This is a genomic window from Cloacibacterium caeni (assembly GCF_907163125.1).
In the GTDB taxonomy this organism is placed as follows: domain Bacteria; phylum Bacteroidota; class Bacteroidia; order Flavobacteriales; family Weeksellaceae; genus Cloacibacterium; species Cloacibacterium caeni_B.
Genome location: NZ_OU015319.1, coordinates 2,247,120 through 2,362,462, shown reverse-complemented (window position 1 = coordinate 2,362,462; position 115,343 = coordinate 2,247,120). Strand labels below are relative to the sequence as shown.

The 115,343-nt window shown below is 32.9% G+C and carries 106 protein-coding genes and 1 pseudogene (2 of these 107 cut by a window edge); 48 read left to right on the top strand and 59 right to left on the bottom strand.

Annotated elements, in window-relative coordinates:
* A protein-coding gene (locus tag KKQ79_RS10955) for a hypothetical protein (RefSeq protein WP_213190170.1) crosses the window boundary here: on the top strand, window positions 1-676 show its 3' end. Its footprint begins 932 nt before the window's first position; only the last 676 of its 1,608 coding nucleotides appear in the window; its start codon lies off the left edge, out of view; the stop codon is at window positions 674-676.
* Between the two features lie 247 nt (window positions 677-923).
* On the opposite strand, the gene KKQ79_RS10950 is transcribed toward KKQ79_RS10955, so the two are convergent.
* Both KKQ79_RS10950 and KKQ79_RS10945 read right to left on the bottom strand, forming a co-directional pair.
* Window positions 924-2,108, bottom strand: a complete 1,185-nt coding sequence (locus KKQ79_RS10950; RefSeq protein ID WP_213190169.1) for an IS91 family transposase — start codon at window positions 2,106-2,108, stop codon at window positions 924-926.
* A complete protein-coding gene (locus tag KKQ79_RS10945) occupies window positions 2,105-2,884 on the bottom strand; it encodes a tyrosine-type recombinase/integrase (RefSeq protein ID WP_250131239.1) in 780 nt (259 codons plus the stop codon). Before KKQ79_RS10945 ends, KKQ79_RS10950 begins: the two co-directional genes overlap by 4 nt.
* Before the next feature lie 672 nt (window positions 2,885-3,556).
* On the opposite strand from KKQ79_RS10945, the gene KKQ79_RS10940 reads away from it, so the two are divergent.
* Entirely contained in the window at window positions 3,557-4,726 is a 1,170-nt protein-coding gene (locus KKQ79_RS10940) for an ATP-dependent nuclease (RefSeq protein ID WP_213190168.1), read from the top strand.
* A gap of 40 nt (window positions 4,727-4,766) precedes the next feature.
* Here the strand turns inward: KKQ79_RS10940 and KKQ79_RS10935 are convergent, their stop codons facing one another.
* The 5 genes and pseudogenes from KKQ79_RS10935 to KKQ79_RS10920 all read right to left on the bottom strand — a co-directional run bounded on the left by KKQ79_RS10935 (window position 4,767) and on the right by KKQ79_RS10920 (window position 7,527).
* Complete coding sequence (locus KKQ79_RS10935; protein WP_284070074.1) at window positions 4,767-5,303, bottom strand: DDE-type integrase/transposase/recombinase; 537 nt, start codon at window positions 5,301-5,303, stop codon at window positions 4,767-4,769.
* Window positions 5,304-5,318: 15 nt separating this feature from the next.
* Window positions 5,319-6,632 (bottom strand): IS1380 family transposase, encoded by a 1,314-nt coding sequence (locus KKQ79_RS10930; RefSeq protein WP_213188815.1) that lies wholly within the window; start codon window positions 6,630-6,632, stop codon window positions 5,319-5,321.
* Window positions 6,629-7,003 (bottom strand): annotated as a pseudogene (locus tag KKQ79_RS10925) (helix-turn-helix domain-containing protein); the annotation flags it as partial. The pseudogene KKQ79_RS10925 and the gene KKQ79_RS10930, both read right to left, overlap by 4 nt.
* 15 nt (window positions 7,004-7,018) lie before the next feature.
* The gene (locus KKQ79_RS13925; RefSeq protein WP_284070063.1) at window positions 7,019-7,153 is read right to left on the bottom strand and encodes a hypothetical protein; all 135 of its coding nucleotides are present in this window, start codon (window positions 7,151-7,153) and stop codon (window positions 7,019-7,021) included.
* Between the two features lie 20 nt (window positions 7,154-7,173).
* Entirely contained in the window at window positions 7,174-7,527 is a 354-nt protein-coding gene (locus tag KKQ79_RS10920; RefSeq protein ID WP_069797492.1) for a transposase, read from the bottom strand.
* A 197-nt stretch (window positions 7,528-7,724) separates the two neighbouring features.
* On the opposite strand from KKQ79_RS10920, the gene KKQ79_RS10915 reads away from it, so the two are divergent.
* Window positions 7,725-8,246 carry a hypothetical protein gene (locus KKQ79_RS10915; RefSeq protein ID WP_213190166.1) on the top strand — a complete coding sequence of 174 codons (522 nt, stop codon included), beginning with the start codon at window positions 7,725-7,727 and terminating at the stop codon, window positions 8,244-8,246.
* Window positions 8,247-8,502: 256 nt separating this feature from the next.
* Window positions 8,503-10,086, top strand: coding sequence for a DUF262 domain-containing protein (locus KKQ79_RS10910; RefSeq protein WP_213190165.1), 1,584 nt, complete (start codon window positions 8,503-8,505; stop codon window positions 10,084-10,086).
* Between the two features lie 149 nt (window positions 10,087-10,235).
* Here KKQ79_RS10910 and KKQ79_RS10905 read toward each other — a convergent pair whose 3' ends face one another.
* On the bottom strand, window positions 10,236-10,493 hold the full coding sequence (locus KKQ79_RS10905) for a helix-turn-helix domain-containing protein (RefSeq protein WP_058879007.1): 258 nt from the start codon (window positions 10,491-10,493) through the stop codon (window positions 10,236-10,238).
* A gap of 361 nt (window positions 10,494-10,854) precedes the next feature.
* On the opposite strand from KKQ79_RS10905, the gene KKQ79_RS10900 reads away from it, so the two are divergent.
* On the top strand, window positions 10,855-11,673 hold the full coding sequence (locus tag KKQ79_RS10900) for an RNA polymerase sigma factor (protein ID WP_213190164.1): 819 nt from the start codon (window positions 10,855-10,857) through the stop codon (window positions 11,671-11,673).
* Window position 11,674: 1 nt separating this feature from the next.
* Window positions 11,675-12,769, top strand: a complete 1,095-nt coding sequence (locus KKQ79_RS10895) for a hypothetical protein (RefSeq protein WP_213190163.1) — start codon at window positions 11,675-11,677, stop codon at window positions 12,767-12,769.
* A 263-nt stretch (window positions 12,770-13,032) separates the two neighbouring features.
* Here KKQ79_RS10895 and KKQ79_RS10890 read toward each other — a convergent pair whose 3' ends face one another.
* From KKQ79_RS10890 to KKQ79_RS10835, 12 genes are all read right to left on the bottom strand, one after another.
* Complete coding sequence (locus KKQ79_RS10890) at window positions 13,033-16,794, bottom strand: YobI family P-loop NTPase (RefSeq protein WP_213190162.1); 3,762 nt, start codon at window positions 16,792-16,794, stop codon at window positions 13,033-13,035.
* A gap of 185 nt (window positions 16,795-16,979) precedes the next feature.
* Window positions 16,980-17,624, bottom strand: coding sequence for a hypothetical protein (locus KKQ79_RS10885; protein ID WP_213190161.1), 645 nt, complete (start codon window positions 17,622-17,624; stop codon window positions 16,980-16,982).
* Between the two features lies 1 nt (window position 17,625).
* Window positions 17,626-18,537: a relaxase/mobilization nuclease domain-containing protein gene (locus KKQ79_RS10880; protein WP_213190160.1), complete on the bottom strand. Its 912-nt coding sequence runs from the start codon at window positions 18,535-18,537 to the stop codon at window positions 17,626-17,628.
* Between the two features lie 13 nt (window positions 18,538-18,550).
* Window positions 18,551-19,018, bottom strand: a complete 468-nt coding sequence (locus KKQ79_RS10875) for a plasmid mobilization protein (protein WP_250131238.1) — start codon at window positions 19,016-19,018, stop codon at window positions 18,551-18,553.
* A gap of 136 nt (window positions 19,019-19,154) precedes the next feature.
* Window positions 19,155-20,066: a toprim domain-containing protein gene (locus KKQ79_RS10870; protein ID WP_213190159.1), complete on the bottom strand. Its 912-nt coding sequence runs from the start codon at window positions 20,064-20,066 to the stop codon at window positions 19,155-19,157.
* 222 nt (window positions 20,067-20,288) lie between these two features.
* Window positions 20,289-21,527 carry a primase-helicase family protein gene (locus KKQ79_RS10865; RefSeq protein WP_213190158.1) on the bottom strand — a complete coding sequence of 413 codons (1,239 nt, stop codon included), beginning with the start codon at window positions 21,525-21,527 and terminating at the stop codon, window positions 20,289-20,291.
* 62 nt (window positions 21,528-21,589) lie between these two features.
* Window positions 21,590-21,868: a helix-turn-helix domain-containing protein gene (locus KKQ79_RS10860; RefSeq protein ID WP_104793086.1), complete on the bottom strand. Its 279-nt coding sequence runs from the start codon at window positions 21,866-21,868 to the stop codon at window positions 21,590-21,592.
* 294 nt (window positions 21,869-22,162) lie between these two features.
* Window positions 22,163-22,849, bottom strand: coding sequence for a nucleotidyl transferase AbiEii/AbiGii toxin family protein (locus tag KKQ79_RS10855; RefSeq protein ID WP_213190157.1), 687 nt, complete (start codon window positions 22,847-22,849; stop codon window positions 22,163-22,165).
* Entirely contained in the window at window positions 22,842-23,363 is a 522-nt protein-coding gene (locus tag KKQ79_RS10850; RefSeq protein ID WP_213190156.1) for a hypothetical protein, read from the bottom strand. Before KKQ79_RS10850 ends, KKQ79_RS10855 begins: the two co-directional genes overlap by 8 nt.
* A gap of 84 nt (window positions 23,364-23,447) precedes the next feature.
* Window positions 23,448-24,677 (bottom strand): site-specific integrase, encoded by a 1,230-nt coding sequence (locus tag KKQ79_RS10845; RefSeq protein ID WP_213190155.1) that lies wholly within the window; start codon window positions 24,675-24,677, stop codon window positions 23,448-23,450.
* 240 nt (window positions 24,678-24,917) lie between these two features.
* Complete coding sequence (locus KKQ79_RS10840) at window positions 24,918-25,661, bottom strand: NUDIX hydrolase (RefSeq protein ID WP_104793226.1); 744 nt, start codon at window positions 25,659-25,661, stop codon at window positions 24,918-24,920.
* A 13-nt stretch (window positions 25,662-25,674) separates the two neighbouring features.
* Window positions 25,675-26,832 carry an MFS transporter gene (locus tag KKQ79_RS10835; protein ID WP_213190154.1) on the bottom strand — a complete coding sequence of 386 codons (1,158 nt, stop codon included), beginning with the start codon at window positions 26,830-26,832 and terminating at the stop codon, window positions 25,675-25,677.
* 234 nt (window positions 26,833-27,066) lie between these two features.
* On the opposite strand from KKQ79_RS10835, the gene KKQ79_RS10830 reads away from it, so the two are divergent.
* The 12 genes from KKQ79_RS10830 (at window position 27,067) to KKQ79_RS10775 (ending at window position 43,990) form a co-directional block, all read left to right on the top strand.
* Complete coding sequence (locus KKQ79_RS10830) at window positions 27,067-29,841, top strand: SusC/RagA family TonB-linked outer membrane protein (protein WP_213190153.1); 2,775 nt, start codon at window positions 27,067-27,069, stop codon at window positions 29,839-29,841.
* Window positions 29,842-29,908: 67 nt separating this feature from the next.
* Window positions 29,909-31,336, top strand: coding sequence for a RagB/SusD family nutrient uptake outer membrane protein (locus KKQ79_RS10825; RefSeq protein ID WP_250131235.1), 1,428 nt, complete (start codon window positions 29,909-29,911; stop codon window positions 31,334-31,336).
* 111 nt (window positions 31,337-31,447) lie between these two features.
* Window positions 31,448-32,845, top strand: coding sequence for a glycoside hydrolase family 30 protein (locus tag KKQ79_RS10820; protein WP_250131234.1), 1,398 nt, complete (start codon window positions 31,448-31,450; stop codon window positions 32,843-32,845).
* A gap of 11 nt (window positions 32,846-32,856) precedes the next feature.
* Complete coding sequence (locus KKQ79_RS10815; RefSeq protein WP_213190150.1) at window positions 32,857-35,076, top strand: glycoside hydrolase family 3 N-terminal domain-containing protein; 2,220 nt, start codon at window positions 32,857-32,859, stop codon at window positions 35,074-35,076.
* Between the two features lie 49 nt (window positions 35,077-35,125).
* Window positions 35,126-37,048: a sialate O-acetylesterase gene (locus KKQ79_RS10810; RefSeq protein ID WP_213190149.1), complete on the top strand. Its 1,923-nt coding sequence runs from the start codon at window positions 35,126-35,128 to the stop codon at window positions 37,046-37,048.
* Between the two features lie 20 nt (window positions 37,049-37,068).
* On the top strand, window positions 37,069-37,908 hold the full coding sequence (locus KKQ79_RS10805) for an endonuclease/exonuclease/phosphatase family protein (protein ID WP_213190148.1): 840 nt from the start codon (window positions 37,069-37,071) through the stop codon (window positions 37,906-37,908).
* 13 nt (window positions 37,909-37,921) lie between these two features.
* Window positions 37,922-39,349, top strand: a complete 1,428-nt coding sequence (locus tag KKQ79_RS10800) for a glycoside hydrolase family 30 protein (RefSeq protein WP_213190147.1) — start codon at window positions 37,922-37,924, stop codon at window positions 39,347-39,349.
* 82 nt (window positions 39,350-39,431) lie between these two features.
* Window positions 39,432-40,148: a class I SAM-dependent methyltransferase gene (locus KKQ79_RS10795; RefSeq protein ID WP_213190146.1), complete on the top strand. Its 717-nt coding sequence runs from the start codon at window positions 39,432-39,434 to the stop codon at window positions 40,146-40,148.
* A gap of 74 nt (window positions 40,149-40,222) precedes the next feature.
* On the top strand, window positions 40,223-42,001 hold the full coding sequence (gene mutL / locus KKQ79_RS10790; protein WP_213190145.1) for a DNA mismatch repair endonuclease MutL: 1,779 nt from the start codon (window positions 40,223-40,225) through the stop codon (window positions 41,999-42,001).
* A gap of 14 nt (window positions 42,002-42,015) precedes the next feature.
* Window positions 42,016-42,624, top strand: a complete 609-nt coding sequence (locus tag KKQ79_RS10785; protein ID WP_213190144.1) for a rhomboid family intramembrane serine protease — start codon at window positions 42,016-42,018, stop codon at window positions 42,622-42,624.
* A gap of 3 nt (window positions 42,625-42,627) precedes the next feature.
* Window positions 42,628-43,617 carry an endonuclease/exonuclease/phosphatase family protein gene (locus KKQ79_RS10780; RefSeq protein ID WP_250131233.1) on the top strand — a complete coding sequence of 330 codons (990 nt, stop codon included), beginning with the start codon at window positions 42,628-42,630 and terminating at the stop codon, window positions 43,615-43,617.
* Between the two features lie 4 nt (window positions 43,618-43,621).
* Window positions 43,622-43,990, top strand: a complete 369-nt coding sequence (locus KKQ79_RS10775; RefSeq protein ID WP_213190143.1) for a hypothetical protein — start codon at window positions 43,622-43,624, stop codon at window positions 43,988-43,990.
* A gap of 99 nt (window positions 43,991-44,089) precedes the next feature.
* Here the strand turns inward: KKQ79_RS10775 and KKQ79_RS10770 are convergent, their stop codons facing one another.
* Entirely contained in the window at window positions 44,090-44,683 is a 594-nt protein-coding gene (locus KKQ79_RS10770) for a DUF3244 domain-containing protein (RefSeq protein ID WP_213190142.1), read from the bottom strand.
* A 169-nt stretch (window positions 44,684-44,852) separates the two neighbouring features.
* Here KKQ79_RS10770 and KKQ79_RS10765 point away from each other — a divergent pair, with 169 nt between their 5' ends.
* Window positions 44,853-45,725, top strand: a complete 873-nt coding sequence (locus KKQ79_RS10765) for an AraC family transcriptional regulator (RefSeq protein ID WP_213190141.1) — start codon at window positions 44,853-44,855, stop codon at window positions 45,723-45,725.
* Between the two features lie 84 nt (window positions 45,726-45,809).
* Here KKQ79_RS10765 and KKQ79_RS10760 read toward each other — a convergent pair whose 3' ends face one another.
* On the bottom strand, window positions 45,810-47,036 hold the full coding sequence (locus KKQ79_RS10760) for an aminotransferase class V-fold PLP-dependent enzyme (protein ID WP_213190140.1): 1,227 nt from the start codon (window positions 47,034-47,036) through the stop codon (window positions 45,810-45,812).
* A gap of 240 nt (window positions 47,037-47,276) precedes the next feature.
* Window positions 47,277-48,431 (bottom strand): serine hydrolase domain-containing protein, encoded by a 1,155-nt coding sequence (locus KKQ79_RS10755; protein WP_213190139.1) that lies wholly within the window; start codon window positions 48,429-48,431, stop codon window positions 47,277-47,279.
* 143 nt (window positions 48,432-48,574) lie between these two features.
* Here KKQ79_RS10755 and KKQ79_RS10750 point away from each other — a divergent pair, with 143 nt between their 5' ends.
* Window positions 48,575-49,195 (top strand): OmpW/AlkL family protein, encoded by a 621-nt coding sequence (locus KKQ79_RS10750; RefSeq protein ID WP_213190138.1) that lies wholly within the window; start codon window positions 48,575-48,577, stop codon window positions 49,193-49,195.
* A 70-nt stretch (window positions 49,196-49,265) separates the two neighbouring features.
* Here the strand turns inward: KKQ79_RS10750 and KKQ79_RS10745 are convergent.
* A protein-coding gene (locus KKQ79_RS10745) for an IS3 family transposase (RefSeq protein ID WP_213190727.1) occupies window positions 49,266-50,620 on the bottom strand; the annotation gives its coding sequence in 2 pieces (ribosomal slippage) (window positions 49,266-50,146 and window positions 50,146-50,620; 1,356 coding nt in all).
* Window positions 50,621-50,703: 83 nt separating this feature from the next.
* On the bottom strand, window positions 50,704-52,245 hold the full coding sequence (locus KKQ79_RS10740; protein ID WP_213190137.1) for a glycine--tRNA ligase: 1,542 nt from the start codon (window positions 52,243-52,245) through the stop codon (window positions 50,704-50,706).
* A 582-nt stretch (window positions 52,246-52,827) separates the two neighbouring features.
* Here KKQ79_RS10740 and KKQ79_RS10735 point away from each other — a divergent pair.
* On the top strand, window positions 52,828-53,850 hold the full coding sequence (locus KKQ79_RS10735; RefSeq protein WP_213190136.1) for a quinone-dependent dihydroorotate dehydrogenase: 1,023 nt from the start codon (window positions 52,828-52,830) through the stop codon (window positions 53,848-53,850).
* Between the two features lie 33 nt (window positions 53,851-53,883).
* On the opposite strand, the gene KKQ79_RS10730 is transcribed toward KKQ79_RS10735, so the two are convergent.
* Window positions 53,884-54,390, bottom strand: a complete 507-nt coding sequence (locus tag KKQ79_RS10730) for a hypothetical protein (RefSeq protein WP_213190135.1) — start codon at window positions 54,388-54,390, stop codon at window positions 53,884-53,886.
* Window positions 54,391-54,424: 34 nt separating this feature from the next.
* A complete protein-coding gene (locus KKQ79_RS10725; protein WP_213190134.1) occupies window positions 54,425-55,669 on the bottom strand; it encodes a DUF445 domain-containing protein in 1,245 nt (414 codons plus the stop codon).
* 296 nt (window positions 55,670-55,965) lie between these two features.
* Between KKQ79_RS10725 and msrB the strand changes: the two genes are divergently transcribed.
* Both msrB and KKQ79_RS10715 read left to right on the top strand, forming a co-directional pair.
* Window positions 55,966-56,415 carry a peptide-methionine (R)-S-oxide reductase MsrB gene (gene msrB, locus KKQ79_RS10720; RefSeq protein ID WP_430982097.1) on the top strand — a complete coding sequence of 150 codons (450 nt, stop codon included), beginning with the start codon at window positions 55,966-55,968 and terminating at the stop codon, window positions 56,413-56,415.
* 131 nt (window positions 56,416-56,546) lie between these two features.
* A complete protein-coding gene (locus KKQ79_RS10715) occupies window positions 56,547-57,287 on the top strand; it encodes a murein L,D-transpeptidase catalytic domain family protein (protein ID WP_213190132.1) in 741 nt (246 codons plus the stop codon).
* Between the two features lie 54 nt (window positions 57,288-57,341).
* On the opposite strand, the gene KKQ79_RS10710 is transcribed toward KKQ79_RS10715, so the two are convergent.
* From KKQ79_RS10710 to KKQ79_RS10700, 3 genes are all read right to left on the bottom strand, one after another.
* Window positions 57,342-59,723 (bottom strand): TonB-dependent receptor domain-containing protein, encoded by a 2,382-nt coding sequence (locus tag KKQ79_RS10710; protein ID WP_213190131.1) that lies wholly within the window; start codon window positions 59,721-59,723, stop codon window positions 57,342-57,344.
* Window positions 59,724-59,796: 73 nt separating this feature from the next.
* A complete protein-coding gene (locus tag KKQ79_RS10705; RefSeq protein ID WP_213190130.1) occupies window positions 59,797-60,168 on the bottom strand; it encodes a hypothetical protein in 372 nt (123 codons plus the stop codon).
* 77 nt (window positions 60,169-60,245) lie between these two features.
* A complete protein-coding gene (locus KKQ79_RS10700) occupies window positions 60,246-61,067 on the bottom strand; it encodes a GLPGLI family protein (RefSeq protein WP_213190129.1) in 822 nt (273 codons plus the stop codon).
* Window positions 61,068-61,209: 142 nt separating this feature from the next.
* Here KKQ79_RS10700 and KKQ79_RS10695 point away from each other — a divergent pair, with 142 nt between their 5' ends.
* The 7 genes from KKQ79_RS10695 (at window position 61,210) to KKQ79_RS10665 (ending at window position 66,730) form a co-directional block, all read left to right on the top strand.
* Window positions 61,210-61,539 carry a HesB/IscA family protein gene (locus KKQ79_RS10695; protein WP_104793113.1) on the top strand — a complete coding sequence of 110 codons (330 nt, stop codon included), beginning with the start codon at window positions 61,210-61,212 and terminating at the stop codon, window positions 61,537-61,539.
* A 2-nt stretch (window positions 61,540-61,541) separates the two neighbouring features.
* Window positions 61,542-62,990 carry a Fe-S cluster assembly protein SufB gene (gene sufB, locus KKQ79_RS10690; RefSeq protein WP_213190128.1) on the top strand — a complete coding sequence of 483 codons (1,449 nt, stop codon included), beginning with the start codon at window positions 61,542-61,544 and terminating at the stop codon, window positions 62,988-62,990.
* 24 nt (window positions 62,991-63,014) lie between these two features.
* A complete protein-coding gene (gene sufC, locus KKQ79_RS10685) occupies window positions 63,015-63,758 on the top strand; it encodes a Fe-S cluster assembly ATPase SufC (protein ID WP_104793115.1) in 744 nt (247 codons plus the stop codon).
* Window positions 63,759-63,776: 18 nt separating this feature from the next.
* The gene (sufD, locus tag KKQ79_RS10680) at window positions 63,777-65,069 is read left to right on the top strand and encodes a Fe-S cluster assembly protein SufD (RefSeq protein ID WP_213190127.1); all 1,293 of its coding nucleotides are present in this window, start codon (window positions 63,777-63,779) and stop codon (window positions 65,067-65,069) included.
* Between the two features lie 21 nt (window positions 65,070-65,090).
* Window positions 65,091-65,600, top strand: coding sequence for a hypothetical protein (locus KKQ79_RS10675; RefSeq protein WP_213190126.1), 510 nt, complete (start codon window positions 65,091-65,093; stop codon window positions 65,598-65,600).
* A 28-nt stretch (window positions 65,601-65,628) separates the two neighbouring features.
* Window positions 65,629-66,327, top strand: coding sequence for a 3'-5' exonuclease (locus tag KKQ79_RS10670; RefSeq protein WP_213190125.1), 699 nt, complete (start codon window positions 65,629-65,631; stop codon window positions 66,325-66,327).
* Window positions 66,328-66,400: 73 nt separating this feature from the next.
* Window positions 66,401-66,730: an SUF system Fe-S cluster assembly protein gene (locus KKQ79_RS10665; protein WP_213190124.1), complete on the top strand. Its 330-nt coding sequence runs from the start codon at window positions 66,401-66,403 to the stop codon at window positions 66,728-66,730.
* A gap of 185 nt (window positions 66,731-66,915) precedes the next feature.
* On the opposite strand, the gene KKQ79_RS10660 is transcribed toward KKQ79_RS10665, so the two are convergent.
* Both KKQ79_RS10660 and KKQ79_RS10655 read right to left on the bottom strand, forming a co-directional pair.
* Complete coding sequence (locus KKQ79_RS10660) at window positions 66,916-67,773, bottom strand: sulfurtransferase (protein WP_213190123.1); 858 nt, start codon at window positions 67,771-67,773, stop codon at window positions 66,916-66,918.
* A gap of 419 nt (window positions 67,774-68,192) precedes the next feature.
* Window positions 68,193-69,038 (bottom strand): hydroxymethylglutaryl-CoA lyase, encoded by an 846-nt coding sequence (locus tag KKQ79_RS10655; RefSeq protein ID WP_213190122.1) that lies wholly within the window; start codon window positions 69,036-69,038, stop codon window positions 68,193-68,195.
* Window positions 69,039-69,341: 303 nt separating this feature from the next.
* Here KKQ79_RS10655 and pepT point away from each other — a divergent pair, with 303 nt between their 5' ends.
* Complete coding sequence (gene pepT, locus KKQ79_RS10650; protein ID WP_213190121.1) at window positions 69,342-70,592, top strand: peptidase T; 1,251 nt, start codon at window positions 69,342-69,344, stop codon at window positions 70,590-70,592.
* A 103-nt stretch (window positions 70,593-70,695) separates the two neighbouring features.
* Window positions 70,696-71,547 (top strand): UDP-2,3-diacylglucosamine diphosphatase, encoded by an 852-nt coding sequence (locus KKQ79_RS10645; protein ID WP_213190120.1) that lies wholly within the window; start codon window positions 70,696-70,698, stop codon window positions 71,545-71,547.
* A 90-nt stretch (window positions 71,548-71,637) separates the two neighbouring features.
* On the opposite strand, the gene thiL is transcribed toward KKQ79_RS10645, so the two are convergent.
* The gene (gene thiL, locus KKQ79_RS10640; protein WP_213190119.1) at window positions 71,638-72,690 is read right to left on the bottom strand and encodes a thiamine-phosphate kinase; all 1,053 of its coding nucleotides are present in this window, start codon (window positions 72,688-72,690) and stop codon (window positions 71,638-71,640) included.
* A gap of 51 nt (window positions 72,691-72,741) precedes the next feature.
* Entirely contained in the window at window positions 72,742-73,242 is a 501-nt protein-coding gene (locus tag KKQ79_RS10635; RefSeq protein ID WP_104793124.1) for an acyl-CoA thioesterase, read from the bottom strand.
* A 252-nt stretch (window positions 73,243-73,494) separates the two neighbouring features.
* Here KKQ79_RS10635 and KKQ79_RS10630 point away from each other — a divergent pair, with 252 nt between their 5' ends.
* Window positions 73,495-74,700 carry a BaiN/RdsA family NAD(P)/FAD-dependent oxidoreductase gene (locus KKQ79_RS10630; protein ID WP_213190118.1) on the top strand — a complete coding sequence of 402 codons (1,206 nt, stop codon included), beginning with the start codon at window positions 73,495-73,497 and terminating at the stop codon, window positions 74,698-74,700.
* Window positions 74,701-74,805: 105 nt separating this feature from the next.
* Here KKQ79_RS10630 and KKQ79_RS10625 read toward each other — a convergent pair whose 3' ends face one another.
* The gene (locus KKQ79_RS10625; protein ID WP_213190117.1) at window positions 74,806-76,161 is read right to left on the bottom strand and encodes a DUF4403 family protein; all 1,356 of its coding nucleotides are present in this window, start codon (window positions 76,159-76,161) and stop codon (window positions 74,806-74,808) included.
* Window positions 76,158-76,526: a ribosomal maturation YjgA family protein gene (locus tag KKQ79_RS10620; protein WP_213190116.1), complete on the bottom strand. Its 369-nt coding sequence runs from the start codon at window positions 76,524-76,526 to the stop codon at window positions 76,158-76,160. Before KKQ79_RS10620 ends, KKQ79_RS10625 begins: the two co-directional genes overlap by 4 nt.
* A gap of 28 nt (window positions 76,527-76,554) precedes the next feature.
* Between KKQ79_RS10620 and KKQ79_RS10615 the strand changes: the two genes are divergently transcribed.
* Window positions 76,555-76,959, top strand: a complete 405-nt coding sequence (locus tag KKQ79_RS10615; RefSeq protein WP_213190115.1) for an energy transducer TonB — start codon at window positions 76,555-76,557, stop codon at window positions 76,957-76,959.
* Between the two features lie 16 nt (window positions 76,960-76,975).
* On the opposite strand, the gene mutS is transcribed toward KKQ79_RS10615, so the two are convergent.
* Window positions 76,976-79,555, bottom strand: coding sequence for a DNA mismatch repair protein MutS (gene mutS / locus KKQ79_RS10610; RefSeq protein ID WP_213190114.1), 2,580 nt, complete (start codon window positions 79,553-79,555; stop codon window positions 76,976-76,978).
* A gap of 83 nt (window positions 79,556-79,638) precedes the next feature.
* Here mutS and KKQ79_RS10605 point away from each other — a divergent pair, with 83 nt between their 5' ends.
* Both KKQ79_RS10605 and KKQ79_RS10600 read left to right on the top strand, forming a co-directional pair.
* Complete coding sequence (locus KKQ79_RS10605) at window positions 79,639-80,175, top strand: RNA methyltransferase (RefSeq protein ID WP_213190113.1); 537 nt, start codon at window positions 79,639-79,641, stop codon at window positions 80,173-80,175.
* Window positions 80,176-80,296: 121 nt separating this feature from the next.
* Complete coding sequence (locus KKQ79_RS10600; RefSeq protein ID WP_213190112.1) at window positions 80,297-80,803, top strand: hypothetical protein; 507 nt, start codon at window positions 80,297-80,299, stop codon at window positions 80,801-80,803.
* Between the two features lie 53 nt (window positions 80,804-80,856).
* Here the strand turns inward: KKQ79_RS10600 and ypfJ are convergent, their stop codons facing one another.
* The 5 genes from ypfJ to KKQ79_RS10575 form a co-directional block, all read right to left on the bottom strand.
* Window positions 80,857-81,708 (bottom strand): KPN_02809 family neutral zinc metallopeptidase, encoded by an 852-nt coding sequence (ypfJ, locus tag KKQ79_RS10595; protein ID WP_213190111.1) that lies wholly within the window; start codon window positions 81,706-81,708, stop codon window positions 80,857-80,859.
* Window positions 81,709-81,753: 45 nt separating this feature from the next.
* Complete coding sequence (locus KKQ79_RS10590; protein WP_213190110.1) at window positions 81,754-83,838, bottom strand: LTA synthase family protein; 2,085 nt, start codon at window positions 83,836-83,838, stop codon at window positions 81,754-81,756.
* Between the two features lie 36 nt (window positions 83,839-83,874).
* Window positions 83,875-84,363: a 6,7-dimethyl-8-ribityllumazine synthase gene (gene ribH / locus KKQ79_RS10585; RefSeq protein ID WP_213190109.1), complete on the bottom strand. Its 489-nt coding sequence runs from the start codon at window positions 84,361-84,363 to the stop codon at window positions 83,875-83,877.
* A gap of 9 nt (window positions 84,364-84,372) precedes the next feature.
* Window positions 84,373-85,083 (bottom strand): YfgM family protein, encoded by a 711-nt coding sequence (locus KKQ79_RS10580; RefSeq protein ID WP_069799990.1) that lies wholly within the window; start codon window positions 85,081-85,083, stop codon window positions 84,373-84,375.
* A 99-nt stretch (window positions 85,084-85,182) separates the two neighbouring features.
* Complete coding sequence (locus KKQ79_RS10575; RefSeq protein ID WP_250131232.1) at window positions 85,183-86,094, bottom strand: potassium channel family protein; 912 nt, start codon at window positions 86,092-86,094, stop codon at window positions 85,183-85,185.
* Between the two features lie 49 nt (window positions 86,095-86,143).
* Here KKQ79_RS10575 and KKQ79_RS10570 point away from each other — a divergent pair, with 49 nt between their 5' ends.
* Window positions 86,144-86,323, top strand: coding sequence for a hypothetical protein (locus tag KKQ79_RS10570; protein WP_213190107.1), 180 nt, complete (start codon window positions 86,144-86,146; stop codon window positions 86,321-86,323).
* Window positions 86,324-86,329: 6 nt separating this feature from the next.
* On the opposite strand, the gene KKQ79_RS10565 is transcribed toward KKQ79_RS10570, so the two are convergent.
* The 8 genes from KKQ79_RS10565 to KKQ79_RS10530 all read right to left on the bottom strand — a co-directional run bounded on the left by KKQ79_RS10565 (window position 86,330) and on the right by KKQ79_RS10530 (window position 96,469).
* Window positions 86,330-86,866: an adenine phosphoribosyltransferase gene (locus tag KKQ79_RS10565; protein ID WP_104793136.1), complete on the bottom strand. Its 537-nt coding sequence runs from the start codon at window positions 86,864-86,866 to the stop codon at window positions 86,330-86,332.
* Between the two features lie 16 nt (window positions 86,867-86,882).
* Entirely contained in the window at window positions 86,883-88,031 is a 1,149-nt protein-coding gene (locus KKQ79_RS10560) for a DUF6694 family lipoprotein (protein ID WP_213190106.1), read from the bottom strand.
* Between the two features lie 75 nt (window positions 88,032-88,106).
* Entirely contained in the window at window positions 88,107-89,441 is a 1,335-nt protein-coding gene (locus KKQ79_RS10555; RefSeq protein WP_213190105.1) for a quinol:cytochrome C oxidoreductase, read from the bottom strand.
* Between the two features lie 15 nt (window positions 89,442-89,456).
* Entirely contained in the window at window positions 89,457-90,149 is a 693-nt protein-coding gene (locus KKQ79_RS10550) for a c-type cytochrome (RefSeq protein ID WP_213190104.1), read from the bottom strand.
* Complete coding sequence (locus tag KKQ79_RS10545; protein ID WP_213190103.1) at window positions 90,142-90,663, bottom strand: DUF3341 domain-containing protein; 522 nt, start codon at window positions 90,661-90,663, stop codon at window positions 90,142-90,144. Before KKQ79_RS10545 ends, KKQ79_RS10550 begins: the two co-directional genes overlap by 8 nt.
* On the bottom strand, window positions 90,650-92,047 hold the full coding sequence (nrfD, locus tag KKQ79_RS10540) for an NrfD/PsrC family molybdoenzyme membrane anchor subunit (RefSeq protein WP_104793141.1): 1,398 nt from the start codon (window positions 92,045-92,047) through the stop codon (window positions 90,650-90,652). The genes KKQ79_RS10545 and nrfD overlap by 14 nt, the downstream gene beginning before the upstream one ends.
* A gap of 20 nt (window positions 92,048-92,067) precedes the next feature.
* On the bottom strand, window positions 92,068-95,103 hold the full coding sequence (locus KKQ79_RS10535; protein WP_213190102.1) for a TAT-variant-translocated molybdopterin oxidoreductase: 3,036 nt from the start codon (window positions 95,101-95,103) through the stop codon (window positions 92,068-92,070).
* 22 nt (window positions 95,104-95,125) lie between these two features.
* Window positions 95,126-96,469 carry a c-type cytochrome gene (locus KKQ79_RS10530; RefSeq protein WP_213190101.1) on the bottom strand — a complete coding sequence of 448 codons (1,344 nt, stop codon included), beginning with the start codon at window positions 96,467-96,469 and terminating at the stop codon, window positions 95,126-95,128.
* A gap of 180 nt (window positions 96,470-96,649) precedes the next feature.
* Between KKQ79_RS10530 and KKQ79_RS10525 the strand changes: the two genes are divergently transcribed.
* Window positions 96,650-97,165: an SPOR domain-containing protein gene (locus KKQ79_RS10525; RefSeq protein WP_213190100.1), complete on the top strand. Its 516-nt coding sequence runs from the start codon at window positions 96,650-96,652 to the stop codon at window positions 97,163-97,165.
* Window positions 97,166-97,219: 54 nt separating this feature from the next.
* On the opposite strand, the gene KKQ79_RS10520 is transcribed toward KKQ79_RS10525, so the two are convergent.
* From KKQ79_RS10520 to KKQ79_RS13990, 6 genes are all read right to left on the bottom strand, one after another.
* Entirely contained in the window at window positions 97,220-97,906 is a 687-nt protein-coding gene (locus tag KKQ79_RS10520; protein WP_069800018.1) for a response regulator transcription factor, read from the bottom strand.
* Window positions 97,907-97,931: 25 nt separating this feature from the next.
* Window positions 97,932-99,476 (bottom strand): sensor histidine kinase, encoded by a 1,545-nt coding sequence (locus tag KKQ79_RS10515; protein WP_213190099.1) that lies wholly within the window; start codon window positions 99,474-99,476, stop codon window positions 97,932-97,934.
* A 138-nt stretch (window positions 99,477-99,614) separates the two neighbouring features.
* Entirely contained in the window at window positions 99,615-99,965 is a 351-nt protein-coding gene (locus KKQ79_RS10510; RefSeq protein WP_213190098.1) for a hypothetical protein, read from the bottom strand.
* A 115-nt stretch (window positions 99,966-100,080) separates the two neighbouring features.
* The gene (locus tag KKQ79_RS10505; protein WP_213190726.1) at window positions 100,081-102,126 is read right to left on the bottom strand and encodes a S9 family peptidase; all 2,046 of its coding nucleotides are present in this window, start codon (window positions 102,124-102,126) and stop codon (window positions 100,081-100,083) included.
* Between the two features lie 139 nt (window positions 102,127-102,265).
* A complete protein-coding gene (locus KKQ79_RS10500; RefSeq protein ID WP_213190097.1) occupies window positions 102,266-103,009 on the bottom strand; it encodes a uroporphyrinogen-III synthase in 744 nt (247 codons plus the stop codon).
* A 21-nt stretch (window positions 103,010-103,030) separates the two neighbouring features.
* Entirely contained in the window at window positions 103,031-103,675 is a 645-nt protein-coding gene (locus tag KKQ79_RS13990) for a DUF4271 domain-containing protein (protein WP_213190096.1), read from the bottom strand.
* A gap of 113 nt (window positions 103,676-103,788) precedes the next feature.
* On the opposite strand from KKQ79_RS13990, the gene KKQ79_RS10490 reads away from it, so the two are divergent.
* From KKQ79_RS10490 to KKQ79_RS10475, 4 genes are read left to right on the top strand one after another with little or no spacing between them, the layout of a single operon-like run.
* Window positions 103,789-104,505: a polyprenol monophosphomannose synthase gene (locus KKQ79_RS10490; protein WP_213190095.1), complete on the top strand. Its 717-nt coding sequence runs from the start codon at window positions 103,789-103,791 to the stop codon at window positions 104,503-104,505.
* The gene (locus tag KKQ79_RS10485; RefSeq protein ID WP_213190094.1) at window positions 104,502-104,873 is read left to right on the top strand and encodes a DUF4296 domain-containing protein; all 372 of its coding nucleotides are present in this window, start codon (window positions 104,502-104,504) and stop codon (window positions 104,871-104,873) included. Before KKQ79_RS10490 ends, KKQ79_RS10485 begins: the two co-directional genes overlap by 4 nt.
* Window positions 104,874-104,899: 26 nt before the next feature.
* The gene (tgt, locus tag KKQ79_RS10480) at window positions 104,900-106,033 is read left to right on the top strand and encodes a tRNA guanosine(34) transglycosylase Tgt (RefSeq protein WP_213190093.1); all 1,134 of its coding nucleotides are present in this window, start codon (window positions 104,900-104,902) and stop codon (window positions 106,031-106,033) included.
* 42 nt (window positions 106,034-106,075) lie between these two features.
* Window positions 106,076-107,173 (top strand): LptF/LptG family permease, encoded by a 1,098-nt coding sequence (locus KKQ79_RS10475; RefSeq protein WP_213190092.1) that lies wholly within the window; start codon window positions 106,076-106,078, stop codon window positions 107,171-107,173.
* Here KKQ79_RS10475 and KKQ79_RS10470 read toward each other — a convergent pair.
* A complete protein-coding gene (locus tag KKQ79_RS10470; RefSeq protein WP_213190091.1) occupies window positions 107,167-107,877 on the bottom strand; it encodes a biotin--[acetyl-CoA-carboxylase] ligase in 711 nt (236 codons plus the stop codon). The genes KKQ79_RS10475 and KKQ79_RS10470 overlap by 7 nt on opposite strands.
* 79 nt (window positions 107,878-107,956) lie before the next feature.
* Here KKQ79_RS10470 and rsfS point away from each other — a divergent pair, with 79 nt between their 5' ends.
* From rsfS to KKQ79_RS10445, 5 genes are all read left to right on the top strand, one after another.
* Window positions 107,957-108,319, top strand: coding sequence for a ribosome silencing factor (gene rsfS / locus KKQ79_RS10465; protein WP_069800040.1), 363 nt, complete (start codon window positions 107,957-107,959; stop codon window positions 108,317-108,319).
* Window positions 108,320-108,384: 65 nt separating this feature from the next.
* Window positions 108,385-110,364 (top strand): ATP-dependent zinc metalloprotease FtsH, encoded by a 1,980-nt coding sequence (gene ftsH / locus KKQ79_RS10460; protein ID WP_213190090.1) that lies wholly within the window; start codon window positions 108,385-108,387, stop codon window positions 110,362-110,364.
* Window positions 110,365-110,498: 134 nt separating this feature from the next.
* Window positions 110,499-111,080: an LUD domain-containing protein gene (locus tag KKQ79_RS10455; protein ID WP_213190089.1), complete on the top strand. Its 582-nt coding sequence runs from the start codon at window positions 110,499-110,501 to the stop codon at window positions 111,078-111,080.
* A gap of 26 nt (window positions 111,081-111,106) precedes the next feature.
* Window positions 111,107-111,979, top strand: a complete 873-nt coding sequence (locus tag KKQ79_RS10450; RefSeq protein ID WP_069800044.1) for a phosphatidate cytidylyltransferase — start codon at window positions 111,107-111,109, stop codon at window positions 111,977-111,979.
* Window positions 111,980-112,004: 25 nt separating this feature from the next.
* A complete protein-coding gene (locus KKQ79_RS10445) occupies window positions 112,005-112,658 on the top strand; it encodes a phosphatidylserine decarboxylase family protein (RefSeq protein ID WP_213190088.1) in 654 nt (217 codons plus the stop codon).
* A 169-nt stretch (window positions 112,659-112,827) separates the two neighbouring features.
* Here KKQ79_RS10445 and KKQ79_RS10440 read toward each other — a convergent pair whose 3' ends face one another.
* Both KKQ79_RS10440 and KKQ79_RS10435 read right to left on the bottom strand, forming a co-directional pair.
* Complete coding sequence (locus KKQ79_RS10440) at window positions 112,828-114,660, bottom strand: ABC transporter ATP-binding protein (protein WP_213190087.1); 1,833 nt, start codon at window positions 114,658-114,660, stop codon at window positions 112,828-112,830.
* Window positions 114,661-114,795: 135 nt separating this feature from the next.
* Complete coding sequence (locus KKQ79_RS10435; RefSeq protein WP_213190086.1) at window positions 114,796-115,185, bottom strand: DUF4293 domain-containing protein; 390 nt, start codon at window positions 115,183-115,185, stop codon at window positions 114,796-114,798.
* A 145-nt stretch (window positions 115,186-115,330) separates the two neighbouring features.
* Here KKQ79_RS10435 and rho point away from each other — a divergent pair, with 145 nt between their 5' ends.
* A protein-coding gene (gene rho, locus KKQ79_RS10430) for a transcription termination factor Rho (RefSeq protein WP_213190085.1) crosses the window boundary here: on the top strand, window positions 115,331-115,343 show its start. Its footprint extends 1,790 nt past the window's final position; the window shows 13 of its 1,803 coding nt (coding positions 1-13); its start codon is at window positions 115,331-115,333; its stop codon lies beyond the right edge, outside the window.

Genomic DNA, 115,343 nt, shown 5'->3' with positions numbered 1-115,343 from the left:
AGAAGAAGTAATAAAGGAATTAGACCAAATTATAGAAAGGGAACAAATTGAAATTAATAAGCTTTTAGAAACGCCTAGTCCTGACTTCAGTAATTATGTCTTATTCGAGTCGGAGATTCGAGATTCAAGTCAAATTGATAATTCAGTTGCAGTCTTAAGAAGCGAATTAATAGAAATTGATAATCAAATAAAAGCAATAAATAACGGTGTTGAACAGAATAAACTCAAACAGCAAGAATTAATAGAGAAAATTATAGCTGAAATTACTCGGTTATATAGAATTATTGATCCTAATGGAACGATGACAGTTAATGGGCTTTTCACTAAGTCTAACGAAACATTTTCAGGTAGTGAAGAACAAGAATTTTATTTTTGTAAAATCGTTGCATTAAATAATATTTTGACACACAATTACCCAATTATCATAGATTCTTTTAGAGAAGGAGAGTTATCTACTGCAAAAGAAGAAAAAATGATTGAAGAGTTTGTGAAATTAAACAAACAAGTAATTTTAACATCAACACTAAAAAGAGAAGAATATTCCACTGATAAGTATTTGTCGTTTAAAGAAGTAAACACACTCGACTATTCCAAATTGGTAGATAGTAAATTATTACAGGAAAAACATCTTGAGGACTTTTTAAAGATATTAGAGAAATTCCCAATAACAATATAACAATAACTGCCGATAATAACTAAGTTTTCGTCTTGTCCGAAGGACACGAGATGAAAACCCTGTTGAGCGGAACCTTCGGGAGCTTTTAACAGTTTTTTCAAACACTATGGGTTTATCGTAAAGTTTTTAGAAGATATTTCAAGAGAACAGGACGTTCTCTTTTTTTTAGGAATTCGTTTTTGGCGAACTTTGTCGGTTTTATCGTGTTTTCCTTCACGTTGGGACATAATTTCCCTTACCCAAAAATCTATTTTTTAGGCGTTGGCTGGCTTTGGTTCATCTCCAAAAACCATTGTGGTGGTCCCCTCAAATCAAACATTGCAATGGTGACTAAATTCCCTGTTTTACAACAACTGCATTTCGGTTGAAATGGCTTGGGTAAAGGTTTTTCTTTCGATTGGATGCCTAATTTTTGTTGCAGATTTTTAAGCTTAATTCGTTTCCAAGTGCTGCTCAAAAAACCATAATGACGGATTTTTACAAATCTTTTGGGCAAAATATGCATCGCAAACCTTCGGATAAACTCTTCATGGCTTAAAACCATCTGCTTTTTGATGCCTTTTTGACGGTAATCTTTGTAATCGAACGTTACTGTTTTATCATCAATTCCCCTAATTCTACCATTGCTGATGGCGATTTTGTGGGTGTATCTGCCCAAATATTCCACCACAGATTTTGGGCTTCCAAATGGCTTTTTGGCGTAAATTACCCAAGGTTTTTCCCACAGACTTTGTCTGTTTTTTTCGTATTCATTTTCTTGATTTTCATTGAATTTATCCTTTAAATTAGCTTTCAGTTTCTCACAAAATTTAGCTCTAAAAACCTTGCTCAAAGCCTTTACAGGAAACAAAAATTTACCGTTATTTCTGATGTTTTTCCAAGCTCCGTTTTCATCCACTCCACCACCTGGAACAATGCAGTGCAAATGCGGATGAAGACTCAAATTCTGCCCCCAAGTGTGCAAAACAGCAATCATTCCCATTTGGAGATTTTTGTTTTTGCCAAACGTTTGAAGCGTTTCCCAAGCCGATTCAAATAAAATATCGTACAGCATTTTTGGTTGTTGCAATACTAATGAATTTAAAGTATCAGGAATAGTGAAAACCACGTGAAAATAAGGTACAGGAAGTAGTTCGTTTTCCCGATTCTCAATCCATTTTTCACGCTTTCTGCCCTGACATTTTGGGCAATGACGGTTTCGGCAGGAGTTGTAGCTGATGCTGATATTTCCGCATTCGTCGCAAGCGTCAATATGACCACCCAAAGCCGAAGTACGGCACTTTTTCAACGCTGAAAGTGTTCTTAATTGCCAAGAATTAAGTCCTAAATCTTCCAATTTTGAACCTAATTTGTTTAAAACATCGGCGACTTCGTATTGAGGTTGAGATTGAGATTGAGTTGGCTGTTTTTTTATGGTTTTAAAACCTCTCATTTCTTCCCAAATTCTGAAAAAAGGGTATCGAGCGGTGAAAAGAGTTTGTGGGTGGAAAGCTGGGCAATTTGAAGGTAAATCAACGTCGTGTCAATACTTTCGTGACCCAAGAGATTTTTGATGCTCAAAATATCCATCCCATCTTCCAGAAGATGCGTCGCAAAACTGTGACGAAGCGTATGAACACTCACTTCTTTCAATATTTTTGCCGTTTTTGATGCCTGTTTTACCGCCCATTGAACGCCCCGTTGCGAATTTCTGGAATCGAATTCACCTCCCGCTCTTCCTTCTCGTGGCATTCCAAAGAGATAATCTTCTGGTTTTTCAGCTTCGATATACTTTTTGAGTCCCCGAATCAAATGCTCCGAAAGTGGCAAATAACGGTCTTTTTTACCTTTTCCCTGAACCACTTTCAACTGTTTTCGATCAAAATCTAAGTCGCATAAACGGAGATTTCTGACTTCCATACAGCGCAATCCGCAGCCGTAAAGAATCCCGATTAAAATTTTATGTTTCAGAAGTTTACATCCTGAAAGCATTTGCCAAACCTCTTGTTTACTAAGAACTACAGGCAGTTTTTTCTCTCTTTTAATTTCTGGAAGATTCAAAAAATCATAGCTCAAACCTTCTGATTTCAGTAGAAATCGAAGTCCGTAAACGGTATGTTTAAAATACGACTGTGAAGGTGATTTTGATTTTTTCTGAAGGTAAAAAAGGTAATCATGAATTTGATCTGAATCCAATTCTGTAGGAATTTTCCCGAAATGAAGCGACACCGACGCGACGTGTCTAGAGTAATTGTTGAACGTACTTTGGCTTCTTCCAAGCACCGAAACGGTACGTTCAAATCGACCTAAAAGTTCTGTAAAACCTGGAACTTCGCGCTTTGCCTGATTGATGAGTTTGTTTTCTCTAAGCGCTTCTAAACTCTTTTTTTTGTTGCCATTCTAGTGATTTTTTAATTATCTTTACAAAGTAACTAAAATATGCGCAAGGGTAAAGCTACCGAAGGTTTAGTTCAACAGCAGTAGCTGTTGCACAACTCCACTTTTTAGAAAATAATCATTAAAAAAGATAAAATTCAACCCTTTGCTGGCGCGAGCATCATGCTCGTGTCCACATTACCAAATTTCATTAATTTTCTACTGCTCATCTTTTATTTATTGTAAGCACGAGCGAGACGCTTGCGGTAGGGGGAGAAACTTTGGTAGCCTTTTTAAGCATTATGGGTTTATCGTAAAAAATTTTTAAAAATATTGAAGAGACTTCTAGAAAGGTCTTTTTTTTTGTGAAACAGATTGATTTTTTATTAACTTTACAAAAAAAACGAACGCTGTGATAACTCAAAAAGCATTTTTGCAAAATTTTCCCATGGAAGCAATGCTTCCTATAAAAACTACGCTAAGCCACCAAGTCGTTACCTGCAAGTATTACCAAAATATCGTTTAATGAAATATAAAATAACTGAATTTGAAATTCGAAATTTTAGGTCTATTTTAAAACTAAAAATACAACCAAAAGAAGATAATTTATTAGTCATATGTGGTGTAAACAATATTGGGAAAACTAATTTCCTAAGAGCTCTATATCTTTTCTTTAATCCATTTGAAGAAAATTTTGAACCACAAAGAGATATACCCTATCATATAGCTGAAGCTACAAGAGGTTCTGGTTATAAAACTACATTATTTGCAAAGATCAAAGAAATTGAAACTGGTTTATCTTATCACATTAAGCAAGAATTTACTGAAACTAAAGGTGTAAAAAAAATTACTATCTCTGGTAATTTCAATAACAACAATATCAATGAAAGTGAAATATTAAAATTTCTTACTAATAAGTTTAAATTATTTTTTATTGAAGCAAGTAATGTAGATATTCCTAAATTGATCTCTGAAATAGTCAATGATGAAATTTTACCACTAAGTTTAGATAGAAGGCGTGGTAAGCAACAAAAAGAATCTCTAGATAAGTTGGATGATTTTATTAATCATTCAAAAAATGTTGTAGACAAAATAGAATCTGAATTAACAAAATTACTTATTGATTTACTTGATGACATTGACTCGCTTGATGTTAAGAGTTGGAAATTAAAAATTAATTTTCCAGAATATAATTATCTAAGGGAAGCTATATCAAATATGATTACATTTACATTATTTGATACAAATCAACATCCATTAGAGACAAAAGGAAGTGGAATTCAAAGATCAATTCTGTTATCACTTATTAAATATGTAAATAAGAAAACCAATAAAGATGTAATTTGGGCTATTGATGAACCAGAAGCTTTTTTACAAGCTGGTTTACAAAAAAACCTTTATAAAAATTTTGTTGAAGAATCTATTTCCTCTCAAATTTTAATAACAACTCATTCTCAATTCTTTATAAATGTAAACAATTTAACTAATACTTATTTATTTGAAAGTATTAAAGAAGCGAAACCTTTTAAGAGAAAAAACAATTCAATCTACTATAAACTTGATACTAAAATATTCGAAGGTCAAGAATATGAAAAAGCAGAAAGAATAAAAGATAATTTCGGCTTAAAGAAAAATGATAATTGGGAAGTTATGCCATTTAATATTTTAGTAGAGGGATGTATGTCTTCAAACTAACTTAGACATTTTGGAATAAATCCTTAAGGAGTATTTTAGGTTATAAATTTATTAATTTTTGTTGAAAATACAATTGTCTTCTTTTACGGATAGAATCCGATTTTATTTGTCTTCTTTTTTCCAAAATCTGTTCAGATCTTCCGAAGTACACATCCGCTGGCGTAAGGTTTTCCAAAGATTCGTGATATCGTTTATTATTGTAGTTTTCCACGAATTTCTTTAAAGCTTCGATAAGTTCTTCTGGATGGTAAAAATGATTCAGTTTTACCACATTTTTCATCGTTCTATGGTATCTTTCAATTTTCCCTTGGGTTTGTGGGTGCATAGGTTTCCCATGTACCTGTTTCATCTTCAAATCATCTTTAAGATAGGCTTTGAGTTCGTTTGACACATAGCAAGAACCATTGTCTGAAAGTAATTTTGGTTTGGCTTTAGACTTCAATTTTGCTTTTTCAATTGCGGTATTCACAGTTCTTTTCACGTCTTCTGCTTTCATCGAATCGCAGATTTCCCAGTGGATAATATAGCGACTATAATCATCCAAAATGGTGCTCAGATAGTACCAGCCCCAACCTATAACTTTGAACCCAAATCACGCAGTTGAAATTTTTTGAGATAAGTCTATGGGGTAATCCCAAATTCCGACGAACCATTTTCTGCGTTTTTTGGTGAGTGCAATCTTCAGTTTGAGTGTGTCACCTACTTTTTCAAAATAAGCTCCAATAGCAAAGGTTCTATATCGTAGTGTAGATAATGTTTTCTGCGTTTTTTCCTGAAGAACAAACAGTCTGAAAATTGACATCAGATTATAAGCAATCATCGAAAATATAAGTGCAGCTTCTGTAGGGAAAAAGCCTTTAAGGTTAAAACTTTCGGCTCCAAAATCTGCCTTTAATTCCTTGATTCGATTCTCTGCATCGCCTCTGTTTCGGTACGTTCTCCAAACATCTGTTGCCGATTGTTCTTGGTTGGTAATATAGGCTGAATAGCGATAATTTCTATGGATTTCATCTTCCGGAAACAGGCTTAATATTCGGCCTGCCGCATTCGGCCGTTGTGCTATTTTTTGCCTTACAATGACTATCCTTCTTGGCTTTTCCCAGTTTTTTGCTTGATAATATTTGTCGCAAATTTCGATGCCCTCATCAACTTTTATCCAAAAATCTTGCTGGTCTATCAAGTGTTGAATGGGGTGAGTAAATTTTGCAGCGATGATGTATTGGAGTGTTTTTAATTCAAGATAATCCATAATGTCTTTCTGGAAAAAACCACTATCCAAACGAACTAATCCTACTTTCTTATCCCCAAAATTTAAGAGTGTTTCTTCTAAAAATCCTACAAAATTATTTGCCGAAGAAGTATTGCCGCTCCTGAGCCAAAAATTAGCGACCATCTTTACATCGTTCACAAATGCAATGATAGGATGATGGCTGTTTCTTCCTTTTTTCTTAGGATTGTAGCCTTTTTTTGCTCCCTCTTGCTCTCCGTATCGAGTAATTACAGATGAATCAATGTCTAACGTAAAATAATTGAGGTTCAAATTCTGAAAAAACCAACTGAAAAAATAATGCCCAACTTGCTGGTTGATGTGTTGTGTAAACTTGCCAAAATAGCGTTTATATGCGTCCTGAGCAGGGGTCTTTCGCCAGTCAAATATTTCCCCAAGAGCCTTATCTGCACGGGTAATTTCTGTGTGCAAAAAACGATTGGCACCACACCAAATACTCGTAATAAAAGATTCAAGCAAAACTTCTTTTTTATAAGAATTATTGGAAAGTGACACAGGTAAAGATTCGCATTTTTCAATTTGCTCTCTAAAGCCGATTTTGTCCAACATTTGCTTTAAAAACACCATGCCTCCCCAAGGCGTAATCTCTTTATTGGTAAAGGATAGCTCGAATTTCATCGCTTATTTTTTTCTACTGCTACGCAGTTGGATATTAGAATACTAAAATACTCTTTTTTTTCTATTGCGGAATTTGGGTTGAAATAAGTAAAATCAGTTTGCCACATTTGATGCACGAATTCGGTCTTGTCTTTAAATTCATTTGCTGCTGAAAGAAGAAAATGATTTGGTGCCGGGATTAAATCCCGTTGCTTTAAAATCCTGTAAACACTGGATTCTGAGATGAAAACACCTTGCTCATCGGTAATTTTGTGTGCCAGTTCTCTTGAGGAAAGTTCAGTATGTTCCAATGCTATTTCTACTACCAAATCTTTTTGTTCTTCAGGTATGCTGTTCCATTGTCTTTTGGAGGTTCTTTCGGTCGTTTCTAAGCCTTCGTAGCCGTTTTATAAATACTTTTGATACCATTTGTAAAACGTACTTCTCGCAATCCCAAAGCTTTCTAAGGTTCGTTTTACTCCAATCTCACTTGTGGTGACCGTTTGAATAATTTCGTATTTTTCGCCTGCTGTCAGTCTCATATATTTTCGGTATTTATGGATTAGTCCAGCATGTCTAAGCTTTTTTTTACGATGTCATAGCGTAGAACCAAATCTGCTACCATCTCCTTCAATCGGGTATTCTCTTTCCTCAAGTTAGAAACTTCATCACTGGTGGCTTCACGGACAACATCTCCGTTGAGACGTTTCTTTCCAGCTTCCATAAACTCTTTGTTCCATGCGTAGAATTGCGATTGAGCAATGTTGTGTTTTCTACATAATTCTACAACAGAGGTCTCTGCACGAAGTCCTTCCATTACAATGAGAATTTTTTGCTCGGCTGTAAAAATCCTTCGTGTATTTTTACGAATGTCTTTTACGAATTTTTCAGTACTTTTTTTCTTAGGTGTTTCCATAATTAAATGTAATTCTTTTTTTTGAAAACACTCCTTAATTTTTATAATATAAAGTGTCCACTTTTTGCTGACGATTTACAGTAGAGGGACAAGAAGATAAAGATTATCTAAATCAAATTTACAAATTATATGGTTTTCCTATACCAAATATCCTATCAGCTGGTGGTGTAAATAAATTTTCAGGCTATTTACAATTTATGAATGATTATTGTTCAGATATGCAGAAAAAACCAGTTGTTGTTGTGCTTTATGATAAAGATTCTGCTGGAAGATCAGAATTTGCATCTCTAGATAGTCAAAAAAAGAAGAGTAATTTTTCAAATATTAAAATCGTAAATAAATATATTTCCAAATACGATGGTACTTACCCAAATGACATAGAAATAGAAGATTTTATTCCTATAAACATTGTGGTTGATGCTGCTAACAAAATAATTCGTAAAAGGAGTTTTTCGATTATTAAATCAGAAGATAGGACTAAAAAATCTTTACCTATATATGAGAAAACACCTATTCTGAAATTCTTGAATGAAATGTGTAAATTAAGAAACACAGACAAAAGCTATCAAATAGATTTTGAAACACTTGAAATCAAACTATTATTATGTAAAAACATTTGTAATCTTCTAGAATATGATAAAGAATCACAACAAGAAATTTTTGATAACATTAAGATTAAACAATTTATTAAAGAAGTAAATGCAAATGCTGGCTGCTAGCTAGAGTTTCGTTGGGCTTGCAAAGCCAACAATAAAACTCCTGTTGAACAGTAGCTTCGGGAGCTTTTTTATCGACAAAATATTTTACAAAAAACAGATTGTTTTTTTATTAACTTTACAAAACAAAAAAAACGAACGCTGAGCTAACTCAAAAAGTATTTTTGCAAAATTTCCCCATGGAAGTAATGCTTCCTGTGAAAACCTCGCAAAGTCGCCGAGTCGTTATGTGTAAACCAACCCAAACAAACCTTAAACAATGAGTGATTTTTCTATAAGAGATATTTTAAACCAAGTAAGTAAAGGGAACTTAAGAATTCCTGCATTTCAAAGGGGTTTTGTTTGGGATTCAGATTCTGTAGCATTTCTAATGGATAGTATTTTCAAAGGCTATCCATTTGGGACTATACAATTATGGAGAACAAGAGAAAAGCTAGAAACGGAAAAACAATTTGGACCATTCCAACTTTTTGAACGAGATGAAGAATATCCTATTGACTATGTTCTAGATGGACAACAAAGGGTTACATCAATATTTGGTGTTTTTCAAACCGAAATTGATGAAATTGAAGGTATTGAAAACCCTTTTAAAATATATTACGACTTAGAAGCTGATGAAAATTCTCAAGACTCACAATTTGTACCATTAAAAGATGAAGATGTAATCCCTGAAAGGCATTTCCCGTTAAACTGTTTATTTGATACAGTAAAATATCGACGGGCAACATCTAGATTGGAAGAGTCTATTTTAGAAAAAATTGATAGTCTTCAAGCTGTGTTTAAAGAGGTAAAAATACCTTATCAAACTTTAGAGACAGATGATAAATCTAAAGTTGCAATTGTGTTTGAAAGAATTAATAGAAAGGGAGTACCATTAGACACATTACAATTATTAACTGCTTGGACTTGGAGTGAAGAATTTGATTTACAAGATAAATTTGAAGAGTTGCAAGAAGAATTAAAACCATATGGTTTCGAAGAGTTAGGAGGTAATGCGGATTTACTTTTAAGAATATCCTCTGCTGTTCTTACTCATTCTGCAAGCTCTAAAAACTTAATTGAATTAAACGGAAATACTGTCCGAGAAAGATTTCAAGAAGTAACTAATGGAATTAAAGGTGCTATTGATTTTTTAAAACGAAATCTAAAAATTGAAAAAATAGCAAATCTACCATATGAGCACTTTTTAATTCCACTATCTGTATTCTTCTCTAATCAAGGTAATCACCATTTTAACTATAATGATGAACAACGCAAGAGATTAATTTCTTGGTTTTGGAAAAGTTCTTTTGGAAAGCGTTATAGCGCTGGAACAAACAAAAATATCCAAAAAGATATTGAAGAGATTATTAAACTTAAAGCTGATTATACAACATCAAATTTAAATAATGTTGCGTTCAATATTAATGAACATTTTTTTAGAACTAATGATTTCACAATGGGTTCTGTAAGTACGAAGTCATTAATTTTGCTTTTGGCTCAAAACAATCCCAAAAGTTTTATTTCAGGAAGTCTTATAACTTTATCAAGCGTTTTAAAAGACTATAATCGAAATGAATTTCATCACATTTATCCAAAGGCGTTTGTCAATTCTTTAGAACAAGACAATATAGATTATTCAGTAAACTGTCTAGCTAATTTTAGCATAATTTCTCGTGCAGATAATAAAAAAATCGATTGTAAGGAACCTTCACAATATCGTGAACAGGAAATGCCTGATGACTCGATCGATATTCTTAATTCGGCCTTAATTGATGAACAAAAATTAATTGATAATAATTTTAATGATTTTATTGATAATCGTTCGATAAAATTATTTGAATTTTTAAAAACCTTTATTTAAACGGCCTACACATAACATATCTATGTCAAAAAACAAGAAAAATAAATAAACCAACTTTCGTCGGTATTCTATTCATTTATAAGTTTAAAAAACTGTTTAATAGTAATTTTTCTTGCTTTACAATTTCTGAAAGTGTTTTGACAAGAATTCTAAATTTTATCTTCTTTTACTTCGAAGTCGAAAAAATCTTTTAAAGAAATTTCAAGGAGGTCGCAAAATTTTGCAATAGTATAAATAGTCAATCCTCTTTTATTGTTTTTACTTTCCCAACGGTTTAATATTTGCCTATCTATTTCGTATTTTTTAGCAAATTCAGATTGCGTTAAACCAGTATTAGCTCTTAGAAACTTAATCCTATCAGCAATTTTATTTTTAAGCAAAATATCTTCTTCGTTGAGTTTAGCCATAACGCAATTTTGCAAAAAATAACAACTTTTATGTAATCCACTTGGTTTACATTGATAATTTTACTATATTTGCAAATAACATAATGCAATTATTCATATAGAATCAAAATATTGAAGCAATTGCTTAGAATCTCGCATTAGAAAACTGGTAATTTTATGTGTACGAGAAGATAAGTAAATTTGCTCACGACCGCGGCGTGGGCTCTCTTATCGTACACGGGTATACCAGTACCTCTAATGCAGTAAGTTGAGTTCCACGCCTTTTCTATTGGGCAAAATGTAGTGGGTATGTGTGTTGAATGGTACAAAAGAATTCATCTTCATGATCGAAGCAGTTCCTTCCAGCTAAAACACACTGCTTATGAAAAGAACAGACTCTTTGCCTCGGATACTGAAAGATGCTCAACTCTATGAACTGCTGAAAAAAGGCGACCCAAACTCTTTAGAACATATTTATTTGCGCTACAAAAGACTTCTTTTCTGGATAGGAAAACAAATAGTGGAGGACGATTTTGTGGTAGAAACGCTTGTTCAGGATGTTTTTCTCAAACTTTGGTTGCAACGTGATTCTATTGAAACACCCAATCATATTTTGGGGTTTTTAAGGTTTGTTTTAAAAAGAGATTGCCTCACTTATTACAGTTCTCCAAGAAATAAATTCACTCGCCTTATTAATTCCTTAGAACGTTACGAGAACTATCAGGATTATCTGGCTGGTTACGACCCTGCTCAAGATAAAGAACTTCTCCTCCTTCAGGAATCTGAACAGAAAAATTTAGATGAAGTGAAGAAGGTTTTAAATGTTTTGGATTCTAAAAGGAAAAACCTCATAGAACTTTGCCTTGAATATGGCTTCCAGTACAAACCTATCGCAGAAGCTATGGGAAGCAGTGTAAAAGATATTAGCAATGAAGTGAACAGAGCCATCAATGACCTTCGGGACATTATTAAAGGGAGTTCTTTTGAACAGCCTAAAGTAAAAGTCTCAGAACATGAAAAGCAACCCAATAAACTCAGCAGTCGACAACTTGAGATTTTGAAAAGAAGGTTTGAGCATAAAGCCTCTTTCTCGGTGATTGCTCAAGAACTCAATTTATCTGAAAAGGATGTTCATCGGGAATTTCTTTTTGCGTATCAATTTCTACAAAGTAAAAAAAATACTTCTGAAACACTTCTTTGAAATGGAAAAATCGACAATTACTCTTACCCGAAGAATTCAGTTGCTCCTAGATGTTTCTAGCGAGGAGAAAAAAGCGATGTGGGAAAAACTGTATCGCTATCAGAACCGGTGTTATAGAGCTGCTAATTTTATTGTTTCTCATTTGTATGTTCAGGAAATGATGAAGGATTTCTTTTATTTTACGGAAGATATTCAATACAAGTTGGCGGACATCAATAAAGATGAAATGGGAATGTTTAACCGCTCGAAAACCAATACTACAGCACGAATGGTGTTTGATAAATTCAAAGGGGAAATCCCTACTGATATATTGGGAAGCTTGAACAATACCATTCAATCTGTTTTTTCAAAAGAAAAATCTGACTATTGGCGAGGTGTAAAATCTTTGAGGAACTTTAGAAAAGATATTCCTATTCCGCTTCCTGTTAAATGCATCAGCAAAATGAGATATGAAGAGGAAACGAAAGCATTTTGTTTTAATGCATTTGCCATTCCTGTAAAAACGTATTTGGGAAAAGACTTTACGGATAAGCGTTTGATTATGGAACGCCTTTTAAAAGATGAAATAAAACTTTGCACCTCGCAGATTCAATTGAAAGACAAGAAAATCTATTGGCTTGCTGTATTTGAATTTGAAAAAGAGGAACATCTTTTAAATCCTGAAATCATTGCTGAAGCTTCTTTGTCTCTGGAACATCCTATTGTAGCTAAAGCCAATAATGTGCGCATCAATATTGGCACAAAGGAGGAGTTTCTCTACCGAAGGCTTGCTATACAGGCTAGTCTGAAGAGGATTCAAAATGGTATTGCTTCTGCCCGTTCTGGAAAAGGGGCGAAACGCAAAAAAAAGGCTCTTTACAATAGAAAAAATATTGAAAGTAGGTATGTGAATCATCGGCTTCATTTGTACAGCAAACAGCTTATTGATTTTTGTATTGAGCAACAGGCAGCGACTCTTATTCTTAAAAATCAGGAGGACAAAATTGGGATTGCCAAAGAACAGAAATTTGTGCTTCGCAATTGGAGTTATTATGAATTGCAAGCCAAAATAAAATACAAAGCTGAAAAAGCGGGTATTGAATTGATTATAGGATAGCAGCAAGCAGCTTAACGAGGGTGCTTGTACACCCGTAAGGTGAGGTCTTGAACACTCACTAAATACTCTAGCAGTATATACAACGGCGTGGGTCTCTTTTTTTTCTGAAATAGTGATTGTGATAAAGGAAATAAATATTGGGAAACCTTCCAAATTTTCCTATACAGAAAGTATTTCCCTACATTTTTAGGGCTGTTTTGTAAAATTAGTATCCTAATTAATTAGTAAAACTTAGTGTTATTTTGATTAATATTTCAATGATTCTAATAATTCGCTACTGCCCTAATTAAGGTTTTATCCTTTTTATCAATATCAAAATTTTTTATTAATCCTTTGGATTTAAGTATTCCTAATAGAACAATATTATAATTATTAGCTTTAAACGTTGGTTTATGCTGTTTCTTAAATAACTCACCATAAGACCAACTAATGTTTTTCACCAATTCAATTAATTCGGAAGTTCCTAAACTTTCATTATACAAAGTAACAAATTTCACCTTACTTTCAATAGATACTAAAGAATTCAATATAATTTTCTTTATATCGATTGTTAAATCAATAGTTTTAGATTTTTGTAAAATAATTTCTCCTATAATTTTCGCAATCTCTTTATTACTTCCAATTATTGTTTCATCAATTTTTGTAATAAAATCAAATTTATTAACAATATTTATCTTTTCAGATTTTAAAATTAATAAAATATCATTTCCATCAGCTTCAAAATCTTCAAATTTTACTAAAATTTCGGTAAAATTTTTCTCTAATAATTTTATGTGGTTATTTTTAAAATTCTCTCTTAATATGTCATAATTATCTTTTGTTGTATTTAAAACTTTATTTGTGAGAAATACAACTTTATTAAAATCTACATCTTCAAAATTTAGTTTATTCCACCCAAAATAACAACTATTTAAAAACTTATCATAATTTACATCTGTAAGTTCATTACATAGCATTAAACTTATTTCAAAATCTTTATTCTCTCTAACTAATTTATTTTTAGACAATGTAGAATTAACATTTTCAAAATTCAAATATTTAACCAAACTATCATCAATCTTATTTTCACTTTCTTTATAATAACTTATTACATTATCCCATTTAGGAACAACTTTATTCTCAATTAACAGATATTTTTTAACTTCGATATCATTTATAGAACTTAAATCGGATATTTTAGTTTCTACTTTTTCAATAATTTTCAATTTTAATTTAGAATCTAATTTATCATTATTTAAAAGTAGTTTCAAACTTTCTTCATCTTCTATTACATTATTTTCTAACTTCAAATAAACATTTTCTATATAATTATCAATCTCTTCATTGATATACTTTATCAAAGGTTCACATTTAGAGTTCTGTATTGCAGAATAATTAGTCGTTTCAAAAGATAAATTATCAAATTCTTCACTAAATTCATTCAATAAAAGTAAAATATTTTCATTTGTAATTTTATAGTGTCCTTTTTTGTAAATCAACTCAAACAAATATTTACTATTTTCATTCGGTTGCTCTAACCTCAAAATTTTAATATTTAATAATGGTAACAATTTCTCAATTTGGGATTCAAACCAAATGGGACTATAATTTTTATCATAATTATATAAATATTTTATATTTTCTTCTATTGTTTTCTTAATTAATTTTCCGCTTTGGACTTCAATCAGTTTTTCCAAATTCAAATTCAAAATTATTATTTCAAAAATGTAATATTTTTTATTAACATCATAAGTACTTTTATTAAAAACGTAATCCCAAAAACCACCCCATTTAATAGTAATCTTTTCAATAAATCTATTTAGAACTTTTTTCCTTTCTATATACCCATCAATAAATTCAATAGACCTTTGTTTTTCATTCGATAATAATTGAATAAAAGCATTATATTTTTGCGAATATTTATCATATTCCTCACCTAAAAAATCTAATAAATCAAAATTTAAAATAGAATCTCTACTAAACCATTTTAATTCTAATTTGTCTGCAATAGTTTCACTATGTGTAAGTTTATACTCAAAACTTTCATTAAAAGAAGCCTTAACACTCTTTTCAAACTTTTTATCATCTACAGTAAGAGAAACTTCGTGGAACAGAGAAATATAATCGTTGTAGTTTTCATTAATATAACCCTCCAAAACTAAATTTCTTAATAGTCCATTATTGGAAAACTCACTTAAATATTGGTTAATATCTACTTCTCTAAAAATTTGTGTTAAATCCCAATTTTCTATTTCGTTTTTTTCTTTCTTTAATTTTTCTATTTCTTTTTGTAAGGTTTCAATTCTATCATTGTGTTTACTTTCTATAAAATATTTTCTATCCTCAAAAGTAAAATTAGGATTAACCTCATTTTCGATTTCATCAAAATCAAAATTTAAAACATTATTTTGAGAATTACTGTAATGTGGGTGTTGGTATCTATAGCTAATTTTACCTTCAGAAATTAATTCATCAAATTTATCTTCTTCTTTCAAATCATTAATCTTTATTTCTGAAAAATAAATTGCATTGTTTGGCAGTTTCGTTAAAATTTGGTTTATATAGATTTGTCGTAGTTCTTTTATATTAGATATGTTTTCTTCTTCGATATCTTCAATTTCAACAGTTTTTTTTGCTATTTTATCATTTTTTTCTTTAACTAATACTGTAATGTAAGATTTCTTATTATTAATCAAATTATACAATTTACCTTCTTTATTATTAAGTTTATTAAAGTCCTCAGGTTCAATGTTTTTATAAGTTATCATTGCAAATAACTCTTCCTCACTTCCTTTTAAAATATTGGGATTTAATACCTTTCTATAAATAACAAATTCATGGAATATATTAATTAATAACCTCATATCTATATCATCAATAAATGTAGTAATATCAGATATAAATTCTTTACTAAAAACATTCTCTTCTAAATCGGAATCTTTTATTAAAGTTTTAAGTTGTTCCTCTGCATTAGTAGAATTAATAAAAGGGATAACGGGAATTATGTATTCAAAGAATTTCACTCTTTCTTTTTTATCATCGAATAAGTCATCTCCAACGGCATAAAGAAATTTTATTCCAAATTTCTTATATTCTTCTTTATTCTTTAGTGTATCAGCATTATTTAGTAAAATATTAAGTTCTCTTAATTTGGTAAATATGTTTGTATTCTCAAATCGGTCTAAATCTTCAATTACAACTACATTAAAAGGGTTTTTCTCAAAGTAATATAGAATTTCATCGTAATGTTCATTTAAAATAGATTTATTGGAGTTGTCTCCAATTTCTATTTCTCCTTTTAAATTTACCTTATTTATTTTGGAATTACTAAACAAAGAAACTACCAATTTAGAAAAATACCCTATCCCCATAAAGGAAAATAAAAAAATCATAGTTGGGCTTAATTCAAAATCCTTAACCCTAAATGTCCATGTCTTAGGATTTACATAATCTAAAAAATTATATTTAAACAAAAGAATTACACTAATAATCCAAATAGTAAAGCTTAATGGTATAAGTCCCCATAATTTCCAATTAGGAATATTTACAATTCTTTTAAAACGAGATTCAGGTAGATTAGACGGTTTTACCTTATAAACAATTTGTTGTAAAATACTAATTTCAAGCTGTCTTTCTAACTCTTCATTATTTATAATGGTTTCCTTAAATTCGTTTACTATCTCTTTTTCTGCCTCTTTTTCAGATTTACCATTCTTAATTTTTAAATCAAATAGTTCCTTAAAATTTTCTTTTGTTTTAGTTTGGTTAAATGCTGCTAAAGAGATATTCAAAAAATTATAATCATTCTTATTCCAATATTGGAATGTCTTTAAAATTGTACTTTTCCCTGAACCATATCCACCTGTTAATGCAATATTATTAATACTTTTAGCATTTAAAGTATCTTTCAGTTTATCCAAATATGGTTCTACTTTTTTTAAATCTTCTTCATTCATTAATACTTTTGGAGCAAGCGAAGAAATAACAGATACTTCTTCAATATTTTCTTTTCGTTTAAAAAAAGTAGATAGAAATTTTAAATTCATATTGGATAGTTTAGTATTAAATTCTCAAAAACCTTACCTTTAATTAATAAATCTTTAATTGTCAGAATTATACAAAAATAAAAAAGTTTTACGCCATTATGGCATAAAACCTAATAATTTATATAATAATGTTTTTTAAGAGTTCTTTTTATTTTCTTAAGTTATATGTCTAAATAATTCGATATTTATCTACTTTCAAATCCATCCTTAAATCTCAAAAAATTCTTTGCATCTTTGGGGTTTTTCTTCATCCATTTGTTCATCAGCTCAGTATTATGTAGCAGTTGCTGATAGTCTTCATCTTTATAAATAGATTGACCTTCTTTTTTAATTTCATCCAAAACCTCTTGACGGATTTCACTTTTTGATTTAATACTTTCCGCATACCATTGCTTGGTAAAAAAGATGTTTCCTGCTGTTGTTAAAACTGAAAGGAATAATGTCGTAATCATCCCATAAAAGATAGTTTTAATAAATTTTGAATTCTTTTCAAGTGCTTTATTTAGATTCAAATAATCTTCAGAGGGTCTGATTTCAATGGTTTTCGGTATCCTTTCTATAAATTCATTCCTTTCTTGACCTTCTTTTTCTAAAGATTCTGATAATTTTAAAATTGTAGCGTTAAATCTCCTCATCGTAGATTCTGTTGCTCCTTTTATATTCAATAAATCTTCATACACAAATTCTGTTTTTATTCCTTGTTCAATGTTTCTTTCATTGGTTTCAATGACTTTTTTTAATAGTTCTAAGCCATTGTTTTGATTGTGTTCTTGATTACGTTCTTGATTGTACTCTTGGTTTCCTTTTTGGTTTTTTTCTTGATTTTCCATTTTATCTAAATTTTCGTTTTTTCTTTTTTAATAGTTCGTCTTCTGGTGATGAAGTGTAGGTGGGCTTTAATAGTTCTTTTGCTATATTTTCAAACTGTTTACTCACAGATGGTGAGTTTTCTTGTTCATCTTTATTGATTTGTTCTGTTGCTGTTGAGTTGAAAATGATTGTCCTTTCCTGATTTTCTTGAAGTTTCTGCTTAATATCTTTAATTTTTAATGTATTGGTGATTTCGGAGAGTTTATATCCTGGTTTGTATTCTCTCTCGGTTTGATGGTTAATATCTTCAAACTTTACTATTCTCATTCCTGATATTCCTACTTTTTCATTTTGTGAAAGTGTTACCCTATAACCTAACTTTTTCATATTATTCGTTAGTTCGTCAAAGCTTCTTGAAATTCTAAGGGAAGTAGTGAGCGCTTTCAACATTTGCTTTTTCTTTTCTTTGCCAATTTCAATATCGGTTTTCAGGTTCATTTCTTTGCAAACTTCACGAACGGTTTTACCAAAGAGTTCTCCTATGTTGTGGGCTTTAATGGTATTCTCTCCGTGTATATTTACTCTATTGACAATAAAGTGGATGTGTTTTTGTTTGGTTGAGGAATGAATATCTAAAACCATTTGGTTGTTATCCCTTACTCCAATTTTCTTCAAAGCTCTTAATGCCAACTGTGTGAGTTCTTCATTGGATAATTGGTCTCCTATAGATTTTTCTGGAGAAATATATCCTGTCAATGCCCAGTTTTTTACATTTTTATTGCGGTCTGCAACGGTTTTCATTTCTATAAACTGTTGTTCTGGGTTCTGACTTAATAGATTGTTTTGATATACTCGTTCTGCTGTTCCTTTGTCATTGCCATTGTATTCGATGGCGATTTTGGTAATTCGTCTGGTGGTTGCGCTGTTATTCATTTTTGAATTTCAGTTATGTGGGTTTCTGCTTGTTTTGTTTTTCATACAGATATTGATAAATCAGTTTGGTGATATTTTCTATTTCATGGAGGATTTGTTTCTTATTTTCAAATTCGGAAAACGCTCTATGTCTCAATAAATTTTTAATTCTGATGAAATGATTTCCATATTGAAGAAGGATTTCTTCGGTTTTAAATTCATTGATTTTTAATTCTTTTTCGGTTAGAATCATCCTTACATATTTTGATATTTTCAAGTGATATTTTGAGGCTTGTTTTTCTATTTCGTCAAACTCTTTTTCGGTTAATCTTACGGAGATAATTTTTGAAAATTGTTGTGATGTTTTCTTTTTTAAACCGCCTTTTCTTCCGATTTCCTGAAAGTGTTTTTTTCTCTTTTCACCATCCTCTTTCTTTTCATTTTCTTCGACGGCTTTCTTGACAAATTCTTCTAAAAAGTCTTTTTCCATATTGGTGTGCATTTAGTTTTTATTTGAATTTTAGTTGGTTTTTAATAAGGTTTTTCAAAACATTTCTGACGATAGGAAGAAATCAAAAATCCCAATTTTGCAATTAGCGGCTACGCTTATTGTAAACTTTGGGTACTTTTTGCACTAACTATCTGCCAATTTTGCGTGTGTTTATTTTATTCAGGTCTTCATATTCTCTGCCTGTATCTCTTTTACGCATTTCCCAACTCATTAAAAACTCATTCAGGTCTTTGTGGTTTTTGTATAGAATCCGACAGTCTTCTATGTTTTCTCCTTCATTCTTTATCATTTCGACAGCTCGGTTTCCTGCATTGTCGTTGTCAAAATACAGTTCTACTTTTTGATAATTTTGAACTACATTTTTAATTTTTTGAATCATCGAAACGGAATTCAAAATGATATAATCAGAAGGTTCTTTTTCTAAAAAATTTTCTACATTTTTAAAGGAAAGAAAATCAAAAAAATCTTCGAAAATTTTCAAATTTTCTGAATCATTTTTTATCGTCGAAACATCTTTTTTGCCCAAACAAATTTTTGAATATTTATTGCGAATTTCGTAACCTCCAGAATCATTTTTGAAGCCTATTCCGAAATAGTTTTTATCGTTGATTTGATAATGTATCTCTTTTAAGTATGTGGTTTGATTTTCTACTTTTCGGCTTTTTAAATATTCCAAAAGTGCTGGATGTTGAATGTCTTTAACTTCAACTATTGTATAATTATTTGCTAGAGTTTCTTGCTTAGGATTAGAATTACTTTGATGTTGAAAAGAAGAAAAATTTTGTTGTTCTGCCCAAGCTAAAACTTCTTTTATGGAAGCGTTTAAATATTTTTTCATAAAGTCAATATTGTTTCCGCCTATTCCTTCGGAATGGAGATACCAAACGTTGTTTCTTTTATTGAGTTTAAAAGAGGCGTGGTTTTCTGTGGAAAAAGGACTCAGAAACCAAGCTTCTTTTTCATTTTGTTTTGTTGGAAGGTGTCCGAGTGAAACGAGGACTTCTTCCAACTTTATAGAGTTGAATTGGTTGCAGTTCATAGTTGTAAAATATTATGGTTTATTTTTTGGAAATATTTTGATGAATTGATGAGGAATATTTTTAAGTTGCTGTAATTTAAAAGATTACGTTTTCATCAAAGTATCATCATTTCATCAAACTTTAAAATTTATGTTCATCAGTCTTTCATCAAAAATGAAGGTTTTAAAATTTGATGAGGCTTTTGATGAATAGTAAGTTATTGATTTTCTTTTCATTATCAATTAATTCATCATTTCATCAAATTTTTGAAGAATAAAATCTCTTTTTATCGTGAAATAGCGACCAGTTTTATTATTTTGATAAAAATTTCCTGAAAAATCAATGTCATATTTGATATAAGCCAAAGAGTTATTTTGTGGTTCAAGTTTCCATATTTCTTTTAGGATTTTCCTCACATCATTGATTGTCCAATATTGATTTCTAAACATTCGGTTGAGCATATTCAAAATATCCTGAGGAATACATTGAAGTTCTTTTTCATCAGTGCATTCAAAAAACTCATACAAGAGTTCAATGATTTTTGATTCTAACTTGTTATTGTTTTTCCAAACTAATCTTTGTAAAGCTTTAGTTCTGATTTCTGAATGCGAAAACCACATTCTTGTTTTTTTGTGAGTTTGAAAAGGTCTTTGAATGAGATAGCTTAAGAAAAAGGGGATTTCTTTGATAAGGTTTCGCAGAAAATCTGTATTCTCATTTTTTATGGATTTTACTTTGATAATCCAGAATCTAGTTTCTTCTTCGTCAATTTGAATAAAATTGTCTTCATTGTTGGAGCAAAGGATAAATTTGCCAAAAAATTCAACTTCTTCACGGTCTTTTCCTTTGGCTTCCATTTTGTCTTTGTCTGTTGTAGAAAGATATTTTAATCGTTCTGTGATTTCTTTTTTATCAAAAAATACTTCATCAATAGCAACGATGAGCATAGAAGTCCAATCAGAATTGAATTGACTACTGAAGGAATCACCTTTGATGTAAGTCATATTAAGTCCGAAAATAGATTTTAGCCATTTAATGAATGTAGATTTTCCTGTTGCTCTTTCTTTTGAAACTAGACAAAGTATTGGCAAGATCTGTGTTGGTTTTTCTAGTAGAATTTTTAAATAGTCTAGCCCTAATTCTATTTGTTCCCCGAATATATGTTCTATAAACTGAATTGAAAATGGAATATTCTCTTTTAGAGCTTCAAGACTGAATTTTTCTTCGATAGGTTGATAAGGGATTTCATTGTAGATATTATAAAATCCTTCAATAATCTGACTGTAGTTCAAGTGGTCTGGAATACAACAAAACCCGTCGTATTTTGGGATTGTTGAAACGAATGTTTTTCCATAATCACTTACAATGGTTTCTTTGTTCCAACGAACCAATATAGAAATTTTATCACCTGAGATTAATGGTTTTTCAATGATTTTGAAATAGGAAGTTCCTACTCGTAAATAGGGAATTTTTTCGCTCATTTTAAGAATGGTTTTTTATACGAAATTATTAAACAATAGAAATTGTAATGCTCGAAAAGAGCTTACATTCTTCGGTTTTTTCCGTATTCCAAAAGTTCCTTTTTAGAATAGTAGTATCGCCCATTAAAATTGTAATGAGGCAGATTCTTATTTTTCCGCCAGTCAATAATGGTCGGAACAGAAATGCGCAGAAATTTTGTGGCTTCGATTTGAGAAATTAAATCTTCAGGTTGTTCTTCTTCTTTTTTAACGGGTAATGTGAAGTCGGTTGCTTTTTTTAGAATAATTTCAACCGCTTTTTCCAAATCTGCTTTGGTGTGGGAATAAAGTTGTACTGACATTTGATTGTATTTTAAATTCAAATGCAATATTATCAACTTAATAATTGAAAATCAAATAGTTAAAAATGATTCAGAATAATCTAATTTAATCCAAATTCGTCCAAAATAATTTTTTTACAATCCAGATTAATCTAAATTAATCCAGATTAACCTCTCCAATAAATCTTCTGGTTTAACAAATTTTAACTAAAATACTCCTATTTTAATAAAGTTTAACGTTTTTTTTACTTGATTCAAAAATAAAGATTGTTGTTTTTTGATTAAAAATACAAAAACTATCCATCGTCAATATTTTCAGGCATTCATAATGCTGTTGATTTTTTCTTTTACAATTTCAATCCTTTCATCAATAATCAATGGGTGTATATGTGTTTGCAAGAGTTCTTCTAAAAGACCTTTATCAATGATTTTTTGCAATTCAGATTTAATAAATTCTAAAATTCTCTCATCGCACTTTGCTATTTCATCTACAATGGTAATTCTGTTATCAATGATGTAGATAATGTCCTCAATATCGTGGCTGGTTCTATAATCTTTTCCCCGACTATTGAATGCTTCAAACTTTGTTGCAAGAAAACAAGGTGCTGATAAGATGTAAATTTCCTGATCTTTTGCTTTCACTTTCCATAAGTCTTCAAAACCTATTTTATACCAGCGATTGGTTGAACCAAAGGCGTTGTCTTCGGCAGGAATTATATCTACTGGATATTTTTTGTATGTGTAACTGCAAATAGATGTTCCATAAGGGTCTGGATGAAAACCTAATTTTCCCAATTCCTCGATTGTTTTGAGAAATTCTCCTACATTTACGATATTAATTGTAAAATCAATGTCTTTCGTGGGACGTATTTCGTCGGCTGCTGGGTCATCTGTATAAAGACTGATAACAGCTCCACCGACGAACACTACTTGCTCCCTATATTGTTGTAAACCTTCTGCTACTTTCGCTACAACTCCTATATTTATGGTCTTATTATACAATTTTTAAATATTTTTTTAGGTATTCTACGGCTATTTCTTTTTCTCTTGTTCGCCCAACACGAATCGCATCTGTGATTGCAAGTAATTCATATAGTTTTTCATCTTTCAATACTGCTTCTGGAACAGATGGATAAAGTGGTTCTATACTTTGACCTCTTGTATTTCCTTTTGCATAAGCCCAAACATACTTTTCATTACTTTGGATTTCATTATTGAGAGGTAAAGCACTATGAGCAGTTGGAATTCCTCTGACTATTGCTCCCGGCTTCTGAGGAAAAGCATATCTTATCCCATATTGTAGAAACTCGGCAAGAGCATATTTCATTACTACTTTTCCTTTTGGGTCTAATAATCCTGAATTTTTTGACCTTGCAACCGATTCGCTTATTTCAGCTTGGCTTATTCCTAAATCTGCCGCAACGGAAGATTGATTCCACGAATCATTATCGAGGCTAATAATTTTTAGTAACAAAACGATGTCCTGTGGTTTCATATTTTGCTTTGAATTTTTCATATATTGCATATTGCGATATGCAATATTATTAAAAAAAATTGAATTACAAATTAGCATTATTGCATATCGCAATATGCAATAACTTTATCTCCATGCCTTATCCATTTGCTCATCTGTAAAAGCTTCTGTTACTTTCATGTATTTGTCTAAAACTGCATCTTTTTTGATGTTTGCAATTTTCTTAATGGCTTTCGGTTCCATTCCCAAAAGTAGAGAATTGGTTATGAATGTTTTTCTTGCAGTATGGCTTGTAATAAATTTATATTTTGGTTGAGTTAAAGATTTTTTCTTATTACCAACAAACCAATGAATAGTAAAAAGTTGATTGATTTCCACTAAATCACAACATTCCTTGATGTATTCATTAAATTTTTGAGAGGAAATTATAGGTAACGGTTCATAGATTGTTCCTTTGTATTTTTCCAAAATAGCTTTTGCGTATTTATTGAGTTTAATGGCGTGGTTTTGGGTTTTCGTTTTCTGGATAGAAAGGACAATATGATCCTCGGAAATATTAGCTAGGTGTAGTTTTGATAAATCAGAAAATCTTAATCCTGTAAAACAACCCATACAATAGAAGTCTCTTGCTTGAGAAAGTCTATCACTTTCAAATTGATAATTGTACAAGTTCATTAATTCTTCAAAAGTCAAAAAAACAATGTCAATATCATGTTCAGCAGCTTTGAATTTTTCAAATTCACGATTAGTGTTGTATCCTTTTTCTATCGCCCAATTCAGAAATGATTTTAAAACCTTAATTACTTTAGCAAAGTAGTTCTGTTTCATTTTTTTTACTTCATAGGAGTAATCTCTTAATGATTCAAAAAAATCATTATTTACTTCATCAAAAGAAAGCGAAATGTTTTTTTCTTTACAAAAGAGCTCTAAATAATTTTTTACTGTAATTTGACCTTTTATTGTATTTGGTGTTTTGGTTAATTTTCCTTTTTCAATGTATTCTTCAAAACATTTAAAAATTTCGTATTCAGTAGTAATAACTACCTTTTCTTCATAATCATATTTCTCAAGAAAAAGTTCCTTCGTTGGTTTTATTTTACTAGCCCTGAAAAAAAGTGAAATGTCTTGAATTTTAAATTCAATCTCCGAAAGTTTTTCATTAATAGAATCATATCCGTAATATTTTTCTTTTTTTGTATTGGCTTTTACTCTATTGTTTTGCCAATCTTCTGGTTTGCAATTTAAGCCAGTATTACGCTTTATTACTGAACTGCCTATTCTAAACAATATTCTGATTGGCATTAAGCCATCTTGAGTTACTTTGTCCTTTCTTAATTCAAAAACATATTTTATCATAAATTCAAATTAGATTAAGTTAATAAAAGGGGGAACAAAAGGGGGAACATTTTTAAAATAAAAGCGAAAAAAACAAGGTAAATTTAATTATAACCTTTCCCCTCCAAATCCAAATATACTGAATATAAATGAGTTAAGAAGATTAAAAATAGGAAAAAAATTAAGGTAGCCCCGTCTGGGGTACATTAAGAAGCCTTCTCAAAAGAGAAGGCTTTTTTATTTTATAATATTTTGAAAAATTTATTTTTTCTTAAAAGAATAAAGATAAGGTGCTTTATTTGCAGAGCCGCTAAAAAGTTTTTCGTGTCTGTCTAAAATATTTAAGCTGAGCATTTTACGCTGAAAGTTGTTTCTTCTGAATTTTTCTCCCAAGATGGCTTCATACAGATTTTGCAAATCTTTCATGGTGAATTTTTCTGGCAGCAGGTTGCTTCCTACAATGTCATAATCTAGCGTTTTTCTAAGATGTTCTAAGCCTTTATCAATGATTTCTTTATGATCAAAAGCCATTTCAGGGAGTTGATTTACATCAAACCAAGCACAAGTTTCATTAAAAGCATCTGGGAAGGTGTGTGAAATAGTGTAATCAATTAATGCGTAATACCCTATGGTGACAAATCTCTTATTAATCCAATGTTCTTTACTTATTTTTATCCCTTTGTTAGCTAATAACTGGCGGTGAGGATTTTTTTTCTCGGTTCTGTCTATTCCACCAAATGCGTGAAATTGTTGTAAATAGACATCTTGTAGATGCGTTCTTTCGTATAAAATTCTATAAGCAGCATCATCTAAGTGCTCATCTTCGAAAATAAAACCACCAGGGATTGCCCAAAGATTGAGCTCGTGATATTTAAGTAATAAAATCTTTAAAGATTTGTCGTGAAAGCCAAAGATAGCACAATCTACAGATAATTGATTGATAAAATTATTAGTATCAATCAATTCTTGAAGCGTCATCTTATTTTTGGAGTCATCAAGTTTCATGATCATTATTTGTTTAGTACATTTTTTCTTTGATAGAAAAAAAAGAAGAAAGAATCAGAATCAAAATTAAGGGAATTGAAGCAAATAACAAGTAATAATTTGCTAAATTTTTTTGAAAAATATATGCAGTGCTTATAGAACCTATAGAACCGCCTAAAGAAGTGAATAAAATAATGAATGAAACCATTCTGCTAATTTTTCTTTCGGGATAATTTGCTAAAAATTTGGAATTTAGCATAGGATAAAGCGGTGCAATGAAGAAACCAATAAGCGGAAAAATAAACAATAAAATTTTTACGCCTAGACCATTTTCTTGACCAAGAAAATATGCGGAAATAATTAAGATTATTCCTGAAATTAAACTGGTGTAAAAGATTTTCATTGGACTAAATCTTTTAACTGCTTTTGATGTGATAATTCTACCTAAAAAGGAAAAAAAGGCTAAGAAAGCAGAAGATTGGAGTGCAAAAAAAGCAGAAGAATTAAGTGAGTTTTTATAAAAAATGGGAAGCCATGAATTAAATATTTGTTCGGCAAAAATGATTAAGGATATCAATGAGAGAAAGAATAAAACTTTTTTGTCTGTTAATATTCTAAAATCTATTTTTGAAGTCGTATTAGAAATGGTTTCTTCTGAGGGTTGCGTTTTATGATATTTAATTAGTTGGATGGCGGTCCACAACGAAATAAATCCGACCAACCAAAATCCAAATCTCCAAAACTCTTGATAATTACTGCTCAAAATAATTGCAAACTCCATATTTACAATAAATATACCTAGCATAAAAGCAGCCTCCGTTCTACTCATAGTTACAGAAAAATCTTTTTCATTAGATGTAGTATTTTTAATGATGCTGAAAACACATATTTTACCAATAGAAAAAGAAATTCCTATAAGAACAAACCAAATTTTTAAAAACCAAAATTCTGTTAAAAATGGAATACTAAAACTGCAAACTGCGCAAATAAATAATGCAATAGCTAGTGAGAGATAAAAGCTTTTTCTTTTAATAGAGTCAACGAAAAAAACAGAGACTAAAGCCACAGGAATGTCTTTGAAAAATTCTAAAATGCCTAATCCTGTATAGGTGTGCTGAGCATTTTGGGAAAGTTGTAATATGATAATGCTCATAGAATTAAGGAGCATAGAAAAGACTATGAAACTTAACATTAAGTTAACATTAAGTGATTTTTTTTTCTTGTTTATTAACATAATGTTAGAAGTTGACGCTATTTTTAGTTAAAATATTTTTGAAAAAATAAGAGGTTTTACTCCTAAAAAGGGATTTTGACCACTCCAAAAGTATCTCAAATAAACGAAAAATTAAAATTATTAAGAAATTATTTTTTTCTTAACTAAATTCATTTAAATTTATTGTCTCAAAATGAGATAAAAAAATATATTATGAACATGAATATTAAAAAAGGGTTAGGACTGATAGCAGTTCTTTATTTTACCTCAAGTTTTCAGGCTCAAATTAAAAGCGATTCTTCAGCTATAAAAGAGAAGAAAATAGATGAGGTGGTTCTGATTGGTTATGGTTCTGTAAAAAAGAAAAATGCAACCAGTGCAATTGAAAACATCAAAGCAGATGTTTTTGAAGACAGACCAATTTATAACGTGACTCAAGCTTTGCAAGGAACAGCAGCGGGGGTAAGTGTAGTACAAAACTCGGGTAAACCAGGGCAAGCTTTAAACATTAAAATCAGAGGGAATAACTCTATTTCTTCTGGTGTAGATCCACTTTATGTAGTAGATGGAATTCAGACCAAAGATATTAGTGGAATTAACCCAGATGACATTGTAGATATTACCGTTCTTAAAGATGCGACTTCTGCAGCAATATATGGTATTAATGGTTCTGCTGGTGTAGTAATTGTTACGACTAAAAGAGGAAAAACAAATAAATCTCAACTTAACTTTAATGCTTATTGGGGAGTTTCAAATAAAGTAGATAACGTTGATGTTCTTAATCTAGAACAATATAAAGCTTTAATATCAGAAATTAATCCTGCTTGGTTAAATACAATCAATGATCCAATGTATGCAGGTATTAATACAGATTGGGTTAAAAAGGTATATACTACTGGATTTGACCAAAACTACAATGTAAACTATGCTTTTGGTAATGAGAATGTTAGGGCTTATACCGCTTTAGGATATCAAAATATTGCAGGAATTGTATCTCCATCTGATTTTGGAAGAACCTCTGCAAAAGTAAATTTAGATGCAAAAGTAACGAATTGGCTTAAGGTAACATCTAGTTTAAATTATATTAACACAAACTCAAAAAATACAGCAGATAACAATGCGGGAGCACAAGGTGGGGTAATTTTATCAGCCTTAACTACACCAACTTTTATGCCTGCATATGGTAGTGAAGTGAAAGTTAGACCTACTGACAGTTCTGGAAATTATTTGAACGGGTACAAAGATGGGCAGTTTGCTCTAAACCCTTTTACGGGTGGTTGGGAAAACCCAGTTTCTTTTATGAACAGAGAATCAGACAAAACACATACACAGAGATTTTTATCAAATTTAGGAATTGAAGTTAATATCCTTAAAAATTTAGTTTGGAAATCTGCAGCATCATTAGATTATATTAACTCAACAAATGATAAATTCCTAGACCCTTATCGTTCAGAATGGGGAAGACAACAAAAAGGTAGTGGTTCTAAAAATGATTTAACTTTCCGTGATTTTAATTTTGAGAACACATTAAATTATACTCTTAAATCTGGTAATCATGACCTTGGCGTGTTGGCGGGACTACAAATGCATGAAAGGATGAATAGTGGTCAATACTATTGGGGAAGCCAATTTGCAGATCCAATGCAATCTTCGTTTGTTTATGATGAAACAAATCCTTCTCATGGAGAAATATTTAGAAAAGATATTTTAAAAGAGTTATCATTCTTTGGAAGATTAGTTTACACACTAAATAATAAATATACTGTTATGGCTGTTTTCCGTGAAAATGGAAGTTCAGCGCTTAATCCAGATAAAAGATGGGGATTCTTCCCTGGAGTTTCTGCTTCATGGAATATTTCAAATGAAAACTTCCTTCAAGACAATTCTACGATATCTGAATTTAAAATCAGAGGAGGTTGGGGTAAAGCAGGTAATGCCTCAGGAATACCAGCTTATGCATACTACAATCTAGAAAGACTTAATAAGGATGGGGGTGCATGGTCTCCTTACCAGACAGGTAGTGATGTAGCCTGGGAAACCACTACAGATACTAACTTTGGTGTAGATTTAGGATTTTTAAATAACAGAATTAAGTTAACTGCAGATTTCTATAAAAGAAAAACAGACGATTTGATTATGTCAATACCGATTGGGCTTGGAATTCCTGATGTTTTAAGAAATGTAGGTTCAATGGAAAATAAAGGGATGGAGTTTACTTTGAATACAGTTAACTTTAAAAACACTGATTTTTCTTGGAATACCAACTTTAACATATCATTTAATAAGTCGAAAGTTTTGGAATTGAAGTATGTACCTGTTCTTGATAAGGCAGGAATACCAAGTGCTGGTAATTTAGTAAGATTTGCAGCAGACCAACCAATAAGTTCTTTCTATGGATATAAATATGGTGGAGTAGATTCTAATACAGGAGAAATTATTTATAAAGACTTGGACGGAAACGGAATGTTAAGTGCAGGTGATAGAACTTTTATTGGTGATCCAAACCCTGACTTTACTTTCGGCTTTACCAATAACTTTACCTATAAAAATTGGTATATGGATCTTTTAGTAACGGGTTCTCAAGGAGGTGATATTTATAACGCTTCTCGTTTTGAACTAGAAATGATGGATGACCATAAAAACCAATCAACAATAGTACTTAATAGATGGACTACCCCAGGTGATATTACAAATGTACCTAAAGCAAATGCTCAAAATGCTAAATTAGTTTCAGACAGATTTATTGAAGATGGATCATATATAAAATTAAAGAGTGTTACTTTGGGGTATAATTTTGCTCAACCGTTTAAGGGTGTAACTAAACTTAATGTTTATGTAACAGGTCAAAACTTATATACATGGACTAATTATTCAGGATTTGATCCAGAAGTGAATGCTTTTGCTACAACAAATGGTGTTTTAGGTATTGATTATGGAACTTATCCACAAGTAAGAACATTTGTATTCGGTTTAAAAGCTAATTTCTAATCATCAAAAATTATCAATTATGAAACTAAATAAAAGAATATTAAACAAAGGTTTATATTTTATACTATTGGGAGCTGGTCTTAGTTTAGGTACTGTGTCTTGTTCAGATTATCTAGATACAGAGCCCATAACAGACAGACCTGTCGAGGTTAGTGAAACGCCTTATACGAAAGCTTCTGAAGCTGAAGATCTAATGAAAACCATGTATGTTGGTCCAGGGTTTGGGCATTCCAACTATTGGCAATTAGATTATTTTGCGAATGGATCTATGCAAACTGATGAAGCATACGTAAGTGGGGATAATCAAGATAACAGACAACAAGCAGAGTACAGAATTTTATCTACTAACGGAAATGTTAAAAGAAACTGGGAAGCTATTTATGAATTAATTAATAACTGTAATAAAGTTCTTAATTTTGTAGATGGAATTAAAGACCCTGCTTTAACTGCAGAACGTAAAGCAGAAATGAAAGCTGAAGCTGCTATTGTAAGAGCGTTGTATTATTTTCATGCGGTTCAATTATGGGGTGATGTCCCATTAGTTACCAAGTCAGTTACTTCTGTTACTTCAGAGAATTTTGATGAAGTATATAGCCAAATTTATCCTGCAAGAAAGACAAAAGAAGAGGTTTACTCTTTTATAATATCAGATTTAGAAGGTGCTCTAGCTGCAGCTCCTAATGCTTCAGTAAGTAAATACAGAGCAACAAAAGGAGTAGCCCATGCATTATTGGCAAAAGTTTATGCAACAAAGCCAAACCCAGATTACAATAAAGTAATCCAGCATGTAGATCAACTGGCAGGTGATTACAGTTTATTGCCAGACTACAATCAATTATTTGACGGAAACCACAATGCTAATGTAGAATCTATATTAGAAATTAATTCAGATGCAAGTAATATCTGGTGGTGGGGAACAGGTATGTTTATTGGTGATGGATGGCAAAGATTTAATTTACCGACTCATGATTTAGTAAACGCTTTTGATGCACAAAATGATAATATTAGAAAAACAAACTCTATAAAGTTTGATATAGGAGTTAGCGATGCTTATTGGACTGACAAAAATAACTATCCATTTGCATACAAACAAAGAATACAAGATGGCACCCAACATATATATATTCTTAGATATGCAGACTTACTATTATTAAAAGCAGAAGCTAAAGTGAAATTAGGAGACTTTACTGGGGCGGCAGCTTTAGTAAACCAAGTAAGAGGTAGAGTAAGTTTAAACCCTATTACTATCACAAGTGAAACCGATGGTATTAACAAAATCCTTAAAGAAAGATTGCTAGAGTTGGCATTTGAAGGGCAACGTTGGTTTGATCTTAAGAGAACAGGTAAAGCTTTAGAAGTTATTAAAGCCAGAACTGATGGAAAAGGTAACAAGTTAGGTTATGTTAATAATCTTACAGAACAAAGATTACTTTGGCCAGTTCCTCAATCTCAGTTAGATAAAAACCCTAATTTAACTCAAAACGCTGGTTATTAATCTTATATCAAATTAGAATTTATATAACCTTATTCTAAAAAAATTGCTGCGCATATTATCGTGCAGCAGTTTTTTTGAATATTAAAAATAAATGTTATGGTTCTAAAAAAAATGATCCCCGCCTTAGTTTTAGGCTCTATAGCTTCTCTTATCTCATGTAATTCTTTTACAAAAATAGAAGCTCCACAAACAATAGAATATTGGCAAACTAATGCTGATGAAACTTTAAAACTTCAAAAACAAAACAATCTTGTTTTTGATAATCCACAAAATAATTTTCAAAATATTCTCATCAATCCTTCAGAAAAATTCCAAACCGTAGATGGTTTTGGGTATACTCTTACCGGAGGAAGCGTAGAGGTAATCAATCAATTATCTCCAGCGAAGAAAAAAGAACTTCTTCAAGATATTTTCGGAAAATCAGAACAATCCATAGGTGTAAGTTATCTTAGATTAAGTATTGGCGCATCAGATCTTAACAGTTCTGTCTTTTCTTATGATGATGTTCCCGCAGGTCAAACAGACGAAGACCTGAGCGAATTCAGCTTAGAAAAAGACCAACCAGTGATTGATATGTTAAAAGAAATTTTAGCCATTAATCCAGATATTAAAATCATTGGCGCACCTTGGTCACCACCAGTTTGGATGAAGGACAACGGAAAAAGCATAGGAGGAAGCCTGAAAACTGAATATTATCAAGTTTATGCAGAATATTTCGTGAAATATATTCAGGAAATGAAGAAAAATGGAATCACCATTGACGCCATTACTCCTCAAAACGAACCGTTACATCCTGGGAATAACCCAAGTATGTATATGACTGCAGAACAACAAAGAGATTTCATAAAAAACAATTTAGGTCCTGCTTTTAGAGCAGCCAATATTGCTACAAAAATAGTATTGTACGACCATAATTGCGATAAACCAGAATATCCTATTACCATTCTCCAAGACCCAGAAGCTGCACAATATGTAGACGGATCTGCATTCCATCTTTATGCGGGAGATGTTTCAGCTCTTGGTGTTGTAAAGAACGCATTTCCAAATAAAAATCTGTATTTCACAGAACAATGGACGGGTTCTACAGGAACTTTTGCAGGAGACTTTATTTGGCATACCAAAAATGTAATCATTGGAACCATGAGAAATTGGAGCAAAATTGCATTAGAATGGAATTTAGCAAATGACGCACAATTCCAACCATTTACTCCAGGAGGTTGTACTCAATGTAAAGGAGCAATCACTATCAATTCTGCTGAATCTTACACTAAAAATGTAGCGTATTACATCATTGCTCATGCTTCTAAATTTGTACCTCAAAATTCACAAAGAATAGGTTCTACACAAGTAGGAAATTTAAGTACAGTAGCTTTTAAAACACCAGAAGGCAAAATAGCTTTAATTGTTTTAAATGAAGGAACAGAAGTTGAAAATTTTAATATTACCTTTGATGGTAAATCTGTAGCAACTTCATTGCCATCTAATTCAGTGGCTACTTACACCTTTTAAAAATAAAATTTATGAAAAAAATACTTCTTTCATTAGTTTTAGCAGGATTGGGAATAAATATTTCTGCACAGAAATCAATCGACCAAAAAGTTACAGAGCTGATGGCGAAAATGACTTTGGAAGAAAAAATAGGACAGCTCAATCAATACAATGATGATATTACAGCAACCGGTCCTATTACGAAAGATGCAGACAAAGCTGGTCAAGTTCGTGCAGGGAAACTAGGCTCTATTCTAAACGCTATCGGTGCTAAAAATACGAAGAACTGGCAAGACCAAGCCATGCAGTCTCGTCTTAAAATTCCTTTACTTTTTGGGCAAGATGTTATTCATGGTTTTAGAACTACTTTTCCTATTCCATTAGGCGAAACCGCTACTTGGGATATGAATTTAATTGAAAAATCAGCTAGAATTGCAGCTACGGAAGCTTCAGCCTATGGAATTCACTGGACTTTTGCACCAATGGTGGATATAGGAAGAGATCCAAGATGGGGACGTGTAATGGAAGGAGCAGGTGAAGACACCTATTTAGGAACATTAGTAGGAAAAGCTAGAGTGAAAGGTTTTCAAGGAAATGGCTTAGGAAATAAAGATGCAGTAATGGCTTGTGCTAAACATTTTGCTGCTTATGGAGCTGCTGTTGGCGGAAGAGATTACAATTCTGTAGATATGAGCCTTAGACAATTGCATGAAACGTATTTACCACCTTTCAAAGCGGTGTCTGATATGGGAGTAGCTACTTTTATGAATTCTTTTAATGATATCAACGGAATTCCTGCCACTGGAAATAAATACATTCAAAGAGACTTATTAAAAGGTGTTTGGAATTTCCAAGGATTTGTGGTTTCTGACTGGGGAAGCATTGGCGAAATGATTCCTCACGGTTTTGCTAAAGACAATAAAGATGCTGCTCTGAAAGCAATTATCGCGGGAAGTGATATGGATATGGAAAGCCGTTCTTATACCAATCATTTAGCAGAATTGGTAAAAGAAGGAAAAGTAGATATTCAGTTAGTAGATGATGCAGTTCGCAGAATTTTGACTAAAAAATATGAACTTGGACTTTTCGATGACCCTTATCGTTTCATTAATGAAAAGAGAGAGAAAGAACAAGCCAATAATCCAGAACACAGAAAATTTGCAAGAGAAATTGGTTCAAAAAGTATTGTTTTACTAAAAAATGAAAATCAATTATTACCACTTTCCCCTACCACTAAAAAAGTGGCCATTATTGGTCCATTTGCGAAAGCTACAGTAGAAAATCACGGCTTCTGGTCTATCGCTTTTCCAGATGATAGTCAAAGAATTGTCACTCAGTTTGACGGAATTAAAGCTCAATTGGATAAAAATTCAGAATTGCTTTATGCGAAAGGATGTAACGCAAATGATAATGATAAATCTCTATTTGCAGAAGCGGTAGAAACTGCCAAGAAAGCAGATGTTGTAATTATGACTTTAGGCGAAGGTCACGCAATGAGTGGCGAAGCAAAAAGCAGAAGCAACATCCATTTTTCTGGAGTTCAGGAAGATTTATTAAAAGAAATTGCCAAAACAGGAAAACCAATTATTTTAATGATTAATGCCGGTCGTCCTTTGGTTTTTGATTGGGCTTCAGAAAACATTCCTACCATTGTTTACACTTGGTGGTTAGGTACAGAAGCTGGAAATTCTATTGCAGATGTACTTTTTGGGAAAATAAATCCTGGCGGTAAATTGCCGATGACTTTTCCTAGAACTGAAGGTCAAATTCCTATTTATTACAATCATTACAATACAGGAAGACCTGCTAAAAATAATACAGACAGAAACTATGTTTCGGCGTATATCGACTTAGATAATGACCCAGCTTATCCATTCGGATTTGGCTTGAGTTATACTACATTTCAATATTCTGACGTAAACGTAAGTGCTACTCAACTGAAAGGCAATCAAACCTTGACGGCTTCAGTTACGCTTACCAATTCAGGAAATTATGACGGAGAAGAGGTGGTTCAGTTGTACATCAGAGATTTGGTAGGAAAAGTAGTTCGTCCTGTAAAAGAACTGAAAGGTTTTCAAAAAATATTCTTGAAAAAAGGAGAAAGTAAAACCGTTTCTTTTAACATTACACCAGAAGATTTAAAATTCTATGATGATGAACTCAATTTCGATTGGGAATCAGGAGAATTTGACATCATGATAGGCACCAATTCTGCTCAGGTACAAACCAAAAGAGTAAATTGGGAAAAATAACATCCTTAAAAAATTAACCTTATAAGAAATAAATCTTAAAGGAATTAAAATGAAAAAATCAATCAGCGTATTCTTATTATTGACCATTCAATTATTGATGGCAAATGTTTCTTTACCATATATTTTCTCAGATAATATGGTGTTGCAGAGAAATTCTAAAATTCCAGTTTGGGGTTTTGCATCACCTCATGAAAAAGTGTCGGTAAGTTTTAAAAATCAAACCAAATCCACTGTTGCTGACCAAAATGGCAATTGGAAAGTAGATTTAGACCAAGAAAAAGAAGGTGGTCCTTTTACATTGACGATTAAAGGAAATAATGAAATTATTTTCAAAAATGTTTTGGTAGGAGATGTTTGGTTATGTAGTGGACAAAGCAATATGGAGTGGGCGCTTTCGTCTTCTGAAGGTTATAAAGAGGAACTGAATCAAAAAGAATTTCCGATTATTAGACATATTAAAATTGAAAGAAAAATAAATTCTTTGCCTCAAAACAACCTTGTAAAAACAGAATGGAACGTTGCGAATGCTTCTACTATTGGAGATTTTTCTGCAGTAGCCTATTTTTTTGCTAAAAAAATGTATCACGAGAGACAAGTTCCTATAGGAATCATTAATTCTTCTTGGGGCGGAACTGTAATCGAAGCTTGGATTCCTAAAAACGCATTCGAGCAATCTCCTTATTTTAAAGAAATGATTGCCAATATGCCACAAATAGACATAGAAAGTCTTCAACAGAAAAATTTCGAGGCTAAAACTGTTTTTTTTGAGAAAAAACTGAACGCTAAAATTGCAGATTTTAATCAAGAACAATTCTTGAGTGCAGATTATAACGCTTCTGCTTTAAAAGATTTATATGTTCCAAAAGCTTGGGAACAACAAGGTTTCGAAGGTTTCGACGGCGTAGCTTGGGTTAGAAAAGCCATTGTTCTTTCAGACGAAGATCTTGCCGGAAATGCGGTGCTGTATTTAGGAAAAATTGATGATGAAGACCTTACTTATTTTAATGGAAAATTAGTGGGACAAATGAAACAATGGTCAGATGATAGAATTTATACCATTCCGAAAGAAATTTTAAAGAAAGGAGAGAATATTATTGCAGTAAAGGTTAATGACACTGGTGGTGGCGGTGGTTTGTGGAGTAATGATGATGAGGTGAAATTAGTCACCGCTCAAAAAAGTATTCCATTGGCAGGAAATTGGAAATTTGCTGTAGAAAAAATTTATGCAGCCATCAATCAAAATGAATTTCCTTCTTTGATTTACAATGCCATGATTCACCCGATTGAAGATTTTAGAATCTCAGGAGTGCTTTGGTATCAAGGAGAATCAAATGCAGAAAGAGCATATGAATATAACCAAAGTTTCCCACTATTGATTAACAGTTGGAGACAGAAATTTGGAGAAAACTTACCTTTTTATTTCGTTCAATTAGCCACTTTTAATACTAAAGGAGACAGTAATGAAGGTTGCGATTGGTGTGAAGTGCGAGATGCTCAACTGAATACTACCAAAATGAAAAACACAGGAATGGTAGTAACTACAGATGTAGGAAATCCGAATGATATTCACCCAAGAAATAAAAAAACAGTAGGTGAAAGATTGGCTAATTTAGCATTAAATAATGGTCTGAAAAGCCCAATTTATCAAAAATCAACGGTAAAAGGAAATAAAATTACCATCAGTTTCAATACAAAAGAAAAATTAATTTCTAAAAATAATGAAATCTTAAAAGGTTTTGAAATTGCAGGAAATGACCAAAAATTCTATCCTGCAAAAGCAGAAATTAAGAAAAATAAAATTGTAGTTACATGCGAAAAGGTAAGCAATCCCGTTGCTGTAAGATATGGCTGGAAAGGAGATGACTCAGAAATTAATCTTTTCACCGAAAAAGGATTGCCTGTAGCGCCTTTTAGAACAGATTCTTTCAAACTTTCTACAGAAAACAAGAAATATCAGTTCGAGTTAAAATAATTTTAATCAAGAATTAAAATATGAAAACAAAAAACATTTCTACCATTGTGTTTATACTTTTTGCATCGTTTTTATTCTCGCAAACCATTGATGTAATGAGTTTTAACATCAGATTAGCAAGCGTAGATGATGGCGAAAACCACTGGAATATCAGAAAAGATAAAGTTAAAGACCTTATTTCTTATTACGAAGCAGATTTTGTAGGACTACAAGAAGCACAGAAACCACAGATTGATTATTTATTAGATAACAACTCTGCTTATGGTTTTTTAGGAAGACCGAGAACAGATGAAGCCAATGCTGAATTTTCATGTATTTTTTATCTGAAAAATAAGTACAAAGTTCTGGAGCAAAATACATTTTGGCTTTCAGAAAATCCTGAAAAATCAGGAAAATCTTGGGACGCAGCATATCCTAGAATCGTTACGTATGCTCTTTTTGAAAACATTAAAACCAAAAAGAAAGTTTGGGTACTGAATACGCATTTTGACCATGTAGGTGTAATTGCGAGACAGAAATCTGCAGAAATTATCCTCGAAAAAATTAAAACTTTGCAGAAGAAAAGAAATGTTCCTGTAGTTCTTACAGGTGATTTTAATTCTGTAGAAAGTGATTCATGGATGAAACCGCTTTTTGAGAATTTACAAGAAGCAAGAAGCAATAGCGTTACAAAACCTTACGCCGAAAAAGGAACTTGGAATGGTTTTAAATTCAATGAAAAACCTAGCGAACAAATAGATTTTATTTTTAGCTCAAAAAACAATACGAAAGTTTTAAAATACAGAACGATTACAGACTTTTATGACTATAAATATCCGTCTGATCATTTTCCTATAGTAGCAAAAATACAATTGAAATAATCTGAAAAAAAAAATGAAAAGTAATGCAGTGATTATCATGTCTTTCTTGGCATTTAGTGTAGGTTTTGCACAACAAAAGAAAACACTCAAAGACGTTTCGATATATACTACTGCCAAAAACCAAACCGAAAAGTTTGTACCCAGCAAAGGCAGTTTTCAGAATTTTCCTCAACCGAAGGAAACAGATATTTGCGTTTTTGTAGACCCAGATTTTAAGTACCAAAAAATCACAGGAATTGGTGGAGCCATTACAGATGCTTCTGCAGAAACCTTTTATAAATTGCCCCAAGACAAGCAAAAAGAATTTTTAGAAGCCTATTTTGGCAAAAATGGCTTACAGTATAACTTGATTAGAACCAGCATGAATTCTAGTGATTTCAGCAGCGGAAGTTATACCTATGTAGAAGAAAATGACAAAGCGCTTAAAACCTTCAATGTTCAACATGATGAGCAATATAAAATCCCGATGATTAAGGAGGCTCAAAAAATGATTGGCAAAAATTTCAAATTTTATTTCAGTCCGTGGTCTCCACCAGCTTGGATGAAAGATAACAATAATATGTTGAGAGGCGGTAAACTGAAAAAAGAATACTATCAGCCTTGGGCAAATTATTACGTTAAATTCATCAAAGAATATGAGAAAAGAGGAATTCCAATTTGGGGACTTTCTGTACAAAACGAACCTATGGCTACTCAGACTTGGGAATCTTGTATCTATACCGCCGAAGAAGAAGCAGAATTTTTAGGAAAATATCTAGGACCTACCCTTTGGAAAAACGGTTACAAAAATAAAGAAGTCATCATTTGGGACCATAATAGAGATTTATTATACCAAAGAGCTACCACTACATTAAGTGATCCTTTGGCGAATAAATACGCTACAGGAATAGGTTTCCACTGGTACGAAACATGGACAAAATCTCAACCGCTTTTCGAAAATGTAGAAGAAACCGCAAAAGCTTTTCCTAATAAGTTTCTCATCTTCACCGAAGGTTGTGTAGAAAAATTTAAATTCGAGGAAATCTATGATTGGAGGTTGGGCGAAATTTATGGTAAAAACATGATTAATGATTTTAACAACGGAATTTCTGCTTGGACGGATTGGAACATTCTCTTAGATGAAAAAGGAGGCCCAAATCATGTAGGCAATTTCTGTTTCGCACCGATTATCGCAGACACCAGAACCGGAGAATTACATTACACCGCAGAATATTATTACATAGGACATATTTCTAAATATGTACAAAGGAACGCAAGAAGACTAGGAACCGTTACCAATAGAGATTTTCTGATTTCTACATCATTTATGAATCCGAACGGACAATTGGTAGTAGTAGTAATGAATTCTTCTGACCAAGAAACCCAATACAATCTTTGGATAGAAGGTCAGTCTGTCAGCGTAAAATCACCCGCAAATTCTATACAAACTATAGTTATTTGATTCGTTTTTCAGACCAAGGCGCATCCTAGGATGCGCCTTTTTTATTTATTTTGTATTTTTATAAACTCAAAATATTTTTCAGATGAAGAAAGAAGAAGTTTCTCAGTTCTATGACCAGTTCTCCGAAAGACAAATAAAAATAGGAGTTAATGAAAGATTGATTTTTTTGTTTAAACAACTTAAAAAATTAGGACTTACTAAAAAATCTAAAATTTTAGAACTGGGTTGTGGAGTGGGAGCTTTTACCTATTTACTTTCTAAAAAAATAGAAAAAGGTTATATAGAAGCAGTAGATTTAAGCGAAAAAAGTATAGAAAACGCACAAAAAAATATCCAAAAAAATAACGTTCAACTTTTTGTAGGAGACGTGGTGCATTATCAGCCCCAAGAATCTGATTTTGATTTCATCACACTGTTAGATGTTATAGAGCATATTCCAATAGAAGAGCATTTTAATTTGTTTAAAAACATCAGCACTTATATTTCAGAAAAATCTCTTTTACTCATCAATATTCCAAATCCAGAATACATTAAATATCTTCATCAGCATCAGCCAGAATCACTACAAGTGATAGACCAACCCATCGAATTGCCAACTTTAGTAGAAAATCTTGATAAAAATAATCTAGAGATGGTTTTCTTTCAGAAATATGGAATTTGGGAGCAAGAAGATTATCATCTTTTTGTAGTGAGAAAAAAAAGAGAATTTAAACTTCGTCATCTTGCTGATGAAAGAACATTAACCCAGAAAATCACTAAAAAACTTCGTCAGAAATTAGACTTCATAAAATTTTCTTAACAATCAGGATTACTCATCCACAAATTCAATTTTTTTAGAAATTAAACACTATTTTTGGAGTTTCAATTATAGAAATGTCAGATATTATTCAACTTTTACCAGATCATGTTGCCAATCAGATTGCTGCAGGAGAAGTAGTGCAGAGACCTGCTTCTATTGTTAAGGAATTGCTAGAAAACGCCATAGATGCTGGTGCTACTAAAATAGAATTGATTGTAGAAGAAGCGGGCAGAAATCTCATAAAAGTAGCAGATAACGGAATCGGAATGTCTGAAACCGATGCGAGAATGGCGTTCGAAAGACACGCTACTTCTAAAATTAGAACTACTGAAGATATTTTTCATATCGCTACCAAAGGTTTTCGTGGTGAAGCATTGGCTTCTATTGCTGCGGTAGCTCAGGTAGAACTCAAAACCAAAAAACAAGACTCAGAAATAGGAACCGTCATCTATATAGAAGGTGGTGAACTGCAATTTCAGGAGCCTGCACAAACTACGGAAGGCGCTGTTTTTTCGGTGAAAAATTTGTTTTTTAATGTTCCAGCGCGTAGAAAATTTCTGAAATCCAACAATATAGAATTCAGACATATCATAGACGAATTTCAAAGAGTGGCTTTGGCTCACGAAAATTTAGAATTTTCGCTCTATCATAATGACGAGGTGATTTTTAACCTCAGAAAAGGAAGCCAAATGCAGAGAATTGTTGATATTTTCGGTAGAAAATTGCATCCACTTTTGGTTCCTATCAAAGAAGATTTAGGTTGGGTAAAACTCAATGGTTTCGTAGGAAAGCCAGAAGCAGCTAAAAAATCTAGAGGCGAACAGTTTTTCTTTGTCAATGGAAGATATTTTAGAAGCCCATATTTAAACAGAGCGGTTCAGGAAGCTTTTGAAGGACTGTTGCAAAGCAATTACAGCCCGAGTTTTTTCTTGTATTTGGAACTTGACCCAGAAAAAATAGATGTCAACATACATCCGCAAAAAACAGAGGTGAAATTCGAAGATGAGAACCTCATTTTTGCATTGATTCGTTCTACGATTAAAAAATCTTTGGGAATTTATAATGTAGCGCCAAGTCTAGATTTTGAGCGAAATGAACAAATGGATTCATTTTTTCCGCCAAAAGTAGATGCTGCGAAAAGTTATCACGCTCCAGGAATTCATATCGATAGAAATTTTAATCCGTTTAAAGACCAAATTCCTTCTAAAATTAATGATACAGCGATGGTAAATCTTACCGAAATGTATCAACAGGAATCATCAGCTTTGCCATCTAAAATTAACCTTTTTGATGAAGAAGACGAGGATTTAGAAGAAGATTTACTTAGATTACCAAATGGATATTGGCTTTTTAACAAAGACCACAGAACGTTGATGCTCGATTTGGGAAGAATTCACCAAATTGTCTTAGCAGAAAACCGTAAAAATGTTTCTAAAAGTAAGAAAAGTCAAAGTTTGCTGTTTTCTTTAGAATATCATTTAAATGAAATTGAGAAAAATAAGTTCCGTTCGATAAAAAAATACTTGCCAGATTTAGGTTTTGATATTGTTTTGGCACAAGATAATGTGCTGAGAATAAATGCAGTGCCTGAAGATGTGAAAGAATCTCAAGTGATTAAATTTTTAGAAAATCTCTTCGAAATTTTAGAATACAAAACCGAAGAAGAATTTTTAGAAAATTATAACAATCAGTGGATTAGAACCAATGCAAAATCTAAGTTTGATTTTCTGTATAAAGCTGAAGTGGAACAAATTTTGAAGGATTTTATCAAGTTAGGCTTCCCAGAGTTTACACCAAACGGAAACAGAACCTTTGTAGAAGTACCTACAGAAGAATTAAAAAATAAATTTTAACACACTAAAACAATATGTTTCAAAATATAACACCCATCACCAAAAATATTATCATCCTGAATGTGATTGTTTTCATTCTATCTAATACATTTTTACCACAGATGTATTATTTTTTAGTAGCATATTTTCCTCTTGCTCCAGAATTTAAATCTTGGCAAATCGTCACGCATATGTTTATGCACGGAGGAATTATGCATATTGCTTTTAACATGTTAACATTGGCGAGTTTTGGTCCGCTTTTGGAAAGGTTTTTAGGTGAGAAGAAATACATTCTGCTTTATTTTCTTTCTGGATTAGGAGCATATGCGTTAAATAGTCTTTGGATTTATTATGAAATGATAGCAGAGGAGCAATTTATAAATGTTGCAATGTTAGGAGCTTCAGGCGCAATATTTGGAGTTGTTGCTGCTTTTACTGCTCTTTATCCTAATGCAGAAATGATGATAATGTTTATTCCATTTCCAATAAAAGCAAAAATTCTATTGCCTATTGTAATTGTAGGTTCTATTTATTTAGGAATTAATAATGTTGGAGGAGTTGCCCATTTTGCACATATTGGTGGCGCTTTAGTTGGATATATTTTGATAAAAATTTGGGGTAGAAACAGATATAGAATTAATTAATCAGTGGGGATTTTCAGAAGTATTTTTACCGTTGCTCATGTAGTAATTGTGTTGCTTTTAGGAGCAACCATGCTTAATGCTTATATCCCTCCAAAAGTATTTCCTTTTCTCAATTTATTATCATTGGCATTTCCTTTTTTAATGATTGCCAATCTTTTACTCTGTTTTTTCTGGATTTTTTCTTGGCGTAAAAGAGCCTTTGTTTTTCTGCTGATTTCCACATTATTTTTAACACCTGTAAGAAGATGGATTAATTATTCTGAGCCAAAGAGTGAGAAGGCAGATTTTAAAGTGCTTAGCTTTAATAATAAAGTCAATGAATTTGGTAAAGAGCATGTAGAGAATTATATCAATTCCTTCGACGCAGATTTTGTTTTCTTACAAGAGGCGGGTTATTCTAGCTTGGGAAACCCTATTTTAGAACAAATGAAATATTCGTTTCATAATCCTATCATCAGTTTTTATTCAAAATATGAAATTATAGAGAAAGGTTCTATTCCTTTTGTGAGTAATGGAGATGCAATGTATGCAGACGTAATGGTGAAAGGGAAAAGAATACGCTTTGTAAATGTTTATTTAGAGCCATTTCAGTTGCATAAATCTATGGTAAAACCTACAAGCGATTTAGACGAAAACGGAGCAAAAGCCAAAAGTCTAGTACGTAGATTTATGCCAGTTTTCAAAAAACACGAAGAGCAAGTACAAATTTTGAAAAATTTTATAGAGAAATCTCCTTATCCTGTTATTTTGGCTGGTGATTTTAACTCAGTTCCTAATTCGTATGAGTATTACACTATTTCAGAAGTTTTGAAAGACTGTTTTTTAGAATCTGGAACTGGCCTTGCTACAAGTTTTCATGACTATAAAATTCCTATCAGAATAGATTATGTATTTTCTTCGGATAATTTGAAATCAACTGAGTACAAAGTAGACCGAAGTCAAAAACTGTCAGACCATTACCCCGTTTTAGTGAAATTTAGTTTAAAGGATTAAAAAAATGAAGAAAATAGCCTTTTTATTAACCAGTTTTATGTTACTTTCTTGTTGGAAAAACAACAAAGAAGAAGAGCAATTTTATGCAGAAGATAATGCTCCTATTGATACCACTTTGGTAGATTCTGTAGTGGGACAAACTTCTTTTTCGACAATTAATTCTGCTATTGAAGATGCTAAAAAAGCGCCTGTTTTAAAACAAGATACCACTAAAAGTCCCGAACAGAAATTGGCAGAGGAAAAGAAAAAAATAGAACAAAAAAAGAAATCAGAGCTAGAGAAAAAATTGGCTGAACAAAACGCTGCTAAAAATGCAGAAAAAGAAAAAGCTCAACAAGAAAAGAAAGTAGATGAATTAGTTACTCCAGAATAAGAATAGTAATTCTCTAAAATTTTAAGTTCTTTAAAAAAAACAAAAAGTCTCAATTTCATGAGACTTTTTTTGATGTGATGTGAAAATTAATCCTAAAATTTATTTTAGATATATGATTTTGTTGAAGGTGTTTTCGCCTTTTTCTACACTGATTACATACGCATCAGCATTTTCTGGGTTTAAATCAAATTGTACAACCAATTCTCCATTATTTGGAGTTAAGGTTTGGTTATAATAAACAGTATTCGTGAAATCTTGAACAGAAACTGTTACTCCATCAGTTAATTTAGGCATAAATAATTTTACATGATTACCTTCGATGGTGTATTCTGGTTTGAAAATTTCAGAAACTGGTGTCTTCTCAATTGTAGCATCAGTTTCGTCAATAGTAATTTTATATTTTTCGATTTTAGAATCAGATTCTGCTACTAAATAATACGTTCCAGCAGGAAAGTTTTTCAAGTCATACGTTCTAGAAACTTCATCGTGTTTTCTAATTTTTTCAGCCAAAAGTTCTCCTTGCTTATCATTGTAAACATATAGTGCTACATTCTTAGCATTCGTCATCTGAAAGCTTAGTTTTTTAGCATTGATGTTGTCAATAGAGATAGAGAAATCTTTGTCATTGGCCATTACATTCGCCGAAATAAATAGAAATCCTATAAGGAAGCTGAATTTTAATAAATTTTTCATAATTATAATTGTTAGTGTGTTAGTCAATTAAGTACACTGCAAATCTAGACTTGAATATTGGGTTATTTTACAAGATAATTTTCTTATATGTGTTCTATTTTAACATTAATGCAAAATTAACATTAACTTAAAGATAAAATAGTATATTTGTAAATCGAAATAGAACAAAATGAAGCAGACAAGTCCTACATATGAAGCAGTTAACCCCAATATTGGAAGTAGTTTTTCTTGTTTCAAATTCCTTCAAAATGAAAATCTAAAATCTAATTTTTGGCACTATCACCCAGAAATAGAATTGGTTTTTGTAGGTGGAGGTTCAGGAAAAAGACAAATTGGTAGCACCATTTCTTATTTTACTAAAGGAGATTTGGTTTTAATAGGTAGTAATTTGCCGCATTGTGGTTTAACCAATGAAAATACCAGAAATGAGTATGAAATTGTAGTTCAGTTTTTGCCAGATTTTTTAGGAGCTCACATCTGGAAAACGCCTGAAATGAAGAAGATTACGAATTTATTAGATGCTTCAAAAGGTGGAATTGTCTTTGGTGAATCTGTTAAAAAATCTTTAGAAAGTAAAATTTTAGAAATGTATGAGGCGACTTCACTGGACAAGTTGATTAAATTTTTAGAAATTTTAAATGTTCTTGCCAATACCGAAGATTTCAAAATTCTAAATGCTGGAAATTTCTATATTCAAACTCAAGTGGAAGATAATGAGAGAATTAACCTCATTTTCAATCACGTGAAAAATAAATTCAAAGAGCAAATTACTTTAGAAGAAGTGGCAAATCTCGCCAATATGACGGAGCCTTCTTTTTGCAGATATTTTAAAAAAATTACCAATAAAACGTTTATACAATTCGTGAATGAATATCGTATCATTCATTCTATGAAGTTGTTGGCGGAGAAACCATTGAGTATTAACGAGATATGTTACGAAAGCGGATTTAATAATTTCAGTTATTTCAATAAAACTTTTAAAGAATATACGCAGAAAAGTCCTTCTCAATATCGAAAAGAGTTTAAAAATATTATTGAATAAAACGTTTAGAAGCAATAAAAAACTCCCGAAAATCATTTTCGGGAGTTTGTATTTTTATGAAATTAAATTTGAAATTATTAAAATTTACATCAGCATTCTTTGAGCTTTTTTCACACCTTCTACTAAAGCATCTACCTCTTCTAAGGTGTTGTACACCGCAAAACTCGCTCTCACCGTTCCTGCAATCTTGAAAAATTCCATAATTGGTTGTGTACAGTGATGCCCCGTTCTTACAGCAATTCCCAGTTTATCCAGAATCATTCCTACATCAGAAGCAATTCCTATTCCTTCTAAATTAAAAGAAACTACACTGGTTCTATTCGCTTTTTCACCGTAAATTTTAAGTCCATCTATTTCTAGAAGTCTTTTTTGAGCATAATTCAGAAGTTCATTTTCATGATTTCTGATATTTTCTACGCCTACCTTTTTCATAAAATCTATGGCTGCTCCTATTGCAATATTTCCGCCAACATTTGGTGTTCCCGCCTCAAATTTAAAGGGAAGTGCAGCATAAGTGGTTTTCTCAAAACTACAAGTAGCAATCATCTCACCACCTCCATGAAAAGGCGCTAATTTTTCTAAAATTTCTTCCTTTCCGTAGAGAATACCAACTCCCATTGGTGCGTACATTTTGTGACCAGAAAATGCAAAAAAGTCGCAGTCTAATTTCTGAACATCAATCTCGAAATGTGGTACAGATTGTGCTCCATCAATCATCATGAGTGCAGAAGAATTTTTTCTCACTTTTGAGATAATCTCTTCAATAGGATTAATGATTCCTAATGCATTAGAAACATGATTTACAGATACAATTTTGGTTTTTTCGGATAAGTTTTTATCTAAAAAATCCAGTTGAAGGATTCCGTTTTCGTCCATCGGAATTACTTTCAATTTTGCTCCCGTTCTTTCGCAAAGCATTTGCCAAGGAACAATATTGGAGTGATGTTCTAAATAACCGATGATGATTTCGTCATCTTTTTTTAAGAAATTAGAATTTCCCAAAGCGTAGGCAACTAAATTGATGCTTTCGGTAGTTCCTCTGGTGAAAATCACCTCATAATCATGCTTTGCATTAATGAAATGTTGTACTTTTTTTCTGGAATTTTCCATTTCTTCCGTTGCCAATTGAGACAAAGTGTGTATTCCTCTGTGTACATTAGCATTGATTTCTTCATAGTATTTTTTCCAAGTTTCAAGTACAGAAACTGGCTTTTGAGAAGAAGCTGCATTGTCTAAATAAACCAATGGTTTACCATTAACTTGCTGCTGAAGAATAGGAAACTGATTGCGTATTTCTTTTATATTAAACATTGTAAATTTTCTTTAAACCGCAAAAGCAACAAATTTTTTATTTTTAAGTTTTTACAAAAGAAGAAAAAGCGAGTTGAATTTCACTTTTTTCACTTTTGAATTGCTTGTTTTCAATATTTTCTTTTGTCTCTTTTGTGGTAAATCATTTAAGTAAAAAATAAAACCACTCTAAAATTTGTTTAGAACGGTTCAAAATTACGGAATAAATTATTAAAAATTCTAATAATTTCTTCTATTGCTTTAATTGGCAAACGTTTTCACAGCATTTTCGGCTAAAAACGCAGCTTGTACAGAACGTCCCTTTTCGTCTTTGGCTTCATTGTTAAACTTGCCAGTTCTTACCACTACCATATTTTTTTCAGGAATCACGATAATTAATTGACTGGTAAAACCCCAGAAATGATAATATTTATAAGGAGCGTCATTATTAATCCAAATTCCCAAACCATAGATTCCATTAGAATGTTGAGTTGGAGTAATCATTTTTTGAATGTAGGTAGAATCAATCAGTTGTTTTCCGTTCCAATTTCCTTTTTGAAGCATCAGTTGTCCTAATTTTGCATAATCACGAGGAATAGCATTGATACAGCAGAACGTTTTTTCCATTTTATTGTCTTCATCTATATTCCAGTAAGCGTCTGATTCCATTCCTAGAGGTTTCCAAAGTTTTTGAGAAGCATACGCAGAAAGCGGAATATTTACTGCCTTTCTAATCGCAAATCCCAATAATTGTGTAGCACCAGATTGATATTCGAATCTGCTTCCTGGTTTTGCCTCAAATTGAGGAGATTTCAAAAGTGCTTCTGCCATGTTTTTACCATAATAAATTCTAGGATTTTGTAAAAACGGATTTCTGTAATCTTCATCCCAATAATAACCAGCTTCCATTGCTGCTAAATCTCTTAAGGTTAACTCATTGCCGTATTCTACTTCGTTGAAATTAGGATAAAAATCTGCAAATTTTTGATTTTCTGATTCTATTTTTTGGTCTTCTATTGCCAATCCCATTAATAAAACGGTGATGGTTTTTGCCATAGAAAAAGAATTGGTTTGCGTAGTAGGTTTGTACTCTCCGAAATATTCTTCATGAACTAATTTTCCATCTTTTATCACCAAAAATGAAGCAGAATTGGTAGATTTTAAATTGTCAATGATGTTTTTCGGTAAAGAAGTTGTATTGTATAAAGAATCTTTTTGCCAAGGTTGTGCAACTCCTTTTTCTATATTTCTAGACGGAAAATCTACACCATCATCTATGGTAGCGCTGGTTTCTCCTTTGAGATATGTAAGCGCAATTGCATTAAAAAGATGTTGATAATTAAAAGCATAAGCCAGCGCAATAACTGTTGCTATAAAAAGTAGAATTCCAAATAAGAGGTTCTTAAGCGTTTTCATAAATCATTTTTTTCAAATTTAAAAAATATTTCGAAGCAAAATTATTTCCACCATAAATATGATAAAACTCAGTGATATAAATCATTTTGGGCGTTATAGTGAAAATAATATCTTAGCCATCATAACAAACAAAAAAAATAACAATGAGAAAATTACTATTTTTAGCTGGGTTATTATTTACCGTAAGCTTAAGTGCACAAAACTGGCAAGTTAGATTAAGAGGAGTAGCTGTTCAGCCAAACGAAAAATCTGAAGTAAGCGCAATTGGAGGAGATGTTAATATTTCTAATTCATTTATTCCAGAATTGGATTTCACTTATTTCTTTAACAAAAATGTTGCTGCAGAATTAATCTTAGGAACTACAAAACACGATGTAGTAGATGAAAAATCTGCTCTAGGAGATGTAGACTTAGGAAGTGTTTGGTTATTGCCACCAACACTTACTTTACAGTATCATTTTTATCCAACTAAAACTTTGAAACCTTATGTAGGAGCAGGACTTAATTACACTATTTTTTATGGAGTAAAATCTGGCGCTGTAAAAGACGTGAAATATGACAATGCTTTAGGTTTTGCATTACAAGGAGGTGTAGATTACATGCTTACAGATAAGTACTTCTTAAACTTTGATATTAAAAAACTTTTCTTGAAAACAGATGTAGATGTAGATGCTTCTAATGCGGTTCCGGGTGCTACAAGTGTACCAGCAAAAGTAAACATTGATCCACTTTTAATTGGTTTTGGTGTAGGAATGAAATTCTAATATTTCGCTATAAACTAAATTATGAAAAAATCCCGAAGAATTTAGACTGCACCCAAAAGTTTAGACAAAATTAAACAATATTTTCAAAGGAAAGAGTTCGGTACTGTACCGGACTCTTTCCTTTGAGATTGAGTCTTATTCTATCATTGTTGTAATAGTGAATGTACTTCACTATTTCCATCTTAAGTTCCTGAATGGAACCAAACTTTCTGGCATAAAACATTTCTGATTTTATCGTTCCAAAAAAGTTTTCTATCACCGCATTGTCCAAACAGTTTCCTTTTCGGGACATACTTTGAATAATACCTTTTTCTTTTAACAAGTTTTGGTAATGTTTCATTTGATATTGCCAACCTTGATCAGAATGTAGAATGATGTTTTGTGTAGATTTTACTTTTCTGAATGATTTCTTTAGCATTCTGATGATTTGGCTAAACACAGGTCTTTCAGATAAGTCAAAACTGACAATTTCACCATTAAATAAATCGATGATTGGAGATAGGTAAAGTTTATTACCCGATACATTAAACTCTGTAACATCGGTTGCCCATTTCTGATTAGGAGTGTCCGATTTGAAATTCCTCTGTAGAACATTGGGCGCAATTTTCCCTTGCTCTCCCTTGTAAGATTTATATTTCTTCACTCGGATAATACTCTTTAAACCTAATATTTTCATAAGTCGTAAAACAGTTTTGTGATTAATCAAAATTCCTTTTTCTTTCAAAAGCAAAGTAATTCTTCTATAGCCCAACCTTCCTTTATGACGATGATAAATCTGCTTAATCATTTCTTTTATTTCCGCATATTTATCTTTCATTTGAAAGCGTTTTTGATAGTAATAAAAACTGCTTCTTGCCATCGATGTACAATGCAGCAGTACTGCTAAATCAAAGTCCTGCCTTAACTCTTCGATGGCTTTGGATTTTTCCTTTCCTGAATTAAGGCGTCTAACTTTTTTAAAATGGCGTTCTCGGCTTCTAAATAATAAATCCTCTCCAACAGTTCTTCCTCCCTTGTTAAGGGCTTGCCTGTTTTCTTTTTTTTTCGCTTGTAATTACTCATGGTTTTAGGTCTTCCTCTGGGTCTGTTTTCTAAACCTAAAATACCATTTTTTTTGTAATTTCGCTGCCAACTAAGAATACTGGACTCCGCAGGAATATTAAACCTTCTCGACGCTTCTTTTAAACTTAAATTCTCTTTCTCAATTACTGATAAAATCTTTAATTTAAAATCTTTTGTGTAATGCGTATTGGAAAGCCGAACAAGTCCTGAAACTCCATAAAGTTCATAAAATTTTATCCATTTACGAACCAAGGAACCACAAACTCCAATGCGTTTTCCTAAATCGTCTGTTCCAATATCCCCTTTGTGATATCTCTTTATAGCTTTTAATTTAAAGTCTAATGAATATTTACTTTTCCCCATAAAAAATGCCCCTAAAAAGTGTCTAACTTTTTGGGGGCAGTCCAATTTTCTTCGGGATTTTGTTTTAATATTTCTTGAAAGAATTAAATCTTAGAAAGTAAAGTTCTGAAATTTACTTTTTCATCAATAATTCTTCTTAAATCTTCTACTTTCACACGCTCTTGTTTCATGGTGTCTCTTTCTCTTAAAGTTACCGTTCCATCTGTTAAAGAATCGTGGTCAACGGTAATACAGAAAGGTGTTCCGATAGCATCTTGTCTTCTGTAACGTTTACCGATGCTGTCTTTTTCTTCAGAAATTACGTTGAAATCATATTTCAAATCATTGAAGATTTTTTCTGCAAATTCTGGCAATCCATCTTTTTTCACCAAAGGCAAAATAGCTGCTTTTACAGGTGCTAAAGCTGGCGGAAGTGATAAAACCGTTCTCTCTGAACCGTCTTCTAAAACTTCATCTTTCAAGCAATTTGAGAATAAAGCCAAAAACATTCTGTCAAGACCAATAGAAGTTTCTACTACATAAGGAACGTAGTTTTCATTTCTTTCTGGGTCGAAATATTGTAATTTTCTGCCAGAGAATTTTTCATGTGCAGATAAATCGAAATCAGTTCTAGAGTGAATTCCTTCTAATTCTTTGAAACCAAATGGGAATTTAAATTCGATATCAGCAGCAGCATTCGCGTAGTGCGCCAGTTTTTCGTGATCGTGGAATTTATAATTTTCTTGTCCTAGACCAAGTGCAAGATGCCAATTCAGACGTTTTTGTTTCCATTCTTCGTAGAATTTCAATTCAGTTCCTGGTGGAACGAAAAATTGCATTTCCATTTGTTCAAATTCTCTCATTCTGAAGATAAATTGTCTTGCAACAATCTCATTTCTAAATGCTTTACCAATCTGTGCAATCCCGAAAGGTAATTTATGACGAGAAGTTTTCTGTACATTCAAGAAATTTACAAAAATTCCTTGTGCGGTTTCTGGTCTCAAATATAAATCCATCGCATTTTCCGCAGAAGCTCCTAATTTAGTTCCGAACATTAGGTTGAATTGTCTTACATCCGTCCAGTTTTTAGAACCCGTGTCAGGATCAGCAATTTCTAATTCTTCAATGAGTGCTTTTACATCTGCTAAATCATTGTTTTCCAGAGATTTTGCCATTCTTGCAAGAATGGTTTTTTGTTTTTCTCTGTATTCTAAAACTCTAGGATTGGTAGCCTCAAACTGTGCTTTATCAAAAGCATCACCAAATCTTTTTGCCGCTTTTTCAATTTCTTTTTGCGCTTTATCTTCTAGTTTTGCACAGTAATCTTCAATTAAAACATCTGCACGAAAACGCTTTTTAGAATCTTTATTGTCAATCAATGGGTCGTTAAAAGCATCCACGTGTCCAGAAGCCTTCCAAGTAGTTGGGTGCATCAGGATTGCAGAATCCAATCCTACAATATTCTCGTTCAGTTGCACCATTGCTTTCCACCAATATTGTTTGATGTTATTTTTCAGTTCTACACCATTTTGTGCATAATCATATACTGCCGAAAGTCCGTCATAAATTTCAGAACTCGGGAAAATAAAACCATATTCTTTTGCGTGAGAAACTACCTTCTTGAAAACGTCTTCTTGTTTTGCCATAACTTTTGAATTGAATTGCAAAAATAGGGAATTTATAGCAATTTTCTACATTTTTAAGGAGCAAGACATTTCGTAAATTTATAGAAACTCAGTCCTGCTTTCCGTTGCAATTCCTCGTTCCATTACTTAACCCAACGCTTACTGCGGGATTTCCACTGCAATCAGGGCTATAGACACTTTTCAATTATTCTTTCACTGAAAAATCTGCATTAAAAATTAACATCCACTTTGTCATTGTCTTCATCGAATCTTCGATTTCCGCAGGAATCTCTACAAATAATTACAGAAAATTTTGAGTTTATATTCCTACGGAAAGACAAAAAAAACCGTTAAAATTTGCGCACTTTGCGAAACACTTAACGACATTGCGTGAAAAAAACTTTAAAATATTTCTTCCACTAAAATCTGCATCATCTGCAAAATCAGCGAGAACTTTCTTCATCATAAACTTTCAAAAACCTTCGCGTACTTAGCGAAATACTTAGCGACTTTGCGTGAAAACAAAATACAAACACAACTCTTAAAATCAGCGTTCTATACAAAAGAAAAAAAACACTAAATTTGTAAAACCTTTTTTCAAAAATGTACAAATCATTTCTTCGTCCGATTTTTTTCAAATTTGATCCTGAAAAAGTCCATCATTTTACCTTTTTTATCCTTAAAAACTTAGGTTTTTTAACCAAATTATTTTTCCCAAAACCCATTGAAGACAAACGTCTCGAACGAGAATTATTCGGCTTGAAATTCAAAAATCCAGTAGGTTTAGCTGCTGGTTTTGACAAAAATGCAGTGCTGTTTAATGAATTAGCAGATTTAGGATTCGGATTTGTAGAAATAGGAACCGTAACACCAAAAGCACAATCTGGTAATCCGAAAAAACGTCTTTTCAGATTGATAGAAGACGGCGGGATTATCAATAGAATGGGCTTTAATAATGAAGGTTTAGCAAAAATTGTAGAGAATCTTAAAAAATCACCTCATAAAGTAATCATCGGTGGAAATATTGGTAAAAACACAAACACTTTACCCGAAAATTACACCGCAGATTATGTAGAATGTTTCCGAGGTTTGCACGATTTTGTAGATTATTTTGTTCTGAATGTGAGTTGCCCAAATGTTTCCAGTCACGCCAAATTGGAAGACGCAGAATATTTAAAGGAACTGATTACAGAAATTCAGAAAGTGAATGCTGAATATGCTCATCCAAAGCCTGTTCTTCTGAAAATAGCTCCAGATCTCAATAAAATTCAACTCGATGAAATCGTAGAATTGGTTGCCCAAACCAAAATTGATGGAATTATTGCCACCAACACTTCGGTTTCAAGAGAAAACCTTAAAGCCTCTAAAGAAACTTTGGAAAATATTGGAAACGGCGGACTTTCAGGGAAACCTATTCGTGAAAAAAGTACAGAAGTTATCAGATATCTTTCCAAAAAATCCAACAAATCTTTCCCAATCATCGGAGTTGGCGGAATTCACAGTGCAGAAGATGCCATCGAAAAATTAGAAGCAGGAGCTAGTTTGGTGCAGATTTACACAGGATTTATTTACGAAGGTCCAGGATTGATGAATGAAATTAATAAACGAATTTTAGAGGGATCATAAAAAAAACAGAGTCTTTAGCTCTGTTTTTTTAATTTAAAAATAATAACTTAAGGCAATTCCATTTCCTGTAGTTTGAAATTTAAAATAGGGATTAAAAGCGGTTTTTTGACCATTTTCTATATCCACTGCTTTTCTCAATTTTGATTTTACACTGAGTGAGAAAGGAAGTGATAGTAAAGCGACCCCAGCTCCTACACCGAAAACACTCCAACCAGCATTTTTATAAGAATCTTGGTCTATGTTTGGGTCATTGCTTCCCGAAATTCCCATGATAAAGCCAAATCCCATTAAAAATCCACCCGTGAATCCCAGAACATTTCCTATAGATTTATTTGCTCTAGCATTTGCTAAAATGCTTTTCGCGTCTTCATTTTTAAAAATAATGTTGTAATGTTTTAAACCATAAGCTTGATTGTCATAAATAAAGAAATTTCCATTTTCAGAAAGTGAAATTTTAGAAGGTTGATTCGTAGAAGTGTTTTCTTGCGAAAAAATAAATTGAAAAAGGACTAAAGTAATTACTGTAAATAGTTTTCTCATGAATAATAGTTTTGATTGCTCTAATTTAGCAAGTCTAAATCAACTGCGCAATACTATAAATCAATAAACCCACCAATCCACCAACCAAAGTCCCGTTAATTCTAATAAATTGTAAGTCTTTCCCAACTTCTAATTCCAGCTTTTCGGAGAGTTCTTTTCCTTGCCAGTTTCCTACGGTATCTGCAATTAAATCCCCAAATTTATTGGTGTTTCGCAAGATGTATTTATAAGCAGTAACTCTTACCCAATGGTCAATTTTATGCTGTAGTTTTTCGTCTGTTCTTAGGCTTTCCGAAAATTCCGTAATATTTTTGTGAAGGTAATTTTTGAGCGAAGTATGTTCTTGGGTCAATTCTTCCGTCAATGTTTTTTTCAAAGAAACCCAAATATCATGAGAATATTGATGAATTTTTTCTGGTTGTAGAAAATCATCTTTTATTGCATTGAGTTCTTGTTCGTATTGAGGATTGATTTTGATTTCAGAAGAAAAATCGAATAATTTTTGAGTGATTTCTTTTCTCAAAGCGTGGTTTGGGTCTTGCTCTACTTCCTCAAAATATTTAGAAAGTCCAGAAGTGATTTTCTCTGCGATTTTATCATCTACAAAACTCGGAATAAGGGTGAAACTCTCTTTTTTCACTCGTTGTCTCACCATTTCGTGGTGTTCTAGAATATAGTTTTTGATTTGCGCAGAAAGGCTGGTAATGAGTTTTTGATGGTCATTTTTCTTGAGAAGATATTCCATTCCATTTCCTAAAATTTGGTTGATTTTAACATCTCCTGTCATTTCTTTTGCTTTTTTGCTGATGAAATTTACCACAGCGTCATCTTCTAATTTTTGAAGAATATCTAGCACAATTTCTGATAAATTTTTAACCAAAATATTCGAATTTTTCTCTTTTTGAAGCCATTCTCCAATGAAATGAGAAACCTTCAAATTCTGTATGTAAGGTCTAATATTTTGCGGCGAAAGAAAATTAGTAACCACGAAATTTCCCAGATTATCCCCGATTCTTTCTTTGGATTGTTCAATTAAATTGGTGTGCGGAATTTTTAATCCAAGTGGATGGTGAAAAAGTGCTGTCACGGCAAACCAATCTGCCAAAGCTCCCACCATTGCTGCTTCAGAAAAGGCTTTTACATAACCTATCCAATGTCCGAAATTTTGATACTTCTGAAGATAAGTCATCGTCAAAAAAATACAAGTCATCAAAACAAAAAGTCCTGTTGCGAGCATTTTATGATTTCTGAGTTGGCGTTTTTTTATTTCTTCATTCATCTCAATAATGATTATCGAAATTTTTTATAAAGATACGAATCCTAAAAATTGTTTTCTTTCTATTTTTACCAAACTTTATTATAAAATTAAAATAACAACAAACCAAGAGTTTAATTTAATGAACTTAATTTCTTAATTAAAATTTAATGGTAAAATTTTAACATTAAGAATACGTTAAGGTATCAAGGAAATTTAGTTTTCCGAAAATCAAGGATTTTCATATGAATAAAATTTTAAAAATATTATTTTGCTTGTTATTTCTGCAAAGTTGTTCACAAATACAAAAACCAAAATCTATGGAAAATACTTCATCAAAAAACAACCCATATTATTCTAGAACAGATAAAACGAAACTGAATGTTTCTAATGCAGAATGGAAGAAAATTCTTCCTACAGATTTATATTATGTAGCGAGAGAAGCAGATACAGAACGTCCTTTTACAGGAAAATACAATGATTTCGATGAAATAGGAGAATATTATTGTGCAGTTTGCGGAAATCATTTATTCAGAAGTTCTTCTAAGTTTGCGTCAACTTGTGGCTGGCCAAGTTTCTTCGAAGCAGATAAAGAAGGCGTTTCTTACAAGAGAGATTCTTCTCACGGAATGGAAAGAATAGAAGTGTTGTGCAAGCGTTGTGATTCGCATCTTGGTCATGTTTTTAATGACGGTCCAGAACCTACAGGAATGCGCTATTGTATGAATTCGGTGAGTCTAGATTTTCAGAGAGATTCTGAGAAAAAATAGAATTTCTATAATTCCAGTTTCTTTATATTATGTTAAATAGAGTTAAATAAAAGTTAATTAATTTTAATTTAATTTGTTGGTTTATAGTGTTTTGTATTTTTGCCCGACTAAAAATACCAAAACCAAAATCGATGAAGAAATTACTATTATTACTCACGGCAATTTTGATGATTGCCATGTCATTTTATAAAAAAACAAACGCAGAAGCTCATTCAAAAAAATCCTTATCAACTAAAATTGAAAATAATTCTGTTAAAGCAACAGAACTTAGCGAAGCTGAAACTTTATACCATGCTATAGAATTCAATAACTCTAATAAACTCGAATTAAATGTTTTTGAAAAAGCAATTTTAGGTTTCAATAATTTAAAAAAAGCTGGGAAAATAGATGAAGACAGTCATCTTTTAACTGTTTGTGATTTTTCACTTTCGTCTACTCAAAAAAGACTTTGGGTAATCGATTTAAATGATAAAAAAATATTGTTTAATTCTCTGGTAGCCCACGGAAAAAACACAGGTGAAGAATTTGCCAGAAAATTTTCGAATACAGAAAGTTCTCTTCAAAGTAGCCTTGGTTTTTACGTTACAGAATCTACTTATAACGGAAGTAATGGTTTTTCACTAAAGCTTCACGGAATGGATAAAGGTTTTAATGACAGAGCTTTACAACGAGCAATAGTGATGCATGGAGCAGATTACGTGAGCGAAGATTTTATAAAATCTCAGCGTAGAATTGGTAGAAGTTGGGGTTGTCCAGCTGTTCCCACAGCGCTAGCAAAACCAATTATCAATACGATTAAAGATAAAAACGTAATATTTATTTATTATCCAGACGAAAAGTATCTTTCATCTTCAGTGTGGCTAAATGCTTAGTAATTGATATAAAAGAAAAAGGATTTCAAAATTTTGAAATCCTTTTTTATTTGTTTAAAAATTAACATCAAATCCTACATAAAAATTGGCAGGCATGATGGGCGCATAAACCATTCCTCCGTCAAAATAATTTCCGAAAGGATTTTGTGCGTCTACAATCGGATTTTTTTGTCGAGTTCCAGTCAGGTTTTCCCCACCGAAATACGCTCTGATATTTTTATTGAAATTGTGAGCAATTTGAGCGTTCCAAGTCATATAAGAATCAGAAAATTCTGGCAATTGTAAATTTTGAGGGTTAGAAGCAGTATTCGGAATTCTCTGTTTTCCTACGTATTGAACGGTTGTATCAAAGGTCCAAAAAGCATTTTTTCCTTCTTTTTTAGTGCTATAAGCTGCATTGAAAAAACCTCTGTTTTTCGCCATGAAAGGAATTTGTTTTCTTCCGCTAGCAAAATCTGCCTGTACATCATAGTACTTGTACGCTACTCTGAAATCTAGATTTTTGACCACGCTAAAGTCTAATTGTGTTTGCAGTGAATTGGCAAATGATTTGCCGTCTAAATTATAGAAAACGATTTTCTGTGGATTTTCTAAATCTACTAAAACTTGATTTTGGAAATCTGTTCTGAAGAAATCTGTAATCCAGCTTGCTTTTTTGCCAAAAAGTTTGAAATCTTGTTGCAAACTTGCTCCATAATTCCAAGCGATTTCTGGTTTTAGACCGTATGTTTTCCCTCCGTTTTGTAAAATTTCTACACTTCTGTTTGATGCAAAAAACTGTTGGTTTTCTGCAAAAATATTTGCTGTTCTAAAGCCTTTTCCAGCAGAAAGTCTCAAAATGGTTTTTGGCGAAAAGTCATATTTGAAATTAATTCTCGGCGTGAATTGAGTTCCTGCTAAATTGTGAAAATCTACACGCGAACCCGCAACCAAAGTATATTTAAGTCCCGTTAAAGTATATTCAAAAAACAATCCAGGAACGGTTTCTGTTCTTTGGAAATTTTGAGCTAAATAATCTTCGTTATAGTCATCATATAAAAAACTAGCTCCAGTTTTATATTTATGGTTGGTATTTCCAAAAATAGATTCAAAAATCAAGTTAGAATAATAGGTTTTCTGTTCTCCGAAATAATTTCTAAGACCAAAAAAGCTATTTTGTTTATGATAAGTAAATTGGTTCATCAAACCGATGCTTTGGTAAGGTTTTCCTTTGAAAATGTAACCTGTTTTGTTCCAAACCTGAAAACGATTGATGTCAATATTTACTCCATATTTATTCTGAGAAATTTGCGGAAGTTTGTCATCAAAACCAACTTGTCCTGCAATTCTTTTGTCTACCAAATACTGAATCCCAAAATGTGAACCAAAGCCAGAGTTTTCTAAATCATTGTAATCCAATAAATAGGCTGCATTGATTTGGTTTCCTTTTGGTCTGTCAAGGAAAGTATCGTTATTATCATCCATTTCGCCTATAGTTGCGTTTCCGTGCAATAAAATAGATTGTCCCCATTTTTCATTCAATTTAGAAGTAGAAACGATGTTGGCTTCGTATCTTCCGTTAAAATCAGCAAAAAGATTCACAGAATTTTCCGGATTTTTATTGAATTTTACAAATTCTGTATTGATTTGTCCTGTAATGCTTTCGTAACCATTGACTACGGTGCTTCCTCCTTTTGTTAATTGAATCCCTGAAATCCAACGACCAGGAATGAAATTCAAACCATAAGCTGAAGCCAACCCTCTGATTTCTGGTAAAAGTTCTTTGGTTAAAGCGGTATATTTTTGGTCTAAACCGAGCATTTTCAACTGTTTGGTTCCTGTAACAGCGTTAGAAAAAGAAACGTCTACTGTTGCATTGGTTTCGAAACTTTCAGAAAGATTACAACACGCTGCTTTCAATAATTCTTTTGAATTAATATTGAAAACCAAACCCGCTTCTTTTTTATTGAGTGCAGTTGCTTCTTGATATTTGGTAAGTTTTACACCTTCTATGGTTTTCTCTTTTTCGATGTGTTGAGAATGATCTTCAGAATGATCTTCGGAATGACTTTCGGATGATTCTGTATGTTCAGAGTTTTTAGCAGCGATACCTTCTTCGAAACTCGCGGCTCTATCATAATGACAGCATTCTGGTAAAGCGGTGTAAGTATCTTCGTCTGTTTTGTATTTTTCGTTGTCGTGGCCTACATCTGCAATGTTTTTCAGAAGTTTATCCAAAGAAGTTTTAGAAATATCAAATTCCACTTCTAAAGTTTGGGTTTCTGCGGTCCAAGTTGCGGTTTTAGCACCAGATTTTAGCGCTGTTTTTTCTATTCTGTCTTTGCACATTCCACATTCGCCTTTTACTAAAGCTTTTTCTTTGGTAATTTGTGAAAAGGTAATTTGGAATAAGAATAAAAGGAGTAAAGTCAGAAGGCTTTTCTGTATGTTTTTCATTTTTAATAAGTTAAATAAATTTTGTTGAAATAAATTTTCAGGATAAGCCACAATTATGGCTGTACAAATTTTATTAACCTATTTTAGGCGGTTGCCAAATAGCAATAGAAAGTTGAGATAAATAAGGTGCTAAGTAGAAATTTTCAACTTTATTAGAAATTGCGTGAGAAGAAATTTCGCTTAGAGATTTGTCCGTTTCTTCACCAATGAAAACAACACTTAATGAGCAAGAAGTACATTTTGCACAATTGCTATTACAAGATTGTGATTTTTTGGAAGTATCGTGACAAGGGCTAGATTTTTTAGAAGCACTACAGCAATCTTTCTCGGATTTTTCTGTAGTACAACAAGCGGTTTCTGTGTTTTGGGCAAAAAGCATTTGATTCGGAACGATGAACATTCCCAATGCGAAAATCATTACAATTATTTTTAAATGCTTTGCCATTTATGGAGCAAAATTATAAAAAAAAACTTTGCCAAAATACATTTGTTGAGTTTTTGACAAAGTTTAACGTTTTGGGATTAATTCTTTTCCAGTGGATTATTGTTGGCTTTCGCTTCTTCTTTCAGCCTTTCTTCCATCATTTTTCTTCTCTCGGCTTCATTTTGTGGGTTTTGGTTTCCTCCCATTCTCATTGCAAATCCGCCACCTTGATTTTGAAAGAATGACATCGGGTCTTTGTTGAATTTTTCTTGTTGTTTTAAGAATTCGCTTCTTTTCACTTTAATATTATTGCCAAATCTGCTTTCGAAATTAGGAAGTTCAGCAATTTTTTTGGTTTCTTTCAAGTCAAAAGAATAATCTCCTTTTTCGTCTTCCACTTTTACGATTAATCCTGGCAATCCAGAAAATTTATAAGGGCCATCTATAAAAGGAAGATCTTGAGTAAACCAAGCAAACCATTTTCTACCTGCAAAAGTAGTTTCTGCTTTTTGAGTTTCATATTCACCGATTTTTACAGTTTCTGGTAAAATTTTCCAGTTAAAAGTTCTGTCTTCATCGTACCAATATTGGTCTCTTGCGATTCTGTCTTTATAAGAAATGGTTTTGGTAGCGTGATTTTTTTCTATGGAATAAGTGATTGCGGTTCTGAATTGCTCCATAGAATTTCTGTCAAAATTGAAATTTCTGTTTTCCATCGCTTGTCGAATGGTAGAATCTCTTTTCATTCTTTTTTCGCCGTAGAAAATAGATTTTTCTGTAGAGATGTCTAAGTAAGCATTTTCTATTTTAGGAGCTGCAGTAGAATCTGTTTTCATAGAAACCTGATACACAAAACGTGTATTTTGTGAAAAACTGAATGCTGAAATGAGTCCTAAAAATAAAATTCCTATTTTTTTCATGTATAAATTTTCTTTTTGATGATTAAATTTCTCCAAAGTTAAAATTTATCTATGAAATACATAGACAAATATTTCGCCACAAATTTGATATTGATTTGAAATGTAGTATTTTTGCAATCTAAAATCATTCTAAATAAAAATAATGATTAAAGTATCAGATTTAGCAAAAGAAAAAGCATCTCAATTGATGAAAGAAGAAGGCTTCAACCCAGAAACCGACTATATTAGAGTTGGCGTAAAGAGTGGAGGTTGTTCTGGATTAGAGTATGTTTTGAAATTCGACAATGAAAAAACAGAAGCTGACCAAGTTTTTGAAGACAATGGGGTAAAGATTGTGGTAGATAAAAAATCATTCTTATATCTTGTTGGGACCACTTTAGAATATTCTGGTGGTCTGAATGGAAAGGGTTTCGTTTTTAATAATCCAAATGCTGCAAGAACTTGTGGTTGTGGAGAAAGTTTTAGTTTATAAGTATGGCAAAATATACAGAAGATGATTTGAGGGAAGACCTCAAAACCAAAGAATACGAAGCTGGTTTTTATACAGATATTGAATATGAAGATTTTCCCGTTGGTTTAAACGAGGAAATAGTTCGTATGATTTCTGCGAAAAAAGAAGAACCAGAATGGATGACTAATTGGCGTCTAGAATCTTTCAGAATTTGGCAAAAAATGGAAGAGCCAGATTGGGCAAATATTAAATATGAAAAACCTGATTTTCAGGCGATTAAATATTACGCTGCTCCGAAAGTAAAACCAGAATTGGCAAGCTTAGATGAGGTAGATCCAGAATTGCTGAAAACTTTCGAAAAGTTAGGAATCAATATCGAAGAACAAAAGCGTTTAGCTGGAGTTGCAGTAGATATTGTGATGGATTCGGTTTCTGTGAAAACCACTTTCCAAGCGACTTTGAAAGAAAAAGGAATTATTTTCTGCTCTATTTCTGAAGCGATTAAGGAATATCCTGAATTGGTTCAAAAATATATAGGAAAAGTTGTTCCAAGAGGCGATAATTTTTATGCAGCTTTAAACTCTGCTGTATTTTCAGACGGAAGTTTCTGCTATATTCCAAAAGGTGTAAAATGTCCGATGGAACTTTCAACTTATTTCCGTATTAATCAAGCAGGAACTGGTCAGTTTGAGAGAACTTTGGTGATTGCCGATGAAGGAAGTTACGTGTCTTATTTGGAAGGTTGTACTGCTCCTGCAAGAGATGAAAACCAATTGCACGCTGCTGTGGTAGAATTAATTGCGATGGACAATGCAGAAATTAAATATTCTACCGTACAAAACTGGTTTCCAGGAGATGAAAACGGAAAAGGTGGAGTGTATAACTTTGTGACCAAAAGAGGTTTATGCGAAAAGAATGCTAAAATTTCTTGGACTCAAGTAGAAACAGGTTCTGCGGTAACATGGAAATATCCTTCTTGTATTTTGAAAGGAGATAATTCTGTGGGCGAATTTTATTCGATTGCAGTAACCAATAATCACCAGTATGCAGATACAGGAACCAAGATGATTCACATTGGTAAAAACACGAAATCTACGATTATTTCTAAAGGAATTTCGGCAGGGAAATCGAATAATTCTTATCGTGGTTTGGTTAAGGTAATGCCTTCTGCAAAAGGAGCGAGAAACTTTTCACAATGTGATTCCCTTTTGATGGGAAATGAATGTGGAGCGCACACTTTTCCATACATCGAAATAAAAGATCCAACTGCTCAATTAGAACACGAAGCTACAACTTCTAAAATTGGTGAAGACCAAATTTTCTACTGTAACCAAAGAGGAATTGATACAGAAAAGGCAATTGCTCTAATTGTAAATGGTTTCAGTAAAGAAGTTCTAAATAAATTGCCAATGGAATTTGCGATTGAAGCACAGAAATTATTAGAAATTTCATTAGAAGGTTCTGTAGGATAATTTTTAAATAAGAAAATATACAAAATGTTAAAAATAAATAACTTACACGCCAAAATTGAAGACGGCGTAGAAATTCTGAAAGGAATTAATTTAGAAATAAAACCAGGCGAGGTTCACGCGATTATGGGACCAAATGGTGCTGGTAAATCTACTCTTTCTTCTGTAATTGCAGGAAAAGAAGATTACGAAGTTACTGATGGAGAAATTCTTTTCGAAGGAGAAAACATTATAGAAGATGCTCCTGAAGAAAGAGCGCACAAAGGAATTTTCCTTTCTTTCCAATATCCTGTGGAAATTCCGGGAGTTACGGTGACTAATTTCATCAAAGCTGCGCTTAATGAAACCAGAAAAGCAAATGGTTTAGAGGATATGCCTGCTAAAGAAATGTTGGCCTTAGTTCGTGAAAAATCAGAATTATTAGGAATCAAAAAAGACTTCCTTTCTCGTTCGTTGAATGAAGGTTTCTCTGGTGGCGAAAAGAAAAGAAATGAAATTTTCCAAATGATGATGCTTAATCCTAAATTGGCTATTCTTGATGAAACAGATTCAGGTTTGGATATTGACGCGTTGAGAATCGTAGCTGATGGTGTAAATGCTTTCAAAAATGAAGGAAATGCAGTGCTATTAATTACGCACTACCAAAGATTATTAAACTACATTCAGCCAGATTTTGTACATGTTTTAGCAGACGGAAAAATCATTAAAACAGGTGATAAATCTCTCGCGTTAGAACTCGAAGAAAAAGGATACGATTGGCTCGTAAAATAATGAAAATTGTAAATTAAAATGAGTTTATTCGAACAAATAGAACTTCAAAAATCTTCACTTTCTGGGAGCAAACTTCAAGCTTTAGAACAATTCTTGAGCAAAGGTTTTCCAACCAAAAAAGATGAAGAATATAAATATACCCATCTGAAGGAAATTGTAGAAAAAGATTACAATTTTTCTGCTTCAGAGCACCATTCTATCAGCAAAAAACAATTGGATGAACTTCACCTTGGCGAAGAACATTTTGATTTTATTGTTTTTGTGAATGGAAAATTACACAGAGAATTATCGAATATTTCTGTAGAAAATGCTGAGTTTTTAACCTTGAATTATGCACTTTCTCACGAATCTTATTCAGAAATTATTAAAAATCACTTCAATACGATTGCTAATCAAGATTTAGCTTTTTGTAATCTTAATGAAGCACTTCATGAAAATGGTTTCTTCCTTCACGTTCCGAAAAATGTGGTGATAGAAAAGCCAATTCATGTGTTCTATCTTTCTCAAAATCAGGAAGAAAACACTTTTTATAACACCAGAAATTTATTGGTAGTAGAAGAAGGTGCGAAAGTAGAAGTGATAGAATCTCATCATAATTTTGATGAAACTTATGTGTTTACCAACTCTGTAACCGAAATTTTTTCAGGTAAAAACGCAAAAGCAGATTGGCACAAATTGCAAAATGATTCTGATACTTCTTATTTGGTAGACCACACTTTTGCGAAGCAAGAAAGAGATTCTTTAGCAACCGTAAATACATTTTCTTTCGGTGGAAAATTGGTGAGAAACAATCTAGATTTCATTCATAACGGAGAAAACATTAACTCGTTTATGAACGGAATTACCATTATTGGTGGGGAACAACTAGTTGACCATCACACAGCGGTTCATCACAACCAACCGAATTGTGAATCTTATCAGAATTACAAAGGTGTTTTCAAGGATAAAGCTCATGGCGTTTTTAACGGAAAAGTTTTTGTAGATAAAATTGCTCAAAAGACCAATGCTTATCAACAAAACAATAATATTTTGTTAGACGAAGGAGCTACGATTGATACAAAACCTCAGTTAGAAATTTTCGCAGATGATGTAAAATGTTCTCACGGTTGTACGGTTGGTCAGCTGAATGAAGATGCTTTATTTTATCTAAGAGCAAGAGGAATTTCTAAAAAAGAAGCTCAAGCATTGTTATTGTATGCTTTTGCGAATGACGCGATGCAAAATATTGATATTGAGCCTTTAAAGTTGAAAATTTCTAAACTTTTAGCTGAAAAATTAGAAGTAGAAATTGCTTTTGAAGATTTAGATTAAAATTCATATTTTCGTTAAGAAATGAATTTAGAACAAGTTAATTTACATCTTAATGCTTATAAAGAAAGCGACCAAATTTTAGATGCAGCCAAGTATCTGATTAGAAATTTCGACTTAGAACATGAGAATTTTGCAGGTTTTGGGTTCAGAGATGAACTGAAAAATGATGGGCTTTTATTAACTGCAGAAGGAGAAATAGGAGATAAACAAGTAGTGAAAATTCCTAGAAATTTGTTTGATTTTGATATCAAATTGGTTTTGAATATGGTGGCTCACGAAATGCTTCATGTTCGTCAAAAAGACCCAAATTCTCTAGTGGAAGATAAAAATGAAAGAGAATTTCAAGCGTATTATGAAATGCTTTTTCATAAAGTTTTTCCACAAATTCCTGAGCTTTCGCCTTTTTACATTAAACAATTTGGTGGTAAAGCTTTAGAATATTACAAAAGAATGGGAGAAGGTTCTGAATTGCAGCAGAAATATGCCGAACAGAAAAAAGAAGTGGAAGATTTAATAGCTTCTCAACCATAAAAACCAAAAAAAACTAAAAACAACCAAAATGATAAAAAATATTCCGATAGAAAAAGTGCTTTTTCTGGATATAGAAACCGTTCCGCAAGTAAGTAATTTTGCTGAACTTTCTGAAACCGAACAAAAACTTTGGGACAAAAAAACTGCAAGACAAAGAGAAGAAGAAATTTCTGCCGCAGATTTTTACGGAGATAGAGCAGGAATAATGGCAGAATTTGGAAAAATTATCTGCATTTCTATTGGGATTTATGATAAAAATAATAAAATTCTCATCAGAAGTTTTGCAGGAGACGATGAAGAAGAATTATTAAAAGAATTTGGAGAAATTTTCAACCGCCCGAAATTGCAAAACGTGATTTTGTGTGCTCACAACGGAAAAGAATTTGATTTTCCTTGGATTGCTAGAAGATTTCTCATCAATGGAATGCAACCGCCAATTCCGTTCCAGATGTTTGGAAAAAAACCTTGGGAAATCCCGCATCTTGATACGATGGAATTGTGGAAATTTGGTGATTGGAAAAGCTTTATTTCTTTGGAATTAATGGCGCATATTTTTGGCGTTCCTACTCCCAAAGATGATATAGATGGTTCTATGGTTTCGTCTATTTATTATATAGAAAAAGACTTGCCGAGAATTGTAAAATACTGCGAAAAAGATGTCTTAACTTTGGCAAATATCTTTCGCAAAATGAGACAAGAAGATTTATTAGAAAGACGTGAAGATTAATTGATTTAAGATTTGATACATAAAATTCTAAAAATATCAAATCTCGAATATCAAATCTCAAATGATTAAAAATATGAAATTTACAGACGAACAAATTGCAACAATAGGAGAAAACATCATCAAAGCCTTAAAAACGGTTTTTGACCCAGAAATTCCCGTAGATATTTACGAATTGGGATTGGTTTATGACGTGCAAATTTCTGAAGATGGAGATGTAAAAGTAGTGATGACTTTAACCACACCGAATTGTCCTGTTGCAGAATCTTTACCACAAGAAGTGAAAGAGAAAGTAGCAGCTGTAGAAAACGTAAAATCTGTAGATTTAGAGCTTACTTTTGAACCAAGTTGGAACAAAGATATGATGAGTGAAGAAGCAAAATTTGAATTGGGAATTTTATTTTAAACCGTCATTGCGAGGAATAAAGTGAGGAAGCAATCCGTTGAAAAAATATAGAAAACGCTGAAAAATTTCAGCGTTTTTTATTTATAAAATTTGGAAGATTTGGAAGATTTTGAAATCTATGGATTTCTTTTGCGCCTTAAAAACATAAAGCTTTAAAAATTTTCTTTGCGCCATTGCGTTAAAAACTAAACTTCTCTCGCAATTTCCTTACCTTCTCTTCGGCTCCATTCGCTCCAAGAACCAACATATAAATTAGGAATTGGGAAACCAGCATAATCTAAAGCCAAAATGGTATGACAAGCTGTAACTCCAGAACCACAGTGAATGATTAGTTTTTTTGTCATGCTGAGCGGAGTCGAAGCATCTGATAATAAGTTGTGATATTTTTCTTTGAGTGTTTCGGGTGATAGAAACGATCCATTTTCATCTAAATTTTCAGAAAAAGGAATGTTAATCGCACCAGGAATATGTCCTGCTACTAAATCTATTGGTTCACTTTCTCCACGGTATCTGTAAGCATCTCGTACATCTATGACGATCGCAGAATTTTCTGAAATTTCTTTTTCTACCTCTTCCAAAGTTGAGGTTGGCCAACTCCAGTTTTCTTTCAAGATAAAAGAAGTTTTTTCAAAAATTTCTTCCCCAGATTTTAAAGGAATTCCTGCTTTTTCTGCCGTTTGAAATCCACCACTCAAAACCTGAACTTTTTCAACTCCAAAAGATTTTAACATCCACCAACATCTTGCAGCGGCATTTGCACCGTTAGAAGTGTCATACACCACAATATGTGAATCTTCAGAAATTCCTAAATTTTGCAGAGTCTCTGCAAATTTTGAAATCTTTGGCAAAGGATGTCTTCCTCCGAAAGCTGCATTTTCGCCAATTTCTGCTAAATCTTTGTCAAGGTCTATAAATCTAGCGCCTTTGATGTGATTTTGTAGATAATTTTCACGAGCTTCTTTTCCCGTTCTCGCATCAAGAATTACTAAGTTTTCTTGATGGAAAATTTCTGAAAGTTCGGTTGCGGTGATGATGGGTTTCATTGTGTATATTTTTTTTAAACGCAAAGATTTTTATTTATTTCTTTAAATTTTAAGTCGTTTCACTCAGCAAAGGCATTAAAATGCTTCGCAAAGCGAAGTGTTTATCAGTGCAATCTGTGAGCAGTTAAATTTAAAGACAATTTTTCTTAATTGAAAATTTCTTGAAGTTCGGTTGCGGTGATGATGGGTTTCATTGAAAGAATATTATATATGAAATTAAGAAAATGTGTATTAATAGCAGTAAACTTGGAATTAATATTGACAGTTTTTTATTGCCTCTTTTTTTGAAGAAATTATAGGTTGATATTATTACCATCACTGGAATTACAAACACAGAGAAGATAACAATGATGAAAGTAACTAAGCCTAAACTTGCTAAAACTGGACTTTCTTCAAAGGTTTCTATCATTATATTTTATTTAAAACTTAAAAATATCTTTTGCTCTATTCCAAGCTGCTTCAAAATTAAGAAGGTTCAGTTTGTGGTCTATTTTTTCAGATGCCATAAAATTTATGACTTGTTCCGTTGGCATATTTCCTACCAAATCATCTTTTGCATAAGGACAACCGCCAATTCCTTTAATTGCAGAGTCAAATCTTCTGCAACCTTTATCGTAAGCCGCTTTCAGTTTTACGTAAGAATCTTCATATTTATTATGAAAATGCGCCCCGAAATGAATATCAGGAAACTGTGCAGGAATTTTTTCAAACAATTGCGAAATTCGCTCTACATTTCCTGTTCCTGTAGTGTCTGAAAGCAATATGTTTTTGATACCAATTTCTGCAAATCTTTTAGCCCAAAATTCTACATCTTGCCATTTCCAGATTTCGCCATAAGGATTTCCGAAAGCCATAGAAAAATAAAGGTTCAATTCTCTATTTTCGGATTGTACCAACTCCCAAATTTTAACAATTTCTTCATACGCTTCTTCTTGGTTTTTATTGGTATTTCTGTACTGAAAAGTTTCAGAAATAGAAAAAGGAAAGCCTAAAATATCAACGTTTTCATGCTTCAAGGCACGTTCTGCGCCAGAAATATTGGCAACGATGACAGAAATTTTGGTGTTATTTTTTTTCTGAATTTCAGGGATTACGTCTTTAGTATCTGCCATTTGAGGAATGGCTTTTGGCGACACGAAACTTCCACAATCAAGTACATCAAAGCCTACTTCCATCAATGCATTAATGTAATCAATCTTTTTTTGAGTGGGAATAAATTCTCCCCAACCTTGCATGGCGTCTCGTGGACATTCAGTTAAAAACATTTCTAATTTTTAGATTTTATTTCTTGCCTAAAAATACGATTTTTTTGCCCAAAAGAAAATGGAAAGTCAATTTTATGAAAACCCCTTGATTCTGTGTGCCAAACTGTGCCCCAGATTGAGCGGCATGTTTGAGCTCTTTTTTCTAAAAATTTTGAAAAGATGGCTAAGAGGATGAATTTTTAGAAAAAAAGCGAGTAGCGAAAGCTGGAATTTGGCGCCAAATATTTTTTAACAAACATCCATCATCTAACATCCATCATCCCGTCAAAAATCTGTAAATTTGTGAGAAATAAAAATTAAGAAATGCAGACAATAGAATTCAATCACGAATGGAAAATGCGTCTTCTGAACCGTTTTCTGACTTATGTAAAAATATATTCAACCAGTGATGCAGAAAGCGAAACCACGCCTTCTTCTCCACAGCAATGGGACATCGCGAAATACATCTTCCAAGAATTGCAAGATTTAGGACTTTCTGATGTTTCTATGGACGAAAATGGTTACATCATGGCGTATGTTCCTTCTAATATTTCTGAAAATGAACCAACGGTAGGTTTTATCGCACACTATGATACTTCGCCAGATTTTAACGGGAAAGATGTAAATCCACAAATTTGGGAAGATTACAACGGTGGAGATTTGGTGCTCAACAAAGAAACGGGCTTTACACTTTCTTCGGAAAAATTCCCAAGTCTGAAAAAATATGTAGGAAAAACTTTGATTACTACAGACGGAACTTCGCTTCTTGGAGCTGATGATAAAGCAGGAGTTGCAGAAATTGTAACCGCTGCAGAATATCTTTTGGCGCATCCAGATATTAAACACGGAAGAATTGCGATAGGTTTTACACCAGACGAAGAAATTGGAAGAGGAGCTCATAAGTTTAATGTGGCGAGATTTGGTGCAGAATACGCTTATACAATGGATGGAAGTGAAGTAGGAGAACTAGAATTCGAGAATTTTAATGCAGCAGGAGCAGTGGTGAAAATCAACGGACTTTCTGTACATCCAGGTTATGCTTTTGGTCAAATGAAAAATGCAGGACTTCTTGCAGTGGAATTTGCACAAATGTTACCTGCTAATGAAACACCAGCTACCACCAAAGGTTTTGAAGGTTTTTATCATTTAATGGAAATTAAAGGTGATGTTTCTGAAGCTAAATTGCAATACATTATTAGAGACCACGATGCTGAAAAATTTGAAAATCGTAAAAAATTCATCACCGAAAAAGTAGCAGAATTTAATGCAAAACATGGTGAAAATACTGCCGAAATAGAAATTAAAGAGCAGTACAGAAATATGAAACAGCAATTTGAAGGCAAAATGCACATTGTAGAAATTGCAGAACAAGCGATGAAAGACGCCAACATAGAACCGAAAATTAAAGCAATTAGAGGTGGAACTGATGGTGCACAATTGTCTTACATGGGATTGCCTTGTCCAAATATTTTTGCAGGTGGAGAAAACTTCCATGGGCCGTATGAATATGTGGCGCTAGAATCTATGGAAAAAGCTGTGAAAGTAATTGTGAATATCGCGAAAGCGAAGAAATAAATAAATACAATCCTTCAAGGATTCTAAATCCTTGAAGGATTAAAATTTAAAACTCTGTTAATCACCAATTAACACTGCCAGATTAATTTTACAAAAACTATTTATGGCAAAACAAAAACGCGAAGTAGAAGTAGTTGTTTTATCAGATATTCATTTGGGAACGTATGGTTGTCATGCTAAAGAATTGGTAGCATATCTCAAAAGTGTTTCTCCGAAAGTGTTAATTCTCAATGGTGATGTTATCGACGGTTGGGCTTTTTCTAAAAGGTATTTCCCAAATTCTCACATGGCAGTTTTGAGTGAGTTTTTCAAAATGATGAAAAAAGGAACTCAAGTGATTTACATCACCGGAAATCACGATGAATTTTTAAGGAAATACACCGATTTATCGATGGGAAATCTTTTTCTTACCGATAAATATTTATTAGAAATTGAAGGAAAAAAACATTGGATTTTTCACGGAGACGTTTTTGACCATACTACTTCAGGTTCTGCAAAATTCATTGCTAAATTGGGCGGAATGGGTTATGATTGGTTGATTTTGGTGAATAGAGCCATTAATTGGATTTTAGAAAAATTCGGGAAAGGAAAAGTTTCGCTTTCTAAAAAAGTAAAAAATTCGGTGAAAAAAGCGGTGAAATTCATTGGTGATTTTGAGAAAAAAGCCACTGAAATTGCCATCAACAATCATTATGATTATGTGATTTGTGGGCATATTCATCAACCGGCAGATAAAATTTGGACAACGGAAAAAGGAAGTGTTCATTACCTGAATTCAGGCGACTGGATTGAAAATCTCTCTTGGTTAGAATACAATCATGGAGAATGGAGTTTAAAATTCTTTAACGAAAAAGATTTTGAAAAACCTATTATTGAGAAAAATGATATTTCAGTCAATATGGAAGAGCTCATTCATCCTAAGGTTTTTGCAGAATTTGCAACTCAAAAAGTTTAAATTAATTCTCGCAGATTTAGCAAATCTAGCAGATGATTATTTGATAATCTGCTTAATCCGTAAAATCTGCGAGAGATTTTCCTTAGAAATTTATTTTTTCAAAAAAGCATCCCAACCTTGTGCGGTAATTTGAGCCAGTTCGTTGCTTCCTCGTAAAACCATAAAATTACCTTGTTCCAAATCTACAGCATGACCAATTACCGTAAAATCTGGATGGTTTCTTAGTTTTTCGTAATCATTTGGAGAAATGGTGAATAATAATTCATAGTCTTCACCACCGCTTAATGCACACATTGCAGGATTCAGGTTAAATTCATCTGCCGTAGTAATCGTAAGTGTGTCTAAAGGAATTTTTTCTTCATACAATCTGAAACCTACTTTACTTTGGTCTGAAAGATGCAGAATTTCCGAAGCCAAACCATCAGAAACATCAATCATAGAAGTCGGTTTTATGTCGAGTTCTTCTAAAGTTTTCTTGATGTCTGTTCTTGCTTCAGGTTTTAATTGACGTTCTAAAATGTAATCATAACCTTCCATTTCGGGTTGCATATTTGGATTGGTGAGATAAACAGCATGTTCTCTTTCCAAAATTTGTAAACCCATGTAAGCGCCACCTAAATCTCCGGTAACTACTAATAAATCATTGGTTTTAGCACCATTTCTGGTCACTAAATTTTCGGAATTTTCTAATCCAATGGCAGTAATCGTAATTACCAAACCAGACGTAGAACTGGTAGTATCTCCACCAACTAAATCTACATTGTATTTTTCACAAGCTCTGTAAATTCCATTGTAAATTTCATCAAGAGCTTCCACAGGAAATCTGTTAGAAACCGCCATAGAAACTAAAATCTGAGTAGGAACAGCGTTCATTGCAGCAATGTCGCTCAAGTTCACCACTACTGCTTTATATCCTAAATGTTTCAATGGAACATAGCCCAAATTAAAATGCACTCCTTCTGCTAAAACATCAGACGTAATCACTACTTTTTTCCCTTCAGGATTGATGATTGCAGCATCATCACCAATAGAACGTTCGGTGGAAGGATTTTTAATCGGAAAATTTTTGGTAAGGTGTTTAATCAATCCAAATTCTCCAAATTCTGAAATTGGCGTTAATTGTGGTTTTTTATCTTCTAACATAATTGTAAAGCATAAAATGAGTCAAAAATTTTGACTCTAAATTTTTAAAATTTAACGATTTAAATCCATTAAACTCGCATCTATATTTTCCGGACGGAAAGGCAATGCTTTAATGTCTTCTCTTGAAAGCAGTTTAGTATTTTCGGTCTTAAACTGATTCATCACCACCAAAATATCATCTGGTGGAGTAGTGGTTTTTCTGAGCATCATATCAATCCAAACTCCAGTTGCTTCGGCAGTTGCACAGTGAGTTCCGTCTGGTAAATAGAACTTGTGTGTGAACTGATAAATACTTGCATCTTCAGAACTTCCAGAAATCTCTAGCGAAACAATCACTTCTTGGTCAGCATAAACTTCTTTGAAAAAAGAATATCTTTCGTGCAAAATTACAGGACCAATTCCCCATCTGTTGAGTTGAGCAACGCCCATTTTATGTTTTGTCATAAAAGCCATTCTCGTTTGCGCGCAATATTGCACATAAGAAGAGTTTGCTAAATGTCTGTTGGCATCTATATCGCTCCAGCGAACTTCGTGTTTATGGTAGTAAATCATTTTTAAGTTTTTTAGGCTTCAAAAATACGCAATAATCATGGTTTTAAAAAATCGTATTTTTGCAGAAAATTATTATAACGACCTATGAATTCGGAGGCGTTAAAAAATTTGAAATAAAATTCGTTGAAAAATTCCTGCTGTTTGAGCAAAGCGAGTTTCAGGGATTTTAGAATTTTGTAGCAAATTTTAGCCGAGAATTCAAGTCTTGAACTTTTGGTTCTTTTGTTTCAAGACAAAAGAACATATAAAAAAATGAAAAAGAAAATTACCATTATTGGAGGTGGCGCTGCAGGATTTTTCTGTGCTGCAAACCTCGACGAAAATAAATTTCAAGTTACCATTCTCGAACAAAACCAAGATGTTTTGCAAAAAGTAAAAATTTCTGGAGGTGGAAGATGCAATGTGACTCACGCTTGCTTTGATCCTCGTGAATTGGTGAAATTTTACCCTAGAGGAAATAAAGAATTATTAAGCGTTTTTAGTAAATTTCAACCAGGTGATACAATGGATTGGTTCGCTCAACGAAATGTTTCGTTGAAAATAGAAGATGACAACAGAATTTTCCCGGAAAGTAATTCCTCTCAAACCATTATTGATTGTTTCCTGAAAGAAGTTCAAACTAAAAACTTTGAAATCAAAACACAATCAGTCGTTTTAGAAATTCAGAAATTAGAAGAAGGCTATAAAATCATCACCAAAGAAGGAGAAATCCTCACCGATTATTTGGTTTATACCACAGGAAGTTCGCCGAAATCTTTGAAAATGATTGAAAATTTAGGGCATAAAATTGTTTCGCCAGTTCCGTCATTGTTTACTTTTAATATCAAAAATGATGTGCTGAATGATTTAATGGGAACGAGTTTTCCTCATGCAGAAGTTTCTATTCCAAAATTAAAAATGGAAGAATTCGGGCCGCTTCTCATTACACATTGGGGACTTTCTGGGCCTGCAATTCTTAAACTTTCAGCTTGGAAAGCGAGAGAACTCGCCGATTTAAAATATAATTTCGAGATTAAAGTCAATTTCATAGGCGTAGACAAAGAACAAGCGGAAGAAGTTTTTAAAAATTACAGAGAAGAAAATCCCAAGAAAACTATTGGGAATGCGAAAATTTTTGAAATTACGAATCGTTTTTGGCACAGAATTCTGTGGTTGTCTAAAGTAGATTTGGAGAAAAATATTTCTCACATCACAAAGCAAGAACTCCAAAAAATTCTAGAAAATCTTTGCGAAAACACAATGCAAGTCAAAGGAAAATCTACCTTTAAAGACGAATTTGTAACTGCAGGTGGAGTGGATTTAAAAGAAATTAACTTCAAAATGATGGAATCTAAAATTTTAGAAAATTTTTACATTGCAGGAGAAGTTCTCAACATTGACGCGGTAACTGGTGGGTTTAATTTTCAAGCGTGCTGGAGCGAATCGTGGTTAATTGCGCAGGATTTGAATGCTAAATAAAAAGCATTTTTGTCATTCTGAATGAAATGAAATGGAGTGAAGAATGTATTTGATGAGGTTCTTCATTTCGCTACGCTCCATTCAGAATGACAACTGCCAAAAATTCTAAAAACTCATTCCTTCGATTTTCAGTTCTACTTTTGCATAAGTATCAACTACCGTTGTAATATGTTCATCAGAAATTAAGAATTCCGTAGGTTTAAAATCCATTACTTTTCCCGAAAGTTTAAATCCTTTTTGGTATTCTTTATTGAAACTTTCTTCAATAGATTTTTTTGATGCGTTTTCGAGGTCTAAAAACGGAATTCCGTAGTCCTGTTCAATCATTTTCACGATTTTTCCTTCAAAAAGTGAAGTAATCGCTTTGTGAAAAATATTTTTGGTTTTCAGTTTAAAATCAGATTTGGTGAATCCTATTTTATGTTTTTGGGCGTCATAAATGAGTTTTCCTTTGATATAAGAAATGCCATTTACTTTTCCAGAAGTTTGAATTTCGATGACTACATTTTCGTTTTCTGCATAGACTTTTATGTCTTCTACTTTAATTTTTGATTTCCCTTCGTTAAAAGAAAATTCTTTGCCTTGAAATTGTTTTTGGGCAATCGCTGTAGCTTCAGAAAAAGGAATATTCGTGGTGGTTTTGAGTAAAAATTCTTTGCCTAAATTTTGCGCTGGGGTAAAATAAGGAACCGCATTCACCAAAGGATTTTTCGAAGGTTTGGTTCCCACAAAAGTTTCCGAGAACAAATCAATGGAAACCGTGGTTTTCATCTTGTCAAGGTAAATTTCTAAAGGCGACATTTTCACGGTTTGCGGCGTAATTTTTAGCCAAGTGTTGTATTCATCAGAAATCTTCATTGGTTCAGAAAAATTATTCCAAACTTTGAGAATATACGGTTGAAGATTCATTTTTTGTTGGATTTGCGCATCAATCACAGTGGTAAAATCCTTTTGTTGTTTCACCAGAATTTTTTCAATGACATTGGCTAAAGGAAATTTTATTTTACCAAAGTCTAAGACTGGTTTTTCTTTCCACACAAATCCAGCGGTAGAAGTAGTGGTTTTCACTTGCCAATTTTGTAGAAATTCTACGGATGAAATAAAATTCATCACCACTCTAAATTGGGTTTCTTGGTAAGAATATAAACCCAAAGTTCCAATGCCTTTTTCTGCCCAAATTTTAAGCGGAACAGAGAATAGTAATCGGTTGTTGGTTAATGCTTTCATCATGATTTCGCCATCTTTTTCTACTTTGGTTTTCAGTTGGTCATTGTTATTATTTTCATAAGATTGGTCTTCGTAAAGTGTTCCTGTAATGGATTGATTCGTTAATCTTTGGATTTCTGAAATCGGCAAAGAAATCGGCACGGAAATGCTAGAAGGAATCTTAGGAAATTGATAAGTTCCAGTTTGTGAAAATCCAAAAATGGATAAAAATATGAATAGAAGTGATAGTCTCATTTTAAAATCTTATGGAAAGTAAAAATACAAAAAGAACCCATTGCATAGCACAAAATATCAATCCAAGAAAAAGAATTTCCGAGAATAATCATGGTAATTTTATTGTCTTGAAAGCCTAATAATTCTGCAAAATGAAAATATTGAGCAAATTCTATGACACAAGCAAATAAGAAAACCCCAATGTTGAGAAGCATTTTGTTTTTAATATCAAGGAAAGTTAGCATAAAAGTATAAATAAGAATTACCACTAAAACATCGCCAAAATAAGCCCTTAACCAAATAATATCTTTGAAAATAGTAGCGATGGAAGCCTCTGCTAGAAATAGAAATATAGTTGTTAAGAAATAGTTGTAATTAAAAATCATATTATTGTATCTTTAATAAAAACTTTATATGAATAAGTTTATTATAATTTTCACTCTTATTTTAAATAGTTTTGTTTTTGGGCAAGTAAAAGATACTATTATTGATGGAAAAAAAGTAGAAATTTATTATAACATAGACAGAGATGCTGAATTTCCAGAAGGTTTTGAAGTTTTTAAAAAATTAATAATGGAAAACTTTGATACCTCAAAAGTAAAATATAAAAAGAAAGGTAGAATTTTTACAGTAATTGTTTTCGTAGTTCAAAAAGATGGTTCTTTAGGTGATTTTTCCGTTTCTGGTGAGAATAAACAATTCAATAAAGAAGCTTTAAACGCAATAAAAAAAGTTGATGTTAAATGGTCACCAGCTTTAATTAATAATCTTCCAGCAAGGCAAAGATTTAAAGTTCCTCTTTATTTGACGTTTGACTAATCAATACATTAAAACTTTATTTTCCAATCATCTTTTTAATCGCATTCAACTTCATTAATGCTTCAATCGGCGTTAAAGTATTGATGTCAATTTTCGTGAGTTCTTCTCTGATGTTTTCCAAAACAGGATCATCGAGTTGGAAGAAAGACAACTGAAGGTTTTCTTCGGTTACCCGTTTTATTTTTTCGGTAGAACCACTGTTAGAGCGAGAATCTTCCAAAGTTTTTAAAATTTCTGAAGCTCTATTTACTACCGTTGAAGGCATTCCTGCCAATTTTGCTACGTGAATCCCGAAACTGTGTTCACTTCCACCAGAAACCAATTTTCGGAGAAAAATAATATTGCCTTTATTCTCCTGAATGGTCACGTGGAAATTTTTGATTCTCTCAAAATTTACACTCATTTCGTTGAGTTCGTGGTAATGTGTGGCGAAAAGTGTTTTCGGTTGAGTAGAATGCTGGTGAAGATATTCTGCAATCGCCCAAGCAATGGAAACGCCATCATACGTAGAAGTTCCACGTCCGATTTCATCGAGCAAAATCAAACTTCTTTCAGAAATATTGTTCAAAATATTCGCTGCTTCATTCATTTCTACCATAAAAGTAGATTCTCCCGCAGAAATATTATCAGTTGCGCCAACTCTGGTGAAAATTTTATCTAAAATCCCGATTTCGGCGTATTTTGCAGGAACAAAACTTCCGATTTGTGCCAATAAACAAATAATTGCCGTTTGTCTCAAAATTGCAGATTTACCCGCCATATTTGGTCCGGTAACCATAATAATTTGTTGAGCGTCTTTATCTAGAAAAACATCATTCGGAATGTATTTTTCGCCTAAAGGAAGCGATTTTTCTATAATTGGATGCCTTCCTTCTTTGATGTCAATCGCAAAAGTTTCGTTGAGAATAGGTTTTGTATAATTTTCGGAAATCGCTAATTCAGAAAGCGAAACCGCACAATCTAATTCAGCAATTAATCTAGAATTTTCCTGAATTTGGTCAATATACATCATCACATTTTCACAAACCTGACGATACAATTGGTGCTCAATCTGCGAAATTTTTTCTTCTGCACCGAGAATTTGCGTTTCGTATTCCTTTAATTCTTCGGTGATGTAGCGCTCTGCATTTACCAACGTTTGTTTACGAATCCAATCTTCTGGAACTTTGTCTTTATGCGTATTTCTAACCTCGATGTAGTAACCAAAAACATTATTAAAATCAATTTTCAAGGAAGAAATTCCCGTTCTTTCAATTTCTCTTTGGCACATTTCGTCTAAGAAACCTTTGCCTTTGCTTTGAAGATTTCTCAATCTATCGAGTTCTTCCGAAACTTCGGATTTGATAACATTTCCTTTGTTGAGGTTTACCGGAAGTTCTTCATTCAAATGATTTTGAAGATAAGAAATGAGTTCTTCCAAATTGTTCAGAGGTTCTAGCCAAGCTAAAACATCGTGATGAGAACTCAATAATTCTCTAATTTTCTGAATATTGATTAAACTCTGACGAAGATAACCGAGTTCTTTCGGTGAAATTTTTTCGGCAGCCAATTTTCCAACCAATCGGTCTAAATCTGAAATTCCTTTTAATAAATCCAGAATTTCAAATTTCAAAGAATCTTCTTTGTTGAAAAACTCAATCAGAGAAAGTCTTCGGTTGATTTCGTTTACTGATTTTAAAGGTAAAATTAATCTTCGGCGAAGCAATCTTCCTCCCATTGCTGTGGAAGTTTTATCGATAATATCGAGCAAAGATTTCCCTTGAAAATTACTAGAATGTACAATTTCTAAATTCCTTAAAGTGAAATTATCCATCATCAAATAATCATCTTGCGGAATGCTCTGAATTTTAGTAATATGCTGTAAAAGAGCGTGATGTGTATCTTCAACTAAATAAGCGAAAATTGCTCCAGCTGCTGTAATCCCCAATTTTTGTTCTTCAATCCCGAAACCTTTTAGAGATTTTGTTTTGAAATGGGAATTCAGTTTTTCGTAAGCAAAATTATATTGATAAGCCCAATCTTCTAGCTTAAAACAGTTTTTATTTTTAAGTTGAGAAGGAATTTCGGCGGTTCTTTGGTAAATAATTTCCGCAGGATCAAAGGTGTGAACAATGTGAAGTAATTTCTCTAAATTTCCTTCTGCCACAAGAAATTCTCCCGTAGAAACATCTACCAAAGCAATCCCGTATTTCTCTTTTTCCTTGTGAAGAGAAAGCAAGAAATTATTTTTCTTGGAATTCAAAACCTGCTCGTTAAAGGTAACACCGGGAGTTACCAATTCAGTAACACCACGTTTCACGATTCCTTTCACCATTTTTGGGTCTTCCAATTGGTCGCAAATCGCAACACGCATTCCAGCTCTTACCAATTTTGGCAAGTAAGAATCTACAGAATGATGCGGAAAACCCGCTAACTCAATATGACCTTCTCCATTGGCTCTTTTGGTAAGAACAATCCCTAAAATTTGAGAAGTTTTAATGGCATCTTGCCCGAAAGTTTCGTAGAAATCTCCCACTCTGAAAAGCAACAGCGCATCTGGATATTTCGCCTTGATGGTATTGTACTGAGTCATTAACGGAGTTTCTTTTTTAGCCATTCTTGAGGGTATGAATTTTGAGGTTTAAGATTCGAAATTTGAGGTTGTAAATTAAAACCTTAATTTTGCCCAAAAATACGAAAATGCAACCTACCAAAAAACTGAAATTAGAAGAATTAGGAAGAATAGATGTAGAAACCTTCAAAAAGACGGAGAAAATTGCGTTGGTGGTGATTTTAGATAATGTAAGAAGTATGCATAATGTAGGTGCAGCTTTCCGAACTGCAGATGCTTTTTTGGTGGAGAAAATTATTCTTTGTGGCATTACTCCGAAACCGCCTCACAGAGAAATTCACAAAGCAGCATTAGGCGCAACTGAAAGTGTAGATTGGCAATTTTATGAGAATGTAAAAGAAGCTGTAATAGATTTAAAAACTCTGGGTTACGAAGTTTTAGGAATAGAACAGACCACTAACTCTGTTATGATTACAGATTTTAACATTGATAGAACTAAAAAATATGCTTTGGTTTTAGGTAATGAAGTAGAAGGAATTTCTGATGAAATTTTATCCGATTTAGATGAATGTCTAGAAATTCCACAGTTGGGAACCAAACATTCTCTTAATGTTTCGGTTTGCGGTGGAATCGTGATGTGGGAATTTTTCAAAGGATTGAAATAAAATGGATTGATGAATTTTTAAGGTAAGTCTTTAAATTATTTAAAAATTCAAAATTATTTTTTATAAAAAGTGTTGATTTAATAAAATAATCTCTATTTTTATAATATTAAATCACTCTGTTATGAAAAAACTTTACGCTCTTTTCTTTCTGATATTTTCAGTGTTCGTCTTTTCTCAAAGTTGTGGCATCAATAGTTATGGTTTTGTGAAATGGACTTCCAATAAAACGTACACCGCTTCTATTATCGTTAAAAATGATTACAAAACCACGGTGAGAGTAAAATATGACGATATTATGGTGCAATATGAAGCTGATTATGACGTGCAACATTTAGATGATGTAATTCTGAAAATTGAAGGAACAGGAACGCCAGTTTTTTTGAAAGGGAAAAGCAGTTATAATCCTGACACTTTTATTTTTAGAATTTCTCAAGAGGGAAATATCATTTCAGGAACTACTTATGATAGCTCTCAAGTGAGAAATAAATTAGAAATTTTGGATTCTGATAATTTGGATAATAATCTGGCACTTCTAGAACAGTTTTATACTGAAAAAGATGCTGATTATCCTGAAATAGTGAAATCGTTATTGTATTTTGATTACACCAACAAAAAGAAGAAAAAATAAGTTCAACTTATCTGCATAAGAAATCCCGAAAATTTTCGGGATTTTATTTTTTATTATTTTAAAAGTTGGTCAAAAGTATTTCCTTGGGTAATATCTCCAGAATTATAGCCTTTCATGAACCATTCCACACGTTGTTTAGAGCTACCATGAGTAAAAGCTTCTTGGTTTACATAACCTGCGGTTCTTTTTTGAATATTATCATCGCCTACTGCTGCTGCTGCTTCCATAGCGCTCTGAATATCTTGAGGATCAAGAAATTTTTCTCTGTTGTCGGTTTGTTTTGCCCATAAACCTGCGTAGAAATCTGCTTGTAATTCTGTAGCTACCGAAGCTCTATTCATTTCACCCACGGAATATTGTCCGCTTCTGCGCATTTTATCTACTTGTTGAGTAGTTCCTAAAATCGTCTGGATGTGATGCCCAATTTCGTGAGCTAAAACATAAGCCACCGTAAATTCTGTAACTCGAGCGCCAAATTTCTGTTGCATTTCCCCAAAGAAACTCATATCCATATAAACCGTTTCATCTGCAGGGCAATAAAATGGGCCCATCGCAGCTTGTGCAGTTCCGCAACCAGATTGCGTTATATTTTCGAAGAGTACAATTTTCGGTTCTCTGTATTGCATTCCGTTTTCTGAGAAAATTTTAGTCCAAGTTTGGTTATTTTCTGCAGAAAGCATTCTTACAAATTCTTTTACCTGAACTTCTTCGGCAGTGAGTTCTCTTTGTTCTGCTTGAGGAGCGTTTCCAACACCGTTACTTAAAATAGCAGAAGGATCACCTCCCAAGAAAAATATAATTGCAGCAATAATTAAGGTTCCTAGTCCACCTCCAACTAGCATTCCGCCACCACCAGAACCTCTTCTATCATCTACGTTATCTGCTCTATCGTTTGTCCATTTCATAATTTTAAAATTTTAGATTTAATGATGGATAAATGTAATAAAAAATTATTTGTCGAGCATTTTATTTTTTAGCCAAAAGCTTGTACTTTGATAATTTGAAATGGTTTGATCTACCAAATCTTTTCTAGGATTGTCTTGTAAAAGATTTTCGGTGTAATAGATGTTAAACTCAGTTGTGGTATTGGTATTAGGTTTTTGAACTAATTGATATTGCTTAATATTTTTAGTAGGAGAAATCACGGTAAGGTAATTGTCTTTTATAAATCCTAAATCCTGATACGTTGCAATATACGCTCTAGGAACGAAATTTTTAGAGAAAACATCTTGACCTAAAAATTTAGATTGATATTTGAAGTTCAATAATCCCAAAACGGTAGGCATTACATCTATCTGAGAAGTAACTTGTGAGAATTTCTGTGGCGCCACAAATTCCGGAGCATAAATCATTGCAGGAATTCTATATTTATCCATCGGAAGTTCTGTTTTACCAGCACTAGATGAACAATGGTCTGCTACAATCACGAAAACGGTATTTTTGAACCAAGGCTGTTTTTGAGCCATTTCAAAAAACTTCATGATAGAATAGTCTGTGTATTTTACGCCACCTTTTCTAGATTTAGAATCTGCAGGAATGTCTATTTTCCCTTCTGGATAAGTAAAAGGTCTGTGGTTAGAAACCGTCATCCAATGATGGAAGAAAGGTTTACCAGCTTTATAATCTTTGTTCATTTCGCTGATGGCTTTTTTGGCCATATCTTCGTCACAAACTCCCCAAACATTTGCAAAAGTGATTTCTTCTGGTGTGAAATTATCTCTGTCTACAATTTCGTAACCGTTTCCAGCGTAGAAATCTTTCATATTGTCAAAATAGCTGTAACCACCGTATAAATATTTTACGCTGTAACCTTTTGACTTAAATACGCTTCCTGTGGTAAATTTATTTTTGTTTTCTTTTTCTCTTTTAATTACGCTTTCTCCTGCAGTTGGAGGAATACAAAGCGTTAATGCTTCTAAACCTCTTACCGTTCTGTTTCCTGTTGCGTATAAATTGGTGAAAAATAAACTTTTTTGTGCCAATTGGTCTAAGAAAGGAGTTACACTTTCTTCATAACCATAAGCTTTCATGTAAGCTGCAGATAAACTTTCTATAGAAATGAGAACCACATTTTTTTGTAATTCTGGTTTCTCAGAAGTGATAGGTCTGTTTAAAGTGGTGGTTCCTAAAGGAAGCAGAGTGTTTTTTTCTGCGGTTTTTTGGTCAACAGTAGGATAGAAGGTGAAAAAATCTAATGTGTTATTGCTAAACGCTTCGTAGAATTTTACCATTCCGTTCGCAGCGATTTCCTGTTGGAAAATGTTTCCTTTTTTAAGGTTAATTTTCTCTGCAAAACTTAAACTGATTCCCAATAAAACAGCAAAAACACCTAATAAAGTAAGTTTTTGAACCAAATTAGGTAATTGTAAAAGACTGTCTTTGGTTTTTTTGTAAATCCACCAAGTTGCCAATCCTGTTACTACGAAAATAGAAGTAAACAGAGGAATGATAGGATAACTTTCCATGATGTTTCCTATAACTTCGGTGGTGTAAATAAGATAATCTACCGCGATAAAATTATAACGAACCCCAAATTCATTGTAGAAAAAATATTCTGAAACGGCATTGAAAATAATCAATAACACGTACAAAAATAGTGTGGTAAAGTATAAACTGTTTCTGATTTTGAGCCTTTGTTTTGGTAAAAACAGCATCAATGCAAAAAATAAAATTTTAAGTCCCAAAAATGCTAAAACAATTTTTACTACGCCACCTCCATATTGTTTGAAAATATTATTTGGAGTTGCTAAAATGTATATAAAAGCAAGAACCAGAACTCCTAGGATGATTTGTCCGTAAGGTTTTTGATATTTACCGTTTGACAGGAATAAAAAATAAAGCGCTAAAAAGCTACTGGCAATTGTAAATACCAAAATGTCATTCACTAATCCTATTGAAGTAACCTTCAATATTTCTGCAAAAGAAAAATCTGCAGTGGTAATAGGGTGGAATACAAATACTAACCTTAATAAAAAGGAAACGATAAGGTAAAAAATCCCTAAATAGAGAAAAGGTTTTACTTTTTGAAGATACATTTTAATACAATTTTGAGATTTGGGTGTAGAATTTGATTATTTATTCAAATTTCTTCTGAATTCAATCATTCTAAGAGCAGTAACCGCAGCTTCTACGCCTTTGTTTCCTAGGTTTCCACCACTTCTTGCTAAAGATTGTTCCTTTTTATCATCTGTCAAAACACAGAAAATAGCCGGAACATCTGTCATTACATTACAATCTTTAATTCCTTGAGCTACAGCGCTGCAAACGTAATCAAAATGTGGAGTTTCTCCTCTGATTACATTTCCGATGGCAATTACTGCATCATGGTTTTCTGCGGCACACAATTGCATGCAAGCGTAGCTTAACTCAAATGCGCCAGGAACAGAGAAAATTTCTATATTTTCTTTTTTTACGCCTTCTTTTTCTAGAATTTGTATCGCTGCATCGCGAAGGTTATATGTTACAAAATCATTCCAATCTGAAACAACAATGCCGATTCTAAAAGAATCAGCATTTGAGATTTGTAATGGTTTGTAATCCGAAAGATTTACAGTTGCCATTTTATATTTTTAAAAGTTTTTTACCATTTCTATATAAGCATCAGAAGTACCGCCGTCATAATCTGCATATTTTTCTTCGATGGTTTCGAAGTATTTTTTAGCTTCAGCGTTTTTCTTCATTGCAAGTGCTAGTAAACCAGCTTTTCTTGTAAAGTAATAAGAAGTGTAAGCATCATCAGAAGCAGAAGCGGCTTTGTCTAAAAGAGAAAGTGCATCTTCATTTTTGTTAAGATTTGCTTGAGCATCTCCCATTGCTCCATATTTTAGAGCCATTAAGATTTTATTGTCAGAAGAAAACTTGTCTAATAAATCGTAAGCTTCTTGGTATTTACCTTCTTTGAATTTTAATAAACCTGCATTGTAAGCAGAAAGTTTACCAGCATCAGTACCAGGAAACTGCTCATAAGTACCTTTGAATCCTGGATTTGCAGCAGATTTTCCACCTAGTGCGATATCATCTTTCCCTTCTGAAAGGTTTTTTTGAGCAGCCAGATAGCTCAGTGTAGCTTCTTCGTTTTTAGGATTTGCAATGAATTGTTGGTAAGCAAAGTATCCTAAAACCGCTAATACTACAGCACCGAAAATAATCCCGATTTGTTTAGCGTATTTTTCAATGAACATCTCTGTTTTGAGCGCGGTTTGGTCTAAATCTTGAAAAATTTCTACCGTTTCTTTTCCTTCGTTCTCTAGCTCTTTTTTGCTTTTATGCTTGTCTGTCATAATTTTGAAATTGAAATGCAAAAATAATAGTTTCTATTGTGATATACAATATTTATTTTCAGTGGTTTTCAGTTAGGGTTTTTATGAGAAATATTTGTCTTATTGAGGATACATGTTTTGTAGGTTTTCAATCTGATGAGGTTGCCCAAGAATGAAAATACAACTATTCGGTTCTATGAGTTTACTTTCGTCAGGATTGATGATGTATTCTCCATGAACGTCTTTGTAGCCTACAATTTTACAACCTGTTTTTGGGAAAATTTTTAGTTCCTCTAATTTTTTGCCGATAAATTCTTTGGAAAGTTTATCCGTATAAATTTCTAAAACGTTAATTTTTTTGGTGCCTTCCAACACAATATTGTCAATAAATTCTACCAAATCTGGCGTAATAAGAAGAGAAGCCATGTGTTCGCCACCAATTTTATCAGGCATAATTACATTTTCGGCACCTGCTGTTTTCAGTTTTTTGATGGTACTGCTGTTAGAAGCTCTGCTGATGACTTTAATTTTTGGATTCAATTCTTTGGAACTGATTACAATAAAAAGATTATCTGCATCAGATGGTAAACAAGCGATGATTCCATTGGCTTTTTCTACTCCAGCTTTAATCAAGATTTCATCTTCTACCGCATTTCCGTGGATAAAAATAGTATTGCGGAACTCATCATCTCTATTTTCTAGCGGTTTTTTGTCAATAATAACAAAAGGTTTTTTGTGGAGAATAAGTTTTCTGGCGGCTTGTCTGCCATTTCTCCCGAAACCACAAATGATGATGTGATTTTCTAAATTTTTCATATTGCGTTTGATGAGATTTTGTTTGTATTCTTTGGCGAAATTTCCGTTAAAAAATTCTAATGCAAGTGCTGTTAAACCATAAAGCACAGCTCCCACACCGAAAAGCATTAAAAAAATAGTAATGATTTTTCCTAAATCTGAGAAATTATCAGGCACTCCAAAACCTACGGTTGTGAGCGTCATAATGCTGTACCAAATGGCGTCTAGTAATCTCATTTTCTCAGAATACATAAGTGCTAATGCTCCCAATAAGACAAAAATGAGAATGGAGACTACTAAAATTAATATTCTTTTATATAATGCCGAAAACCTATTCATTGTCAATGAATTCTTGTATAAATTTACAAAAATTACAGTTATGATTGACGATTTGAGAAAAATATATTACAATGCTTTTCATCATCAAAAATATGAGCTGAAAATTGCAAAATGGAGAAAAAAATAATTAAAATTAGTAGTTCAAAATACTGTACACTTCAGCGTCAAACTGTTTCAGTTTATCTTCGCCGTGTAAATCTTTAAGACCAATTAAAAAACTGAATTGCGTCACTTTTGCGCCTTGTTTTTCAACCAATTTAGCAGCAGCTTCAGTTGTTCCGCCAGTTGCTAATAAATCGTCGTGAATCAAAACTCTTTGATTTGGTTGAATTTGGTTCGTGCGCATTTCTATTTCGGCAGTTCCGTATTCTAAATCATATTTTTCTGAAATAAATGGAGGAGGAAGTTTCCCTTTTTTTCTAATTAAAATAAATGGAACTTCTAGGGCAACAGCAATTGCAATTCCGAAGAGATAGCCTCTGCTTTCTATTCCGCATACTACATCTACTTTTCCTCTGCTGAATTCTACTAAATCTGCAATTACGTCTTCGTATAATTTAGGATTTAAGAAAATGGGCGTAATGTCTTTGAATTGTATTCCTTCGATTGGGAAATCTGGAATATTCTGAATTGTGCTTTCTAATCTAGCGATTAAATCTTGCGTTGCCATTTTATGGGATTTTAATTTATTTTTTTTGAGAAGAATTGATTTTATAGCTGGTAATTTTCCAACCTGTCTCTGTAGCTTTTAAGCCATAAGAAACGTCAAGTGAAGTTGCGTTTCCAGATTTATCTGTTACGGTATACGTTGCATTTACACTTGCAGTGTTATTGGCATTCGCTTTAGTAGAAACATTGCTTACGTCTACACTTTTTACGGTTCCAAAACCAGACGTAGGATTGGCAAATGTTTCATAAGAACCCCAATTCGGGTTTTCTGATTGACTGTAAGCTGCTTTTAAATTCTGACTGTTTAAGTTGCTTAAGAAATTCACAACGGTATTTTTAGGATCGCCAATTACTTTTGGAGAATCTGTTCCCGTAGCATTTTCTTCTGGAGTTCCTTCAAGATTTTCTGGATTTTCTGAGCTTTGAGGCATCAAAAGAGCGTTAGGATTTACATCTACACCCATTTTGGTCATTTGAATGGTTTTCTTAGAAGTTTTTACAGTAACTTTTATGTCAATTTTATTGTCTATTACTTTTTCTTGAGGAAGAGAAGAAAATCTCATGAAAAATCCTTTGAATTGATTGTTTTGCATTAAATTTTTAGAAGTCAAAAGTTTTACTCCTTGGCTAGAAACTTCTAAAGTGGTTTCTAAGGCTGCATTTTCGAAATCTACTTTATTTCCTGCTGCATCTAATAATCTTGGAACGATTTGTAAAGCTTTTGGTCCTAAAATACTATCTACAGAAACTTCACTGGTTGTAATTTGCAAAGAATTTGCGGCAACATCATTTACATCTGTTTCAGATGGTGTAATATTTTGGAAGATATTCATTTCACCTAATGAAGGAGGAGCTGTACTTGCCCAGTTGATGCCGTTTTCTTGTGCTACTTTGTCTGCCATTGCAAAAATTTCTGGCACTTTTTTTCCTTCTAGAAGTTTGCCAAGAGCTTTCAGTTCTTCGATATCACCTTCTGCATCTACACCAAAGGTTTTTAGAATATAAAGAGCTTCATTAAACTTAATTTGTTTAATAGTGGGAAGCGAAGAAGACATGTCATTGATACTTTCTTGGAAGGCTTTTGTACTGCTTGCATCTACTGCATCTTTTTTACAACCGATTAAAAAAAGCAATGAAAATATGCTTAGAAAAAGGAAACGTTTCATAAAATGAATATTTATATACAAAAATAAAAAAATCCCAACAATAAGTTGGGATTTATATGATGTTTCTTTCTGAAATTAGAAAGGATATTCAAAAATTTTAGACTCTTTTACTAGAGGATTTCCTTCAGGAATCAATTTAAGTTTAGATAATGCAGACATTACTACTAAAACGAATAAACCTACCATGAATAAGAATGCACCTACTACTAATAAGAATGTGTATGCATTGTTCCAGAAAGGTCCTACTGTTCCTGGCATAATCATGTTGAAGAAATCTAACCAGTGACCTAGAATTACTAAAACAGCCATTGTAGTTACTACTTTGTAATTTCTCTTGATGCTAGAACTTACTAATACCAATAGTGGTAATAAGAAGTTAATAATAAGCATTGGTAAGAAAGTGTACTTGTAGTAAGCAAATCTATCGAAGAAATATCTTACTTCTTCTGGGATGTTTGCATACCAGTAAAGCATGAATTGGTCAAAGAATAAATAAGTCCATAACATTGAAGTAGCAAATAAGAATTTAGCTAAATCATGTAAGTGATTATCATTAAACTGTGGTAAAACTCCTTTTTTCTTTAAGTAAACTGCAACAATAATGATTACTGCAACAGCACTAGATAAAGTAGATACCATAGAATACCAAATGTAAAGCGTAGAATACCAGTGAGGGTCAATAGACATTAAGAAATCCCAAGCCCAAGCTGCAGAAGCAAATCCGAAGAATGCTATGTAACCTACGCTCCAGTTGTATAATGCTTTGTAATCTTTTCTATCTTTAGTTTCGTCTAATCTCTTAGAAACTTTCTTAATTTTCCAAACAAAGAACCAAGAACCAATTACATAGATAATGATTCTCACTACATAGAAAGGTATATTTAAGAATTTTGATTTTTCGTAAAGGATAACATCAAAGTTTGGAGAATTAGGATTTGTTAAATCTGGATCCATCCAGTGATATAAATGAGCAATGCCACCTACGTTTAGGAAAGTTAAGATTAATAAAATAATCCCACCTACTGGAATGAATGAAGATACCGCTTCCATTACTCTTGTTACAATTACAGACCAACCAGCGTGAGCTGCATGCTGAATTGATAAAAAGAATAAAGCACAAGCAGAAATTCCGAAGAATAACATAGCAGCAGTTAATAAAGCCGAGAACGGTGTATTATGAATCTGATGCGTAGCATGTTCTAAGTGTGCGGCATTATCTTGAGGTCCTACTAATTCTGAAGAGTTCATTGGGGTATGATGTTCTGTACCATGGTGTACATTATCCATCATTGTCTGAATTGCAGACTCATTTAACCCATGATTTAATAGGTAGCCAATACCGAATAGTACCAATCCAACAACTATCAGTATAATAGAATACAATTTTAATTTTGGTGAAAAACTATACATTTTTTTCTGTTTTTATTATTTAGTATTGGTTTGAGTTGTAGTTGCATCAGCAGCAGCTACAGGAGCTACAGCATCAGCTTTGAAAGCGCTCATTACATACATTGCTACTCTCCATCTATCAGCAGGAGCTAATTGACCAGCGTAAGATCCCATTAAGTTTCTTCCGTTTACAATTACATAATGAGTAGTTCCTACTGTAATCTGTCTGTCTTTGTAAGCTGGAACACCAGAATATGCACCACTTTGTACAATTGGACCTTGTCCATCACCAGCCACACCGTGACAAGCTGCACAAGTCATTTCGTATAATTTTTTACCTCTTGCTAAATCTTTTTCTTTATTTTTAGGATCTAGAGGAGAAACGGTAACACTTTTTGACTCTTCATAAAATGCAGTATATTCTTCTACATTTTTAGGAGTTTTATCTTCTGGCAAAATTCCTTCCTTGTCTTGAGGAACCGTACCTTCTACAGGAGAAAGTAGAGTAGAGCCGTAGTTATTTACAAAAGCCGGGATTTCATTTTCTTTGCTTACATAATGTCCATCTGCTTTACTAGCAGTTTTAATCATTGGATCATAAGCTACGGGGAAATACATATCCGGAAAGTAAACTAATGGCGGATTATCTTTTGGTCCACAAGAATTCAGCGCGATAACTGAGATTCCCAAGATGGTTGTTATTTTTAAAATATTTTTCATATTACGCATCTTTTACAGTTATTTCTTCTACACCTGTTTCAATCAGCATCTGTTTAATGGTTTCTACATCGTCAGACACAAACTCCATCATAAACTTATCATCCGTAGTTCTAGGATCTGGATTCTGAGGAGCAGCTCCAGGATACATTTTATTTCTTACTAAGAAAGTAAGAGACATCATGTGTGCAGCACAGAATACCATTAATTCAAACATTGGAACTACAAAAGCAGGCATGTTATGAGCCCACCAGAAAGCTGGTTTACCACCTATGTTTTGTGGCCAGTCATGATTCATCATATACCAAGTGGCTAAAGCACCAATGGTAACACCATAACAAGCATAAATGAAAGCTGCGTCTGAAATTCTAGTTTTCTTAAGACCTAAAGCTTTATCTAGCCCGTGAACTGGGAATGGAGTATACACTTCGGTAATTTCAATACCTTTATCTCTGAAAGCTTTAACGCCGTTCATTAAATCGTCGTCATCGCCATAAAGTCCATATATTCTTTTAGTGGTGCTCATCTCCTTCTTTTGCTTTATAAGTTTCACCTGAAATTTTCAAAATAGTCTTCAATTCAGCCTGTGCAATTACAGGGAATGTTCTAGCGTATAATAGGAATAATACTCCGAAGAAACCAATTGTTCCTAAATAAACTCCTACGTCTATAATCGTTGGCTTAAACATCGTCCAAGAACCTGGTAAATAGTCTCTAGAAAGGTTGATCACAATGATGTCAAATCTTTCAAACCACATACCGATGTTGATGATTAATGCTACGAAGAAAGTCCAAATAATATTCGTTCTTAATTTTTTGAACCAGAAAGAAGCAGGAACAACTAAGTTACAGATAATTAGCGCCCAGAATGCCCACCAGTAAGGACCAGTAGCAGCACCTGGAGATAAATATGTAAAGTCTTCATATCTACTTCCTGAGTACCAACCGATGAAGTATTCTACACCATATGCTACCGTTACCATACCACCAGTTACGATGATTACGATGTTCATAATTTCGATATGATACATGGTAATATAATCTTCTAAGTGTGCTACTTTTCTAGCAACTAATAGAAGGGTTTGTACCATTGCAAATCCTGAGAAAATCGCACCTGCTACGAAGTAAGGAGGGTAGATGGTAGAGTGCCATCCTTTGATTACTGAAGTTGCGAAGTCAAATGATACCGTGGTGTGTACTGAGAATACAAGTGGTGTTGCTAAACCAGCTAATACAAGAGATAATTCTTCGAATCTTTGCCAGTGTTTTGCTTTACCACCCCAACCGAATGCTAGGAATGTATAAATCTTTTTAGTCCAAGGCGTTTTTGCTCTATCTCTAATCATCGCAAAGTCTGGGATTAATCCCATGAACCAGAATACGGTAGATACAGAGAAGTAAGTAGAGATTGCAAATACGTCCCAAAGTAGTGGAGAGTTAAAGTTAGTCCAAAGAGAACCAAATTGGTTTGGCAAAGGGAATACCCAATATCCTACCCAAACTCTACCCATGTGAATTACTGGGAAGATAGCAGCCTGTACAACTGCAAAAATCGTCATCGCTTCTGCAGAACGGTTTACAGACATTCTCCATCTTTGTCTAAATAATAACAATACTGCAGAGATTAAGGTTCCTGCGTGACCAATACCTACCCACCAAACGAAGTTAGTAATATCCCAACCCCAGTTAATGGTTTTGTTTAGTCCCCAAGCTCCGATACCGGTACCAATGGTGTAAGCAATACATCCAAAACCGTATACAAATAGAACTAGAGCTGCCCAAAAAGAAATCCACCAGAGTTTTCCGGCTCTTTCTTCGATAGGTCTTGCAATATCTTCGGTGATATCGTGATAAGTCTTGTGACCAATAATTAGCGGTTCCCTAATAGGGGCTTCGTAATGTCCTGACATTTTTTACCTATTTATATTATTTAAACGTTGTTTTCTTTTCTGTTTCTCACTTTTGTATGGTAGAATACGTTTGGTTTAGTACCCACTTCTTCTAGCAATACATATTTTCTCTTGTCATTGAATAATGCTCTTACTTCTGATGATTTGTCATTCATATCACCAAATTTAAGTGCTCCAGTAGAACAAGCCTGCGAACAAGCTGTTTTAAGTTCTCCATCTTCAATTCTTCTGCCTTCTTTTTTAGCTTCAAGAATTGTAGCTTGAGTCATTTGGATACACATCGAGCATTTTTCCATTACCCCTCTAGTTCTTACTACAACATCTGGATTTAGAACCATTCTTCCTAAATCGTTATTCATGTTGAAGTCAAACTTATCATTCAAGTTATAAGTAAACCAATTGAATCTTCTTACTTTGTAAGGACAGTTGTTTGCACAATATCTTGTACCAATACATCTGTTGTAAGCCATTTGGTTTTGACCTTGCTTACCGTGAGAAGTTGCAGCAACAGGACATACTGTTTCACAAGGAGCGTGATTACAGTGCTGACACATTACTGGTTGGAAAATCACATCAGGACTTTCGTTTGGTTCAATTAATATATCATAAAGGTTAGGAACGTCTAGTCCTTTGTCTAAACCTTCTTTTACTTCTATTTTTTCTTTAGCAGAGTAATATCTATCGATTCTTAGCCAAGCCATATCTCTAGACATTCTTACCTCTTCTTTACCTACTACAGGTACGTTGTTTTCTGCTTGACAAGCAATGATACAAGCTCCACAACCGATACATGAGTTAAGGTCTACAGAAAGATTAAAGTGAGGCCCATCAGTATCATCGAAAGCATCCCAAAGGTCTACTTTACCCATAGGTAATGTTCCTTGTAATGTTTCCATAGTTAATGGCTTATTCCACTTGTTTACGTCTTCGTTTAAGTAAGTATCTAGTGTTACTTCTTTAGCGATTTCGTAACGACCCATTAATGTATTTTGAAGCTGTACTCCTGCAAATTCGTGATCATCTGCTCCTGATTTTTCAATAGAAACATTAGATACTACAGTATTATACCCATCAAATAGAGGATAAGCGTTTACACCTGTTTCAGCTACTTTACCTGAGTCTTTTTTACCATAACCTAAAGCAAGACCTAATGAACCTTCTGCTTGACCTGGCTGAATGAAAACAGGAACGTTTTCTAATTTCACACCATTTACAGTAAGATTTACCACAGTACCATCTAACTGCATTCTAGCGTTTAATTCATTCTCTATGCCGTATTCTTTAGCATCTGCTGGAGAGATAGTAAGGTAGTTATCCCAAGCCATTCTCGTAATTGGATCTGGTAACTCTTGTAACCAAGGGTTATTGGCTTGAGTACCGTCTCCCATTGCAGTAGTGGTATAAAGTACAAGTTCTAATTTAGAAGCTTTGAAACCTTGTAATTCTGAAACTGCTTTTGCAGCATCTCCACCTGTGTAAGATAGAGCTCCTGTAATGTTCCCTGCATTAAAACCATTATAAAGTGCTTGGTTAAATGAAGTTCCATTAAGAATTGTTGCAGCATTGGCTTTTAAATATTCATAGTAGTTAGGCGTAAATCCTTTTCCGTTTATCCAAACAAGAAGTGATTCTTCAATTTGTCTAGATTTGAATATTTTTTGGATAGTAGGTTGCATTAATGAATACGCACCAGTTTGAGGAGCAATATCACCCCAAGATTCTAACCAGTGTGCTGCTGGAATGACTACTTTTGCTGCTTGAGCAATTTCATTTTTCTTATCAGCTACAGCAACTACAATTCCTACTTTGCTTAATGATTTTTTGAATTCTGCACCTTTTGCGTGAGAATAGATTGGGTTTACTTTGTTAGCAACTAAAACACCAACTTGACCAGCATTTACCCAAGTTAAAAACTCGTTAAATCTTGCGTTGTCATATTCTTTTAATAGGTTTGCTTTTCCAGTGAAAGCTACAGAACCTAATTTTTGATTGATTAAGTGTGCCAGAACATAAGAAGCTTTAGAACCGTCAGCAAAAACTACCGCTTTGTTTCCTTTAGCTTGTAATTCTTTAGCAATTTCAGAAGCTACTTTATCAGAAGTACCGCCTCCTACGATTGCGTTATAAACTTCTACTAATGTTTTATTTACAGCAGAAGGTTTTTGCTTAATTCTCGTATCAGCATTAGCACCAGTAAGAGACATGTTAGATTCTACTTGAATATGTCTAAGCATGTTAGCTCCTGGTTTTCTAGCAGCTGCGTATGATGTTTCTAAGCTATTTGCGTTATAATCTCCTAAGAAATCTGCTTGGAAAGAAACCACTAATTCAGTAGCTGATAAGTCGTAAACTGGTAATGCTCTATTACCGAAAACTTCTTGAGCAGCGTCTAATGCAGCAGCATACGTGTAAGCATCGTAAGTTACTAATTCTGCATTAGGATATTTAGCTTTAAACTCTCCGAATAATTTCTTGAATGTAGGAGAAGGATATGAATGAGAAAGAACTACAATTTTCTTGTTTTCAGCTTGAGCTTTAGTTAGTGCTTCTAGAACTACAGAATCTACTTTGTCGAAAGTTTCGTCTTTACCGTCTAGTTTTGGTTGTTTAATTTTATCATTATCATATAATGACAATACACTTGCTTGAGCTCTAGCATTTGTTTTACCTAGATCATTTGCAGTTTTATTCGGTTCAATTTTAATGGGTCTACCTTCTCTAGTTTTTACTAAAACACTAGCAAAGTCAAACCCGTCAAAATAGGTAGATGCATAATAATTAGGAATTCCTGGGATAATACTGTGTGGTTTTACCACGTAAGGAATTGTTTTGATTACTGGTGCTTCACACGCTGCAAGAGTAACTGCAGCTGTAGAGAAGCCTAATAATTTTAAGAAATCCCTTCTAGAAGTCCCAGAATTGTTCATTTTTTCTGCATCACCCAAGAACTCATCTACAGGAATTTCGTTTTGAAATTCTTTTTGAGCCAATTTCGCATTAAGCGATTGGTCTTTAAGTTCATGAATACTTCTGAATTGTATTTTATTTGAAGCCATTTATACTTCTAATTTTCTGTTATTAATAATGACATTTACCACACTCTAAACCACCAATAGCATCTACGGTCATTTTAGTTTCTCCACCGTATTGTTTTTTCAACTTGTCGTGAAGTTTTTGGTAGTATTCTTTGTTATAACCGTTTGTCATGTCTACTTCTGTAGTTCTGTGACAATCAATACACCATCCCATTGTGAAGCTATTTGCCATTTGTACTTTGTCCATTTCTTGAACTTGACCGTGACAAGCTTTACATACTACGTCTACTTTTTTAGCTTTGATGATGGTTTGTTCACCAGCTACCACGTGTTGTGCGTGATTGAAGTATACGAAATCTGGCATATTGTGAATTCTCACCCACTCGATTGGTTTAGTTTTTCCTGTGTAAGACTGTGAACCTTCATCCCAACCAGCAGCTTCGTAGATTTTCTTAATCTCTGCAGTATAGAATTCTCTAGATTTTCCTTCTTCTATGTATTTTCCTTTGTATTCTGAAATACCTTTGTGGCAATTCATACAAACGTTTACAGAAGGAATTTCTGATACTTTACCATACTTAGCACTTGAGTGACATAATTGACAATCAATTTTATTCTCACCAGCGTGAATTTTGTGAGAGAAGTAAATAGGTTGCTCTGGTTGATAACCTTTGTATACACCTACCCACATTAGCCAGTTCCAAATTCCGTAAAGTGCTAATAGGGCTAATAATCCCATTAATGCTTTACCTAGCGTATTATACTTCTCGTAGAATTCGCCAATTGAGTTGATTCTTGTAGCGTCTAGAGCAGAAATTTCTCCAGATTTTCTGTGTAAATTTACGAGTTGGGTTAATCTGAAGAGTAACCAAAGAAGTAATCCTCCAACTGCGGCTAAAGAAATTAATAGAGCAGATGAATTGTTTTTTTCATCTTGAGCAGCTTTGATGGCTTCTGGTGAATTCACATCAGTTTCTGCTGCAGCAGGCTCTGCTTTTGGCGGATTAGTGGTGTATTCTAGAAGATCTGCAATATCCTGATCTGTCAGATTAGGGAACTGAGTCATCTCTACTTTGTTGAATTTTTCGAAGACTTCATTCGCATACTTATCGCCAGAAGCTCTAAGTGCTTTGTTATCTTTAATCCATTTTTGGAACCAATCTACACCTAAATTTTGTTCCGTTTTTAATCTGTCTACTACGCCTCCTAAAGCTGGGCCTACCATTTGTTTGTCTAGCGCGTGACACGCAGAACAATTGGTTTTAAAAAGGGTTTCTCCTTTCTTAGCGTCACCTTTAAGATCTTGAGCGTAAATAGAAGCACTGGTTGTTAAGAGCAAACTACATGCTAACAACACTCTCTTGTAATGCTTTCTCCAACTAATCATTTAAATAATCTTGGGTTAATACTATTGAGTTTACATTCAATTCCGCAAAAATAATACTTTAACACAATATTAACAGAAGGTTTGTATGTATTTTATCAAATTTTTTTAATTTATAATTGTTCTAAATAAGAAAGATTGGTATAATTTTTATTTGTATTAACTTTGTCAAAAATAATTTTAATGAAAAACGTAATAAAAATACTATCATTATTAGCTTTTTTAAGTTTTAATATCTCTAATGCTCAGGTAGTTGAGAAAAAAGAAACACATAATAGAACGGAGTTGAAAGTTTCTATGGATAGCAGAGTAAATGAGCTTTTAACGGATTTAGAAGGGAAATGTGATAAGATTAAAGAGGAAGAAGCCAACAAAAATGAAGCTCCGAAAGTAGAAATTTCGACGAAACCTAAAACAAATGCTGAAATCTGTAGAGATAATCCTAGAATTTTAGGTTACAAAATTCAGGTGGCGGTTGTAAAAAGTAATGAGGAAGCCAACAAAGTGAAATCTTATTTCCGCACAAAATTCCCAAATATGAAAGCAGAAACTGATGCTTCGCTAAGACCTAATTATAAGGTTTTGGTAGGAAGCTATTTCAGTAAGCAATCTGCTAGTGGCGATTTAGCAAGAATTAGAAGTTATTTCCCTGCTGCAATTGCAGTACAATACAGAGTTTTCTGTGTAGAAGCAAAATAATTTTCACACATTAGCATAACAAAAATCCACCAAAATTTTGGTGGATTTTTTTATTTAATTTTTTACTAAAAGTCTGAATCCTTCTCCATGCACGTTGATGATTTCTAATCCTTCATCGTCTTTTAGGAGCTTTCTCAGTTTAGCAATGTACACGTCCATACTTCTTGCCGTGAAATAATTTTCTTTTTTCCAGATTTTTCTTAATGCTAAATCTCTTGGCATGAAATCATTTCTGTGTAGGCAAAGCAATTTTAGTAATTCGTTTTCTTTTGGCGAAAGTTTATATTCATTATCACCTACTCGTAATTGTCTTAAAACTGAATCGAAAAACATGTTAGAAATTTTAAATTGCTCTTGTTCTTCGTCTTCTACTACTGCACTTCTTTGTAAAATAGCTTTGATTTTGTATAAAAGTAATTCGGTGTCAAATGGTTTTGTGATGTAATCATCTGCGCCAATTTGATAGCCTTTTAAAACGTCTTCACGCTGGTTTCTTGCTGTTAAAAATATAATGGGAGTATTCTTGTCTATTTTTCTCACGTCTTCAGCTAGTGAAAAGCCGTCTTTTTTGGGCATCATGACATCGAAAATACAAATGTCAAATTCCTTTTCTGTGAATTCTTTTAGCCCTAATTCGCCATCAATAGCAAGGGTTACATCAAAGTTGTTAATGCTTAAATAATCTTTAAGTACCGCTCCGAAACTTTGGTCGTCTTCTACTAATAAGATTCTGTTACTCATAATATTTGGTGTTTTTTATTTGTTGTTATTTCATCGGCAGTTTTATGGTAAATGTGCTGCCTTTATCTTTTTCTGATTCTACAATCACTTGACCGTGATGCAGTTCTACGATTTTCTTCACATAAGACAATCCTAAACCTTGTCCTTTTACATTGTGAATATTCCCGGTTTCTTCTCTGAAGAATTTTTCGAAAATTTTGGTTCTGTTATGTTGTTCCATTCCCATTCCTTTATCAGAAATCGCAATGACGTAAAATCCAGGCTCATTTCTGGTAGTAATTCTAATTTCTGGGGTTTCTGGCGAATATTTATTAGCGTTGTCCAGTAAGTTGACCAGTGCATTAGAAAGGTGGAATTCATCTACTTTTACATGATAATGTTCCGCTTTGAATTCTTCGGTTAATGTTCCGCCTCTTTCTTCTACAATAAGTCTAAATGACTGAGAAATTTGCTTGATGAGTTCTCTTACATTGGTCTCTTTTAAGAAGAGTTTCACCTCGTTTCTCTCTAATTTTGACATGTTGAGAACGTTTTCTACCTGCTTTTTCATTCTCAAGTTTTCTTGCTTGATGAGTTGAGAATAATATTTTACCTTTTCTGGATTGGTAGAGATTTTATCATTAGCTAAAGCATCTGTCGCTACGGAAATGGTAGCTAATGGTGTTTTGAATTCATGAGACATGTTATTGATGAAATCAGTTTTTACTTCAGAGATTTTTTTCTGTTTCATCATGTAATTAATCGAGATGATGTAGATTCCTAAAATGGTCAATAAGGACATGAAAGTTCCTAGTAGCATTGGCAAATTATTCATTGCCAAAGACGCATCTTTTCTTGGGAAAACCAGCGAAAGCGTAAAAAGTGTTCGGTCTTTATCGTCTGTAAAAAGTGGAAAATTATAATTGGTTTTGTCTTTTTGGTCTAAATAGGTATTGTTAGAAATTTGAGTCAATTTATTGTTTTTGTCCAAAATTCCATAACCAAATTTAGAGTTTATTCCATTGTTTTTCAGTTCTTTAGCGAGAACGGAATCCAGCATTTTTGGATTAACTCTTTGGTTGATAGGTAAGTTAGAAGCATTAAATTTCGCAAACTCTGTCAAGGTAAATTGTCCACTGCTGATGTCTTGACTCTGAACCGAAGAAATAATCTGAGGAGTACTTTCGTTTTTTTTAAAGCTGTATAAACCTTCGTCTTTGTATAGTTTTATTTTGGTAATGCTGTCTCCCTTTTTAGAAATCGGAATATTTTGTTTTTCAATAATCGTTTTATTGAAAGTAAGCGTGGTTTTGTTTGCAGAATCCTGCGTTTGCTGGATTTGGAAAAGAGTAGGACTTTTAGCGTTATTGGCTAAAGTTTTGTCGAAATTTTTAAACTTTTCGTTGTACTTCTGAATTTCTAATTCTTCAATTTTTTTACTTGAATTTTCTAGCGCAGTATATACTTTATTAGAAAAATCTTGCTCTAGTGCGGTGTAATATTCTTTAAGCCAATAAAATTGCAATGACACGAAAACAACAAGTGAAATCGTCATGAATACGGAGATTATTGGGATAAATTTATTATTCATTTTCGCCTAAAAATTTTGTTAAAATTAGAAATTTAACACAAATTAAACAAAAAAATCACAGTATTTTTATATGATTTTTCTTAAAAACGAGAATTTTAACAAATTATTGTGAATTAATTTCCCTTTTGTAGAAAATTTTTAAGAAATTTCTAACAAGTCTTCGTCTATAAAATATTGAATAATGGCTTTTTTCATGAGCAGTTGTTGCTCATTCGGTTTCAGTTCTGGGAGTTCTTCTAGTTGTTTGTACATTGGCCAACCGTCATCATCATAATCTTCAAATTCATAAAACCCGAAAGGTTCTAGCAATCTGCAAACCGCAATGTGAATAAGATTCACCTTGTCATCTTTAGAATATTTTTGTTTCCCACTGCCTAATTCTTGGATTCCTATCAAAAACAAAAGTGTTTCAATAGGCGGATTTTTCTCCGTTTGAAAATTTTCAACGAAAAATTTTTCTATTTTTATCCAAAGTTCTGTTTCGTTCATGATTAATCATTAAAACTTGTCATTCTGAACGGAGTTTACGGAGTGAAGAATCTTTTGATTTTAATAAATAAGATTCTTCATTTCATTCGTTCCTCATTCATTCAGAATGACAGCGTTATTTTTTGTTTTCTAATTTTAATAAAAATGCATATTCTAGAGCGTCTTCCTTCAAACTTTCAAATCTTCCAGAAGCACCACCATGACCAGATTTCATATCGGTCTTGAAAATGAGGATATTATTGTCAGTTTTTAAATCACGCAATTTTGCAACCCATTTTGCGGGTTCCCAATATTGCACTTGAGAATCATGAAAACCAGTGGTGATTAATGTATTTGGGTAATTTTTTGCTTCTATATTATCGTAAGGAGAATAAGAAAGCATGTAATCATAATATTTTTTCTTTTTCGGATTTCCCCATTCATCAAATTCTCCAGTTGTCAAAGGAATTGTTTCATCTAACATGGTAGTGACCACATCTACAAAAGGAACTTGCGCCACAATTCCGTTGAAAATTTCAGGTTCGTAATTCATAACCGCGCCCATTAATAGTCCACCAGCAGAACCGCCCATCGCATAGAGATGTTTCGGAGAAGTGTAATTTTCAGAAATGAGGAATTTCGCAGCGTCAATAAAATCAAAGAAAGTATTTTTCTTTTTCAGCATTTTTCCATTGTCATACCATTCTCTTCCTAAATATTCGCCGCCACGAACGTGTGCAATAGCATAAATGAAGCCTCGGTCTAAAATTGATAATCTTACATTAGAAAAACTTGCATCTATCGTGTGTCCATAACTTCCGTAACCATATAATAGAAGTGGTGTTTCGGCAGATTTTGGAGTGTCTTTATGATAGACTAAAGAAATCGGGATTTTCACTTTTCCGTCTCTGGAATTTGCCCAAATTCTTTCAGAAATATAATTTTTAGCATCAAAAGTTCCGCCCAAAACTTCCTGTTGTTTCAAAAGTTTGGTTTCGCCCGTTTTCATATTATATTCGTAGGTAGAACTTGGCGTTGTGAGCGAAGTGTAACCATAACGCAAAACTTCTGTGTCAAAATCTAAATTTAGTCCAACATAAGCCGTGTAAGTTGGCTCATCAAAAGGTAAATAATGAGATTTTCCTGTAGAATTTTCTATAATTTTCAATTGAAGTAAACCTTCGGTTCTTTCTTCAATCACGAAATAATCTTTGAAAATTTCAAAACCTTCCAGTAAAGTTTCTTTTTTATGCGGAATTACTTCTTTCCAATGTTCTTTAGAAGGTTTATCCACCGAAGTTTTCATAATTTTGAAATTAGTAGCATCGCCTTCATTGGTGATGATGTAAAAATCATTTTGATAATGTTCTACCGCGTATTCTAAATCGTCTTCACGTTTTTGGATGACTTGCCATTCTGCAAAAACATTATTTGACGGAATAAACCAATGTTCATCTGAAATGGCAGAAGAACTCGCAATGAAAATATATTCTAAAGATTTTGATTTATAAACACTTACGTCAAAAGTTTCGTCTTCTTCGTGGAAAATGAGAACGTCTTCTTCCTGAGAAGTGCCAATTTTATGTCTGTAAATTTGGAAAGCGCGTAACGTTTCGTCTTTTCTGATGTAGAAAAAATGTTCATTATCTGCTGCCCAAACTGTTTTACCAGTGGTGTTTTCAATTTTATCGGTAAGAAATTCTCCCGTTTCTAAATTTTTGAGCAAAATGGTATAGATTCTTCTTCCAATAATGTCTTCTGAAAATGCAGCCAACTGATTATTCACCGAAACAGAGAAGCTTCCTACATCGTAAAAATCTTTACCAGCAGCCATTTCGTTTACATCTAGCATAAGTTCTGCTTCGTTTTCCAAGCTTTTAAAATGTCTGTAGAACAGTGGATATTCTTTTCCTTTTTGAAATTTTACCACATACCAATATTCATTGAAAAAATAAGGCAAGCTCTCGTCATCTTCTTTGTAACGAGCTTTCATTTCTTGGAAAAGTTGTTCTTGCAATTCTTCGGTATCTTTCATCACGAAGTCGCAATAAGCGTTTTCTTCTTCTAAATATTGTAAAACTTCGGGATTTTCTCTTTCATTGAGCCAGAAAAACGGGTCGTTTCTTTGGTGACCGTGAATTTCTAGTGATTTATCAATTTTTTTTGCTTTGGGAGCGTTCATCATTAAGTTGAATTAGAATGTAGCAATAAGTAATTTTATTTCTCTAGATTTTAAATTTTTGCAAATATAGGTTTTCTAAAAAAGAAAAAAATCACCAAAAATATTTTGATGATTTTGATAATATCTATAATGTATAATTTTATTTGTTATTGGCTCTGATGTATTTTTCTATTGCCATTGTCATAGAAGGGTTTTCTTTAGTAGGAGCCATTACATCTATTTTTAAACCAGCTTCTTCTGCTGCGTTTTGCGTAGTGATCCCGAAAACTGCAATTTTTCTATCTCCTTGTTCAAAATTTGGGAAATTATGGAAAAGAGATTTGATTCCTTGGTGAGAGAAAAACACAAGCATGTCATATTCTTCAATTTTCACATCAGATAAATCACTTGCTACCGTTCTGTACATCACTGCTTTAGTCCAGTCAATCCCTGATTGGTCTAAGATTTTAGTTGTTTCTTCTGTTACTACATCAGAACATGGAAGAAGATATTTCTCGTCATGGTGTTTTTTGAAAAGTGGCAATAAATCTGCCATTGATTTTTCACCAAAAGAAATTTTTCTTTTTCTGTAAATAATGTGTTTCTGAAGATAATTCGCAGTTGCTTCTGATTGGCAAATATATCTCATATTGTCAGGAACAGAGAAACGCATTTCTTCTGCTAATCTGAAATAGTGATCTATGGCATTTTTACTAGTAAAAATAACACCTGTATAGTGAGAAAGGTCAATTTTTTGAGTTCTTAATTCCTTAGCATCTACACCTTCAACATGGATGAAAGGTCTGAAATCAATTTTAATTTTTTCACTTTTAGCCATCTCTAAATATGGTGAAGAATCACCTTGTGGAGCAGGCTGAGAAACCAAAATAGATTTTATTTTCATTCTTAAACTTAATAAAACGATTTATAAAAACCAAAATTTCCAAAGCACCAATATTGGTAGAATTTGGAGAGTGCAAATATACAAAAATTTATAATACCATTGTCTAGGCAAAATTTGCTGAGGATGAAATAGGTAGATTAATATTTTGACAGTAAATGCTATGAAAATCAAGCTGCTATAGTAAAAAAAGGCATTAGAAGTTTTGAAATGCAGGTAATAATGGAGGAAACTTATGACCAAAATCACTAACGAATACACCATAAAATATTTCTGCGCCACAAAAGAATATCTGCCGAATCGTTCTAATTGATTAATGCTTCCGTAGAATAAATAGACGAAAGTATTTTTAATAAGGTGAAACAGAAGCATTGAAACGAGAACAAAGCCAAATTTGTTAAAAGTAATGCCTGCTACAACTAAATTTTGGGCAATAAATTTCGGAACAATCGGAATGAATTGCGAAAATAACACCGAAAAACTTACCGAAAAAAGTATAGTCGTGAAAACCCAACTTAAAGTGTTATTGTTTGATTCTTCATAAGGCTGTAAAATAAATTCTATCAAGGTTACATCTCTGTGCAGGGTTTTAAATATGATAATATAAGACAGAATAATGCCTATAATACAGTAAATAACCCAGTCATGATGTTCTACAACTCTTATCAATTTATTAGATTTTTTGCAAAAGTAAGAATTTTAAGGAATACATTTTGATATAAGGCTATATTAAATAATTATTTAAAACCTTAAAAACATTATCTTTGCATTTTCTTATCTCTATGAAAAAATTAGTCATTATCCCAACCTACAACGAAAAAGAAAATATAGAAAACATTATTAAAGCTGTTTTTGCTTTAGAACAAGATTTTCATGTTTTGATTGTAGATGATTCATCACCAGATGGAACCGCAGAAATAGTAAAAAGAATGCAGCATGAATTTCCGCATTTGCTACATCTTACCATAAGAAAAGTAAAAGACGGATTAGGGAAAGCTTACATTCATGGTTTTAAATGGGCACTAGAAAATGGTTATGACTACATTTTCGAGATGGATGCAGATTTTTCGCACAATCCTAATGATTTGCCAAAATTATTTGATGCCGCACAAAAAGGTGATATGAGCATCGGTTCTAGATATTGTAAAGGTGTAAATGTGGTAAACTGGCCTATGTCTAGAGTTTTACTATCGTATTTCGCTTCTAAATATGTGAGATTCGTTTTAGGAATTCCTATTTTTGATACCACTGCTGGTTTTGTATGTTTTTCAAGAAAAGTTTTAGAAAATATCGGTCTAGACCAAGTGAAAATGACAGGGTATGGTTTCCAAGTAGAGATGAAATACAGAGCCTACAGAAAAGGTTTTAAAATAAACGAAGTTCCTATTATTTTCACAGATAGAACAGAAGGAGAAAGTAAAATGAGTGGCGGAATTATTAAAGAAGCCATTTTTGGAGTAATTAATATGAAATTAAAATCTATCTTCGGTAAAATATGAGAAGACTCCTCGTTTTTTTTATAATATTTTCACTGTTTTCCTGCGAAAAAATTGTTGATAAGCCCAAAAATCTTATCGAAAAACAAGAAATGGCAGAGATAATAGCAGATTTTGCTATTTATGACCAAACGTATACGGTAAAACCAGATGCTAATATGGAATTGGTAAGCAGATTTGTTTTGAAAAAACATAAAATAGATGCTAAAACTTACCGAGATAGCTATAAATATTATATTTCTAATCCAGAGGAAATGGATGACATCTTTGCAGAAGCGAAAGAAATTATCTTAGACAAAGACCCGAAATTAGAAGATTACATAGAAAAAAAGAAAAAGGAGAATCCTAATCTCCCAGAATTTTTAAGATAAAGTACCAAACTTACTTTTATACAATAATGCAGAAATTTTTTGAAGTTGAAAAAAATACTTCCGGAAAAGCAAGAGCCGGAAAAATAACTACAGACCACGGCGAAATTCTTACTCCTATTTTTATGCCAGTAGGAACAGTAGCTTCTGTAAAAACAGTTCATCAGCATGAACTAAGAGAAGACATAAAAGCACAAATTATACTTGGGAATACCTATCATTTATATTTAAGACCAGGCATGGAAATCATGCAAGAAGCAGGTGGTTTGCATCAATTTATGAATTGGGAAAAACCCATTCTTACAGATTCTGGTGGTTATCAGGTTTTTTCACTTTCTTCGAGCAGAAAAATGACAGAAGAAGGCGTGAAATTCAAGTCGCATATTGATGGAAGTTATCATTTCATTTCTCCAGAAAAATCTATGGAAATTCAGCGTCAGATTGGAGCAGATATTTTCATGGCTTTTGATGAATGTACACCTTATCCTTGCGAATACAATCAAGCAAAACTATCGATGGAACTCACGCATCGTTGGTTAAAAAGATGTATTGATTGGACCAATGAAAATCAAGAAATTTACGGTCATAAACAGCACCTTTTCCCAATTGTTCAAGGTTCTACGTATTCTGATTTGAGAAAAATTTCAGCGGAAGTAATTTCTGAAGCTGGAGCAGACGGTAATGCGATTGGTGGACTTTCAGTAGGTGAACCAGAAGAAGAAATGTACAGAATTACAGATGAAGTAACCGATATTTTGCCAAAAGATAAGCCGAGATATTTAATGGGAGTTGGTACACCTTGGAACATCATCGAAAGCATTGGTCTGGGAATTGATATGATGGATTGTGTAATGCCTACCAGAAATGCCAGAAACGCGATGCTTTTCACTTGGCAAGGTGTAATGAACATGAAAAATAAAAAATGGGAAAAAGATTTTTCTCCATTAGATGAATTCGGGACGAGTTATGTAGATAGAGATTATTCTAAAGCGTACGTTCGTCACTTATTTGTAGCCAAAGAATATCTAGCCAAACAAATTGCTTCTATTCATAATCTAGCATTTTATTTAGATTTGGTAAAAGTTGCTAGAGAACACATCATTGCAGGAGATTTCTACGAGTGGAAAGAACAAATCATTCCACAGTTGAAGCAAAGACTTTAAAAACAATTTCTTAGTTTTATAATTGAACGATTTTAGAATTTAATGAAAATTTTAGATAGATACATCCTTAAAAAATACTTAGGAACTCTTGCTTTCATGCTGGTGTTGCTTTCTGTGATCATTGTGGTAATAGATGTACAAGCAAAATCTCCCAGAATTGAGAGTAATGGTTTTACAGTAGGCTATTTTTTGATAAATTTCTACCCATTTTTGATGGTGTATTATCTGATTACATTCTTTTCTATTTTGGTTTTCATTTCGGTAATTTATTTTACTTCTAGAATTGCAAATAATACAGAAATTGTAGCTTACATCAGTAGTGGAGCGAGTTTTCATCGTTTTGCGAAGCCATATCTCATTGCTGCGCTCATTATTGCCACGGCAATTCTTGCAGTGAACCATTTTATTTTGCCTTGGTCTAATATCAAGAAAAATAAATTAGAAATCTACACCATGAACACCACGAATCGTGAAAAATTTACGGCAAATGCACAGATTTCTACTCAATTAAATCCTCAGGAATATATTTTTATCAATAGTTATAACCGCCAAATGAACCGAGGTTCTGGCTACCTGTATCAGAAATTTGATAAAAACAAAAAACTGCTTTATCAAATTAATGCTATGGAAATTTACTGGGACGAGAAAAAGAAAAACTTCGTTATCAGTAATTATTTAGAAAAAAGAATTGATAAAAATGACCACGAAATCTTAACAAATGGTGATTCCAAAACGCAAGATTTCAAACACACACCAGAAGAATTATTCCCGAATGAATTATTGGGACAAAATAAAACCACCCCAGATTTGATTAATTTCATCGAAAGAGAGAAGGAAAAAGGAAATAGCAATATTAATGCTTATCTCAATGAACTTCATCAGCGAACCGCGATGCCAGTTTCTATCATTATTCTTACCTTTTTAGCGCTTTCACTTTCTTCGCAGAAAAAAAGAGGAGGTTTGGGAATGAATTTAGCCATCGGAATTTCATTGGCATTCGTTTTTGTATTCTCATTTGAAGTGCTCAAAATTGTAGCATCTGGTAATAATTCTATTCCGCCACTTTTGGCGATGTGGCTACCGAATATTGTTTTCGGAGCATTAGCATTTTACCTTTACATGAAGAGAGCTAATCAATAAAGCAGTTCAATTTCTTTGTGGAAAAATTTTTGTAAACCTTCATTTTCTAGGTCTATCCAAATATAACCATTTTCGTCTACGTTTTTAATTATGCCATTTTGTCGCACCTCGTTTTTTTCAAAAACAGAAACTTCATTTTTGCGATAAAGATGTAGATGATACAATTCTAAAATATTATTGGGAATTTCTTTTTGAACCAAATGCTCAAATAAATATTGATGAAGACTTTCTGTAAAGGCTTTCAGCTCAAAAGACAGTCCGGTCTGGCTTAGAACAGAACCTGCTTTTGGTAGATTTTTAAAATTTTCTTGAAGAATATTAATGCCAATTCCCACCACGAAATAATTTTTATTTTTCTCGAAAAGCATTCCGCAGATTTTTTTGTTTTTGAGAATCAAATCATTGGGCCATTTAATTTTAACCTCTGTTTTTGTCAAATTGGCAATAAAATCTCTCACCAGAATTGCGGTATAGAAATTGAAGCAAGTATCAGAAATATTTATGTTTTTGGTTTTTAGAGCAAATGAATAGGCGAGGTTTTCTTCGGGTAAGTTTTCCCAAGAATTTCCGTACTGTCCTCTTCCTTTGGTTTGGTTAAAGGTATAAACCGCTAAAAAATCTTCAGAAAGATAATGCTGATTGAGAAAATCTATAAGCTCATCTTGCGTAGAAGCACAATTATTGAAGTAAATTAGACTGTTCATTTAACAAAACTTTAAGTAACCTTAATCACCAAAAACTGAATAAAAAACAATAAATTTGCAATTAAACATATATTTTTGAATGAGTAAAAATACAGAAAAAGAAGCATTAATCGCTAAAATTGTTGATGCAATACAAGACACAAAAGGTGAAGACATTAAGATACTAGACCTTACTAAAATAGAAAATTCTGTGGCAGATTATTTCGTGATTTGTAGTGGTAATTCTAATACGCAAGTATCTTCTATCGCTGGAAATGTAGAAAAAAAAGTACGTAACGAGCTCCAAGACAGACCTTGGCATGTAGAAGGAAGCGAAAACGCAATGTGGGTTTTAGTAGATTATATTTCTGTAGTCGTTCACGTTTTCCAAAAACATATCAGAGAATATTACGATATAGAAGAACTTTGGGGAGACGCCAAAGTAATCACCGTAGAAAATTAATATTAACCTAAATAGTATCCTGATGAAGTTCTCTGAATTTCTATCAGGATTTTAATGATTATAAAATGAAAGAAAAAAGTAGTTTCAACTGGTTTTATCTGGTGGTTTTTGCAGTATTAGCCATCACCATTTATCCGTTGCTCAATCTTGATCCGCCTCAGTCTATCAATGAGAACGGATTTTTCACTTTGCTGAAAGAAAACAAGGTAGAAAAAGTAATTGTGTACACAGATACGCCTAGAGCAGATGTGTTTCTTACCAAAGAAGCCAGAGCTGCAATGGTGAAAAATGCTAAAAAAGACACTCAGAATCTTTTGCCAGCAATGCAAGAGCAAAAACCAGATTTTGATTTCAATTACGGAAATTTACAATACTTCCAAGAGAAATTTGACAATTTGAAAAAAGAAAATCCTCAGGTTAAAACGCAATATGATTTTAAAACTGCAGGTTCTCCTTTTCAAGATATTTTAATCCAAGCTTTAATTTGGTTTGGAATCATGGCCGTTATTTATTATTTCCTTTTCAGAAAAATGGGAAGCGGAGGCGGACCTGGTGGACAAATTTTCAGCATTGGTAAATCTAGAGCTAAACTTTTTGACGAAAATGAAAAAGTTCAAGTTACGTTTAAAGACGTGGCAGGTCTAGAAGGTGCTAAAGAAGAAGTGCAAGAAGTAGTAGATTTCTTGAAAAATTCTGAAAAATACACAAAATTAGGAGGTAAAATCCCGAAAGGTGTTCTTTTGGTAGGTCCTCCAGGAACAGGTAAAACTTTATTGGCAAAAGCAGTTGCTGGTGAAGCAAAAGTTCCTTTCTTCTCGCTTTCTGGTTCAGATTTCGTAGAAATGTTTGTAGGAGTTGGTGCTTCTAGAGTAAGAGATTTATTTGCTCAAGCTAAAGCAAAATCTCCAGCCATTATTTTCATTGACGAAATTGATGCGATTGGTAGAGCTAGAGGAAGAGGCGGATTGCAAGGAGGAAATGACGAGAGAGAAAATACGCTGAACCAATTGCTTACAGAAATGGATGGTTTCGGTACAGATACCAACGTTATTGTAATGGCAGCAACTAACAGAGCTGATATTCTAGATAAAGCATTGATGAGAGCAGGACGTTTCGACCGTTCTATCTATGTAGATTTACCAGAAATGCACGAAAGAAGAGAGATTTTTGATGTGCATTTGGCTAAAATTAAATTAGCTCCAGATATTGATAGAGATTTCTTGGCAAAACAAACTCCAGGATTTTCGGGTGCAGATATTGCGAATGTTTGTAACGAAGCGGCGCTTATTGCAGCGAGAAACAATCATGAATTTGTTACAAAGCAAGATTTCTTAGATGCTGTAGACAGAATTATCGGTGGTTTAGAAAAGAAAAATAAAGCGATTAAGCCTTCAGAAAAGAAAAGAGTGGCTTTCCACGAAGCAGGACACGCTACGATTTCTTGGTTGGTAGAACATGCAGCTCCTTTATTAAAAGTAACAATTGTTCCAAGAGGAAGAAGTTTAGGTGCAGCTTGGTATCTACCAGAAGAACGTTCATTAACTACTACAGAACAAATGTTAGACGAAATGTGTGCTACTTTAGGTGGTAGAGCTGCAGAAGAAGTAGCGTTTGGAAATATTTCTACAGGTGCGCTTTCGGATTTAGAAAGAGTAACGAAACAAGCTCAAGCAATGGTAACGATTTATGGTTTGAGCGAAAACATCGGTAATATTTCTTACTATGACAGTTCTGGTCAGTCAGAATACAGTTTTGGCAAGCCTTATTCAGAAGAAACGGCTAAGAAAATAGATGTAGAGATTAAAGATATCATCGAAAATCAGTATAAAAGAGCGGTAACCATTCTTCATGAGAATAGAGATAAGTTAGATGCTCTTGCTCAAAAGCTTTTAGAAAAAGAAGTCATCTTCAGAGAGGACTTAGAAGAGATTTTTGGCAAAAGAGCTTGGGATCCTGAATTAACAGAGCGTCCAGTTACTGAAGCGGTAGTAGAAAATACTCCAGAAAATACTTCTAGTGAAGAGCCGCAAGAGTCTCAAAATTAAGAATTTACATTCATTAATATAGAAGTTCCTAATATTTTTATTAGGAACTTTTTTATTTATACCTTTGATATATAGCTAGTTTCTAAATTATTTTATATTTTTGTTGTTGGCAAAGTTTAAAAATCTGAAGAAAATTGAGTTTATTTAAGAAAATTGTAAGTAAAATTCTTAATCAAGACGAGCAGCAAGATGATCCCAATGTTACAAAATTGGCAGATCAACTAAAAAACGCTGATCTTGATTATAAATTTGCGCAATTATTTACGGCTTCAGGTGGTTTTTTTAACTATTGTGGAGACGAAGCAGAAGCATTACAAGTCTTAAATCAGATTATCAAAATCGAGGGGATTAAGAATGTTTTTTGTTGTGATGATGACTTACAGAATTTTTTAAACGTTACCAAAACCAATTTCACCAAAAATCTAGATATTAATAATGATGCAGCATTTATTACTTGCGAGTTTTTAATCTCTTATGACGGAAGAGTTATGCTTTCTTACAATAATATTTTGCATTATCATTCTTCTAGATTGCCTGGTAAAATCATCATTATGGCAACCGTTTCACAGATTGTAAGAGACTTAAATGAAGCCATGATGAAAATTAAGAGAAGAGGGAACGTAAGAAATCTTACTTCCATCAGTGGAAGCCAATCTAAGTTAGATGCTCCTACTCAAGATCAAACTAAACTTTTCTTAATTTTACTCGAAGACTAATTCTTTCTATTTTTAAATTTTACAAATTGGATAAAAATCTCATTCAGCGAGTTGGCTCTGGTCTAATCTACGGATTACTTACTTTTCTGTGCACTACAGAATACGGAGCAATACTCATCAATAAAATTTCACCAGATTTAGTAAAACCTCATCAACTTTTTTATGGATTAATCACATTTTTCTTAGTTGTAGGAGCTTATGAAGGCGTGAGAATTATGAAATTCCAAGGAAACTTATATCAATGGTTGGTTTTACCTTTAGTCGCATTGGTTTATTATAAATTTACGACAAGATTCTTCGGTTTTGGATTTTATTATACCTTTGATTTATCTGAAATTTTAGCACTTTCATTAATCCTAATTGCTGCGATTACCTTATTTAAATTTCCTCAAGAATTATATCAAGACGAAGGCAAGCTTATTTTCATCGTTATTTATACGGTTTTACCATTTGGTTTCGCCTTAGGTTTGCCAAAATATTTCTTAAACGATAATGCTTTCACTTGGGAAGTTTTTCTTCTTTTTGTCCTCATTTGGAGCAGCGATTCATTTGCTTATTTTACCGGAAGAATGTTCGGGAAACATAAAATGGCCCCGAAAATTTCACCCAAAAAAACTTGGGAAGGTTTTGCAGGAGGCGTTTTCTTTACCCTAATTTTAGGATATTTCATCGAGCAAAAATTCCCAGATTTACGTGGAAATTGGATTGTAGTAGGATTATTGGTCTCTATTTTTGCTCCACTTGGTGATTTGGTAGAAAGCCAACTGAAAAGAACATTCGGCGTAAAAGACAGCGGGAATATCATTCCAGGACATGGAGGCGTGCTTGATAGATTAGACAGTTTTATAATCGCAGCGCCTGTTGTATATTTGTACTTTATTCTAGAAAACATATTCTAAAAACATAACTTATTAACTCATAAAAATGAAACTACATAAAGAAAGTAAAGGAACCATTTTAGTTGCTACCATTGCAGTAGCTGTATTAGGTTTTTTAGCAGTATATTTTCTAGAAATTTGGTCATTAATCATCCTTATTCCATTATTAATTTTATATGGATTGGTTTTTTGGTTCTTCAGAGTTCCCAATAGAGATATTGTAGACCATAAAGAAAACGTAATTGCTCCAGTAGACGGAAAAGTGGTGATGATAAAAGAAGTTTTCGAAGATGAGTTTTTAAAGGAAAAAGCCATTCAGGTTTCTATTTTTATGTCTCCACTGAATGTTCACATTTGTAGATATCCAGTTTCTGGAAAAGTGATTTATAAGAAATATCATCCAGGGAAATATCTAGTAGCTTGGCACGAAAAATCTTCTACCGAAAACGAAAGAACTACTGTAGCTGTAGAAAGTTTAACCAATCATAAAGTGGTTTTTCGCCAGATTGCTGGTTATGTAGCACGTAGAATTGTTTTCTATTGTAATGAAGGTGATACTTCTAAGGCTGGTCACGAATTTGGATTCATTAAATTCGGTTCTAGAATGGATGTTTTCTTACCGTTAGATACAGAGATTACTTGCAAAATTGGGGATAAAACCAAAGGCGGAGTAGATGTAATTGCGAAGATGAAAGAGTAAATTTCACGCAAAGAGCGCTAAGTTTTGAAACGCAAAACACGCCAATATTTTTAAAAGAAAAAAGGTAAAGATTCTAACATCTTTACCTTTTTTCATATTGAATATCAGAATTTTTAAAAAAAATGTGCGCTCTCCGCGAAATTCATTACGTCTTTGCGTGGTAAAAACCCTACCCAAAATTCTGTAATTCTACTAGCTTTTTATAAACATTATTATTGGCAATTAATTCGTCATGAGTGCCTTGTTCTACGATGTTTCCGCGTTCCATTACTACGATGTGATCTGCTTTTTGAATCGTCGAAAGTCTATGTGCAATTACGATAGAAGTTCTGTTTTCCATCATGTGATCTAAAGCATCTTGAACCAAGCGTTCAGATTCTGTATCTAGTGCAGAAGTAGCCTCGTCTAGAATCATAATTGGCGGATTTTTAAGCACCGCTCTTGCAATAGAAATCCTTTGCTTTTGTCCGCCAGAAAGCTTGTTTCCGTCATCACCAATATTGGTTTGGTATTTTTCTGGCAAATTTTCTATGAATTGATGAGCATTTGCAATTTTTGCAGCTTGAATCACTTCTTCTTCCGATGCTTCAGTTTTTCCCATCCAAATGTTGTTGTAAACACTGTCATTAAACAATACCGATTCTTGAGTAACCATTCCCAGAAGTTTGCGGTATTCGGTTAAATTTAAGTCTTTAATATTGGTGCCGTCGATTAAAATTTCACCATCTGTTACATCATAAAATCTGGCTAAAAGATTCGCAATCGTGGTTTTTCCGCTTCCTGATTGTCCTACCAAAGCCACTGTTTTTCCTCTCGGAATAGTTAAATTGAAATTTTTAAGAATTTGATTGTCTTTGTCGTAATAGAATGAAATATTTTTGAATTCAATTTCATGATTGAGGTTTTTGATAGAAATAGGATGGGCAATTTCTTCTACTTTTAAGTCGTAATCTAAGACTTCCAGAACTCTTTGCACTGCAGGAATTCCACCTTGCATATTAGAAATAGCAGCAGATAATCTTTTGGCGGGTTCTAAAATTTGGAAAAAGATAGCGATGAATCCTATGAAAGTTACCGCATCCATGGTTTGTTTTTCTAGAATTTGGATTCCTGCAAACCAAGTGATTAACAAAATGGTTACCGAACCTAGAAATTCTGAACTTGGAGAAGCCAATTCTCTTCTTCGGCTCATGGCAATTGCATGATTTTTCCAGTTTTGTGTGGTTTTTTCAAAACGAGCGTTTAGAATGATATCAGCATTGAAAATTTTAATGATTTTTGATGATTTCAAGGTTTCATCTACGATAGAAAAAAGATTCCCGAGTTCTTCTTGTGCTTTTTTAGACTTTCTTTTCAGGCTTTTTCCTACCCAAGAAATGATTCCGCCCATTACAGGGAAAACCAATAGAGAGAACAAGGTTAGGCTTGGCGAAAGCGCAAATAGCGTGATAAGAGAAGCCGTAATCATAAAAGGCGCATTAATTACGTCTACCAAACTTCCCATAATAGAATTTTCTATACTCCCGATGTCGTTTGAAATTCTACTCATCATGTCTCCTTTTCTCTGTTCTGTGAAGAAAGAAACTGGTAATTTTAGAAATTTTTGATAGACTTTGCTTCTTAAATCTTTGGTAATGCCTACTCTGTAGTTCACCAGCATGAACGAACCAAAATATCTAGAAATATTTCTAAACAAGAATGAAGTTGCGGTGATAATACATAGCGCTGCCAAAACTTTTATGGCGCCATATTCTGTGATGCTTTCTTGGATGTTGTAAAAAGCAGAAGTTTTGATATAAGAAAAATATTCTGAAAACTTTCCGCTGTAAATAGGTTTGGTGATTTTTTCTTGGTCTACATTGAAAATCATTTGTAGCACAGGAAGCATGACCAAAACGGAAAAAATCTGAAAAACGGAATATAAAAGATTGAAAAATATACTTAAAAAAAGATATTTCTGATGAGGTTTTGCAAAAGCAAGTATTCTTTTTAGTGGACTCATTTATATTTAAAATAAAGTGCAAAATTACACTTTTTTAATTTGAAAATTTGAAAATGAAAGAATTTGAAGATTTAAATAAAAAAAACAGCTTCGTTTCCGAAACTGTTTTCACTCAAAATAAATCGTTGGTAAGATTTATCGAATTCTGTCTACAGATTTTACGAGTTTCTCATCTTTCTTGATATAGATGTTTGCCATAAACAAACCAAACAAAGAAATCAGAGGGAATGCTAACTCAATACCTTTCTCAGGAAAATCTATTCCTCCAGATAAATTTAGTAGCCAATACATCAATAAACCAGTCAACAAAGCGTTTATGAAAATGTTGATATTATTCAACAGAATCTGTCTCATTCTCTTTTTGTAACTGAAAATAGATAGTAAAGTCAATAAAAATGATACTAAACTTAGGGTAGCAATGACATAAACACTGCCAAAAAGCGCTACATCTAACCCTGTAAAATGCAGTGCAACTTGCGCCAATACTACAATCAGTAAAAATATAGTTTGTATTCTCTGTATCATTTCAGTGCAAAAATAATTTATTTTTTTGTATTTGTCAAAAAAAGTGTAGATTTGCAAGTAACAAGTTCAGCAAAAAAGAAGAATCGCCTGATTCAACTTTCTTACTTACAATTACTTATATTATTACAACTTTTTCACATATTTTATGTTTAATATTG

Coding starts and splice junctions, on each gene's coding strand:
- KKQ79_RS10950 (WP_213190169.1), bottom strand. CDS start 2,108: ATGAGAGGTTTTAAAACCATAAAAAAACAGCCAACTCAATCTCAATCT.
- KKQ79_RS10940 (WP_213190168.1), top strand. CDS start 3,557: ATGAAATATAAAATAACTGAATTTGAAATTCGAAATTTTAGGTCTATT.
- KKQ79_RS10930 (WP_213188815.1), bottom strand. CDS start 6,632: ATGAAATTCGAGCTATCCTTTACCAATAAAGAGATTACGCCTTGGGGA.
- KKQ79_RS13925 (WP_284070063.1), bottom strand. CDS start 7,153: ATGAGACTGACAGCAGGCGAAAAATACGAAATTATTCAAACGGTCACC.
- KKQ79_RS10920 (WP_069797492.1), bottom strand. CDS start 7,527: ATGGAAACACCTAAGAAAAAAAGTACTGAAAAATTCGTAAAAGACATT.
- KKQ79_RS10915 (WP_213190166.1), top strand. CDS start 7,725: ATGAATGATTATTGTTCAGATATGCAGAAAAAACCAGTTGTTGTTGTG.
- KKQ79_RS10910 (WP_213190165.1), top strand. CDS start 8,503: ATGAGTGATTTTTCTATAAGAGATATTTTAAACCAAGTAAGTAAAGGG.
- KKQ79_RS10905 (WP_058879007.1), bottom strand. CDS start 10,493: ATGGCTAAACTCAACGAAGAAGATATTTTGCTTAAAAATAAAATTGCT.
- KKQ79_RS10900 (WP_213190164.1), top strand. CDS start 10,855: ATGAAAAGAACAGACTCTTTGCCTCGGATACTGAAAGATGCTCAACTC.
- KKQ79_RS10895 (WP_213190163.1), top strand. CDS start 11,675: ATGGAAAAATCGACAATTACTCTTACCCGAAGAATTCAGTTGCTCCTA.
- KKQ79_RS10890 (WP_213190162.1), bottom strand. CDS start 16,794: ATGAATTTAAAATTTCTATCTACTTTTTTTAAACGAAAAGAAAATATT.
- KKQ79_RS10885 (WP_213190161.1), bottom strand. CDS start 17,624: ATGGAAAATCAAGAAAAAAACCAAAAAGGAAACCAAGAGTACAATCAA.
- KKQ79_RS10880 (WP_213190160.1), bottom strand. CDS start 18,537: ATGAATAACAGCGCAACCACCAGACGAATTACCAAAATCGCCATCGAA.
- KKQ79_RS10875 (WP_250131238.1), bottom strand. CDS start 19,018: ATGCACACCAATATGGAAAAAGACTTTTTAGAAGAATTTGTCAAGAAA.
- KKQ79_RS10870 (WP_213190159.1), bottom strand. CDS start 20,066: ATGAACTGCAACCAATTCAACTCTATAAAGTTGGAAGAAGTCCTCGTT.
- KKQ79_RS10865 (WP_213190158.1), bottom strand. CDS start 21,527: ATGAGCGAAAAAATTCCCTATTTACGAGTAGGAACTTCCTATTTCAAA.
- KKQ79_RS10860 (WP_104793086.1), bottom strand. CDS start 21,868: ATGTCAGTACAACTTTATTCCCACACCAAAGCAGATTTGGAAAAAGCG.
- KKQ79_RS10850 (WP_213190156.1), bottom strand. CDS start 23,363: ATGAAAAATTCAAAGCAAAATATGAAACCACAGGACATCGTTTTGTTA.
- KKQ79_RS10845 (WP_213190155.1), bottom strand. CDS start 24,677: ATGATAAAATATGTTTTTGAATTAAGAAAGGACAAAGTAACTCAAGAT.
- KKQ79_RS10840 (WP_104793226.1), bottom strand. CDS start 25,661: ATGAAACTTGATGACTCCAAAAATAAGATGACGCTTCAAGAATTGATT.
- KKQ79_RS10835 (WP_213190154.1), bottom strand. CDS start 26,832: ATGTTAAGTTTCATAGTCTTTTCTATGCTCCTTAATTCTATGAGCATT.
- KKQ79_RS10830 (WP_213190153.1), top strand. CDS start 27,067: ATGAACATGAATATTAAAAAAGGGTTAGGACTGATAGCAGTTCTTTAT.
- KKQ79_RS10820 (WP_250131234.1), top strand. CDS start 31,448: ATGATCCCCGCCTTAGTTTTAGGCTCTATAGCTTCTCTTATCTCATGT.
- KKQ79_RS10815 (WP_213190150.1), top strand. CDS start 32,857: ATGAAAAAAATACTTCTTTCATTAGTTTTAGCAGGATTGGGAATAAAT.
- KKQ79_RS10810 (WP_213190149.1), top strand. CDS start 35,126: ATGAAAAAATCAATCAGCGTATTCTTATTATTGACCATTCAATTATTG.
- KKQ79_RS10805 (WP_213190148.1), top strand. CDS start 37,069: ATGAAAACAAAAAACATTTCTACCATTGTGTTTATACTTTTTGCATCG.
- KKQ79_RS10800 (WP_213190147.1), top strand. CDS start 37,922: ATGAAAAGTAATGCAGTGATTATCATGTCTTTCTTGGCATTTAGTGTA.
- KKQ79_RS10795 (WP_213190146.1), top strand. CDS start 39,432: ATGAAGAAAGAAGAAGTTTCTCAGTTCTATGACCAGTTCTCCGAAAGA.
- mutL (WP_213190145.1), top strand. CDS start 40,223: ATGTCAGATATTATTCAACTTTTACCAGATCATGTTGCCAATCAGATT.
- KKQ79_RS10785 (WP_213190144.1), top strand. CDS start 42,016: ATGTTTCAAAATATAACACCCATCACCAAAAATATTATCATCCTGAAT.
- KKQ79_RS10775 (WP_213190143.1), top strand. CDS start 43,622: ATGAAGAAAATAGCCTTTTTATTAACCAGTTTTATGTTACTTTCTTGT.
- KKQ79_RS10770 (WP_213190142.1), bottom strand. CDS start 44,683: ATGAAAAATTTATTAAAATTCAGCTTCCTTATAGGATTTCTATTTATT.
- KKQ79_RS10765 (WP_213190141.1), top strand. CDS start 44,853: ATGAAGCAGACAAGTCCTACATATGAAGCAGTTAACCCCAATATTGGA.
- KKQ79_RS10760 (WP_213190140.1), bottom strand. CDS start 47,036: ATGTTTAATATAAAAGAAATACGCAATCAGTTTCCTATTCTTCAGCAG.
- KKQ79_RS10755 (WP_213190139.1), bottom strand. CDS start 48,431: ATGAAAACGCTTAAGAACCTCTTATTTGGAATTCTACTTTTTATAGCA.
- KKQ79_RS10750 (WP_213190138.1), top strand. CDS start 48,575: ATGAGAAAATTACTATTTTTAGCTGGGTTATTATTTACCGTAAGCTTA.
- KKQ79_RS10740 (WP_213190137.1), bottom strand. CDS start 52,245: ATGGCAAAACAAGAAGACGTTTTCAAGAAGGTAGTTTCTCACGCAAAA.
- KKQ79_RS10735 (WP_213190136.1), top strand. CDS start 52,828: ATGTACAAATCATTTCTTCGTCCGATTTTTTTCAAATTTGATCCTGAA.
- KKQ79_RS10730 (WP_213190135.1), bottom strand. CDS start 54,390: ATGAGAAAACTATTTACAGTAATTACTTTAGTCCTTTTTCAATTTATT.
- KKQ79_RS10725 (WP_213190134.1), bottom strand. CDS start 55,669: ATGAATGAAGAAATAAAAAAACGCCAACTCAGAAATCATAAAATGCTC.
- msrB (WP_430982097.1), top strand. CDS start 55,966: ATGGAAAATACTTCATCAAAAAACAACCCATATTATTCTAGAACAGAT.
- KKQ79_RS10715 (WP_213190132.1), top strand. CDS start 56,547: ATGAAGAAATTACTATTATTACTCACGGCAATTTTGATGATTGCCATG.
- KKQ79_RS10710 (WP_213190131.1), bottom strand. CDS start 59,723: ATGAAAAACATACAGAAAAGCCTTCTGACTTTACTCCTTTTATTCTTA.
- KKQ79_RS10705 (WP_213190130.1), bottom strand. CDS start 60,168: ATGGCAAAGCATTTAAAAATAATTGTAATGATTTTCGCATTGGGAATG.
- KKQ79_RS10700 (WP_213190129.1), bottom strand. CDS start 61,067: ATGAAAAAAATAGGAATTTTATTTTTAGGACTCATTTCAGCATTCAGT.
- KKQ79_RS10695 (WP_104793113.1), top strand. CDS start 61,210: ATGATTAAAGTATCAGATTTAGCAAAAGAAAAAGCATCTCAATTGATG.
- sufB (WP_213190128.1), top strand. CDS start 61,542: ATGGCAAAATATACAGAAGATGATTTGAGGGAAGACCTCAAAACCAAA.
- sufC (WP_104793115.1), top strand. CDS start 63,015: ATGTTAAAAATAAATAACTTACACGCCAAAATTGAAGACGGCGTAGAA.
- sufD (WP_213190127.1), top strand. CDS start 63,777: ATGAGTTTATTCGAACAAATAGAACTTCAAAAATCTTCACTTTCTGGG.
- KKQ79_RS10675 (WP_213190126.1), top strand. CDS start 65,091: ATGAATTTAGAACAAGTTAATTTACATCTTAATGCTTATAAAGAAAGC.
- KKQ79_RS10670 (WP_213190125.1), top strand. CDS start 65,629: ATGATAAAAAATATTCCGATAGAAAAAGTGCTTTTTCTGGATATAGAA.
- KKQ79_RS10665 (WP_213190124.1), top strand. CDS start 66,401: ATGAAATTTACAGACGAACAAATTGCAACAATAGGAGAAAACATCATC.
- KKQ79_RS10660 (WP_213190123.1), bottom strand. CDS start 67,773: ATGAAACCCATCATCACCGCAACCGAACTTTCAGAAATTTTCCATCAA.
- KKQ79_RS10655 (WP_213190122.1), bottom strand. CDS start 69,038: ATGTTTTTAACTGAATGTCCACGAGACGCCATGCAAGGTTGGGGAGAA.
- pepT (WP_213190121.1), top strand. CDS start 69,342: ATGCAGACAATAGAATTCAATCACGAATGGAAAATGCGTCTTCTGAAC.
- KKQ79_RS10645 (WP_213190120.1), top strand. CDS start 70,696: ATGGCAAAACAAAAACGCGAAGTAGAAGTAGTTGTTTTATCAGATATT.
- thiL (WP_213190119.1), bottom strand. CDS start 72,690: ATGTTAGAAGATAAAAAACCACAATTAACGCCAATTTCAGAATTTGGA.
- KKQ79_RS10635 (WP_104793124.1), bottom strand. CDS start 73,242: ATGATTTACTACCATAAACACGAAGTTCGCTGGAGCGATATAGATGCC.
- KKQ79_RS10630 (WP_213190118.1), top strand. CDS start 73,495: ATGAAAAAGAAAATTACCATTATTGGAGGTGGCGCTGCAGGATTTTTC.
- KKQ79_RS10625 (WP_213190117.1), bottom strand. CDS start 76,161: ATGAGACTATCACTTCTATTCATATTTTTATCCATTTTTGGATTTTCA.
- KKQ79_RS10620 (WP_213190116.1), bottom strand. CDS start 76,526: ATGATTTTTAATTACAACTATTTCTTAACAACTATATTTCTATTTCTA.
- KKQ79_RS10615 (WP_213190115.1), top strand. CDS start 76,555: ATGAATAAGTTTATTATAATTTTCACTCTTATTTTAAATAGTTTTGTT.
- mutS (WP_213190114.1), bottom strand. CDS start 79,555: ATGGCTAAAAAAGAAACTCCGTTAATGACTCAGTACAATACCATCAAG.
- KKQ79_RS10605 (WP_213190113.1), top strand. CDS start 79,639: ATGCAACCTACCAAAAAACTGAAATTAGAAGAATTAGGAAGAATAGAT.
- KKQ79_RS10600 (WP_213190112.1), top strand. CDS start 80,297: ATGAAAAAACTTTACGCTCTTTTCTTTCTGATATTTTCAGTGTTCGTC.
- ypfJ (WP_213190111.1), bottom strand. CDS start 81,708: ATGAAATGGACAAACGATAGAGCAGATAACGTAGATGATAGAAGAGGT.
- KKQ79_RS10590 (WP_213190110.1), bottom strand. CDS start 83,838: ATGTATCTTCAAAAAGTAAAACCTTTTCTCTATTTAGGGATTTTTTAC.
- ribH (WP_213190109.1), bottom strand. CDS start 84,363: ATGGCAACTGTAAATCTTTCGGATTACAAACCATTACAAATCTCAAAT.
- KKQ79_RS10580 (WP_069799990.1), bottom strand. CDS start 85,083: ATGACAGACAAGCATAAAAGCAAAAAAGAGCTAGAGAACGAAGGAAAA.
- KKQ79_RS10575 (WP_250131232.1), bottom strand. CDS start 86,094: ATGAGATTACTAGACGCCATTTGGTACAGCATTATGACGCTCACAACC.
- KKQ79_RS10570 (WP_213190107.1), top strand. CDS start 86,144: ATGGAGACTACTAAAATTAATATTCTTTTATATAATGCCGAAAACCTA.
- KKQ79_RS10565 (WP_104793136.1), bottom strand. CDS start 86,866: ATGGCAACGCAAGATTTAATCGCTAGATTAGAAAGCACAATTCAGAAT.
- KKQ79_RS10560 (WP_213190106.1), bottom strand. CDS start 88,031: ATGAAACGTTTCCTTTTTCTAAGCATATTTTCATTGCTTTTTTTAATC.
- KKQ79_RS10555 (WP_213190105.1), bottom strand. CDS start 89,441: ATGTATAGTTTTTCACCAAAATTAAAATTGTATTCTATTATACTGATA.
- KKQ79_RS10550 (WP_213190104.1), bottom strand. CDS start 90,149: ATGCGTAATATGAAAAATATTTTAAAAATAACAACCATCTTGGGAATC.
- KKQ79_RS10545 (WP_213190103.1), bottom strand. CDS start 90,663: ATGAGCACCACTAAAAGAATATATGGACTTTATGGCGATGACGACGAT.
- nrfD (WP_104793141.1), bottom strand. CDS start 92,047: ATGTCAGGACATTACGAAGCCCCTATTAGGGAACCGCTAATTATTGGT.
- KKQ79_RS10535 (WP_213190102.1), bottom strand. CDS start 95,103: ATGGCTTCAAATAAAATACAATTCAGAAGTATTCATGAACTTAAAGAC.
- KKQ79_RS10530 (WP_213190101.1), bottom strand. CDS start 96,469: ATGATTAGTTGGAGAAAGCATTACAAGAGAGTGTTGTTAGCATGTAGT.
- KKQ79_RS10525 (WP_213190100.1), top strand. CDS start 96,650: ATGAAAAACGTAATAAAAATACTATCATTATTAGCTTTTTTAAGTTTT.
- KKQ79_RS10520 (WP_069800018.1), bottom strand. CDS start 97,906: ATGAGTAACAGAATCTTATTAGTAGAAGACGACCAAAGTTTCGGAGCG.
- KKQ79_RS10515 (WP_213190099.1), bottom strand. CDS start 99,476: ATGAATAATAAATTTATCCCAATAATCTCCGTATTCATGACGATTTCA.
- KKQ79_RS10510 (WP_213190098.1), bottom strand. CDS start 99,965: ATGAACGAAACAGAACTTTGGATAAAAATAGAAAAATTTTTCGTTGAA.
- KKQ79_RS10505 (WP_213190726.1), bottom strand. CDS start 102,126: ATGAACGCTCCCAAAGCAAAAAAAATTGATAAATCACTAGAAATTCAC.
- KKQ79_RS10500 (WP_213190097.1), bottom strand. CDS start 103,009: ATGAAAATAAAATCTATTTTGGTTTCTCAGCCTGCTCCACAAGGTGAT.
- KKQ79_RS10490 (WP_213190095.1), top strand. CDS start 103,789: ATGAAAAAATTAGTCATTATCCCAACCTACAACGAAAAAGAAAATATA.
- KKQ79_RS10485 (WP_213190094.1), top strand. CDS start 104,502: ATGAGAAGACTCCTCGTTTTTTTTATAATATTTTCACTGTTTTCCTGC.
- tgt (WP_213190093.1), top strand. CDS start 104,900: ATGCAGAAATTTTTTGAAGTTGAAAAAAATACTTCCGGAAAAGCAAGA.
- KKQ79_RS10475 (WP_213190092.1), top strand. CDS start 106,076: ATGAAAATTTTAGATAGATACATCCTTAAAAAATACTTAGGAACTCTT.
- KKQ79_RS10470 (WP_213190091.1), bottom strand. CDS start 107,877: ATGAACAGTCTAATTTACTTCAATAATTGTGCTTCTACGCAAGATGAG.
- rsfS (WP_069800040.1), top strand. CDS start 107,957: ATGAGTAAAAATACAGAAAAAGAAGCATTAATCGCTAAAATTGTTGAT.
- ftsH (WP_213190090.1), top strand. CDS start 108,385: ATGAAAGAAAAAAGTAGTTTCAACTGGTTTTATCTGGTGGTTTTTGCA.
- KKQ79_RS10445 (WP_213190088.1), top strand. CDS start 112,005: ATGAAACTACATAAAGAAAGTAAAGGAACCATTTTAGTTGCTACCATT.
- KKQ79_RS10440 (WP_213190087.1), bottom strand. CDS start 114,660: ATGAGTCCACTAAAAAGAATACTTGCTTTTGCAAAACCTCATCAGAAA.
- KKQ79_RS10435 (WP_213190086.1), bottom strand. CDS start 115,185: ATGATACAGAGAATACAAACTATATTTTTACTGATTGTAGTATTGGCG.